General features: G+C 53.7%; 125 protein-coding genes, 6 tRNA genes and 1 pseudogene (2 of these 132 running past the window's edge). 74 read left to right on the top strand and 58 right to left on the bottom strand.

Features of this window, described 5'->3' with window-relative positions:
- On the top strand, positions 1–774 hold the 3' portion of the coding sequence (locus tag TGAM_RS09615; protein WP_015859509.1) for a slipin family protein. The gene continues 30 nt to the left of window position 1, outside the view; only the last 774 of its 804 coding nucleotides appear in the window; the start codon falls outside the window, past its left edge; the stop codon is at positions 772–774.
- A 73-nt stretch (positions 775–847) separates the two neighbouring features.
- Positions 848–1,417 carry an orotate phosphoribosyltransferase gene (pyrE, locus tag TGAM_RS09610; RefSeq protein ID WP_015859508.1) on the top strand — a complete coding sequence of 190 codons (570 nt, stop codon included), beginning with the start codon at positions 848–850 and terminating at the stop codon, positions 1,415–1,417.
- A gap of 9 nt (positions 1,418–1,426) precedes the next feature.
- Here pyrE and TGAM_RS09605 read toward each other — a convergent pair whose 3' ends face one another.
- Entirely contained in the window at positions 1,427–1,642 is a 216-nt protein-coding gene (locus tag TGAM_RS09605; RefSeq protein ID WP_014122341.1) for a hypothetical protein, read from the bottom strand.
- A 111-nt stretch (positions 1,643–1,753) separates the two neighbouring features.
- On the opposite strand from TGAM_RS09605, the gene rlmD (TGAM_RS09600) reads away from it, so the two are divergent.
- Together rlmD (TGAM_RS09600) and lrpA are read left to right on the top strand one after the other, a co-directional pair.
- Positions 1,754–3,019 (top strand): 23S rRNA (uracil(1939)-C(5))-methyltransferase RlmD, encoded by a 1,266-nt coding sequence (rlmD, locus tag TGAM_RS09600; protein WP_015859507.1) that lies wholly within the window; start codon positions 1,754–1,756, stop codon positions 3,017–3,019.
- A gap of 61 nt (positions 3,020–3,080) precedes the next feature.
- The gene (lrpA, locus tag TGAM_RS09595) at positions 3,081–3,506 is read left to right on the top strand and encodes an HTH-type transcriptional regulator LrpA (RefSeq protein WP_015859506.1); all 426 of its coding nucleotides are present in this window, start codon (positions 3,081–3,083) and stop codon (positions 3,504–3,506) included.
- Between the two features lie 42 nt (positions 3,507–3,548).
- Here the strand turns inward: lrpA and TGAM_RS09590 are convergent, their stop codons facing one another.
- Positions 3,549–4,526: a hypothetical protein gene (locus TGAM_RS09590; RefSeq protein ID WP_015859505.1), complete on the bottom strand. Its 978-nt coding sequence runs from the start codon at positions 4,524–4,526 to the stop codon at positions 3,549–3,551.
- Between the two features lie 121 nt (positions 4,527–4,647).
- Here TGAM_RS09590 and TGAM_RS09585 point away from each other — a divergent pair, with 121 nt between their 5' ends.
- Entirely contained in the window at positions 4,648–5,856 is a 1,209-nt protein-coding gene (locus tag TGAM_RS09585) for a hypothetical protein (RefSeq protein WP_015859504.1), read from the top strand.
- Positions 5,857–5,911: 55 nt separating this feature from the next.
- Here TGAM_RS09585 and TGAM_RS09580 read toward each other — a convergent pair whose 3' ends face one another.
- The 3 genes from TGAM_RS09580 to TGAM_RS09570 are packed head-to-tail and all read right to left on the bottom strand — an operon-like array spanning position 5,912 to position 9,650.
- The gene (locus tag TGAM_RS09580) at positions 5,912–8,209 is read right to left on the bottom strand and encodes a TRAP transporter permease (protein ID WP_015859503.1); all 2,298 of its coding nucleotides are present in this window, start codon (positions 8,207–8,209) and stop codon (positions 5,912–5,914) included.
- 1 nt (position 8,210) lies between these two features.
- Positions 8,211–8,657, bottom strand: coding sequence for a DUF1850 domain-containing protein (locus TGAM_RS09575; RefSeq protein WP_015859502.1), 447 nt, complete (start codon positions 8,655–8,657; stop codon positions 8,211–8,213).
- Between the two features lie 6 nt (positions 8,658–8,663).
- Positions 8,664–9,650: a TAXI family TRAP transporter solute-binding subunit gene (locus TGAM_RS09570; RefSeq protein ID WP_015859501.1), complete on the bottom strand. Its 987-nt coding sequence runs from the start codon at positions 9,648–9,650 to the stop codon at positions 8,664–8,666.
- A 297-nt stretch (positions 9,651–9,947) separates the two neighbouring features.
- Between TGAM_RS09570 and hxlAB the strand changes: the two genes are divergently transcribed.
- From hxlAB to TGAM_RS09545, 5 genes are read left to right on the top strand one after another with little or no spacing between them, the layout of a single operon-like run.
- Positions 9,948–11,168, top strand: coding sequence for a bifunctional 3-hexulose-6-phosphate synthase/6-phospho-3-hexuloisomerase (gene hxlAB, locus TGAM_RS09565; protein ID WP_015859500.1), 1,221 nt, complete (start codon positions 9,948–9,950; stop codon positions 11,166–11,168).
- A 39-nt stretch (positions 11,169–11,207) separates the two neighbouring features.
- Positions 11,208–11,984 (top strand): FtsZ/tubulin family protein, encoded by a 777-nt coding sequence (locus TGAM_RS09560; protein WP_048811338.1) that lies wholly within the window; start codon positions 11,208–11,210, stop codon positions 11,982–11,984.
- Positions 11,962–12,606, top strand: a complete 645-nt coding sequence (locus tag TGAM_RS09555) for a TIGR02253 family HAD-type hydrolase (RefSeq protein WP_015859498.1) — start codon at positions 11,962–11,964, stop codon at positions 12,604–12,606. The genes TGAM_RS09560 and TGAM_RS09555 overlap by 23 nt, the downstream gene beginning before the upstream one ends.
- A complete protein-coding gene (locus TGAM_RS09550; protein ID WP_015859497.1) occupies positions 12,607–12,786 on the top strand; it encodes a hypothetical protein in 180 nt (59 codons plus the stop codon).
- Positions 12,783–13,589, top strand: a complete 807-nt coding sequence (locus TGAM_RS09545) for a DUF4392 domain-containing protein (RefSeq protein WP_015859496.1) — start codon at positions 12,783–12,785, stop codon at positions 13,587–13,589. Before TGAM_RS09550 ends, TGAM_RS09545 begins: the two co-directional genes overlap by 4 nt.
- Here the strand turns inward: TGAM_RS09545 and TGAM_RS09540 are convergent.
- The gene (locus TGAM_RS09540) at positions 13,584–13,970 is read right to left on the bottom strand and encodes a hypothetical protein (protein WP_015859495.1); all 387 of its coding nucleotides are present in this window, start codon (positions 13,968–13,970) and stop codon (positions 13,584–13,586) included. The genes TGAM_RS09545 and TGAM_RS09540 overlap by 6 nt on opposite strands.
- Positions 13,971–14,416: 446 nt before the next feature.
- Between TGAM_RS09540 and TGAM_RS09535 the strand changes: the two genes are divergently transcribed.
- The 13 genes from TGAM_RS09535 (at position 14,417) to ndk (ending at position 23,985) form a co-directional block, all read left to right on the top strand.
- Positions 14,417–14,899 carry a hypothetical protein gene (locus tag TGAM_RS09535; RefSeq protein WP_048811336.1) on the top strand — a complete coding sequence of 161 codons (483 nt, stop codon included), beginning with the start codon at positions 14,417–14,419 and terminating at the stop codon, positions 14,897–14,899.
- Positions 14,900–14,904: 5 nt separating this feature from the next.
- Positions 14,905–15,258, top strand: coding sequence for a roadblock/LC7 domain-containing protein (locus tag TGAM_RS09530; protein WP_015859493.1), 354 nt, complete (start codon positions 14,905–14,907; stop codon positions 15,256–15,258).
- Between the two features lie 34 nt (positions 15,259–15,292).
- A complete protein-coding gene (locus tag TGAM_RS09525; RefSeq protein ID WP_048811335.1) occupies positions 15,293–15,961 on the top strand; it encodes a DUF2226 domain-containing protein in 669 nt (222 codons plus the stop codon).
- A gap of 30 nt (positions 15,962–15,991) precedes the next feature.
- Positions 15,992–16,612, top strand: coding sequence for an HD domain-containing protein (locus TGAM_RS09520; RefSeq protein WP_015859491.1), 621 nt, complete (start codon positions 15,992–15,994; stop codon positions 16,610–16,612).
- A 74-nt stretch (positions 16,613–16,686) separates the two neighbouring features.
- Complete coding sequence (locus TGAM_RS09515) at positions 16,687–17,199, top strand: KH domain-containing protein (protein ID WP_015859490.1); 513 nt, start codon at positions 16,687–16,689, stop codon at positions 17,197–17,199.
- 57 nt (positions 17,200–17,256) lie between these two features.
- On the top strand, positions 17,257–18,573 hold the full coding sequence (gene aspS / locus TGAM_RS09510; protein ID WP_015859489.1) for an aspartate--tRNA(Asn) ligase: 1,317 nt from the start codon (positions 17,257–17,259) through the stop codon (positions 18,571–18,573).
- Between the two features lie 60 nt (positions 18,574–18,633).
- On the top strand, positions 18,634–20,775 hold the full coding sequence (locus tag TGAM_RS09505) for a COG1361 family protein (protein ID WP_015859488.1): 2,142 nt from the start codon (positions 18,634–18,636) through the stop codon (positions 20,773–20,775).
- A 45-nt stretch (positions 20,776–20,820) separates the two neighbouring features.
- The gene (gene pth2, locus TGAM_RS09500; RefSeq protein WP_048811334.1) at positions 20,821–21,177 is read left to right on the top strand and encodes a peptidyl-tRNA hydrolase Pth2; all 357 of its coding nucleotides are present in this window, start codon (positions 20,821–20,823) and stop codon (positions 21,175–21,177) included.
- Between the two features lie 3 nt (positions 21,178–21,180).
- Positions 21,181–22,428: a tRNA pseudouridine(13) synthase TruD gene (truD, locus tag TGAM_RS09495; RefSeq protein ID WP_015859486.1), complete on the top strand. Its 1,248-nt coding sequence runs from the start codon at positions 21,181–21,183 to the stop codon at positions 22,426–22,428.
- A gap of 77 nt (positions 22,429–22,505) precedes the next feature.
- Positions 22,506–22,877 (top strand): 50S ribosomal protein L7Ae, encoded by a 372-nt coding sequence (rpl7ae, locus tag TGAM_RS09490; protein WP_014122364.1) that lies wholly within the window; start codon positions 22,506–22,508, stop codon positions 22,875–22,877.
- 73 nt (positions 22,878–22,950) lie between these two features.
- Positions 22,951–23,163: a 30S ribosomal protein S28e gene (locus TGAM_RS09485; protein ID WP_014122365.1), complete on the top strand. Its 213-nt coding sequence runs from the start codon at positions 22,951–22,953 to the stop codon at positions 23,161–23,163.
- Positions 23,164–23,165: 2 nt separating this feature from the next.
- Positions 23,166–23,372 carry a 50S ribosomal protein L24e gene (locus TGAM_RS09480; protein ID WP_015859485.1) on the top strand — a complete coding sequence of 69 codons (207 nt, stop codon included), beginning with the start codon at positions 23,166–23,168 and terminating at the stop codon, positions 23,370–23,372.
- Between the two features lie 88 nt (positions 23,373–23,460).
- On the top strand, positions 23,461–23,985 hold the full coding sequence (gene ndk, locus TGAM_RS09475) for a nucleoside-diphosphate kinase (RefSeq protein WP_048811333.1): 525 nt from the start codon (positions 23,461–23,463) through the stop codon (positions 23,983–23,985).
- Positions 23,986–23,987: 2 nt separating this feature from the next.
- On the opposite strand, the gene TGAM_RS11300 is transcribed toward ndk, so the two are convergent.
- Both TGAM_RS11300 and TGAM_RS09470 read right to left on the bottom strand, forming a co-directional pair.
- Positions 23,988–24,161 carry a hypothetical protein gene (locus TGAM_RS11300; RefSeq protein WP_169302031.1) on the bottom strand — a complete coding sequence of 58 codons (174 nt, stop codon included), beginning with the start codon at positions 24,159–24,161 and terminating at the stop codon, positions 23,988–23,990.
- Entirely contained in the window at positions 24,158–24,853 is a 696-nt protein-coding gene (locus TGAM_RS09470) for a hypothetical protein (RefSeq protein WP_048811332.1), read from the bottom strand. The genes TGAM_RS11300 and TGAM_RS09470 overlap by 4 nt, the downstream gene beginning before the upstream one ends.
- Before the next feature lie 85 nt (positions 24,854–24,938).
- Here TGAM_RS09470 and infB point away from each other — a divergent pair, with 85 nt between their 5' ends.
- Positions 24,939–26,741 carry a translation initiation factor IF-2 gene (gene infB / locus TGAM_RS09465; RefSeq protein WP_015859482.1) on the top strand — a complete coding sequence of 601 codons (1,803 nt, stop codon included), beginning with the start codon at positions 24,939–24,941 and terminating at the stop codon, positions 26,739–26,741.
- A 39-nt stretch (positions 26,742–26,780) separates the two neighbouring features.
- Positions 26,781–26,966, top strand: a complete 186-nt coding sequence (locus TGAM_RS11180) for a zinc ribbon domain-containing protein (RefSeq protein WP_148206302.1) — start codon at positions 26,781–26,783, stop codon at positions 26,964–26,966.
- Between the two features lie 9 nt (positions 26,967–26,975).
- On the opposite strand, the gene TGAM_RS09460 is transcribed toward TGAM_RS11180, so the two are convergent.
- Both TGAM_RS09460 and rlmD (TGAM_RS09455) read right to left on the bottom strand, forming a co-directional pair.
- Positions 26,976–27,764 (bottom strand): hypothetical protein, encoded by a 789-nt coding sequence (locus TGAM_RS09460; RefSeq protein WP_015859480.1) that lies wholly within the window; start codon positions 27,762–27,764, stop codon positions 26,976–26,978.
- 40 nt (positions 27,765–27,804) lie between these two features.
- Complete coding sequence (gene rlmD / locus TGAM_RS09455) at positions 27,805–29,070, bottom strand: 23S rRNA (uracil(1939)-C(5))-methyltransferase RlmD (RefSeq protein WP_015859479.1); 1,266 nt, start codon at positions 29,068–29,070, stop codon at positions 27,805–27,807.
- Positions 29,071–29,129: 59 nt separating this feature from the next.
- Here rlmD (TGAM_RS09455) and gyaR point away from each other — a divergent pair, with 59 nt between their 5' ends.
- Genes gyaR through TGAM_RS09440 form a run of 3 tightly spaced genes read left to right on the top strand, consistent with a single transcriptional unit; the run spans position 29,130 to position 31,469 of the window.
- Entirely contained in the window at positions 29,130–30,134 is a 1,005-nt protein-coding gene (gene gyaR / locus TGAM_RS09450) for a glyoxylate reductase (protein ID WP_015859478.1), read from the top strand.
- 5 nt (positions 30,135–30,139) lie between these two features.
- Positions 30,140–30,979, top strand: a complete 840-nt coding sequence (locus TGAM_RS09445) for a PfkB family carbohydrate kinase (RefSeq protein ID WP_015859477.1) — start codon at positions 30,140–30,142, stop codon at positions 30,977–30,979.
- Positions 30,980–31,010: 31 nt separating this feature from the next.
- Positions 31,011–31,469 (top strand): 6-pyruvoyl trahydropterin synthase family protein, encoded by a 459-nt coding sequence (locus TGAM_RS09440; protein ID WP_048811330.1) that lies wholly within the window; start codon positions 31,011–31,013, stop codon positions 31,467–31,469.
- On the opposite strand, the gene TGAM_RS09435 is transcribed toward TGAM_RS09440, so the two are convergent.
- Positions 31,453–32,007 carry a hypothetical protein gene (locus TGAM_RS09435; protein ID WP_148206301.1) on the bottom strand — a complete coding sequence of 185 codons (555 nt, stop codon included), beginning with the start codon at positions 32,005–32,007 and terminating at the stop codon, positions 31,453–31,455. The genes TGAM_RS09440 and TGAM_RS09435 overlap by 17 nt on opposite strands.
- Before the next feature lie 57 nt (positions 32,008–32,064).
- On the opposite strand from TGAM_RS09435, the gene TGAM_RS09430 reads away from it, so the two are divergent.
- Complete coding sequence (locus TGAM_RS09430) at positions 32,065–32,490, top strand: PPC domain-containing DNA-binding protein (protein WP_015859474.1); 426 nt, start codon at positions 32,065–32,067, stop codon at positions 32,488–32,490.
- On the opposite strand, the gene TGAM_RS09425 is transcribed toward TGAM_RS09430, so the two are convergent.
- Complete coding sequence (locus tag TGAM_RS09425; RefSeq protein WP_015859473.1) at positions 32,458–33,024, bottom strand: DUF998 domain-containing protein; 567 nt, start codon at positions 33,022–33,024, stop codon at positions 32,458–32,460. The genes TGAM_RS09430 and TGAM_RS09425 overlap by 33 nt on opposite strands.
- Before the next feature lie 121 nt (positions 33,025–33,145).
- Between TGAM_RS09425 and TGAM_RS09420 the strand changes: the two genes are divergently transcribed.
- Positions 33,146–33,658 (top strand): NUDIX domain-containing protein, encoded by a 513-nt coding sequence (locus TGAM_RS09420; protein WP_015859472.1) that lies wholly within the window; start codon positions 33,146–33,148, stop codon positions 33,656–33,658.
- Positions 33,659–33,663: 5 nt separating this feature from the next.
- Entirely contained in the window at positions 33,664–34,020 is a 357-nt protein-coding gene (locus tag TGAM_RS09415; RefSeq protein ID WP_015859471.1) for an Mth938-like domain-containing protein, read from the top strand.
- Here the strand turns inward: TGAM_RS09415 and TGAM_RS09410 are convergent.
- Complete coding sequence (locus TGAM_RS09410) at positions 34,010–35,461, bottom strand: hypothetical protein (RefSeq protein WP_015859470.1); 1,452 nt, start codon at positions 35,459–35,461, stop codon at positions 34,010–34,012. The genes TGAM_RS09415 and TGAM_RS09410 overlap by 11 nt on opposite strands.
- On the bottom strand, positions 35,461–36,222 hold the full coding sequence (locus TGAM_RS09405; protein ID WP_015859469.1) for an ABC transporter ATP-binding protein: 762 nt from the start codon (positions 36,220–36,222) through the stop codon (positions 35,461–35,463). The genes TGAM_RS09410 and TGAM_RS09405 overlap by 1 nt, the downstream gene beginning before the upstream one ends.
- A gap of 156 nt (positions 36,223–36,378) precedes the next feature.
- On the opposite strand from TGAM_RS09405, the gene TGAM_RS09400 reads away from it, so the two are divergent.
- From TGAM_RS09400 to TGAM_RS09390, 3 genes are all read left to right on the top strand, one after another.
- Positions 36,379–38,928, top strand: a complete 2,550-nt coding sequence (locus TGAM_RS09400) for a hypothetical protein (protein ID WP_015859468.1) — start codon at positions 36,379–36,381, stop codon at positions 38,926–38,928.
- 126 nt (positions 38,929–39,054) lie between these two features.
- Positions 39,055–39,240, top strand: a complete 186-nt coding sequence (locus TGAM_RS09395; protein ID WP_048811329.1) for a hypothetical protein — start codon at positions 39,055–39,057, stop codon at positions 39,238–39,240.
- A gap of 1 nt (position 39,241) precedes the next feature.
- Positions 39,242–41,467 (top strand): amino acid permease, encoded by a 2,226-nt coding sequence (locus tag TGAM_RS09390; RefSeq protein WP_048811328.1) that lies wholly within the window; start codon positions 39,242–39,244, stop codon positions 41,465–41,467.
- On the opposite strand, the gene TGAM_RS09385 is transcribed toward TGAM_RS09390, so the two are convergent.
- Entirely contained in the window at positions 41,462–42,187 is a 726-nt protein-coding gene (locus tag TGAM_RS09385) for a diphthine--ammonia ligase (RefSeq protein WP_048811327.1), read from the bottom strand. The genes TGAM_RS09390 and TGAM_RS09385 overlap by 6 nt on opposite strands.
- Before the next feature lie 92 nt (positions 42,188–42,279).
- Here TGAM_RS09385 and TGAM_RS09380 point away from each other — a divergent pair, with 92 nt between their 5' ends.
- Complete coding sequence (locus TGAM_RS09380) at positions 42,280–43,563, top strand: bifunctional L-myo-inositol-1-phosphate cytidylyltransferase/CDP-L-myo-inositol myo-inositolphosphotransferase (protein WP_015859464.1); 1,284 nt, start codon at positions 42,280–42,282, stop codon at positions 43,561–43,563.
- A gap of 2 nt (positions 43,564–43,565) precedes the next feature.
- Here TGAM_RS09380 and TGAM_RS09375 read toward each other — a convergent pair whose 3' ends face one another.
- The 4 genes from TGAM_RS09375 to TGAM_RS09360 are packed head-to-tail and all read right to left on the bottom strand — an operon-like array spanning position 43,566 to position 48,116.
- Complete coding sequence (locus TGAM_RS09375; RefSeq protein ID WP_015859463.1) at positions 43,566–44,654, bottom strand: ABC transporter ATP-binding protein; 1,089 nt, start codon at positions 44,652–44,654, stop codon at positions 43,566–43,568.
- Between the two features lie 10 nt (positions 44,655–44,664).
- Entirely contained in the window at positions 44,665–45,534 is an 870-nt protein-coding gene (locus tag TGAM_RS09370; RefSeq protein WP_015859462.1) for a carbohydrate ABC transporter permease, read from the bottom strand.
- Positions 45,534–46,472, bottom strand: a complete 939-nt coding sequence (locus TGAM_RS09365; RefSeq protein WP_015859461.1) for a carbohydrate ABC transporter permease — start codon at positions 46,470–46,472, stop codon at positions 45,534–45,536. Before TGAM_RS09365 ends, TGAM_RS09370 begins: the two co-directional genes overlap by 1 nt.
- A gap of 9 nt (positions 46,473–46,481) precedes the next feature.
- On the bottom strand, positions 46,482–48,116 hold the full coding sequence (locus TGAM_RS09360) for a type 2 periplasmic-binding domain-containing protein (protein WP_015859460.1): 1,635 nt from the start codon (positions 48,114–48,116) through the stop codon (positions 46,482–46,484).
- A 224-nt stretch (positions 48,117–48,340) separates the two neighbouring features.
- On the opposite strand from TGAM_RS09360, the gene TGAM_RS09355 reads away from it, so the two are divergent.
- The 5 genes from TGAM_RS09355 to TGAM_RS09335 are packed head-to-tail and all read left to right on the top strand — an operon-like array spanning position 48,341 to position 51,741.
- On the top strand, positions 48,341–49,489 hold the full coding sequence (locus tag TGAM_RS09355) for an inositol-3-phosphate synthase (RefSeq protein WP_015859459.1): 1,149 nt from the start codon (positions 48,341–48,343) through the stop codon (positions 49,487–49,489).
- 46 nt (positions 49,490–49,535) lie between these two features.
- On the top strand, positions 49,536–50,135 hold the full coding sequence (locus TGAM_RS09350; RefSeq protein WP_015859458.1) for a DUF4443 domain-containing protein: 600 nt from the start codon (positions 49,536–49,538) through the stop codon (positions 50,133–50,135).
- Between the two features lie 4 nt (positions 50,136–50,139).
- Positions 50,140–50,775, top strand: coding sequence for an orotidine-5'-phosphate decarboxylase (gene pyrF / locus TGAM_RS09345; RefSeq protein WP_015859457.1), 636 nt, complete (start codon positions 50,140–50,142; stop codon positions 50,773–50,775).
- The gene (locus TGAM_RS09340) at positions 50,766–51,284 is read left to right on the top strand and encodes an RNA-binding protein (protein ID WP_015859456.1); all 519 of its coding nucleotides are present in this window, start codon (positions 50,766–50,768) and stop codon (positions 51,282–51,284) included. Before pyrF ends, TGAM_RS09340 begins: the two co-directional genes overlap by 10 nt.
- A 1-nt stretch (position 51,285) precedes the next feature.
- Entirely contained in the window at positions 51,286–51,741 is a 456-nt protein-coding gene (locus tag TGAM_RS09335) for an adenylyltransferase/cytidyltransferase family protein (RefSeq protein WP_015859455.1), read from the top strand.
- Here the strand turns inward: TGAM_RS09335 and TGAM_RS09330 are convergent, their stop codons facing one another.
- From TGAM_RS09330 to TGAM_RS09315, 4 genes are all read right to left on the bottom strand, one after another.
- Entirely contained in the window at positions 51,742–52,074 is a 333-nt protein-coding gene (locus TGAM_RS09330; RefSeq protein WP_015859454.1) for a hypothetical protein, read from the bottom strand.
- A complete protein-coding gene (locus tag TGAM_RS09325; RefSeq protein ID WP_015859453.1) occupies positions 52,058–52,831 on the bottom strand; it encodes a ParA family protein in 774 nt (257 codons plus the stop codon). Before TGAM_RS09325 ends, TGAM_RS09330 begins: the two co-directional genes overlap by 17 nt.
- Positions 52,832–52,914: 83 nt before the next feature.
- Complete coding sequence (gene ftsZ, locus TGAM_RS09320) at positions 52,915–54,168, bottom strand: cell division protein FtsZ (RefSeq protein ID WP_015859452.1); 1,254 nt, start codon at positions 54,166–54,168, stop codon at positions 52,915–52,917.
- Between the two features lie 22 nt (positions 54,169–54,190).
- The gene (locus tag TGAM_RS09315; protein WP_015859451.1) at positions 54,191–54,379 is read right to left on the bottom strand and encodes a ribbon-helix-helix domain-containing protein; all 189 of its coding nucleotides are present in this window, start codon (positions 54,377–54,379) and stop codon (positions 54,191–54,193) included.
- Between the two features lie 207 nt (positions 54,380–54,586).
- On the opposite strand from TGAM_RS09315, the gene cgi121 reads away from it, so the two are divergent.
- The 4 genes from cgi121 to TGAM_RS09295 all read left to right on the top strand — a co-directional run bounded on the left by cgi121 (position 54,587) and on the right by TGAM_RS09295 (position 56,849).
- On the top strand, positions 54,587–54,979 hold the full coding sequence (gene cgi121, locus TGAM_RS09310) for a KEOPS complex subunit Cgi121 (RefSeq protein ID WP_015859450.1): 393 nt from the start codon (positions 54,587–54,589) through the stop codon (positions 54,977–54,979).
- Between the two features lie 63 nt (positions 54,980–55,042).
- Positions 55,043–56,221, top strand: a complete 1,179-nt coding sequence (locus TGAM_RS09305; RefSeq protein ID WP_015859449.1) for a pyridoxal phosphate-dependent aminotransferase — start codon at positions 55,043–55,045, stop codon at positions 56,219–56,221.
- Positions 56,222–56,231: 10 nt separating this feature from the next.
- Positions 56,232–56,495, top strand: coding sequence for a TMEM165/GDT1 family protein (locus TGAM_RS09300; RefSeq protein ID WP_015859448.1), 264 nt, complete (start codon positions 56,232–56,234; stop codon positions 56,493–56,495).
- A gap of 9 nt (positions 56,496–56,504) precedes the next feature.
- Complete coding sequence (locus tag TGAM_RS09295; protein WP_015859447.1) at positions 56,505–56,849, top strand: hypothetical protein; 345 nt, start codon at positions 56,505–56,507, stop codon at positions 56,847–56,849.
- A 125-nt stretch (positions 56,850–56,974) separates the two neighbouring features.
- On the opposite strand, the gene TGAM_RS09290 is transcribed toward TGAM_RS09295, so the two are convergent.
- Positions 56,975–57,052 (bottom strand) — tRNA-Ile (locus TGAM_RS09290).
- Between the two features lie 5 nt (positions 57,053–57,057).
- Positions 57,058–57,133 (bottom strand) — tRNA-Asn (locus tag TGAM_RS09285).
- 67 nt (positions 57,134–57,200) lie between these two features.
- Between TGAM_RS09285 and TGAM_RS09280 the strand changes: the two genes are divergently transcribed.
- The 6 genes from TGAM_RS09280 (at position 57,201) to TGAM_RS09255 (ending at position 64,512) form a co-directional block, all read left to right on the top strand.
- Positions 57,201–57,863, top strand: coding sequence for a phosphatase PAP2 family protein (locus TGAM_RS09280; RefSeq protein WP_048811326.1), 663 nt, complete (start codon positions 57,201–57,203; stop codon positions 57,861–57,863).
- A gap of 31 nt (positions 57,864–57,894) precedes the next feature.
- On the top strand, positions 57,895–58,971 hold the full coding sequence (locus TGAM_RS09275) for a M24 family metallopeptidase (protein ID WP_015859445.1): 1,077 nt from the start codon (positions 57,895–57,897) through the stop codon (positions 58,969–58,971).
- Between the two features lie 164 nt (positions 58,972–59,135).
- Positions 59,136–60,317: a hypothetical protein gene (locus tag TGAM_RS09270; protein ID WP_238516209.1), complete on the top strand. Its 1,182-nt coding sequence runs from the start codon at positions 59,136–59,138 to the stop codon at positions 60,315–60,317.
- A gap of 169 nt (positions 60,318–60,486) precedes the next feature.
- Complete coding sequence (leuS, locus tag TGAM_RS09265; RefSeq protein ID WP_048811325.1) at positions 60,487–63,387, top strand: leucine--tRNA ligase; 2,901 nt, start codon at positions 60,487–60,489, stop codon at positions 63,385–63,387.
- 100 nt (positions 63,388–63,487) lie between these two features.
- Positions 63,488–64,039 carry a hypothetical protein gene (locus tag TGAM_RS09260; RefSeq protein ID WP_048811324.1) on the top strand — a complete coding sequence of 184 codons (552 nt, stop codon included), beginning with the start codon at positions 63,488–63,490 and terminating at the stop codon, positions 64,037–64,039.
- A 197-nt stretch (positions 64,040–64,236) separates the two neighbouring features.
- Positions 64,237–64,512: a hypothetical protein gene (locus TGAM_RS09255; protein WP_238516208.1), complete on the top strand. Its 276-nt coding sequence runs from the start codon at positions 64,237–64,239 to the stop codon at positions 64,510–64,512.
- Positions 64,513–64,523: 11 nt separating this feature from the next.
- Here TGAM_RS09255 and TGAM_RS09250 read toward each other — a convergent pair whose 3' ends face one another.
- The 4 genes from TGAM_RS09250 to fni form a co-directional block, all read right to left on the bottom strand.
- Positions 64,524–65,714: a hypothetical protein gene (locus tag TGAM_RS09250; RefSeq protein WP_015859440.1), complete on the bottom strand. Its 1,191-nt coding sequence runs from the start codon at positions 65,712–65,714 to the stop codon at positions 64,524–64,526.
- Positions 65,715–65,900: 186 nt separating this feature from the next.
- Positions 65,901–66,932 (bottom strand): polyprenyl synthetase family protein, encoded by a 1,032-nt coding sequence (locus TGAM_RS09245; protein ID WP_015859439.1) that lies wholly within the window; start codon positions 66,930–66,932, stop codon positions 65,901–65,903.
- Between the two features lie 69 nt (positions 66,933–67,001).
- Positions 67,002–68,336: an RNase J family beta-CASP ribonuclease gene (locus TGAM_RS09240; RefSeq protein WP_048811323.1), complete on the bottom strand. Its 1,335-nt coding sequence runs from the start codon at positions 68,334–68,336 to the stop codon at positions 67,002–67,004.
- A 100-nt stretch (positions 68,337–68,436) separates the two neighbouring features.
- Positions 68,437–69,555, bottom strand: a complete 1,119-nt coding sequence (fni, locus tag TGAM_RS09235; protein ID WP_048811322.1) for a type 2 isopentenyl-diphosphate Delta-isomerase — start codon at positions 69,553–69,555, stop codon at positions 68,437–68,439.
- A 70-nt stretch (positions 69,556–69,625) separates the two neighbouring features.
- Here fni and TGAM_RS09230 point away from each other — a divergent pair, with 70 nt between their 5' ends.
- Positions 69,626–70,792 carry a P-loop NTPase family protein gene (locus TGAM_RS09230; protein ID WP_015859436.1) on the top strand — a complete coding sequence of 389 codons (1,167 nt, stop codon included), beginning with the start codon at positions 69,626–69,628 and terminating at the stop codon, positions 70,790–70,792.
- Here TGAM_RS09230 and TGAM_RS09225 read toward each other — a convergent pair.
- The 3 genes and pseudogenes from TGAM_RS09225 to TGAM_RS09215 form a co-directional block, all read right to left on the bottom strand.
- Positions 70,789–71,376 (bottom strand): thermonuclease family protein, encoded by a 588-nt coding sequence (locus tag TGAM_RS09225; protein ID WP_015859435.1) that lies wholly within the window; start codon positions 71,374–71,376, stop codon positions 70,789–70,791. The two genes, TGAM_RS09230 and TGAM_RS09225, sit on opposite strands and share 4 nt — an antisense overlap.
- Positions 71,377–71,467: 91 nt before the next feature.
- Positions 71,468–72,726 (bottom strand): annotated as a pseudogene (gene gdhA / locus TGAM_RS09220) (glutamate dehydrogenase).
- Positions 72,727–73,031: 305 nt separating this feature from the next.
- Positions 73,032–73,108, bottom strand: a tRNA-Thr gene (locus TGAM_RS09215).
- A 91-nt stretch (positions 73,109–73,199) separates the two neighbouring features.
- Between TGAM_RS09215 and TGAM_RS09210 the strand changes: the two genes are divergently transcribed.
- On the top strand, positions 73,200–73,640 hold the full coding sequence (locus TGAM_RS09210; RefSeq protein WP_015859432.1) for a Tfx family DNA-binding protein: 441 nt from the start codon (positions 73,200–73,202) through the stop codon (positions 73,638–73,640).
- Here the strand turns inward: TGAM_RS09210 and TGAM_RS09205 are convergent.
- Complete coding sequence (locus TGAM_RS09205) at positions 73,608–74,279, bottom strand: CidB/LrgB family autolysis modulator (protein WP_015859431.1); 672 nt, start codon at positions 74,277–74,279, stop codon at positions 73,608–73,610. The two genes, TGAM_RS09210 and TGAM_RS09205, sit on opposite strands and share 33 nt — an antisense overlap.
- Positions 74,276–74,614 (bottom strand): CidA/LrgA family protein, encoded by a 339-nt coding sequence (locus TGAM_RS09200; RefSeq protein ID WP_015859430.1) that lies wholly within the window; start codon positions 74,612–74,614, stop codon positions 74,276–74,278. The genes TGAM_RS09205 and TGAM_RS09200 overlap by 4 nt, the downstream gene beginning before the upstream one ends.
- 80 nt (positions 74,615–74,694) lie before the next feature.
- Here TGAM_RS09200 and TGAM_RS09195 point away from each other — a divergent pair, with 80 nt between their 5' ends.
- Positions 74,695–76,134, top strand: coding sequence for a DUF2139 domain-containing protein (locus TGAM_RS09195; RefSeq protein WP_015859429.1), 1,440 nt, complete (start codon positions 74,695–74,697; stop codon positions 76,132–76,134).
- Here the strand turns inward: TGAM_RS09195 and TGAM_RS09190 are convergent.
- Together TGAM_RS09190 and tes are read right to left on the bottom strand one after the other, a co-directional pair.
- The gene (locus TGAM_RS09190; RefSeq protein WP_048811321.1) at positions 76,131–76,439 is read right to left on the bottom strand and encodes a DUF3213 domain-containing protein; all 309 of its coding nucleotides are present in this window, start codon (positions 76,437–76,439) and stop codon (positions 76,131–76,133) included. The genes TGAM_RS09195 and TGAM_RS09190 overlap by 4 nt on opposite strands.
- 2 nt (positions 76,440–76,441) lie before the next feature.
- Positions 76,442–78,214, bottom strand: a complete 1,773-nt coding sequence (tes, locus tag TGAM_RS09185; RefSeq protein WP_015859427.1) for a tetraether lipid synthase Tes — start codon at positions 78,212–78,214, stop codon at positions 76,442–76,444.
- A gap of 159 nt (positions 78,215–78,373) precedes the next feature.
- Between tes and TGAM_RS09180 the strand changes: the two genes are divergently transcribed.
- Together TGAM_RS09180 and udg are read left to right on the top strand one after the other, a co-directional pair.
- Positions 78,374–78,724 (top strand): hypothetical protein, encoded by a 351-nt coding sequence (locus TGAM_RS09180; protein ID WP_015859426.1) that lies wholly within the window; start codon positions 78,374–78,376, stop codon positions 78,722–78,724.
- Positions 78,725–78,729: 5 nt separating this feature from the next.
- Entirely contained in the window at positions 78,730–79,314 is a 585-nt protein-coding gene (udg, locus tag TGAM_RS09175) for a type-4 uracil-DNA glycosylase (RefSeq protein WP_048811320.1), read from the top strand.
- Between the two features lies 1 nt (position 79,315).
- On the opposite strand, the gene TGAM_RS09170 is transcribed toward udg, so the two are convergent.
- Positions 79,316–79,777 (bottom strand): hypothetical protein, encoded by a 462-nt coding sequence (locus TGAM_RS09170; protein WP_015859424.1) that lies wholly within the window; start codon positions 79,775–79,777, stop codon positions 79,316–79,318.
- Between the two features lie 182 nt (positions 79,778–79,959).
- On the opposite strand from TGAM_RS09170, the gene TGAM_RS09165 reads away from it, so the two are divergent.
- Positions 79,960–80,382, top strand: coding sequence for a hypothetical protein (locus TGAM_RS09165; RefSeq protein ID WP_048811443.1), 423 nt, complete (start codon positions 79,960–79,962; stop codon positions 80,380–80,382).
- Positions 80,383–80,708: 326 nt separating this feature from the next.
- Positions 80,709–82,031 (top strand): TrpB-like pyridoxal phosphate-dependent enzyme, encoded by a 1,323-nt coding sequence (locus tag TGAM_RS09160; RefSeq protein WP_015859422.1) that lies wholly within the window; start codon positions 80,709–80,711, stop codon positions 82,029–82,031.
- Positions 82,032–82,042: 11 nt separating this feature from the next.
- Here TGAM_RS09160 and asd read toward each other — a convergent pair whose 3' ends face one another.
- The 7 genes from asd to TGAM_RS09125 all read right to left on the bottom strand — a co-directional run bounded on the left by asd (position 82,043) and on the right by TGAM_RS09125 (position 87,916).
- The gene (gene asd / locus TGAM_RS09155; protein ID WP_015859421.1) at positions 82,043–83,047 is read right to left on the bottom strand and encodes an aspartate-semialdehyde dehydrogenase; all 1,005 of its coding nucleotides are present in this window, start codon (positions 83,045–83,047) and stop codon (positions 82,043–82,045) included.
- On the bottom strand, positions 83,044–84,222 hold the full coding sequence (gene thrC, locus TGAM_RS09150) for a threonine synthase (protein WP_048811319.1): 1,179 nt from the start codon (positions 84,220–84,222) through the stop codon (positions 83,044–83,046). The genes asd and thrC overlap by 4 nt, the downstream gene beginning before the upstream one ends.
- On the bottom strand, positions 84,213–85,091 hold the full coding sequence (locus TGAM_RS09145; RefSeq protein WP_015859419.1) for a homoserine kinase: 879 nt from the start codon (positions 85,089–85,091) through the stop codon (positions 84,213–84,215). Before TGAM_RS09145 ends, thrC begins: the two co-directional genes overlap by 10 nt.
- Positions 85,042–86,097 carry an aspartate kinase gene (locus TGAM_RS09140; RefSeq protein WP_015859418.1) on the bottom strand — a complete coding sequence of 352 codons (1,056 nt, stop codon included), beginning with the start codon at positions 86,095–86,097 and terminating at the stop codon, positions 85,042–85,044. The genes TGAM_RS09145 and TGAM_RS09140 overlap by 50 nt, the downstream gene beginning before the upstream one ends.
- 171 nt (positions 86,098–86,268) lie before the next feature.
- Positions 86,269–86,913 (bottom strand): Ribonuclease P protein component 3, encoded by a 645-nt coding sequence (locus TGAM_RS09135; protein ID WP_015859417.1) that lies wholly within the window; start codon positions 86,911–86,913, stop codon positions 86,269–86,271.
- Entirely contained in the window at positions 86,910–87,368 is a 459-nt protein-coding gene (locus TGAM_RS09130) for an RNA-binding protein (protein ID WP_048811318.1), read from the bottom strand. The genes TGAM_RS09135 and TGAM_RS09130 overlap by 4 nt, the downstream gene beginning before the upstream one ends.
- Positions 87,369–87,403: 35 nt before the next feature.
- Complete coding sequence (locus TGAM_RS09125; protein ID WP_015859415.1) at positions 87,404–87,916, bottom strand: biotin transporter BioY; 513 nt, start codon at positions 87,914–87,916, stop codon at positions 87,404–87,406.
- A 58-nt stretch (positions 87,917–87,974) separates the two neighbouring features.
- Here TGAM_RS09125 and TGAM_RS09120 point away from each other — a divergent pair, with 58 nt between their 5' ends.
- Genes TGAM_RS09120 through TGAM_RS09110 form a run of 3 tightly spaced genes read left to right on the top strand, consistent with a single transcriptional unit; the run spans position 87,975 to position 90,025 of the window.
- Positions 87,975–88,709 carry a biotin--[acetyl-CoA-carboxylase] ligase gene (locus tag TGAM_RS09120; RefSeq protein ID WP_015859414.1) on the top strand — a complete coding sequence of 245 codons (735 nt, stop codon included), beginning with the start codon at positions 87,975–87,977 and terminating at the stop codon, positions 88,707–88,709.
- Positions 88,696–89,442, top strand: a complete 747-nt coding sequence (locus tag TGAM_RS09115) for an energy-coupling factor ABC transporter ATP-binding protein (protein WP_015859413.1) — start codon at positions 88,696–88,698, stop codon at positions 89,440–89,442. Before TGAM_RS09120 ends, TGAM_RS09115 begins: the two co-directional genes overlap by 14 nt.
- On the top strand, positions 89,429–90,025 hold the full coding sequence (locus tag TGAM_RS09110; protein ID WP_015859412.1) for an energy-coupling factor transporter transmembrane component T family protein: 597 nt from the start codon (positions 89,429–89,431) through the stop codon (positions 90,023–90,025). The genes TGAM_RS09115 and TGAM_RS09110 overlap by 14 nt, the downstream gene beginning before the upstream one ends.
- Before the next feature lie 15 nt (positions 90,026–90,040).
- Here TGAM_RS09110 and TGAM_RS09105 read toward each other — a convergent pair whose 3' ends face one another.
- A complete protein-coding gene (locus TGAM_RS09105) occupies positions 90,041–90,625 on the bottom strand; it encodes a 50S ribosomal protein L15e (protein WP_015859411.1) in 585 nt (194 codons plus the stop codon).
- Between the two features lie 105 nt (positions 90,626–90,730).
- Positions 90,731–91,291, bottom strand: a complete 561-nt coding sequence (locus tag TGAM_RS09100) for a hypothetical protein (RefSeq protein ID WP_048811317.1) — start codon at positions 91,289–91,291, stop codon at positions 90,731–90,733.
- Positions 91,292–91,426: 135 nt separating this feature from the next.
- Here TGAM_RS09100 and TGAM_RS09095 point away from each other — a divergent pair, with 135 nt between their 5' ends.
- The 5 genes from TGAM_RS09095 to TGAM_RS09075 all read left to right on the top strand — a co-directional run bounded on the left by TGAM_RS09095 (position 91,427) and on the right by TGAM_RS09075 (position 94,726).
- A complete protein-coding gene (locus TGAM_RS09095) occupies positions 91,427–92,137 on the top strand; it encodes a PrsW family intramembrane metalloprotease (RefSeq protein ID WP_015859409.1) in 711 nt (236 codons plus the stop codon).
- A 2-nt stretch (positions 92,138–92,139) separates the two neighbouring features.
- Entirely contained in the window at positions 92,140–92,361 is a 222-nt protein-coding gene (locus TGAM_RS09090; RefSeq protein ID WP_015859408.1) for a hypothetical protein, read from the top strand.
- Positions 92,361–92,990 carry a hypothetical protein gene (locus TGAM_RS09085; RefSeq protein WP_238516207.1) on the top strand — a complete coding sequence of 210 codons (630 nt, stop codon included), beginning with the start codon at positions 92,361–92,363 and terminating at the stop codon, positions 92,988–92,990. Before TGAM_RS09090 ends, TGAM_RS09085 begins: the two co-directional genes overlap by 1 nt.
- 109 nt (positions 92,991–93,099) lie before the next feature.
- Positions 93,100–93,900, top strand: coding sequence for a hypothetical protein (locus TGAM_RS09080; protein WP_048811316.1), 801 nt, complete (start codon positions 93,100–93,102; stop codon positions 93,898–93,900).
- Between the two features lie 40 nt (positions 93,901–93,940).
- A complete protein-coding gene (locus tag TGAM_RS09075; RefSeq protein WP_015859405.1) occupies positions 93,941–94,726 on the top strand; it encodes a hypothetical protein in 786 nt (261 codons plus the stop codon).
- Here the strand turns inward: TGAM_RS09075 and TGAM_RS09070 are convergent.
- The 6 genes from TGAM_RS09070 to TGAM_RS09045 form a co-directional block, all read right to left on the bottom strand.
- Positions 94,723–95,067: a DUF1667 domain-containing protein gene (locus TGAM_RS09070; protein ID WP_015859404.1), complete on the bottom strand. Its 345-nt coding sequence runs from the start codon at positions 95,065–95,067 to the stop codon at positions 94,723–94,725. The genes TGAM_RS09075 and TGAM_RS09070 overlap by 4 nt on opposite strands.
- Positions 95,064–96,320, bottom strand: a complete 1,257-nt coding sequence (locus TGAM_RS09065; protein ID WP_015859403.1) for an NAD(P)/FAD-dependent oxidoreductase — start codon at positions 96,318–96,320, stop codon at positions 95,064–95,066. The genes TGAM_RS09070 and TGAM_RS09065 overlap by 4 nt, the downstream gene beginning before the upstream one ends.
- Positions 96,320–97,807 carry an NAD(P)/FAD-dependent oxidoreductase gene (locus TGAM_RS09060; RefSeq protein ID WP_015859402.1) on the bottom strand — a complete coding sequence of 496 codons (1,488 nt, stop codon included), beginning with the start codon at positions 97,805–97,807 and terminating at the stop codon, positions 96,320–96,322. The genes TGAM_RS09065 and TGAM_RS09060 overlap by 1 nt, the downstream gene beginning before the upstream one ends.
- Positions 97,808–97,966: 159 nt before the next feature.
- The gene (glpK, locus tag TGAM_RS09055; RefSeq protein WP_015859401.1) at positions 97,967–99,448 is read right to left on the bottom strand and encodes a glycerol kinase GlpK; all 1,482 of its coding nucleotides are present in this window, start codon (positions 99,446–99,448) and stop codon (positions 97,967–97,969) included.
- A 145-nt stretch (positions 99,449–99,593) separates the two neighbouring features.
- Complete coding sequence (locus TGAM_RS09050) at positions 99,594–100,328, bottom strand: molybdopterin-guanine dinucleotide biosynthesis protein MobB (protein ID WP_015859400.1); 735 nt, start codon at positions 100,326–100,328, stop codon at positions 99,594–99,596.
- Positions 100,329–100,337: 9 nt separating this feature from the next.
- Positions 100,338–100,559, bottom strand: coding sequence for an LSm family protein (locus tag TGAM_RS09045; RefSeq protein ID WP_015859399.1), 222 nt, complete (start codon positions 100,557–100,559; stop codon positions 100,338–100,340).
- Positions 100,560–100,620: 61 nt separating this feature from the next.
- Here TGAM_RS09045 and TGAM_RS09040 point away from each other — a divergent pair, with 61 nt between their 5' ends.
- Positions 100,621–101,451, top strand: coding sequence for a hypothetical protein (locus TGAM_RS09040; RefSeq protein ID WP_015859398.1), 831 nt, complete (start codon positions 100,621–100,623; stop codon positions 101,449–101,451).
- A 68-nt stretch (positions 101,452–101,519) separates the two neighbouring features.
- Here the strand turns inward: TGAM_RS09040 and TGAM_RS09035 are convergent.
- The 6 genes from TGAM_RS09035 to minD form a co-directional block, all read right to left on the bottom strand.
- Positions 101,520–101,597 (bottom strand) — tRNA-Val (locus TGAM_RS09035).
- Positions 101,598–101,609: 12 nt separating this feature from the next.
- A tRNA-Ala gene (locus tag TGAM_RS09030) sits at positions 101,610–101,687 on the bottom strand.
- A gap of 72 nt (positions 101,688–101,759) precedes the next feature.
- On the bottom strand, positions 101,760–103,271 hold the full coding sequence (locus TGAM_RS09025) for an AMP phosphorylase (RefSeq protein WP_015859397.1): 1,512 nt from the start codon (positions 103,269–103,271) through the stop codon (positions 101,760–101,762).
- Between the two features lie 98 nt (positions 103,272–103,369).
- Complete coding sequence (locus TGAM_RS09020; RefSeq protein WP_048811315.1) at positions 103,370–103,621, bottom strand: hypothetical protein; 252 nt, start codon at positions 103,619–103,621, stop codon at positions 103,370–103,372.
- An 80-nt stretch (positions 103,622–103,701) separates the two neighbouring features.
- Positions 103,702–103,950, bottom strand: a complete 249-nt coding sequence (locus TGAM_RS09015; RefSeq protein WP_015859395.1) for a hypothetical protein — start codon at positions 103,948–103,950, stop codon at positions 103,702–103,704.
- 5 nt (positions 103,951–103,955) lie between these two features.
- A complete protein-coding gene (gene minD, locus TGAM_RS09010; protein WP_015859394.1) occupies positions 103,956–104,735 on the bottom strand; it encodes a cell division ATPase MinD in 780 nt (259 codons plus the stop codon).
- 171 nt (positions 104,736–104,906) lie between these two features.
- On the opposite strand from minD, the gene TGAM_RS09005 reads away from it, so the two are divergent.
- The 8 genes from TGAM_RS09005 to dnaG all read left to right on the top strand — a co-directional run.
- Positions 104,907–105,263 carry a hypothetical protein gene (locus TGAM_RS09005; RefSeq protein ID WP_094745791.1) on the top strand — a complete coding sequence of 119 codons (357 nt, stop codon included), beginning with the start codon at positions 104,907–104,909 and terminating at the stop codon, positions 105,261–105,263.
- Between the two features lie 9 nt (positions 105,264–105,272).
- Positions 105,273–105,953, top strand: a complete 681-nt coding sequence (gene rpiA, locus TGAM_RS09000) for a ribose-5-phosphate isomerase RpiA (RefSeq protein ID WP_015859392.1) — start codon at positions 105,273–105,275, stop codon at positions 105,951–105,953.
- Between the two features lie 33 nt (positions 105,954–105,986).
- A tRNA-Leu gene (locus TGAM_RS08995) sits at positions 105,987–106,074 on the top strand.
- A gap of 272 nt (positions 106,075–106,346) precedes the next feature.
- Positions 106,347–106,550: an archaeal histone HpkA gene (hpkA, locus tag TGAM_RS08990; RefSeq protein WP_015859391.1), complete on the top strand. Its 204-nt coding sequence runs from the start codon at positions 106,347–106,349 to the stop codon at positions 106,548–106,550.
- Between the two features lie 70 nt (positions 106,551–106,620).
- Positions 106,621–107,895 (top strand): TIGR04013 family B12-binding domain/radical SAM domain-containing protein, encoded by a 1,275-nt coding sequence (locus TGAM_RS08985; protein WP_015859390.1) that lies wholly within the window; start codon positions 106,621–106,623, stop codon positions 107,893–107,895.
- A 38-nt stretch (positions 107,896–107,933) separates the two neighbouring features.
- Positions 107,934–108,272 (top strand): hypothetical protein, encoded by a 339-nt coding sequence (locus TGAM_RS08980; protein WP_015859389.1) that lies wholly within the window; start codon positions 107,934–107,936, stop codon positions 108,270–108,272.
- A gap of 45 nt (positions 108,273–108,317) precedes the next feature.
- On the top strand, positions 108,318–108,719 hold the full coding sequence (locus TGAM_RS08975) for a toprim domain-containing protein (RefSeq protein ID WP_015859388.1): 402 nt from the start codon (positions 108,318–108,320) through the stop codon (positions 108,717–108,719).
- Positions 108,716–109,612: the 5' portion of a DNA primase DnaG gene (dnaG, locus tag TGAM_RS08970; protein WP_015859387.1), read on the top strand. The gene runs 456 nt beyond the window's last position; only the first 897 of its 1,353 coding nucleotides appear in the window; its start codon is at positions 108,716–108,718; the stop codon falls past the right edge of the window. The genes TGAM_RS08975 and dnaG overlap by 4 nt, the downstream gene beginning before the upstream one ends.

The raw sequence follows: 109,612 nt of genomic DNA, 5'->3' as shown, positions 1-109,612 counted from the left end.
ACTATTTTGCTTTTTGTTTTGATAATACTGGCCAGTGCCATAAAGATAGTCAAGGAGTACGAGAGGGCCGTTATATTCCGTCTTGGAAGGGTCGTCGGTGCCAGAGGTCCGGGACTGTTCTTCATAATTCCTATATTCGAAAAGGCCTACATAGTTGACCTCAGGACGAGGGTTCTCGACGTTCCGGTTCAAGAGACCATAACCAAGGATAACGTCCCGGTTAAAGTGAACGCCGTCGTTTACTTTAGAGTCGTCGATCCCGTGAAGGCCGTTACGCAGGTGGCCAACTACATCGTTGCGACGAGCCAGATAGCCCAGACAACCCTCAGAAGTGTCATCGGTCAGGCCCATCTGGACGAGCTGCTCAGCGAGAGGGAGAAGCTGAACATGGAGCTCCAGAAGATCATCGACGAGGCAACAGATCCCTGGGGAATTAAAGTGACCACCGTTGAGATAAAGGACGTAGAACTGCCGGCAGGAATGCAGAGGGCAATGGCAAAGCAGGCAGAAGCGGAGAGGGAGAGAAGGGCAAGGATCACGCTGGCAGAAGCTGAGAGGCAGGCGGCGGAGAAGCTCCGCGAGGCTGCGCAGATAATAAGCGAGCACCCGATGGCGCTCCAGCTCAGGACTCTCCAGACGATAAGCGACGTGGCCAGCGACAAGAGCAACGTCATAGTCCTGCCGCTTCCGATGGAGATGCTCAAGCTCTTCAAGAGCTTTGCCGACGCTGGAGAGGCCGTGAAGAAGATGGTCGAAGAGAAGGCCTCCGAGTGAGGCCAACTTTTTTAAACTCTTTTCTGTCAATTTCAGCTGAATTTCAGAGGAGAATTTATACGGGTGTGTTATTATGATCGAGGCAAAGGATCGGTTGATCGATAAGATGCTTGAATCCGGGGCAATTCTCTTCGGTCACTTCGTGCTCTCTTCGGGGAAGGAGAGCGACTACTACATCAACGTGAAGAAAGTCGTAACCGATCCCGATGCCCTTGAGCTGATGGCCGGGTTGATAGCCGGCCTCGTCCAGAGGGTCGGGATTGACTTTGACCGCGTTGCAGGCCCGGAGCTGGGGGCTGTGCCGATAGCAACGGCAGTTTCCCTCAAAACCGGCAAGCCCCTCGTTATAGTCAGGAAAAAGCCCAAGGGGTACGGTACCGGAAGCCAGATCGAGGGGGATGTCAAGGAGGGCGACAGAATCCTCTTAGTCGAAGATGTGACGACCACAGGGGGAAGCGTTCTTCGAGCGGCTGAGGTGCTTGAATCCCTGGGGGCAAGAATAGCGGCCATAGCGGTCGTGGTGGACAGGGAGGAAGGGGCAGAGGGGAGTATAACCTCAAAGGGCTACACTTTCCTGCCCGTTATCAGGGTCTCTGAGCTCCTTGAAAGAAAAGAAACAGTCAAAGGGCGGGAATCGGATTAGAGGGAGGGATTAAACGTAGTCCTCAAGGGTTTTGGCCTTGACCATGATGTTTGCCTTTTCCCGGCCGTAGAACACCTCAACTAGGCCGTCGGACTCAAGTTTCTTCACCGTCGAGAGAAGTGCCGGCATCGGGGTTTCGAGTTCCGAACTCAGGTGCTGGAGGGCAACGGCCCTCTTTTTTGTTGCCAGAACCTTATAAACGAAATCCTTGCTCCTACCGAGCATGGGAAGAGCACCGATAATAGTTATCGCTCCACGTAAATAAACTTTTCTGGACAAAAATCGTCACCGCGACGGGCCAAGGGTTTATAAACCAAAACCCGCTAGAGGGCTCCAATGACGATTGAAGGAACCGTTAGGGAGCTCAACGAGGACGGCCTTGGGATTGTGAAGGTGGGCCGGAGGAGGGTACTTGTCCCGTTCTCGGCTCCGGGAGACAGGGTTAGGATAGAGAGAACGAGAAAGAAAAAGAGGAAGATCATCGCGGAGAGGTTTGAGATCCTCGAGCCCTCCCCAGTTAGAAAAGAGCCCCAATGCGAGTACTTTGGACGGTGCGGTGGCTGTCTGCTTCAGCATCTGGACTACCGGGATCAGCTCGAGTTCAAGAGGTTCAAGCTTAACGCGATCCTGAATGAAGATGTCGAGATTATACCATCACCGAAGATATTTGGGCATAGAAACAGAATTGATGTTGTCATTTCGACAAGGGGTATCGGGTTCAGAAGATACGGCACATGGTGGGACGTTGTGGATATCGAGTGGTGCCCCGTCTTCGGCCCATCCTCAAAGAGGGTTTTGAAGTCCCTCCGAGAGTTCATAGAGGATCATGAAGTGAGCCTCTACGAAATTGGAAAAAACGAGGGACTTCTGAGGTATATCGTGATCCGGGAGGGGAAGTTTACCGGGGACCTCATGGTGAACCTTGTGACCGGCCCTGGAGAGCTTCCAGAAGACTTTCCCCAGTACTTTGACTACGCGGAGTCAATATACTGGAGCGTTAACAGAACGCCCAGTGATGTCTCCTACGGTGAAATTGAGAGGTTCTGGGGCAAGGAGTTCATAAAGGAGGAACTTGACGGAACCGTTTACCTTATTCATCCAAACAGCTTCTTCCAGACCAACAGCTACGGGGCCGTTGAACTGCTACGTGAGGTGGCGAAGAGGGCTGAAGGGGGCAGGGTTCTGGATCTATACTCCGGTGTCGGCACATTTGGGGTCTATCTAGCCAGGAAAGGATTTTCCGTTGAGGGTATAGAGATCAATCCCTTCGCGGTTGAGATGGCCAATCGAAATGCCGAGATAAACGGGGTGGAGGCGAGGTTCAGGGTCGGTGCCGACAAGGACGTAGGGAGCCTTCAGGCGTACGACACAGTAATCGTCGATCCCCCCAGGGCAGGTTTGCATCCAAAACTTGTAAAACGGCTCGTCCAAAAAGGGCCTGAAAAACTCATCTACGTTTCCTGCAATCCCAAGACCCTCGCCCGTGACCTTAATGAACTTAAGAGTGTCTACACCGTAGGGGGTATAATAGGTCTTGACATGTTCCCCCACACACCACACGTTGAGGTGGTGGTTGAGCTAAGACGTCAGAGATTCAATTGAAGAACCGCTAAGTTAATAAATCATAACATCCTAGTTCGATATTAGGTAGGAGGTGAAAAAGTTGCTCGACGAGAGGGACAAGATAATAATCGAGATGCTTACCAAGGATGCAAGAACGCCCTTCACAGAGATAGCCAAAGTGCTGGGCATAAGCGAGACTGCCGTTAGGAAGCGTGTAAGGGCTCTTGAAGAGGCAGGGGTTATAAAGCAGTACACGATCGTCATCGACCCGTCAAAGCTCGGCTACAACCTCGTGAGTTTAACTGGGATCGACACGCTCCCAGAGAAAATATTCGAGGTCGCCAGCAAGCTCAAGGAGTTCGAGTTTGTGAGGAGCGTCTACCTCACGAGCGGGGATCACATGATAATGGCGGAGGTATGGGCCAAGGACGGCAACGATCTCTCCGACATCATCTCTAACAAGATTGGAAAGATCGACGGTGTCGTTAAAGTCTGCCCGGCGATAATCCTAGAGCGGTTGAAATGACCTTTTCATTTTTTAGGGGTCAAAGAGTTAAAAAAAGATGGATCAGCCCAGAGTTGCCTTTGGAATGGCTTCATACGTGAGGAGTTCTTCAAGTTGCTTTCCGGACACGGTGAGGTCGATTAAGACAAAGTTCTCGGACGTTGATATCTCAATGTCCCTCAGTATCTCAACGAGGGCCGATCTCCCCTCTTGAGAGAATTTGAGGTCGAGGAGTGAGATGAAACCTCTCAACTGTTTTGCCATGTCGGAGGCGTCAGTCGGGCTGTCCATCTCCAGAACCACCCTGAAGGAGTAGTTGCCGTTCGTCAGCACGAACTTAAATGCACCGTATTTGACGCTCTCCTCCATTGTCCCGAGGGGAATAGGCGTGGAGAGCTCACTTGATTCACGCTCCGAGGACGTGAGATTCATAAGCGCACGAAAGTCGTAAACCGCTATCAGGTTTCCTGAACCGACCTTTTTAACAATCTCCCTGTACTGTTTGGCCCACTTCCCCTCGCCGTGAATGAGGTCGATCACCTCCTCAATCGTGTCCTTATCCCCCACGATGATGTAGTTCTCGCTGATAGCCACCCCCCAGTTTTTGCTGTCGAGGTACTCATCAACGCCCCTGTACTTGGCGTGATGGATCGTCTCGTTGAGCCCCTCGATCTTACCTTTGACCTTTTCGACGTCCACGCTCCCCTCAACGTATATCGCCATCTTCGGCTGCTGGGTTTCCTCGTCGTACCCTCTCACAGCGAAGATGGCCCTCGATAGTGTCGCTATGTCCACACCCGTCTCGTTCAGAACGTTCTCCCTTAGGGACTCGTACTTGGGGTAGAGACTGAGGTTCTTCATAAGCTCCTCAAAGGCGGCCTCTTTTACCGTGCTCATGTCGAAAACGCCCGCCACTATCGCGTCCGATGGAACCAGCTCAAGCCAGCTTTTCTCCCTGCTCCCCCCAATACATCCGCTGGAAGCAATCCCAGCAATAAGAACAAAGAGAATTATCGCCGCATAGATTGTCCTCCCCTTCATGGGGATTCCCCCATCAAAATGTTGGATCGCTTTTTATTTATACCTTTCCACAGGAGGTTAGAAAGAAAGGTTCATAAGTGCTGAAGCCGAAGATCGCTGACCCAAGGGGAGGGATGGTAGCGTGAAGGTTGGTGTCATCTTCGGAGTTAGCGAACTCGCGGATCCCAAGGCGTTTGAGAGGAAAGCCTCTGAGTTCCTCAACTGCCTCGCGAGGGAACACGAGATAATGGGCGGCCTTTTTGTATCGACCAAGTCCGACTTCAAGAGGGTCAAAGAGGAAGTTGATCTAAATAAAGCGGACGTTCTGGTGCTCTATCCTCTAACTGGGGGAACTGAGAACGGGCTAAAAGAGTTTGCAGTTTACAGAAAACCGATCATAATATACGGTGATCCCTTCAACAATTCTATCGCCGCCGGTATTGAACTGAGGGAGTACTTCAGGGAAAGGCTCATTCCGGCCACCCTCGTTAAGGAAAAAGACGAGTTGAAGGCGGCTTTACTCGGGTACGAAGACTCGGCGGAGCTTTTTGAGAAGTTTCTCCGGGTTCGTCTTGGTCTGATCGGCAGGGTGTCACCGTGGCTCATCAACGAACGATTCGAGCTACCCTACGTCCACATAAGTCTGAAGAAGTTCTACGAGTATTACGAAGACACCAACGAGGAAGAAGGTCTTGAAGTGATAGAGAAAATCGTTGAGAATGCACGTGAGATAAAAGAACCCGACAGGAAGTCCCTTGCAAAGGCGGGGCGGGTTTACCTTGCCCTCAAAAAAATAATCGGGGACTACAAACTGGACGGCTTCACAATCGGCTGCTTCGACCTCATCGGAAAGATCGGAACAACACCCTGCCTGGCCCTGGCGATTTTCAACACGGAGGGGATTCCCGCGGCCTGCGAGGGCGAGCTGAATTCACTGCTCGGCATGCTGCTCGTCAGAAAGTTCTTCGACAAACCTGCCTTTATGGGAAATATCGCGGACTACGGTGACGACTACCTTATCCTAGCCCACTGCACGGCTCCTCTGCTGGGGGGATACGTTCTCAGAACTCACTTTGAAAGCGGAACGGGTGTCGGCGTTGCCGTGGAGATGCCCCGGGGAAAGGCCTCGCTTTTGAAGGTACGTGGAAGAAAGGCCATCGTGGCGGGTGTTGAGGTAGTCGGGACTGAGAGGAGTGAGAACCGGTGCAGAACGCAGGTCAGGCTCAGGGTGGAAGAGGCGAAGGACTTCGTGGACGGGACGATAGGGAATCACCACCTTCTGGCTTACGTTGACAGCGAGGAGCTTGCGGATCTGCTGAGTGAGCTCGGCTTCGAGGTCATGCTGTACTGACCCTTTATCTTTTCCCAAACTGCACTGTAAAGAGAATAGAAAAGCAGAAAAGAAATCAGAGCTCTCGGCCGAGGAACTTCAGGAAGAGTACCGTAGCGGCGCCTATGGCAACGGGTATTGGGTGCAGGGATGCCGAGAGCAGGCCCACTACTCCCGCAAGAGCCCTCAGTTCTTTTCTTATGTGCTTTCCAAACCACCCTGTAAGGGCTATCGCCAGCAGGTACATGACGAGCAGCGTTGCCCCGAAGTCGTAGACGACCGTTAGTGCGGTCTTTACCGTCCAATCCTGGACGGTTATGATGAACATCTCCGGATGGGTGAAGTATATGTACGGTCCTATGTACCCCGCCAGCGCGTACTTGACGGCGTTCATTGCCGTCTTCCAGAATTCACCCCCTGCCAGGGCGGAACCAGCGTAGCTTGCCAGTGCCACCGGCGGAGTGACATCGGCAAGGATTCCGAAGTAGAACACGAAGAAGTGGGCCGCAAGGAGGGCTATACTTGTTCCGTAGCCGGGAACGTTGAGGTTGTAGGGCTGAATGTTTGAGACCGCGTTGTAGATTGCCGGAGCGGCGACCAGCGATGTTATGATGTAGTTGGCCGTCGTGGGCACGCCCATTCCGAGTATGAGGCTGAACACCATCGTCAGAATGAGGAGTAGCCACAGGTTGCCCGCAGTAAGGTCAACGAGCCGGTAGCCAAGGCTCGTGATGAGACCGGTCATCGTTAGGACACCCTGGATAAGTCCCGCGCTGGCGGCTGCAAGCATAACGCTCGTGCTGGTCCTGCCCGCGTCGATCATCGATTCATACGTCGCCCGGTACATCTCCTTGCCTTCCTCGCTCTTGGAGATATAACCCACGATCATCGAGAAGACTATTCCCATGACACCGCTGAGCAGGAGTATCTGCTCTTTGTTCATCTCGAGGTATTTGACGAGGGCAATGAAGAATATGAAGAGCAGGCTGATGTAGAGCTTTTCGTTGAACTCAACCAGATCGGTGAGGTAGGCCATAGCTATCAGGGCGAGGCCCAAGAGAACCAGAACCCCTGCAACGGGGGTAGATATTGCTTTGCCGGTGAACATGAGAAGTATTGTTATCAAAACCACTGCAACGTACAGCCCCTCGTGTCCTTTGATCCTGTCCTTGGAAATCCAGGCGACCCAGATGGCAACGCCGAGTGAAGATATTGCCGATATGTGTGGAGCGATTCCCCAGACGAGGGCAACTGTTATGACCACTATGGGCAGGAGGATATAGAGCTTCCGAATAAAGTACCTCAGCGGTGCAAATTGCTCCGTAGGCATTCCCTTGAGGCCGAGCCTCTTGGTTTCGAGATCAATGAAAAGGTAAACTCCGGAGTAGTAGACCAGTGCCGGTATGACAGCGGCGATTATGAGCTTGTTGTAGGGCACGCCAAGGAACTCGGCCATTATGAACGCGGCCGCACCCATTATCGGCGGCATCAGCTGACCGCCCGTTGACGCCACCGGCTCAACGGCACCGGCTATCTCGGGGGGATAACCGGCCTTTTTCATCAGGGGGATGGTAAAGGTGCCGGTTGTGAGGACGTTGGCGACGCTCGATCCACTCACCGTGCCCATGAGACCACTTGCCACGACGGCTGCCTTTGCCGGCCCGCCAGGTCTCTTACCGAAGAGAGTTATCATAAACTCCGTTATGTAATCACTGATGCCTATCTTGAGCAGGAACGCACCGAAGAACACGAAGGCGAAGACGTATATGGTCATAACAAAGAAGGGAATGCCAAAGATTCCCTCATCAAAGTAGAGTTGCTGGGTGAAGCGAATCCAGTCGAAGTTTATGTTGTAGATACCGTACACGAGGAACACCGTAACAACGAGGGGGAGAACCCACCCCAGGACCCTTCTCGTGGCCTCAAGAACGAGGATTATAGCCAGGATCCCGAAGAAAACGTCCCTCATATAGACGTCCGCGAATTCGGTGTACCTCGGGTACACAATGAACAGATAGAACGCGGACACAACACCTAGGGCCGCCAGTATGTAATCGTAGAACTGCACCTTTTCGAGGTGCTTTCTGTCCTTTTTAACGGGATACAGGAGGTATGTGATAAGGAGGATCATGGCCATAACGAAGGCTTCACCCTGCTTCGTTTGAAATGTCGTCTTCAGGAAGCCCATCTTTATTCCCATGCGGGAGAACATATCGTAGAGTGTGTAGTTGAAGTTAAATATGAACAGGATTTCATAAATACCGATTAGTATCGCGGCAGCTGTTATGACCTTTTCAAGGATTGGGGGGAGCTTTCTGGTTCTCTCAATAATAACTTCGGCCTTTTCAACCGGAATCTCTTTGTTCTCAACCATATTAACACCTCCCAACAGCTTTCTGAATCAGCATGCATCTTTCCACACGGAAGTGAACGAGCACCTCTGACTTTGGCTGGAGCACCAAGTTACCATCGACGTATATCCTGGCCCGGTTTAGGGGGATAAACCAGAAGTCTAGGCTCTTCCCGAGGGGAATCTCTATTTTCTTGACGTAAAACCCGTCTTTCATGAACTGTATGTCTTCGGGAAGGCCCGCCCCGAAATCCTTCCACCACATCTCCCTGGCGTAAATTCCGCTGGAGTTTACCTGAAGGACCTCTATCACAGTGCTCCTCTCAACGCTATGGATGTAACGGATGGTAACGTTGTGAACACCCAGGGAATAAACCCGCTCGTGGTTACCGTCGCTTATGACGAGACAGTTAACTGGAAGCAGGAAAATAGGGATGATTGAAAGGACAAAAAAGAAAAGAAACTTTTTCAACTACCCTCACCCGCTGGGCGGTTTAAGGTCGTCGGGAATCTGAAGGCCCTTCTCCTTGTAGTACTTGTATGCCCCTGGGTGGAGCGGTATGCTCATACCATCAAGGGCCGTGTCGAGGCTTATGTACTTGGTCTTGGCGTGAACCTTGTGGAGCTCATCGAGGTTGTCGAAGAGTATCTTGGTCATCTTGTAAACTGTGTCCTCGGAGAGGTCCGCGCTGACCGCGAGCATGGCCTTAACGGCGACTGTCGGGGTGTCCTCCTGCATTCCGTTGTAGGTGTCCTTCGGGAGGATCTGCCTGACGTAGAATATGTAACCCTCATCCTTCAGCTTGTTGAGGATCTCGTCCGGAATCGGAAGAACTCTAACAGGGGTCTGCTGAGCGATCTGGTTAACAGCCGGGGTGGGAGCACCGGAGACTATGACGGCAGCATCGATCTGATGGAGCTTGAGGCTCTGGGCGGCCTCACTGAACTTCTGGTTAACCTTCTCGATGCTGTCCCAAACGCCTGCGGCCTTGAGGATCTGCTCGGCAGCGACGGCGGTACCGCTTCCAGGAGCACCTATTGCGACCTTCTTGCCCTTCAGGTCCTCAAGGCTCTGGATATCGCTGTCAGCCAGAACCACAAACTGGACTGTCTCGGGGTAAAGTGCCGCAACTCCCCTGAGCTTCGTGATGGCCTTTCCTTCGAACATGTAGAGACCGTGGTAAGCATAGTAAGCAACGTCGTTCTGGAGGATAGCTGCCTGGGCTTTGCCCTCTCCTATTGCCTTGGCGTTGGTAACGCTCGCTCCACTTGTGACGGCTTTCGCGTTGATTCCATTCTTATTCAATATCTCCGCGTACTTGGAACCGAGGGGGAAGTAGACGCCACTGGTACCACCGGTGTATATAGTTATTGTCTCCGTCTTCTTCTCTTCCCCCTGAATGCAACCGACGGCAACGGTTGCCAGCACCAACGCCACTATCAATCCAACTGCAGCCCATTTCATTCTTCATTCCTCCCAAACCTTGTCCAAACAACTAAAGCGTACATTAACGTCAAATATTGTGTATGCGATCGGTTATATACTTTACGTTTACCAACGGGTAAATCGTGTGAGTTTCATCAAATGAAGTCCTCAATAAAATTTTGCGTAGATAAATCCAGTTATGTCAAAACAAACTTCGAAACGTTACAAAGATGGAAGCCGTTATTTGACATAAAAATGTACAAAGACAACGACACCACCAAAGGTTTAAAAGTAAACCTGACAACCCACCACTGAAAAATCCTCGGAGGCGGGGAGATGATACTCCAGGTGGCACTCGACGTTACAGATATAGATCAGGCTCTTTCTATCGCGGAGAAGGCCGCCCGCGGCGGTGCGCACTGGCTTGAGGTTGGAACACCACTCATCAAGAAGGAAGGAATGAGGGCTGTTGAACTTCTCAAGAGACGCTTCCCGGACAGGAAGATCGTCGCCGACTTGAAGACTATGGACACCGGCGCTCTGGAGGTCGAAATGGCCGCGAGGCACGGTGCCGACGTTGTTTCTATTCTCGGTGTGGCCGACGACAAAACAATCAAGGACGCGGTTGACGTCGCAAGACGCTATGGAATCAGGGTCATGGTTGACCTGATAGGGGTTAAGGATAAGGTTAAGAGAGCCAAAGAACTCGAGAAGATGGGTGTACACTACATACTCGTACACACCGGCATAGACGAGCAGATGCAGGGCAAGAGCCCGCTTGAGGATCTCGAAAAGGTCGTTAAGGCCGTGAACGTCCCCGTGGCCGTTGCCGGAGGGCTGAACCTTGAGACTATTCCCAAGGTCATAGAACTTGGTGCAACCATAATAATAGTTGGCAGCGCCATAACGAAGGCCAAGGATCCGGAGAAAGTCACGAGGCAGATCATAGACCTCTTCTGGGGAGAATACATGATGACAATAAAGAAAGCCATGCTCGACATACTCGATCACATCAAGGGTGTGGCGGAGAGCCTAAAGCTCGAGCAGGTTCGCGGTTTCGTCGATGCAATGATAGGGGCCAACAAGATATTCATCTACGGCGCGGGAAGGAGCGGTCTGGTCGGCAAGGCCTTCGCGATGAGGCTCATGCACCTTGACTTCAACGTCTACGTCGTCGGCGAGACGATAACACCAGCCTTCGAGCCGGGGGATCTGCTCATAGCCATCAGCGGCTCCGGTGAGACCCAGAGCATAGTAGATGCCGCCAGGATAGCCAAGGAGCAGGGGGGCAAGATAGCGGCGATAACATCCTATGCCAACTCAACTCTCGGAAAACTGGCCGATGTCGTCGTTGAGATCCCCGGAAGGGCGAAGACGGACGTTCCAACTGATTACATAGCGAGGCAGATGCTCACCCAATACAAGTGGATCGCACCGATGGGAACCCTCTTCGAGGACTCAACCATGATATTCCTCGACGGAATAATAGCCCTCCTGATGGCAACGTTCCAGAAGACCGAGAAGGACATGAAGAGAAAGCACGCGACCCTCGAATGATTTATTAACTCCTTTTCCCTCTCCATATTGGGAGGAGCGGTGATAGGCTTTACACACGTTTTTGTTGGAATAGGTGGGGCCGGTTCGAAGGTGGTTAATGAAATAACTGTGGATTCCATTAAGGTGAACATAAACCCCGGTAGATACCTTCTGAGAACCGAGGAGTACATGAGAAGGGTTCCCCTCTTCTTCTCGACCGTTCCCGAGGACTCGATAGTCTGGATCCTCACGGAGGACAAACCAATCAACGTGGAGATACTCAGGTTGATCATCGATAGCATTCCTGAGGGTGCCACGCGGCTGGCCTACGTTTTCACGCCCGCGAGGGAACTCGTTAAGGAAAAGAAACCGCAATGGGCGGGGCTTTTTGACACAGTCTTTTACGATTCCCTCTGGGAGTTCTTTGACGAGAGGAAACCTCTGAGCGAGGCCTACAAGGAAGCATCGGGATCAATAGCCCGGGCCCTCAGCTCACTCATCCGGAACCTGGAGGGGCAGATGCTCATAAACGTCGACTACGCGGACTTTTTCTCGGTGGTCAGGGGGGGCAACGTTGGAATAATAAGGCTCCTGCGGAGCGTGGATCTCAGCTGGCACTGGGGGATCTGGGACAGGGGGATCATCATGACCCTCGCCCGAGACGACGTTGCTCTGAGGGAAGCCCATCAAATCCTCGAGATGTTCCAGGGGATACTGAGGAAGAAGGACATCATCTGGGGGATGGTGACGGACAAAGACATTAAAAACAGGATGGAGGTAATAGCACTTCTCGTTAAGGAGTGGGGTGAAGGCAATGATAAAGGCGGTGCTCTTTGACATAGATCACACTTTGCTCACGGAGATGCCCCTCATCCAGCTCTTCCTTCCGCAGGTGTACGAGAAGATCTCAAAAAAACTGGGGATAAACAAGGAGGAGGCGAGAAAGAAATTCCTTAACGAGATCCTCGGAAGGAGGGAAACCTACGAGTGGCACGACTGGAACTTCTTCTTCCGGCTCTTTGACCTTGATCTGAGGTACGAGGATCTGCTGAGGAAGTACCCTCACAAGCTTCACGTCTATCCGGACACCGTTCCAGTCCTCAGGTGGCTGCGAGAGGAGGGCCTAAAGCTGGGCATAGTCACCAGCGGGCCCGCTTACCAGAAGCTCAAACTGGAACTGACCGGCCTGGATGGGTACTTTGATACGGTGATCACGAGGGACGACGTGAACGCCATAAAACCCGAGCCGAAGATCTTCCTCCGGGCCCTAGAGGATCTTGGTGTGCGTCCCGAAGAGACAATTATGGTGGGGGATTCCCTCTGGCAGGACGTGTACGGCGGGAAGAACGTGGGCATGAAAACCGTGTGGATAGCGCGGGAAGGCGGCGAAGATTTCCACTTCCCCGACTTTAGAATCGGAACCCTTCACGAGCTCAGGAAGGTGCTGGAGGTGGTTTGAATGGGAAAGGTGTTCGAGGCAGAGGGTGTGTTCGTGAAGTATGAAGAAAAGAGGGTAAAGCTTGAAAACGGCCACGAGCTGGTCCATAGGAGTGAGGAACCAACGGAACTGTGGTGGAAGCTTAAGGAGGCCGTTAAGGGTAAAAAGGTTCGGATCGTCGTTCACGAGGTGGAAGAATGATCGCACACCTCGTGAACACGGACATCGGGGGCAGAGGAATTCTCTCCCTTTACCTGGATTACAGGAGGCGGAATTTCAACTTCCTTAGGAACGCGGCTGAGATCATTCTCAAAAATCCCGAAAAGGTTCTGGTCGTGACGGGCTTTCCAATACCCCCCAGAAACGTTCCCGAGACCGACGGTCCCCCCGGGGCCCTGGCCATTGCGAAGGCCGTTGAGCGTATGGGCGGCCGCGCTGAGATCCTAAGCTATCCTGAGGTCGAGGCCGCGCTCGGGGAATTCAATGTTAACTTCGTGAGATCGCCCAGACCTGAGGACTACTCGGCCATAGTGGCTGTTGAGACACCCGGCAGAGGAAAAGACGGCAAAGCAAGGTCGATGAGCGGAATTCCAGTAGAAAGGGATATCTTCGACTGGGTCTTCATCGAGGCCAAGGAACTGGGCATTCCAACGATAGGCATCGGTGATGGGGGCAACGAGGTCGGGATGGGTAAGATAAAGGATCTCGTCGTCAAGCACATCCCAAAGGGTGAACTCATAGCGAGCACCGTAGAAACGGACGAGCTCATAACCTCGGCGGTTTCAAACTGGGGTGCCTATGGACTCGTTGCCCAGCTCTCCATCGAAACCGGAGAAAACCTCCTATCAGGGTGGGATGAGAGAGAAGTCGTCAGGGCCCTTGTAAGGGCCGGAATAATCGATGGGGTTTCAAAGAGGCTGGAGGGGAGCGTCGACGGGATACCAATGGAGATACATGAGGAGATGTTTAAAGTACTCACATCTCTTATTGGGTTTAGATTATAACCTAAAATTATCTTTAGTGAGTCTAATTAGCGCATTTATGTCGTTTTTATCCAATATTTTGTTGCCTTTGCCCAGCATGAGCACGTCATCTGTGATTTTCACGAGTGAGTAAACGTGCTCTCCCGCCTGTATCAGATAGGATGTGGAGTCCTCAAGCTCTGAAAGGAGCTTAAGCATCTCAGGAACTTTTGCGGAGAGTTCCTCGTTGTCCTCGAAGTTCCCCAATATTAGCAGACCCTCCGAGGTCGTGTAGATGAATCGGGAAAACCCGAATTTAACCTTCAATAGCTCCTGAAAGTCTCTGACTTCACTCTCGGACATGGATTTGATCAAACTCAACAACTTCCCAAGAATCCCCATTGCATAACCTCCTCCAGTCATAGCTACCGTCGGAGACGATTTCTTTCCTTAAAAAGTTTCTTCATACTATTTAAATCCTCCTCAGTGGATCCATTAAGTCCCATAACAAGCTATATTAAACAACAACGTTATTTTGACATTGAATAAACTGAAATTTCGTGTCTATCTTTTGACAACTTGGCCAAATCTATTAATAATGTTCTAGGTTCTTGTTTCTTTTATATCCGCAATTAAGGTGAGGATTAGAACAATTTTCAAACGAAACGAGACAAATTTTATAAACCAAAAACGAGAGCTTCAATAGTCTGAACATCCTCCATATCCAGAGCTGATCATGGGTGTTCCAAGAGAACGTGATATCAGCATCGTAGGACTTCCTCTTAAGCATTGTTCGAGGAAGTATCTATAAATGCTTTAAATCCCCCATCTACAACCTATCTTGGATGACCCCATAAAGGGTGATCCTCATGATGGAGGCGAAGGTCGTGAAAAGGATGAATGAGAGGTCTGAGGAAATGGCAACTAAAATAAATAACTTGATCCTCTACGGGATCTATAAAGTACTCGGCGCCGGGGCCAAAGGTCTCGGGAACTCAATCGGCGAGGAGCTCCTTAACACCATGATGGAGGAGTACGGGTTGAACTTTGAGGGAAGCAACGACCCCCAAGAACTGCTCAACCGTTTCACAGAGGTCATGATAAACACCTTCGGTTTCGCAGAGAGGGGCGAAATCGATGTTAACGGCAACAAAGTAACGCTCAAGCTCGACAACCCTATGGATCTTTATGCGCTCCAATTGCTTGAGAAGAAGGGCATGAAACCCGTTCTCTATCCGATGGCCAATGCCATAGCAGTCGCAATCAAGAAGTTCAGCGGAAAGAACGTTTTGATTAAGGAAATCCGCGTTTCGGATAAGCACGTTGAAGTGGATATGCTGATTCTGGGGTGATGTGAATGTTCGAGAACGTTATTGCCGATTTATTAAGGGTTGATGGCGTCAAGGGAGTCGCGATAGTGAGCAAGGACGGTCTTCTCATTGAGGGGCAGGCAAGCGACAGGACAATAGACGTGGAGAGCGTCGCGGCGATGGTCGCGACCATCTACGGTACTGCACTTAACGTGTCTAATGAGGTCTTCCATGAGGAAGCCGTTGACATGGTGACGCTCGAATCGCCGAAAGGCAAAATCATTACAGTCGAGGCTGGTGAAAACGCCGTCCTGACGGTCCTAACGGACCCGAAGGTCAACCTCGGCCTTGTCAGGATTTACCTCAAGAGAAACGCCCAAAAGGTCGCTTCGATGCTGTGAGCCTTTTTTCACCTAATTTTGTAGGGTGGTTGAGATGTTGCCTGGGAAGTTTCTTGGGGTTGTGATTGATTTTGACAGCACAAGAGAACTCCTCACTAAGATCAAGAAGGGCTATTTAAAGGCCTCCTGGCGAGATGGTGATAGTCTAAAAACGGGCTACGTGCTCGTTTCTGATGGAGCCATCTTAGGAGCTCTCGTAGAAGATGTCCTTAGCAGGGAGAGAATTGAAGGAGAAAACGCTCTACGAAAAATATCTGAGGTATCCCTCTCTAAAAGGCTCAAAGCGGTTGAGCTCTACGAAGCTGACGTCGCCGAAATCCTCCGTGAGAACCCCTCAATCAGGGTGGAGAGCGGTGTTATAAGTGAGGATATTCCTGGATGGGACCTTGATTCACTCCTCCTCGTGCTCACCACTCACAGGGGAGAACTCAGGGTGCACAACGGGGGCACTTCTTGGCGCCTTTATCTTGACAGAGGCGTTGTAAGGGCCGCACAGACGATTCGTGGCCCAACCCAGAAGGGAAACGATGCCCTGAAGAACCTCCTTTGGGAGATTGGAAAGGTCATGAAAGATGGCAGGTTCGAAACAGGGGGTTCCTGGGAGTTTACCAAGGAAGATACAGTAGATAATGGTGGCATTTTTAAAGAGGGAGTCGAACTTTTGAGGGAAAAAAGACGCATTGACAACGCCAAAGGCTTTTAAACCTCTTCCATTTTCTTCAACCGATGCGCTATGAAGCTCGAGGAGTTCATACCCGACGCTAGGACGCGGGAGCTCATAGAAAGGACGCGCGAGTTCGCGAGGGGCTTCTTTGAGAGGGAGGGAACGCACGGCTTCAGCCACGTTGAGAGGGTCTTCAACCTCTGCATGCACATAGGCAGGGAAGAGGGAGCCGATCTCGAGGTTCTTGCCTTGGCGGCGCTCCTCCACGATGTAGCAAGGCCCCTCGAAGATTCTGGAAAGGTTGAAGACCACGCGGTTGAAGGTGCGAAAATAGCGAAACGCTTTCTTTTGAGCATTGGTTATCCAGAGGAGAAGGCTGAGGCGGTTGCCCACGCGATAGAGGCCCACCGCTTTTCAAGGGGCCCGGAGCCGAGAACGCTCGAGGCAAAAATACTCAGCGACGCGGACAAGCTCGATGCGATAGGGGCCATTGGAATTGCCCGCGTTTTCATGTACTCCGGCGAGCACGGGAGGGACATAGAGGCCTCCCTCAGGCACTTCGAGGAGAAAATCCTCAAGCTCAAGGACTTAATGTACACCGAAACCGCAAGGCGCATCGCAGAGGACAGGCATCGCTTCACGGTCGAGTTCATCGAGAGGTTAAGGAAGGAGATCGAGGGTGAGCTTTAGGCTATAATAACCTTTTTAAATGGCTTCCAAAATTTAGTTTAGCCGTTCAAGGTCATTCTGCGGGAGGTGAGCGAATGAAGGCCCCGATCTGTGAGGTTTGCCTAAAGACGGATGGTATTCTGTGCCCGGCTGACGAGAAGAAGCTCCAGGAGGGTATAATCTCCGAGCTCGACGTTAAGGTTGCACGCTTACTCTACAAGCTTCTCGGGGATGTGGATGTTGAGTTCAGGAAAGCCGTCGAGGCCGGAGATCTAATCGTTATAGTCGTTGGCAAGGGGGATGTTCCCCTCGTTATAGGCAAGGGCGGAAAGAACATAAAGGCCCTCGTGAAGGAACTCGGAAAGCGCGTCAGGGTTATCGAGGGGATCGAAGCCGAGACCACAGACGACATAAAAAAGCTCGCAACGGATCTCTTCTATCCAGCGAGTGTTTTTGGTGTCAACGTTGTGTACCGGCCCGGGGGAGAGAAATACTACAAGATACTCGTGGCAACCAGGGAGAAGAAGAGACTGCCCGAAAAGCCGGAGCTCCTCGAGAGCATTCTGGCTCAGGTTCTTGGGAAGGACGTGAAGATCTCGTTTATTTAATCTCTTTTTGTTCCCAAACTTTAAAAGCATACTAATCTGTTTTCTCCGGGGATGGCCATGTACAGGACGCACTACTCAAGCGAGATAACCGAGGAACTCAACGGCCAGCGCGTTAAGGTGGCCGGCTGGGTGTGGGAAGTCAAGGATTTGGGCGGAATAAAGTTCCTCTGGCTCAGGGACAGGGAGGGGATAGTACAGATTACGGCTCCAAAGAAGAAGGTTGACCCCGAGATATTCAAGCTCATTCCGAAGCTCAACGCCGAGGATGTCATAGCCGTCGAGGGAATTGTAAACTTCACCCCCAAGGCGAAGCTCGGCTTCGAAATCCTTCCAGAAAAGCTCGAAGTCCTCAGCAGGGCAGAAACGCCCCTGCCCCTCGACCCGACCGGTAAAGTTAAGGCCGAGCTCGACACTCGCTTAGACAACCGATTCATGGACGTCAGAAGGCCCGAGGTAATGGCGATTTTCAAGATACGCTCGAGCGTCTTCAAGGCAATCAGGGATTTCTTCCACGAGAGCGGCTTCATCGAGATTCACACGCCCAAGATTATAGCGACTGCAACCGAGGGTGGAACAGAGCTCTTCCCGATGAAGTACTTCGAGAAGGACGCCTTCCTTGCCCAGAGCCCACAGCTCTACAAGCAGATTATGATGGCTTCGGGCCTTGACAGGGTTTACGAGATAGCCCCGATTTTCAGGGCGGAGGAGCACAACACGACGAGGCACCTCAACGAGGCGTGGAGCATTGACGCTGAGATGGCCTTCATCGAGAGCGAGGAGGAGGTAATGGAGCTCCTTGAGAGGCTCGTCGCTCACACCATCAACTACGTCCGCGAGCACAACGCGAAGGAGCTTGAGACCCTCAACTTCGAGCTGGAGGAGCCGAAACTGCCCTTCCCGAGGCTGAGCTACGATAAGGCCCTTGAGATTCTCGCCGACCTCGGCAAGGAAATCCCCTGGGGGGAGGACATAGACACCGAGGGCGAGAGACTCCTCGGGAAGTACATGATGGAGAACGAAAACGCTCCGCTCTACTTCCTCTATAAATACCCAAGCGAGGCCAAGCCCTTCTACATAATGAAGTACGATGAAAAGCCAGAAATCTGCAGGGCCTTTGATTTGGAGTACAGGGGAGTTGAGATAACCTCCGGTGGGCAGAGGGAACACCGCGTTGATGTTCTCGTCGAGCAGATTAAGGAGAAGGGACTCAACCCAGAGAGCTTCGAGTTCTACCTCAAGGCCTTCCGCTACGGAATGCCCCCGCACGGTGGCTTCGGCCTTGGAGCTGAGAGGCTGATAAAGCAGATGCTCGATTTGCCGAACATCAGGGAGGTTATCCTGTTCCCAAGGGACAGGAAAAGGTTGGTTCCTTGAGCAAAACCCCTTTATACTTTTTCGTTCCTTATTATTCTAGCATTAACGGGAGGGAGCGAAATGGGTTTAAAGAGAGTCCTTCCAATCCTGCTGATTTTTCTCCTGTTGCCCGTTTACGCACCGCAGGTGCACGCTGAGAGAAGCTGGAGTGCCGAGATCTCACCGATAGTCCTCGGGCTGGGAGACAGCGTTAGAATAGCGAACTATACGATTCAGTTCTACGACGTCAGCACGAACTGGAGCCTCGTCACGATCAGGGTGTCATATCCGGCCGGTGTTCAGCTCCTGTTCCTCCGGGAGGGGGAGGTCGGCTACTTTCCATCCCGGGACTCTGAGGTCTTCGCGGTGGCGCTCAACTCGATAGACAGGGAGAACGGCCTCATAGTCATCTCCGTCACATCTCCCCTCGTCCGGGTCAGGGAAAACCTTCAGATGGTTCCGAACGAGACCGTAGTAATAAACAAGAACGTGATGATACACCTTTTCGCCTCGTGGCAGAACGGGGCCACAGTTGGGGTCAAACTGCCCCCCCTGATGGACTTCGAGGTCTTCAACCTGACGGTAGGCGAATCGAAGGGCTTTGACTACCGGCTGGCTCCCGGACTGATGTACACCGATTATCTCAGGGTCGAGCTTCAGAGCGCTTCAAGGGACGTCGCTTGGCTTAACGTTTACCTTCCAAAACTTGACGCAGAGAACCTGACCCTCCAGCAGATACCTGCGGGCAACGGATCAAAACCCATAGAGACCGAGCCGAGGATCTTTGTTGAAGCCTACAAAGGCTACGTACTCATAAGCAGACCGGTCAAGGTGGAAACTCCCCTCGGTACCGCCATAGTGAGGTTAACTACCTTCAGCCTGAGCGGGGGGGTGAATATACCCACGACTTCAAGCTTTCTGGCTTTGGTGAACTTCACAGCCATCAACGGAAGCGTTGTGTCGAAGAGGGTGAACCTTCCCATCGGTTCGGGTCCTGTTGAGGTAGAAGGCGTTCCGCTCATGTTAAGCGCCTACCGTGCGGATCCCGAGCACGGCAGAGTACTGCTGGGGGTCTTCGCCCCTCCAGGTTCGACCGTTCATAAACCCCCAGAACCGGCCAACGTTTCAGTTTCAATAAGCGCGGTTCCAACGGAGCTGATGGTTGGAGGAGAAGTGGCCGTTTATATAAACGTTGCGAACAACGGATCCGGAGAGGCCAGAAACCTCGCGATAGCGGCCCCCGTACCGAACGGGTTTGAACTCGTCGGTAAAGAAACTGGCTGGTCCATCGGCGACTTGGAGCCATACTCAAAGATTCCGGCGATCGTTTACGTCCTCAGACCCACGAGTCCGGGGGAGTTCACGATCTCAGGAGTCGTCGCAACCTACTACGACGAGAACGGGAACAAGGTTCAGGTTAAATCCACTCCGGACATACACGTCAAAGTTTATGGTGTTCCAGACCTACAGGTCACGATACTCGGCTCAAACTCGACTTTCGGAGGAAAATGGGGCAACTACGTTCACGCGGAGAACATGAGCCCGGTTCTTCTCCTCATCAACGTCAGTGCTATGGGAACCGACGCCAGGTTTGAGTACATCACGGACGCTGAGCTTCACATAAGCTATCCGCGTGGAGTCGTCGGACCGGCTTTGATAGGGCTGGGGAACCTGAGTGCAGGGAGAAACATCGAGAAGGCCGTTCAGATTAGGGCCCTTGAAACGGGTCGCTTCCCGATAAGGGCGTCCCTAACGTACCGTGATCCGCTCGGAGGCGAGCACGAGCTCGACCTCGGCACGGTTCTCGTCATCGATACCGTCCCGCCGAAGGTTATCGTTAAGGAGCGGGTCATCCACGTCTACCCGAATGAGAACGAGCTTCCAAAGTTCGTCAACCAGACCCTCAAGAACTCCACAAACGCCAGGGCCCTTGCGGAAGAACTTTCAAACGTCATAAAGCCCTACCTGCCCCATGAAACAAACTACTGGAAGCTCGCGACGGTAGTTTTTCTGATCCTCGCTCTGATCCTCGGGTACCTCGCCTACGGTTACTATCGTGAAGTGCAGACCTTCAGGAGGTTCCTACTCAGGAAGAGAAAGAGCAGGCCCGGAGGGCTCCCGAAAAAATGGAAGAGGGACGAGCTGGAGGTGCTCCTCAGGGAGCTACGCCTGGAGCTCGTTCGGGAGAGCCTGCCCTCGGAGAGGAAACCCCCTGAGGAGTGACCCTTTAATTTTTTAAATTCTCCTCAAGCCCTTTTGGTGATGCCCATGTTCAGGTACAAGCAGGTTATAGTCTCACGGAAGGACTTAAAGCTCAGCAAGGGCAAGTTCGCGGTTCAGGTGGCTCACGGAGCGGTTACAGCGGCATACAAAGCCCAGAAGGAGAAGCCCGAGTGGTTCAAGGCTTGGTTCAACGAGGGACAGAAGAAGGTAGTTGTTAAAGCGGAAAACCTTGAGGAGCTGTTCCAGCTTAAAGAAAAGGCTGAAAGGCTCGGGCTCCCTACTGCACTCATAAGGGATGCTGGACTAACGGAGATTCCGCCCGGAACCGTCACCGTTTTGGCCATAGGGCCCGGTCCTGAGGAGCTCGTAGACAAGGTCACAGGCCATCTGAAGCTGGTGTGAGTTATGGACTACCGCGAGTTCTTCTCCCAGTTTCGCCATCTGAGCGAGAAGCCCGGGATAGGGGGTAAAATCAAGATCCTTCCCGAGGACTTCGTGGTGATTGAGGATCCCCTTCCTCAAATCTTCGAGGGGAGGAAGCACGCGATTTTTCTCCTCAAAAAGCGCAACTGGGACACTATGGCAGTGATAAAGGAGATTGCCAAGCGTGCCGGGATAAGCCACCGTGATATAGGCTTCGCGGGGACAAAGGACAGGCACGCCGTAACTTACCAGTACATAAGCGTGCCAGCCGGGGCTAAGGAGAAGGTCGAATCCATTCAAATCCGGGACGTCGAGCTGAGGTTCGTCTCTTACGGCCGGTTCATAAAGCTCGGCCATCTGCTTGGCAACCGCTTTAGGATAATCATTCGGGACGTTGAGGGGAGTGCCTTTGATAGGACTAAAGAAATAATTCGGGAACTCCGCGAGAAGGGTGGCTTTCCCAACTACTTCGGCTACCAGCGCTTCGGCGAGAGGAGGGTCGTGAACCACCTGATTGGAAAGCTCCTCCTCCAGGGGGAGTTCGATGAGGCGGCGAGGCTCTTCCTCGGCTACGCCGACGGGAGCATGGAGGGCGATGAGGCAAGGAGGAACTTCTGGGAGACTGAAGACGTGGATAGGGCTTTGGAGGAGTTCCCGCGCTTTCTCCGCTACGAGAGAACCCTGCTCTACACATACAAGAAGACCGGAAGCTGGAAAAAGGCCTTCCTGTCGCTCCCGCTCCCGATAATGCGCATCTTCATCCATGCCTACCAGAGCTACCTCTTCAACCTCTACCTATCGAGGAGAATCGAAGAGCTTCCACTCAATGAACCGCTCGTCGGAGATATAGTCGTCCAGGTTAAAGGGGGGATCCCCTACCGAGATAGGACCTACCGAGTTACCGAGACCAACCTTAACTTCGTCCGTGAGAAGGTGAAGAGAGGCGAAGCAATGGTTTCGGGCCCGCTCTTCGGTTTCGCGATGAGAAGGGCCAAGGGAATCCCGGGTGAACTTGAGGAAGAAATCCTTGAGGGGGAGGGAATAACTCTTGACGCCTTTAAAAAACTGCCAAAGCCAATGGCCGAGCCTGGAAGAAGACGGGAACTCCTGATAAGGCCGATCGGTCTAACATACGGCTACCTTCCAGAGACTGGGATGTGCTTCCGCTTCTTTCTTCCGAAGGGGGTTTACGCGACGAGCGTCCTGCGCGAGATAATGAAAGATCACTGAAGGAAAGGTTTAAAAACGCAATCCGTCTTTCTACCTTGACAAACCGGATGAACGATGAGGTTTCGGAGGGATGAAAGATGGCGAAGCCGAGCTACGTAAAGTTTGAGGTTCCCCAGGAGCTTGCCGAGAAGGCCCTTGAGGCCGTTGAGATCGCTCGCGACACCGGAAGGATAAGGAAGGGCACCAACGAGACCACCAAGGCCGTCGAGAGGGGCCAGGCCAAGCTCGTTATAATTGCCGAGGACGTTGACCCCGAGGAGATAGTTGCCCACCTTCCGCCGCTCTGTGAGGAGAAGGAGATCCCGTACATCTACGTTCCGAGCAAGAAGGAGCTCGGTGCGGCCGCCGGGCTTGAGGTCGCCGCTGCGAGCGTGGCAATAATAGAGCCCGGCAAGGCCCGCGAGCTCGTTGAGGACATTGCTATGAAGGTCAAGGAGCTCATGAAGTGAGCTCCTTTTCCTTCCTTAATCACGAAAGGTTTAAGTTCATCTCGCGAGCTTGAGTTTTAAAGGGGTGTGAGGTATGAGCGACGAAGGATACCCGGCTGAGGTCATCGAGATCGTTGCAAGGACCGGTGTCACCGGCGGCGTTACTCAGGTCAAGGTTAGGATACTCGAGGGACGCGACAAGGGTCGTGTCATCAGGAGGAACGTTAAAGGGCCAGTTCGCGTTGGCGATATAGTCATCCTCAGGGAGACTGAGCGTGAGGCGAGAGAGATCAGGAGGAGGCGCTGAAAATGGCCCGCTGGAACGTCTGCTCCTACTGCGGAAGGGAGTTCGAGCCGGGAACGGGCAAGATGTTCGTCAGGAACGACGGCAGAGTCCTGTTCTTCTGCTCCAGCAAGTGCGAGAAGCTCTACTTCATGGGGCGCAATCCGAGGAAGCTCAAGTGGACCAAGGCCTTCCAGGAGGCCAGACTCCAGAGGGCCAAGAGGAGGAAGTGATTTCTTTCTTTTTAATCCTTTCAACCGTTTCTGCTACGACCCAAAAAACCTATTAACCGCGTACCCCATTCTATAAGCGGTGTTGCCGATGGCCGAGAGCAAGGTCGAAAGAACCCTCGTTATCCTGAAGCCTGACGCCGTTGTCCGGGGGCTGATGGGCGAAATCATAAGCCGTTTTGAGAAGAGGGGCCTTAAAATCGTTGGAATGAAGATGATATGGATTGACCGCGAGCTCGCTGAAAAGCACTACGAGGAGCACAGGGGAAAGCCCTTCTTCGAGGCGCTGATAGACTACATCACAAAGGCCCCGAGCGTCGTGATGGTAGTCGAAGGGCGCTACGCCATAAGCGTCGTCAGGAAGATGGCCGGAGCGACGGACCCAAAGGACGCCGAACCCGGGAGCATCAGGGGGGACTACGGCCTCGACGTTGGGGATGCAATATACAACGTCATCCATGCCTCAGACAGCCCCGAGAGCGCCGAAAGGGAAATAAACCTCTACTTCAAGCCGGAGGAGCTCTACAGCTACTGCAAAGCTTCCGACTGGTTCTATCATACACACGCGAGGGCCAAAAAGGAGTACCTCGACGCTATGGACTGTCTTGAGAGGTGATATCAGGCAATAACCCGTTTTCCTTCCCTTTTCTTGCTCTCCTTAATGAACTTCTTGTATTCGTCCATCACCTCCCTGCAGTCCTCGGGAAGAGCCCTTTGAAACACCCTAACGCTCAGAAACGCCACGGTGAGGTAGTCTAACACCGCCAGAATCAGAAGTGCCAGTGCTGTCACGATACTGTCTCCCAGAATAATCCCTGCCGGACGGGAAGGAGGTAGATGAGCCCAATTATCACCCCTTGGACAGTTCTCTGCTCTGGGGCCATCGCAATGCACCTAACAATCTCCCTCCACTGGGGAAAGTTTCCAATTTTCCCGCCCACGAGAAGGTAGCCGTTGATTCTGTAAACTCCCAGGCTTTCCTCGTCAGTGAGGCATCTGAGGTCACTTTCACTGACCAGTTCACTCAGCCCGTCCGTACAGGGCGTAGCCCTTAGACCTACAAGAGAGTTCCTTCGCGAGATCCACATAAGGATTCCCCATAGAATAAGTCCCGGAATGGCCAGCAGGGACCAGCCGCTTGCGGAGAGACCAATTCCAAATCCAACCATTGCCCAGAAAAACGTTGAGAATCCTATGAACCCGTCTATCTCAAAGGTCCCTCTCACACGGAAGTGAACGCAAACGAGAACCACAAGAAGCGCCAAGAAAGTTTCGAGCCCGATTATCTCTTTAGGCGTGAAATCTCCAAGGGGAGTTGCAATGAAAACGTTCCCGCTCCAGCCCCCGTAAATGCCCTCTGCAACTTCGTATACCATCAACGGAACCGCGAGTGTCGTTGCCACCTCTGATTTTCTGCCCTTCACTTTTCCAAGCAGGAACGCGAGCCCAAGGCCAACAATCAGGCCGAGTGCAAGCGCTATCATCCCACCACCGTTTGGAGTTACTATGGGGCTTTTTAATCCTTGCCCCGAACCCTTTAAAAGGCCAGTCATGAGTTATGCTCAGGTGATGGAAATGACCAAAAGGATTAGGCAGCCGATCATAGCGGTTCTCGGGCACGTGGATCACGGAAAAACGACGCTCCTCGACCGGATAAGGAAAACAAACGTCGCTGGCAAAGAAGCGGGTGGAATAACCCAGCACATCGGAGCGACGGAGGTCCCGATTGACGTCGTTAAGAAGCTCGCCGGACCGCTCATAAAGCTCTGGAAGGGCGAGATAAAGCTCCCCGGCCTGCTCTTCATAGACACGCCCGGCCACGAGGCGTTTACGAGTTTGCGCGCGAGGGGAGGTAGCTTAGCCGATCTGGCCGTTCTCGTTGTGGACATTAACGAGGGCTTTCAGCCTCAGACCATAGAGAGCATTGAGATACTGAGGCGTTACAGAACACCCTTCATAGTCGCCGCCAACAAGATAGACAGGATAAAGGGCTGGGTGGTCGAGGAGGACGAGCCGTTTTTGATAAACATCAAGAAGCAGGACCAGAGGGCCGTTCAAGAGCTCGAAACCAAGCTTTGGGAGCTCATCGGCAAGTTCTACGAGCTCGGCTTCCAGGCGAACCGCTTCGACCGCGTTCAGGACTTTACCAGAGAACTGGCGATAGTTCCGATTTCGGCCAAATATGGCATAGGCATTCCGGAGCTTCTCGTTCTCATTGCTGGTCTCAGCCAGAAGTACCTCGAGCAGAAGCTCAAGATTGAGGTCGAGGGGTCGGCGCGCGGAACAATCCTTGAGGTTCGCGAGGAGCTGGGTCTCGGAACAACGATAGACGTTATCATCTACGACGGAACGCTGAGGAAGGACGACACTATAGTCGTCGGCGGAAAGGACAAGGCGATAGTGACCAAAATCCGCGCCCTGCTCAAGCCGAAGCCCCTCGACGAGATTCGCGACCCGCGCTTCCGCTTCGACCAGGTTGATGAGGTTACCGCGGCGGCGGGTGTGAAGATAGCCGCCCCTGGTCTCGAAGAGGCCCTGGCCGGTTCACCGGTAATAGCCGCGAGGAGCGAGGAGGAAATCGAAAAAGCCAAGCAGGAGATACTCAACCAGATACAGAGCGTCGTCATAAGCACTGGTAAAATAGGCGTCATCGTCAAGGCCGACACCCTCGGAAGCCTTGAGGCCCTGAGCAAGGAGCTCCAGGAGAAGGGCATTCCGATAAGGAAGGCCGACGTTGGAAACATCAGCAAGACCGACGTCATGGAAGCTTTGAGCGTCCGCGAGGAGGAGCCGAAGTACGGCGTCGTCCTCGGCTTCAACGTCAAGGTCAACGAAGATGCAGAAGAGGTCGCGAAGGCCAAGGGAGTGCCGATTTTCGTCGGGAACATCATCTACAAGCTCATAGAGGACTACGAGGCCTGGGTCAAGGCGGAAGAGGAGAAGAAAAAGCGCGAGCTACTCAAGAACGTCACCTTCCCTGGAGTTATCAGGCTCTACCCGGACGAGCGCTACGTCTTCAGGAGAAGCAAACCGGCAATCGTCGGTATCGAGGTTCTCGAGGGCCGGATACGGCCTGGTGTGACCCTTATCAAGGAAACTGGCGAGAAAGTCGGCGTCATCAAGTCCATCAAGAACAAGAACGAGTTCGTTCAGGAGGCCAAGAAGGGAGATGCGGTAGCGATTGCCATCGAAGGAGCCATAGTAGGCAGGCACATACATCCGGGGGAGACCCTTTACGTTGACCTAACCAAGAACGACGTCATAATACTTCTCAAACAGCTCAAGAACGAGCTCGACGAGAGCGATCTGAGGGCCCTCAAGATGACGGCGAGGGTTAAGGCCAAAGAGGATCCGTTCTGGAAAGCGGTTTGATTCCACTAAATTTTTATGTTCTTCTTCCAATTTTGAGTGGTGATTCCTGTGGAGCGGAGACAGCTGAGGTGTCCCCTGTGTGGTGGAACTGACTTCCAGGTTGAGGAGGGAAAGCTCGACAGCAAGTGGGGCTTCACGGCCCATAAGGTTAAGATCGTAATATGCAAAAACTGCGGCTACGTGATGCTGTTCTACAAGGGTAGGACCATATGGGACTTCGATTGAAAAGCAGAGTCAAAGCCTGCCCTGAAGCCATCCGACGAGCTTCAGGCTCGCGCCTTTCTCGATTTCTCCCTTCAGGTTTCCCTTCAGCGCGAACGCTTTAATCTTTCCGAGGGGCTCGTTGCTGAGGAGCATTACGTAGTCATCCCCGCAGGGTGTTGAAACCTCTTCGAACTCAAGGATATGGGCGGTCATCACATAGTCGTCTATGAACGCACCCTGAATGTTCACCGTCGCCGGAAGGAGTATCTCGGCCTCGTTGAGGTCAATGACGACCTCCTTACCGTCCGGCAGTTTCGTGGTTTCCCTCTTGAGTTCCTCCGCCGTTCCCGTGTACACAAAGAAGGCCAGCTTAACGTTGAGCTTCTCCGAGTTTAGATAGGCTTTCTTCCTTTCGATGTAGTCGGTTGCATAGAAGGTAACCGCGGGAGAGTATTCGTTTAAAACCGCCCCCGAGACGTTAGCTTCGGGCCACTTCTTCCACTCGAGGACTTCTTCAACCTTGAGCTCAACCGTTACCCCTTCGAGAACAGGAAAAGCTGTGACCGGTTCCATGTCGCGCTTTACGACTCTGATACCCAGACCCCGGGCAAGGGGAACGTCCACGACCTCATAGAAGAGCTTTTCCTTTCCGAGAAGCTTTTTCTTCTCGAACTCGACGTTTTTAACAGGATACTTCCCGATGATGGCGTCCTCAATAATATTTAATCCTACCATCTGGGAGATGCAGATGGTATCGAGGTGGCTCTCGTGATGAATTCCATCTATGAATTTTAACTTCTTCTTTCTGCCAAAGGCCATGAAATTCACCGGCGTGAGTAGTGAGTGGGATTTGAAAAACCTAACGTCGCCTCACGAGTTCTACGACTGCCTCGACGTGAGGCGTGTGAGGAAACATGTCTACCAGAACTGCATCCTCGATCCTGTATGCCTTTCTTAGGTGGTTCTTGTAGTCGAGCCTGAACGCCTTTGGATTGCAGGAGACGTAAACGACCCTCTCAATCCCGCCCTTCACCAGCAGTTCAGCCGTTTCCCTCAGGCCCTTCCTCGGCGGGTCAACTATCACGGTATCGTAATCGCCTATCGGGGTCTCCTCAGCCCTTCCAACGCGGAATTGAGCGTTTACTCCGTTTATCTCGGTATTTCGATTGGCCATTTCAACCGCGAAGGGGTTAACCTCGACCCCCTCAACGGTAAAGCCCCTCTTGGCGAGGTAAACGCCGAATGTGCCGACGCCCGAGTAGAGGTCGAGAACCCTCTCACCGTCGGTGAAGTTCTCAACGGCCCTGAGGAGAAGCTCAAGGGCGTAGCTGTTGGTCTGGAAGAAGCTGTTGGGATGTATGAGATACACCACGTCCTCAATCCGCTCCCTTATGAACTGGCTCCCCGCAACGTGCAGGGGTTCCCCGCGCGGGTCGTCCCGCCAGTCGGTCTTTAGGCTCCAGTAAAGCGAGTCCGCGAAGAAGAAGTAGTCCCCGAAGGCCTCGCTGGTTTCTTTAGAGGGCTCAACGTGCGTTATGAGGTTCACCATGACCTCTCCAGTGAACTTGCCCTCCCTGATCTGGAGGTAGTGAACGTCGCCGGTTTTCCGCTTTGGGCTCCAAGGCCTAAGTCCAGTTTCCGCCAGAAAGTCCCGGAGGGTGCTGAGATACTCAGAAGTTCGCTTCGAGAAGACAGGGCACTCGGAAAGGTTCACAACGCCAAGGGGGTTTCCGTACTCCTTGAGGCCAATGCCGTTAGAGGTCACGATGAAGTTGCTCACGTTGCGAAAGCCCCAGATTTTGGGCGAGCCCTTAATCTGCGCGCTTATCCCTGTTATTCGCTCGAAGAGCTCCGCCTTCAGTTTGAGTTGGGCCTTGTATTTCAGCCCCTGCCAGAGACAGCCACCACATTTTCCGAAGTGCCCGCACCTTGGAAAGGCCCTCAGCGGAGAGGGTTCCAGAAGCTCAAAGTCCCTTGCGATTAGTCTGCCGAAGCGTCTTCTCATTGATTTAACCATAATCCTGTCGCCGGGGTAAGCGAAGGGAACGTGAAGGGTTTTGCTTCCGGTGTGAAGAACACCAAGACCGTCGTCGCTGAGAGAGCTTATCCTCCCTTCCATGCGCATGGCTATGGCTCACCGTCAGGGTTTTTATAGCCAGCGCCTATCCTTAGAAGGGGGTAAACGTGAAGCCAAAGGTCTTCATCACGCGCGCTATCCCGGAGAACGGTATCGATATGCTGAGGGAGCACTTTGAGGTTGAGGTCTGGCCAGAAGAGCGGGAAATCCCGAGGGAGGTTCTTCTTGAGAAGGTTCGCGACGTTGATGCCCTCGTCACGATGCTCAGCGAGAGGATTGATGGTGAAGTCTTCGACAACGCGCCACGATTAAGAATCGTCGCGAACTATGCGGTTGGCTACGACAACGTAGACGTCGAAGAAGCTACGAGGAGGGGAATCTACGTGACGAACACCCCGGATGTCCTCACCAACGCGACGGCAGACTTCGCATGGACGCTTTTGCTTGCGACGGCAAGAAGGTTAATAGAGGCCGACAGCTTCACGCGCTCCGGCGAGTGGAAAAGGAAAGGTATTGCCTGGCACCCGCTCATGTTCCTGGGCCACGACGTCTACGGGAAAACCATCGGAATCATAGGCTTTGGCAGAATCGGACAGGCGGTGGCGAGAAGAGCTAAGGGCTTTGGGATGAGGATACTCTACTACTCCCGCACGAGGAAGCCGGAGGCCGAGGAAGAACTAAAAGCCGAGTTCAAACCGCTGGAGGAACTGCTCAAGGAGAGTGATTTCGTAGTTTTAGCCGTTCCGCTGACGAAGGAAACCTACCACATGATAGGCGAGCGGGAGCTTAAACTCATGAAGCCCACTGCTATACTCGTGAACATAGCGCGCGGAAAGGTCGTGGACACAGAGGCGCTCATCAAGGCCCTAAAAGAGGGCTGGATTGCCGGGGCCGGCCTGGACGTCTTCGAGGAGGAGCCCTACTACAATGAGGAACTCTTCAGCCTAAAGAACGTGATTCTGGCCCCACACATTGGTAGTGCGACCTTTGGGGCCAGAGAGGGCATGGCCGAACTCGTTGCAAGGAACCTGATAGCCTTCAAGAACGGCGAAGTCCCGCCGACCCTCGTGAACAAGGAAGTTGTGAAGGTCAAGAAGCCAGGTTTCCGGTGAGGGCTATGAAGTGTCTTGTTGTTGGTCACCTCGTCATAGATAAAATAGTGGGGAAAGGTCGGAGTGAGACGAGGATGGGGGGCGGGGCGTACTACTCGGCCCTGGCCCTCTCCCGGTTCTGTCGGGTAAAAGTCGTAACGAGCGTTGGAAGTGACTTCCCGCAGGAGTGGCTCGACGAGCTCAGGGAAAGGGGAATCTCAATAGAGATCCTTCCATCGGTTGAGAGCACGTCCTACGAACTCCGCTACATCGATGGTAACAGAAGGGTACTGACCCTGCTCTCACGGGCAGAACCCATCAGGGAGTTGAAAGTAGGAAACTTTGATCTGGTACTCCTGAACCCCGTTGCCGGGGAGATTTCCCCTGAACTGGTCGCGGAGCTTGCCGGGAAGCGCTTCATCGCGGCCGACGTCCAGGGTTTTATCCGCGAGCCTGCACCGGGTTCACTGCGCCTGAAACCGATCGATGGGGCGTTTTTGAAGGGAGTGCGTGTTCTTCATGCCGACCTGACCGAGTTCGAGTACGTCAAAGGACTAAGCCCCTCGGACGTCGAGGTTCTCCTGCTCTCCGATGGACCAAACCCGGGAATTGCGTACTTCATGGGGAAGAAGTACAGGTTTAAGCCCGTAAGGGTGAACGTGCCTGAGTCCACAGGGGCGGGGGATGTCTTCCTGGCCTCCTTCTCTTACTTTCACATGAGGTGTCCATTCGTACAGGCCCTAAAGAGGGCAATTGCCTTTACCGCGCTGTTCCTGGAGAGGAGGAACTTCGATGCGACAGACGGGGAGATAGGGGAGATGGCCATGAAGGTCAGCGTGGAGAAACTGCCCTCACAAGGGTTATAACCGTCCCGGAGAACTTCAACCGGTGATGGGAATGGACTTCAAGGTCGGTGAGAGAAAGATAGGCTGGCACAAGGACTTCGACAGCTCACACTTTCTGGCTTTGCCCTATGACAGCAAGTGCCTCAGGATCCACGGTCACACATACAACGTGGACGTTGAGATCTGGGGCGGGCTGAACGAGAACGGTATGATCTTCGATTTCAACCACCTGAGCAATCTTGTCAAGGAGCTTGACCACAGGATTCTGGTGAGCGAGGCGTGGGTTGTCGGGATGGACGGAGGAGTTGTCATCGTTGAGAAGAACGGCAAGAGACTCGAACTGCCAGAGGGAGAGGTAGTGATCCTGAACAAACCTAACGTCACCGCGGAGTACATAGCGGAGTGGTTCGCCGAGAGGATAGCTGAGAAAGCAGGAAAGAACGTAAAACGGATCCTCGTGCGGATCTGGGAGGATCCGAGGAGTTATGCGGAGATCATCCTTGAACGCTAACCCTTCCGGAACAGCGATCCCTGATTTTCTTCAGCATCTCACTACTTTTTTCGGTCAGATCCTTGAAGTACCCCTCTGGAAACGTCCCCGCCGCCTCCTCTGCGAGCCGGTTAATTAGCGTAAGGTAGGCGAGGGCGAGCTCACAGTCCTCCTCTTCTGAGATCACTCTGGCCATGTCCACAATGTAACCCACGAAGTTGTGAAGGAGCAGCTTCCACTGGTTTTCAAAACCGTTTTCGTTGAGCCAGCCCTTAAGGGTGAGGAAAAGCTTGATCGCGGGTTTAATTACATCTCTGTCCCCGTACCGCCGGTATCTGATCATCAGGTACTGAAAGACCGACAGCAGAAAGTTTCCAACGACAGCTTTCCCCAGCCCCCTCGCTGCAACAAACTCCTCGAACTCCCTCAGGCCTCTCCCGCCGCTTTCAGCGAACGAAACTGCCAGGCTTAGGTACTGGCTCGAATACCTGGAGAAATCGACGTCCTCAAGCTCCACAAGTTCTGGAAGCACTGCCATTACAGCGTTCTTCGCCTGCACTTCCCACACCCAAAGGGTTAAAGGGTCGGACGGCTTATTAGGGTTTGGGTGAGCCTCATGGAGTTCTCCGGGGGAAGGACCTTTCTGTTTCGCGTGCCAGAGGGGGAGGATCTCCTTGAATTCGTGAACCGCTTTGCAGAGGCCAAGGAGATAAAAACCGGCGTTGTGAGTGCAATTGGAAGCTTGAAAGATCCAAAAATAGGTTATTTTGACGAGGATATCAACGACTACCGAATTATTGAACTGGAGGGAACGTTTGAGATGGTTTCACTGGTGGGGAACGTGAGCCTCAGGAATGAAAAGCCCTTCGCGCACATTCACGTTGCCCTTGGGGATGGGGAGGGTAGGCTTTACGGCGGGCATCTCTTCGAGGGAAAAGTCTTCGTCGCGGAAGTTTTTATCCAGGAGCTTAAGGGTAGCCCACTCGAGAGAAAGGAGAGGGAAAACGGGCTAAGCCTTTGGGAGGAGGAACCTCTTGAGTAGCGCGTAGTGCCAGATAACGATTCCAAAAACACCCACAAACTCGGCCACCGCCACACCCCTGAAGTGAGACTTGGCCCAGAGTGCGAGAATCCACCCGACTGTGAATATTGCAAACGCAAGAAGACCAAGGGTTTTCTCGCCCTGGAAGTAGAGACCGATTCCGATGAGGAGCATCCCAATGCTGCAGGCCACGAAAAAGCCCCAGCTCACGTAGTAGTGCGGGCCCGTGCCCTCGGGAAACAGGCCTATCCCTGCAAGGAATATGAGACCGATCGCAAATACTACTACCCCCATCCGCTGGAGGGCACCTTTAAGTTCTTTCCACAGGCCGCTTATGTAATAAAGGCCGAGGGAAGCTGAGATTATTAGGCCCAGGTTCATCACCCAGTTATAGCTCAGACCAATCTTTCCGAGATCGCTGATTGCATTTTCAGTGACCCTCCACCACGACCTGTGGATCAAAATCGCGGCGAAAACTCCACCAGGCCCAACAATGGGGGAAAGAATGCCCGCTATTAGTTGGCTTCTCTCCATGTTCCCACCGTGAATTCTAGGCATCAACGATATAAACGCTTTGTGCAAACTGTGAACGACCGATGATGAAACGTCAGCACGCTGAACGCTGATGAGAAGGGACTTCCCTGAGGTGAAAAAGATGGACCGTTACGTTCTGCTCGTCAAGGCCCCGAGGGGTAAAGACATAAGCGAGTTCCGCGAGGAAGTCAAGTCCCTCGCAGAAAAACACGGTCTCAAGGCCGAGCTCCACAGGTGCATAGGCCTAACCGTAGACGGAGTGATAATCTACAACAACGGCCTTGTCCTCATAAAGCGAAAGAACGAACCCTTTAAGGACCATTTTGCCCTGCCTGGTGGCTTTGTCGAGTACGGCGAGACCGTCGAGGAGGCGTTGAAGAGGGAGATGAAGGAGGAGACGGGCTTGGACGTTAGAATCCTTAAGCTCGTTGGCGTTTACTCCGACCCAAACCGCGACCCAAGAGGACACACCGTTTCCGTCGCCTTTCTCTGCATCGGCGAGGGAGAGCTGAAGGCAGGCGACGATGCGAAGGAAGTCCATGTCGTCCCGATTGAAGAGGCAGAGAAGCTTCCGCTGGCCTTTGACCACGCAAAGATTTTGAGGGACGCGCTCCACCCAAAGGATTGCTGGTGAGCGCTATGAAACTCGAATACCCCTCCTTTGGGAAGATCATCGTCGATGGCAAAACATACGAGCACGATGTAGTCGTTTATCCGAGCGGAAGGGTCGAGAAGAGGAAGAAGTGGCTGAGCAAGTCCAAGCACGGAACGAGCCACAAACTCGACCCCGACGAGCTGAGGGAGTACTTGACGGAGGACTTTGAGGTTCTAATCGTCGGCACCGGCTACTACGGCTATCTCTCGCTTCTCCCCGAGACCAGGGAGCTGGTCAGGGACAAAGAAGTGTATGAGCTCCCTACGGGAGAGGCAGTGGAGTTCTTCAACGAACTAAGCGGAAAGAGAAAGGTTCTCGGAATCTTCCACGTCACCTGCTGAGGTGCCAGAGCAACAGTGCGTCAACGATGGCAACGAAGGGAATCGAGAGGAAGCACTCAACGTACCACAGTCCAGCTGTAACTCCGATTATTATACCGTTCGCAAGCAGGACAAGGAGCATCTTTTCCCATCTCGTCTCCGGCAGTGCAACCTCGCGAATTCCCCAGTAAAAGACCGTCAGAGTCGTTCCAGCGGTCGCGACCGGCAGGAGGAGGGCTATGGGTAGAACCTTCACCACACTCGGGTTCCCCAGCGAGAGTCCCAAAACAGCACCCAGGCCCGCCGTCACGGGAACAACCGTCATCGTCACAAGCTTGCCCCGCAGAAACGTCCTCGGGCTCAGCGGGAGCGAGTGAAGGACTTCAAAGGCCCTCCCATCTATCTTTAAAACCGCGTCTATCGCTATCGAAGACGTCCAGCCAATCGCTAAAACAAAGCCGAGGGCAGAGCCCTCGCTTCCCGACTTCAACGCACCGGCGAGGGATGGGATTATGACCACGACCGGCATCAACAGTCCCGTCAGCAGTGACGTATTCCGCGAGGCTATCTTGAAGTCCTTGAGCGCCAGCGCCAAGGCCGGGCTGTGGAGCGAGAGTTTGGCTTTTCCTCCCCTTCTCTCAACCGTTGTCCCCTCGCTTATCCTTCTCCAGAGCCTTCTGACGGTTGAAACGTAGACCGCTCCAATCACAAGGCCGTAAACGGCTAGGAGGCCGAGCGAGAGGAGGGGCTTCTCGACGGTGACGACGGAGAAGGGATAGGCTATGGAGTACTTCTCGAAAACTCCCCTGAGGGCTTCATAATGGCTTGAGACGTAGCGCTGGATGTAGTTCATGCCGTAGAAGAGGGACATCACGAGGATTATCCCAAAGGCTTTAAAGGCCGTCTTTAGGCCCGAAAACCTTCCACCGGAGGTCTTTCCGAGGCGGTCGTAGATGAGCAAGCCCAGGGTGTGGCCTATAAAAGCTCCCATCAGCGCCCAAGCGAAGCCGAGGGTTCCAGCAACGGGCCCGAGCTTCAGGGATAGGGCAATCGCTGGTGGGAAGAGGAGGAGGGTAGAGGGCAGTTCCGTTATGAGGAGCAGGGCACTTAGGTACTTCCCTCCAACACGAACCGGGAGTGAGAGGAGTGGCTCAAAGAGGCCAAGAGAGACCGCATACTGTGCAGTAACGGCCGTTCCGTAGAGTGCAACAATCAGAGGGAGCATGCAGTAGCTCGCGTAAACTACCGCCGAGCCATCAGTTTTGACGTAGTAGACGGAGGGGAGCAGTATGAGGCCGAGAAAACTGAAGAGGATTGACTGGCTCAGTAGGGTTCTCTTGAGGCTTCCGCTCCTCTTGAAGGTTTTGAGGAACTTATTCCAGTCCGCTGATAGCTGTGGATTGGCCTTCAGCCTTTTGTAGGTCATCTCGCGGTAGAGGACGTTTACGATTTCCCGCTCCATCAGAAGGCCTCCCTTAGGGCCCTGACGAGGGAGCTTACCTCCTCCTGGCTCTCGGTCAGCTTGAGGAAAACGTCCTCAAGGCTCTCCTCGTGGGCGAAGCGCTTGAGCTCCTCGGGAGTTCCCTCCGCTATTAGCTCGCCGTTGTAGATTATGCCTATCCTGTCGCAAATTGCCTCTGCTATTGCCAGGATGTGCGTTGAGAAGACGATGCTCCTCCCCTCTTCCTTGAAGCCGTTGAGGAGCTCCTTCATTATGCGTGCGCTCTTGGGGTCGAGGCCGTTGATGGCCTCGTCGAGGATTAGGGCCTTTGGGTCGTGGAGCAAACCGGCTATTATCGAAACCTTCTGCTGGGTTCCGAAGCTGAGCGTCCCTATCAGCTCGCCGAGGTACTCCTCGATTCCAAAGGCCCTCCCGAGCCTCTCGACGCGCTCCTCTAAGTCTGTCCTTGGAATCCCCCTTATGCTCCCCACGAAGGAAAAGAACTCCATCGGGGTTAGGCTCTCGTAGAGAACCGGCGTCTCGGGTATGTAGCCAACTATTCTCTTGACCTCAATCGGATTCTCGGCGACGTCTATCCCCTCGACCACAACTTTTCCATCGGTCGGCGGGATAATCCCAGCCAGAATCCTCATCGTGGTGCTCTTACCGCTCCCGTTTGGGCCCAAAAGGCCGTAGATCTCGCCGTCATAGACTGTGAAGGAAATCCCCTTGAGAGCAACCTTCCCGCCGAAGCGCTTGACGAGGTTCTCAACCTCTATCACACCACCACCCGGGGTAACTCTTGCACTTTCTTTAATAAGCTTTCTGCGTGAATTGACATTCATGAAAAGCCCTAAATAGAATGGCGCCCTACCATCTGTAGTCCAAACCTGCACGGCTTTCTTTTTCTGCCGGGGTTTGGGCCCGGAGGTGCCCCTATGAGAAAACGTTTGCGGCTTCTCTTTTTCCTTCTCCTGACCGGGTTAGTGCTCATCAGCGGATGCGTTGGGCCAGAATCCGGAACAGGGGGAGAAACCACGAAAAGCACTCCCTCCGAAACCGGAACGCACGAATCAGCGACCTCCACAACCTCCGCAACTACCTCAAGCCCAACCCCCGTGGAGACAACAACGGAGACCCAGACGTCAACCACGACTGAAACACTGACTGAAACGCAAACCAAAACCCAGACTGAGACATCGACAGAGACTCCCGTATCGAACGAGAGCATTCAGTACGACGAGGACGGCAATGTGGTATGTGGGGGCGGCGCCGACCCGGATCTCGGCTGCGAAGCCGGGGAAACCAACGACAACGGAACGGGGCCGGGCTTCGCGATAGGGCTTCTTAACGTCACATTTCAGCCGGTCATAATTCCAGTTTACAGACTAACGGCAAACTTCACATACGCTGGCCCGATTGGAAGCGACACCTTCGAGCCCAACGGGGAGAAGATAGAGAAAGTCTCGATTATAACGGCCTCGACAGACCCTGGAAAGAACGTCAAGTTCACGATAACCTTCGAGAACGAGAGTTTAGCCAACGCCTACGTCCACATTCCGGTTTTCATAGACATGTTTAGCGGCAAAAAGTACGTCTACGAGCCGACGGTCTTAAGGTTCGATGAGGGTGAGGAGTTTGGGAGAATATGGGAGCTTCACCTTTATTCTACAGGTTTCACCCTCTACGAGCTGACCGGGAACGGCTCCGTTGAACTCCAGGAGGGAAGCGTTACGCTCGACGGAAGGCGGGTGAGCTTCACAATCGAGAACTTCTCGGAGATATTCCCTGAGAGAGTTTATCTCAGAATCTACGGGAGCACGATGACCGATAAAAGCCCCAGTCTCACCTACCCCTACACCGGTAGCTTCGTAATCGAGGCCGGGAAGGGTTGGATTGACTATTACTCGCCGGCCAGCTTCTTCACGCCGGAGGGCAAGTTATACATGGAGGCGAGGGGCTACGACCTGATGATTAAGCTGTACCTCGACGACCGCAAGTACCGCGACATGATGCCGATGAAGGCCTTCTTCGACAGCAGCGACAGCGGCGAGGCCGACTGGATTGCCTACGTCGACGAGGACTCCTTTAAGCTGAGGGACGCGTACGGGAGCGTCTACCGCGAGGGAAAGGTGAGTACATACATCGAAAACGACCGGCACGTCGTCGAGTTCACCATCGAGAACTTCTTCTCACTCGTTCCCTGGCGCTACTTCCGCCTCTGGTTCGCGGGCCAGGTTTACGCACCCTCGCTAAAGCCCCGCTTCCCTGCCCACAGCAACATCTGGGTGAACGCCACCAACGGGCTTAGCATGGACAAGGACGTTGACCGTTACCTCGTCATCGTCGTCGAGGACGTTTACATAAAGGGCAACAAGGACAGCGCGGAGGGGGAGATTCAGCTCGTCTCATGGGCCTTCCCGGTCTACTGGGAGCACGAGAACGACCTCGACTGGGAGTACGGGCCGATCTATGCCGTCGGCTATCCGGCCAAGCGCTGGGTCGAGGCGAACGACCACAGCCGGCTTTTATACCACGACGAGAGGGCGATAAGCGTGAGCTATCCCTTCATCAACGGCTATCCGATATTTGCCATGCCCCTCGAGGAGGTCAAAAAATACAGGAAAATCTACGTCCACACGGCCGGCTGGGACTTGGACGACCCCGGCGAATACATCACACTCGGGACTGGCTTTCTGGTTGACGCCGCCTTGGGCCTCGCCACCGGAGAAATAGGAACGGCCATAAAGTACGGATACAACGGCGTCATGTTCATCAACCAGCTCGTCACCGGCCAGGGTGCGGCCGAATGGTGGGGCTCAACGATAGTCAGGGACCTCGGCGGAGACCCCGATCCGGTCGGCTACAACGGCTACGCGATAGACACGAACGGCAACTACCGCGACGGTGTTCTCGTTGAGGTGTGGTCCGCCGACGGCAACATGAGGGTGACCTACCTCGTTCAGGAAGTTGAGGTCCCGAGGACACTCCGCTACGACACCCTTCAGGCTTACCTTGACACAGTCCAGTTCACGAAGGACACTGAACTCGGCGACGACGAGTACTACCTCTATGCGAGCGGATTCATCTCCTTCAAGCCAGAGGAGGTAGCCGATGTGCCCGACATAACGCGGGAGCAAACCACCGCGATGGTCCCGGTTCAGCCCGTCAATAGGTATCCGAAGTCGGGAGTTCTTTCGGGCAACAGGTTTACATCAAGTCCCCAGATGCTGATCATAGGCCACACGAGGGCCGATGTGCCGTTCCTCTACCTCGAATACGACGGCTGGGAAGAGGACGCTGGAAAATGGGGCAACGACGACGACCCGATGGGACAGGTGGCGATAACGCTCCTCCTCGACGACGACTACTTCGACTGGGAGCCGAACTCCGCGATTCCGACGAAGGAGTGGAGCCTCGAGTTCCCGAGCTGCGGCGTTTCGGGCGGTTGCTCGAAGGCGTGGTTCTGGGTCAGGGTGAAGCCCTAATTCCTCTTTTACCTTTTCCACCTTCGTCTCACCTGGAACCCTGCCCCAGATGAGAGCCAACTTTTTTAATTCATCACTCCCAACTCATGGACATCAAGCATCAAATAGGAAGATGGGGGGAGATAGTTGAACGGCCCTCAGGTAATTGGGGTTGGAATAATAACCGGTGCCTACTCCCTTATGCTTTTTCTCCTGTACAAGTCGAGAAAAATCATCGAAGAGCTGAAGACCATGAGAGAGGCCCAGATGAGGCGCAGGATAAAGCAGAAAGTCAACTCCGTGAGAAACGTTGTAATCAGGAGGAGGCGGTAGCATGGAGGAGGAAATCGGGCTCTCGCGGGGATTATCAATGTGGCACCTCATGATGATGGGCATGGGCATGATGATTGGGGCGGGCGTGTTTGTCGCCACCGGAATCTCGATAGGCTTCGCCGGTCCCGGCGGGGTTCTCGTGGCCTTTGCCCTCAACGGTCTCGTGGCCCTCTTCTCGGCGATGTCCTTTGCGGAGCTGGCTTCCGCACTTCCCACCGCCGGAGGTGCCTACACCTACATAGACGAGGCGTTTAAGGGCCTAATCGGCTTCATCTCGGGCTGGCTCAACTGGTTCGCCCTTACCGTTGCGGGAAGCCTCTACGCCATAACCTTCGCGACATACACGGTTTTTCTCCTTGAGGGGACGAAGTGGTTCTCGTCCCTCGGCGTTGAGAGCGGGCTCGTGATAAAGGCCCTCGCGCTCCTGATAATAGCCGTCTTCGTGGTCATCAACTACATCGGTGTTTCAGAGACGGGCAACATCGAGAACCTGATTACCATCGGCCAGATGTCAACTCTTCTCTTCATCGGTGCCTTTGCGGTGTTCTACACCATCCTCCATCCCGAGAGGCTCTCCCACTTCAGCAACTTCGTTCCCAACGGCTGGGGCAAGGTTTTAGCGGCTATGGGCTTTACCTACGTTGGCTTTGAGGGCTACGAGGTTATAGCGCACGCCGGCGAGGAGGCCTTTGACCCGAAGGAGAGCATACCCAAGGCAATCCTCTACTCGGTCGTGGCCGTAACGACAACCTACCTCCTCTTCGCCTTCGCGGCGATAGTCGGGGCCGACGTTTCGCCCGAGAACCTGACGGCGTGGTTCGCCTTCCACGGGGCCGTTGGCATGGGTGAGGCAATAAAGGATTTAATGCCCTACGGGGGGCTCTTGATAACGCTCGCGGCGATTTTCTCCTCGACTTCAGCTCTCAACGCCACCATATACTCATCAACGAGGGTTCTCTTTGCAATAAGTCGCGATGGGAAGCTCCCGCGCTTCATATCGAAGATTCACCCGGTGAGGAGGGTTCCCCACATAGCACTCGCCCTCTCTTCAATCATCATAGTAACCGTTGCCCTGGCCCTGCCGATAGAGGACGTTGCGGCGAGCGCGGACATAGTTTTCCTGCTGATATTCCTGCTCGTCAACGCGGCCGTCATAAAGATACGGCGCGAGAGGGGGGATGAGCTGGATTACGGCTTCCTGATGCCATACTTCCCATTCATACCCCTCATCGCCATAGCCCTGCAGGGGGTTCTCTCCATATGGATATTCGACGTGAGCCCGACGGCGTGGTTCGTAACGCTCGGGTGGGTGATCCTGGGCCTGGCACTGAGCTCCCGCTACAAGGGGGCGAGGGAAGCGAAGGAGGCACTCAGGAGGGAGGTTGTTTTCGGTGAGTGGTTGCCCGAAGGCTACAAGGTTCTCGTGGCCATCTCAAATCCGAGAAATGCCCCATACCTCGCCAGGGTAGGTGAGACAATAGCCCGGGCCAGAAAGGGGGAGCTGGCCCTCGTAAGTGTAGTGACAGTTCCGGAGCAGACGCCACTTGAGGAGGCGCACCGCTTTGCAGGCCCCGCTTTGGAGCTGCTCAGGAGGGTGAGGGAAGGGCTCGGCGGGGATGTGAACGTGAGGGGTGTACTCTACTATGCCCACAGCGTTTACAGGGGAATACTGAGCGCCATAAAGAACAAGAAGGCAGACCTCCTCGTGCTCGGCTGGAGGGGGCGTTCGAGGCTGGGGTACATCTTTGGCAGCAACCTCGACAGACTCGTGGAGGCCCCGTGTGACGTTTTGCTCGTGAAGCCAGGAAGGGGTGAAGAAGTCAAGAGAATACTCTTTCCAACGGCTGGCGGTCCTCACAGCCTTCTAGCGGCGGAAATAGCGAGAATATTTGCCCTTGAAAAGGGTGCGAGCGTTACAGTACTCTACGTTGACAGGGAGGGTATTGAGAGAAAGAGGATAGAGCGCCGCCTTGAGCCGGTTATGAGGATTCTGAACGGGGCTAGGGGCACTTTGAAGGTTGTCCGGTCCGACGACCCCAAGAGGACAATACTTTCCGAGTGTCGCGACCACGACCTCGTTATAATGGGCGCCTCGGAGAGCTCGCTCTTCGCCAGAAGCCTGTTTGGAGAACTGCCCGTTGAGGTGGCGAAGGAATGCGAAAAGACGGTATTCCTCGTCAAAAAGGACCTCGGAAGGCGCTCCTGGCTCAGGAGATGGTTTTTATGATTTCATTTGTGCCCCACCGATGGGGCCATTTCTGTTTTTGTTTTTACTCTTTCTCTCAAGGTGGGCCCTTTTGACCTCAAGCACTCCGGAATAATTAAACCCGTCCCATTTCTTTTCCACCTCGTCGAAGACTATCCTGGCTTTGAAGAAGGGCGCATCCCTGACGAAGGTCTCGAACTCACCCCCCTCTCCAGCTACGTGGATTCCGTATTTCTCGTGGAGCTTCACAAGCTCCTCCAGAGCCTTTTCGTCAATCCTTCTGCCAAGCCAGCTCTCATCCAGCCCGTAGGCTGAGACGCCGATCATTACGATGTCGAAAATCCCAATCAGCTCGCGCATATATTCGATTGGGTCGCGGTGCCAAGCGGGCGCGAAGCTCTCTATGCCGAGCTCCCTCGCCACTTTATCAACGCGCTTCTTCTGGTACTCGCTGGCTAAGGCTCCTGCAACGACGCCGTCAATCTTCAGGCCCTCAAGGACGGCCTTCATGTCCTCTACCTCTTTCTCCTTCTCGCCGCTGGTGAAGCCCTTGACGAGGGGAATCCCTATTGCCCTCGCCTGCAGTTCCGTGAGGTGAATGTTCGGCACGTGGTACATGTAGCTGTCTTCCCTCTCGCTCACCATCGAGACGAGGTATTTAACCTCAAAACCCTGCTCCAGTGCCCAGTAGAGGGCGTAATTCGAGTCCTTTCCGCCGGAATACAGCACCGCCACTCGCATTTCCACCACCGAAAGCTTTAAATTACCTATGGTTAATTTAATCTCGGTTCTCCTGGTGGGGCCTCTTCGAGGGCCTTAAAAAGGTGATGCCGATGACCCCAAAAACGGCAGTGATTCTCGCGGCCGGCCTTGGGACGAGGATGGGCGGAAGGCCCAAGGGACTCCTCAAAGTTGCAGGGAGGGAGATTCTGTACCGAACGATGCACCTCCTCCAGAGGAATGGCGTTAAGAGGTTTGTAATCGTCACCAACGAGCGGTACGCTCCCCTCTACCGCGAGTTCGTTGAAAGGCACGGCTTTAACGCCGAGCTCGTGATAAACCCCGAGCCCGAGAAGGGCAACGGCCACTCGCTCCACCTCGCTAAAAGTCATGTCTCCGGGCGGTTCGTCCTCGTCATGAGCGACCACGTCTACAACGAGTCCTTCGTTGCGGAGGCAATAAGGGGAAACGGCCTCATAGCGGACAGAGAGCCGAGATGGATTGACGTTGAAGAGGCGACGAAGGTTAAGGTAAAGGACGGCCGGGTTGAGCGAATCGGAAAGGGTCTTAAGGACTGGGACGCGGTTGATACAGGCTTCTTCGTCCTCGACGACGGGATTTTCAGGGTAACGGAGGTGCTTGAAAACGAGAGGAACGGTGATTACTCACTCAGCGAGGTCGTCGAGCGGGCTAAGCTTCCCGTTACCTTCGTCGACGGCCTCGGCTGGACCGACGTGGACACGCCGGAGGAGCTCAAGAGGGCGAGAAAGATGCTCGTCTTCACGGCCGTCAAGGGGACCGGCGACGGGTTCATCAGCAGACACCTCAACAGGAAAATCTCGACGAGAATCAGCTACCTCCTCGTTGAAAAGGTCACTCCAAACCAGATGACGGTCGTCGCTTTCGCCCTCGGCGTGCTCTCGGCTTTCCTAACGCTCATCAGCCTGCCCCTAGCGGGAATCCTCTACCAGCTGAGCTCAATCCTCGACGGCGTTGACGGCGAGCTTGCGAGGGCCCAGCTGAGGACGAGCAGGCTCGGTGGCTACGTAGATTCAATCCTCGACCGCTACGTTGATGGGACTTTCTTAGCCCTCTTGGCCTACTCGACGTTGAAGGAACCCCTCTGGTATCTGGTCGCGCTCTTAGCTTTGCTCGGTTCGGTCATGGTGAGCTACTCAACGGAGCGCTTTAAGGGAGCCTTCTGCAGGGACGCCTATCGGGAAGTTCCTGCCCTCAGAAAGCTCCCGGGCAAGAGAGACGAGAGAATCTTCCTTACGATGCTGTTCCTGCTGTATCCAATGGAGGCTTTAGTCAAAGCGCTGTTTCTCCTGCTTGCAGTACTCACGAACATAAGGGTGGCACTGACTGTGTGGATGGTTGGAAGAAAGAAAAGATGAGCTCACTCCTCCAGCAGGAACTCAAGAGCCTTTTCCGTTTTCTTGTCGAAGAGGATTATCCTGTCCTCCCTGAGTTTCACAGTAACTTGCTCGCCGAATGTGAAGTGCTCTCCCTCTGGAGCAAAGACTTTAACGGACGCTCCGTTGACTGAGACCGTAATTATCTGCTCTCTACCGAGGGGTTCAAAGGAATAAACAGTCCCGAAGAGCCCCTCTGCCTTTCCTTTCACGACCTCGGCATCGTGTGGCCTGAAGCCAAGGATAACTTCCCTAATGCCGAGTTTCTTCACCAGCTCGCGGTACTGGGGCGGGATTGGAATCTTGTTGCCATAGACGTCGAGGTAGGAGTCCTGGACTTCTGCCTCAACGAAGTTCATCGGCGGGCTTCCTAGAAAGCCACCAACGAAGCGGTACTTGGGCTTGTAATAGACTTCATCCGGATCTCCGACCTGGAGTATCTCGCCTCCCCTTATCACGGCTATCCTGTCGGCCATTGCAAGGGCCTCGGCTTGATCATGGGTGACGTAAACTGCTGTGATTCCGAGCTCCTTCTGAAGCCTCTTGAGCTCTGCCCTTACCTCAAGCCTAAGGAGTGCGTCGAGGTTGCTGAGCGGCTCGTCGAGGAGCAAAACGTCCGGCTCTTTCACAAGGGCCCTCGCAATTGCGACACGCTGCTGCTGGCCCCCGGAGAGCTGCCAGGGGTAGCGGTCAAGAAGGTTCTCTATGTGGAGCATCTCCGCGACTTTTTTGACCTTTTTGGATATCTCATCCTTTGGAACTTTCCTCAGCTCAAGGGGGAAGGCTATGTTGTCGAAGACCTTCATATGGGGATAGAGCGCCCAGTTCTGGAAGACCAGTCCAACGTTCCTGTCCTTTGGAGGGACATCCGTAACGTCCCTGTCGTCGAAGTATATCCTCCCGCTTGTCGGCTTGTAAATTCCCGCTATTGTGTAGAGGAGAGTGGATTTCCCGCTTCCCGAGGGGCCGAGGAGCGCCATAAACTCCTTGTCGGCTATCTCAAGGCTTACCCGCTTGAGGGCCTCAAAGTCGCCGAACCTCTTCGTGATGTTATCCAGGGTGACCTTAACCATTTCAACCACCTCAGCCCTTTATTCCACCCGAGTAGCCCTGGAGGAGGAGCTGCTGGGCGGTTATGAAGAATATTATCGTGGGGAGGAGGTAGAACGTCCCGGCGGCCGCTATGAGGGGCATGTGGGAGTACTCGGCCTCTATGTTGGACTCTATGAACGTCGCCAGTGTGGGGTCGATGAGGAAGGTTCTTACGTAGATTATGTCCTGCCAGCCGGCCAAGAACGCGAAGAGAGCAACTGCCAGGATACCCGGCTTGATCAGGGGGAGCATTATCTTCCTCCAGACGGTTATCCTCGAAGCCCCGTCGATTATCCCGGACCACTCGAACTCCCAGGGAATAGTGTCAAAGAAGCCCTTCATGAGCCATGTGGACATGGGAACCTCAAGGGCAGCCCGGGCCAGTATAACGTAAACGAATGAGTACAGCCCCACTGCGGTCGTGCTAGCTGGGAAAGTCAGGCGATAGAGCAGGTAAACGCCCACGATCAGGGCCACGCCCGGGAAGGCGTGCAAAAGGAGGAGGAGAACCATCATGGTCTTCCTCCCCCTGAAGTCCATCCTTGAGAGGGAGTAACCGGCGAGGGCGCTAATCCCCGTCACGACGAGGGAAACACCCATAGCGACGATGAGGGTGTTGAGGGCTATGCGCCATATGTTGACCCTTATTCCACCGGTCGTTGCGATTTTACCGTGAAAGAGGTTTATCCAGTTCTCCAGCGTTGGATGAAATGAACCAGGACTTAGGTCTGTGACCATTTGATTACTAAAGCTCGAAAGGACGAGCAGGGAGAAGGCGCCGAGAAGTGGCAGGCTCGCGAGCAGGAGGGCGAGCACTATAACCAGCCCGTACCTTCTGGGTCTCGTCTCAACGTCTTTCATCAGAAATCACCCCTTGGTTTCTTCATCATCCTCTCGAACTTGAGAACCTTTAGCGTCACGAGACCGCCGAGGATCCCGATTATCGATAGTATTACCGCGGCGGCGGCCGCAAGCCCCTGATCCTGCTCGCCCATGCCAAAGGCGGTGTTGAAGACGTAGAGCGCTAAGGTTGTTCCGTAGTCCCTGTTGACAAGGTCCCACTCAACGAGCAGGAAAAGGTGGGGGTACGTCGTCAGCAGGCTAAGGAACTGCCACGTGAAAACATAGAGGAGGTGCCATCTCATCATGGGGATTAGGATTTTCCTCGATATCTGCCAAGAGGAAGCACCATCGACCCTCGCGGCTATAATAAGTTCCCTGGGTATCTGATTCAAGGCCGAGGTGAAGACGATCATTCCAAAACTCACACCCACCAAACCGTTCACGAATATTATTACACTCCAAGCCCCCCAAGGGATAATCTGGCCCCAGGGAATGGGCTGAGAGATTAACCCGAGGTGCATGAGGAATGAGTTCAACGTTCCAATCTCGCTGCCGTGGAAGAAGTAGTACCAGACGAGGCTGTACACTGCTATCGGCGACATCCTGGGGAGGAGCCAGAGAAGTCTATAGAAGGAGGCCGGTCTTTCCTCTATGAAAAATATGGCGAGAGAAAGGAGTAAACCCCCGAAAACGTTTATCAAGAGCGTGATTCCAACGAACACGACCGTTGTCATGATTACAGCCTTAAAGGTCGGATCGTGCTGGAACATATAGAAGAGCCTGTGGTAATTGTAAAGGCCCACAAAGTCAGTGAGATACCTCTCAACGTTCCAGTTCCTCATGCGCGTCATGCTTATGTAAACGGTCATAACTAGGGGAATCAGATAGAACAGGAACACCATCAGAAGCATTGGAGAAAGAAAGAAGGAAAGCTCCCTGAGCTTGCGCCTGTCCATGTCACCACCTCATTCCTGCGGGAACTTCCAGTCCTTGGGTATTTCACCCTTGATCTCGACGTTCTGGGCGAGCTCGGGATCGGCCTTGACCTTCTGGATTATGTAATTGACAGCCTCCTCCGGAGTCATCTCGCCACGAATGGCCTTGTCCACCGCTTCCTTGAAGATATCTGCCAGTGCTGGGTACTTCGGATGGGCCGGAGCGAAGTGGGTGTATTCGAGCATGTAACTGACGTCCGCCAGGAACTGGGCGTTTATCGGATTGACCGTTGCCTTCACGATGTCCCGGATGTTGTCCTTAACCTTTTGATCGAGGTCAAGGTTAAGGTTCTTCAGATCGTTGAGCCACTTCTCGTCCTTGATCAGCTTAGCAGCATCCTTTCTCACTGGCAGGTGGGCGGAGATGACGCTGTGTATGGCGTTTATATCAGGGTCGCTGGCCTTGATGAGCATCAGGAAGGCGAGCTTGTGGTAAACGTCTTTGAGCTCGTCGTACTTGGGGTTCTGCTGGCCGGCCTTGGAGTTTATCATCCAGACGAAGGGCTGGCTGAGGGTTACCGGCTCCTTACCCTTCTCTCCAGCGGGGAAGAGGGTGTAGTAGAACCAGTCCTTTACCTCCTCTGGTTTCAGGCCCCTCGGTGTTCCCTCCTTGGCGTAGTACTGCTTGGTCTGCCACTCTGTCCAGTACCAGGTTCCGCCTATATCGAATAGGGTTCTGCCCTCGACGACCGTCGGGTGTATCTGCTTGGCCCAGTCCCAACTCATTATGTCCTCAGGAAGGAGGCCATCGCGGGCAAACTTCCACTCAACGTAGAGCCACTTATATACAGCGGGAACGTCGAGAACCAGCTTTCCGGTGTTTGGGTCGTAGAGCTTTCCACCGAAGGCGAAGATGAACTGTATCAGGTCGGGGTGAGCCGAGCCCTTCCTGTGGATGAGGCCCCACTCGGCGGCGCCCTCGTCTTTGGCCTTCTTGGCCCAGTAATAGACGTCGCTCCAGGTGAACTCGCCGTTCTTCACCTTCTCATCGAGGCCGTTGAGGTCAAACCCTATCTTCTGGGCCACGTCCTTCCTTATGTAGAGTGGCCTCGCCTCCGTGTCCTGCGGTAGGCCGTAGAGTTTTCCGTTGAACTTGGAGGCCTCAATCAGGGACGGATAGAAGTCGTCGATAACGCTCTGATAGGCTTTGGCGTAGTCGGTTATGTCGAGTATGTAGCCCTCGTCCGCCAGCGTCGGCAGGAAGGCGTAACTGTTCACGAAGAAGTCCCCGGCCTGCCCGAGGGGCTGCTTGCTGAGGTACTCCTTGTAGGCATCCTGGAAGGAGGCGACGTAGTGGGTGTCGGTTATCACTACCTTGACGTTGATTCCGTTGTCGGCCCAGATTTTGTTTATTCTCCTTGCGGCCTCCACTATTCCATAAACCCTCATGACGCTGTTAGGATCACCGGAACCCCAGACAGAGAACTTGACTTCTTTAACACCGTTCTGCTCCAGAACCTTCCCTATTTCTACAACGTCCTTGGTGAAGTCGCCCGTAAGCTGAACCTCGGTCTGAGAAGTTTTCGCTTCCTCGCCGCCTATGCAACCGCTGGCGACCACTCCAAAGATAACCAGTGCAACCAACCACAGTGCTCCTGCCCTCATGGCTACCACCCTCCAAGGTTTCAAAAGCGAGCCCAAAGGCCCGGAGGGCTTATTTTAGAAAGCGGAATAACCCCGCATTGTTGTTTTAGAATCAAGCTTCTTATAAACCTTTGGGAACATTAAGCGCTCCCCACTTAGACTTTAAAGTAGGTGGTATATTTTCAACCAAAAACTATTTAACCACCATAAAATATTTTGGAAACAGCAAAAAGGAGGTGGGTGAAATGGTCAGGGTTGTTATACTCGGCCAGGGATACGTTGCAAGCGTATTCGCGAGCGGTCTTGAGAAGATAAAGGCTGGAAAGATGGAGCCCTACGGCGTCCCGCTGGCGGACGAGCTCCCGATTAAGATTAAGGACATCGAAATCGTTGGTTCCTACGACGTTGACAAGGCCAAGGTCGGAAAGGACCTCTACGAGGTCGTCAAGGCCTATGACCCCGAGGCCCCGGAGAGCCTCAAGGGAATCACCGTCAGGAAGGGAATACACCTTGGAAGCCTCAGGAACCTCCCGCTCGAGGCTACCGGTCTTGACGATGAAATGACCCTCAGCGAGGCCGTTGAGCACCTCGTCAGCGAGTGGAAGGAGCTTAAGCCAGACGTCTTCGTTAACGTCTGCACCACCGAGGCCTTCGTCCCCTTCGAGAAGAAGGAGGAGCTCGAGAAGGCCATTGCCGAGGACAGGAAGGACAGGGTTACGGCCACTCAGGTCTACGTCTATGCCGCCGCCAAGTACGCCAAGGAGGTCGGTGGTGCAGCATTCGTCAACGCGATTCCAACGCTTATAGCCAACGACCCGGCCTTCGTCGAGCTCGCTAAGGAGAGCAACCTCGTTATCTTCGGCGACGACGGTGCCACCGGTGCCACCCCGCTTACCGCCGACGTCCTCGCGCACCTCGCCCAGAGGAACCGCTACGTCCTCGACATCGCTCAGTTCAACATCGGCGGAAACCAGGACTTCCTGGCTCTCACCGACAAGGAGCGCAACAAGAGCAAGGAGTTCACCAAGAGCTCCATCGTCAAGGACCTCCTCGGTTACGACGCCCCGCACTACATCAAGCCGACCGGCTTCCTCGAGCCGCTCGGCGACAAGAAGTTCATCGCCATGCACATCGAGTACGTCTCATTCAACGGCGCCCACGACGAACTCGTCATCACAGGCAGGATAAACGACAGCCCTGCTTTGGCAGGTCTGCTCGTCGACCTCGTCAGGCTCGGAAAGATTGCCGTCGAGAAGAAGGCCTTCGGAACCGTTTATGAGGTCAACGCCTTCTACATGAAGAACCCCGGACCGAAGGAGATGCCCAACATCCCGCGCATCATTGCCCACGAGAAGATGCGCATCTGGGCCGGGCTGAAGCCGAGGTGGCTCTGACGGCAAACTTTTAACCCCCTTTTCCTACTTTTCTCGGTGGGTGAGGATGAGCTGGAAGAGGGGAGCGTATCCTGAGTTCAGCCTTGAGGATATTATAGCCGCGCTGTTCCTTTTGAAAGAACCCGTTGGACGAAAGTTCATGGCCGAGCTGCTCGGTCTTGGGGAGGGAAGCGTGAGAACAATTCTGAGAAAACTTTCATCACTGGGACTTATTCAATCAACGCAGCGGGGACACAGTCTGAGCGAGAGGGGCAGGGAACTTGGGAAGGAGCTGGAGAAACACTTTTCTGAAGTCTGTAGGGTGGGCAAAGTCGAGGGCTTTCCCGCCTACGCCATCATCGTGAAGAATCCTCCGGAGTTTAAAAGCATTGAACTCAGGGACGAGGCAATAAGGTTCTTCGCCAAGGGCGCCATGATACTCGTCGTTAAAAACGGAGAGGTTGTCTTCCCTGAGGACGGTCGTCCTCTAAGGGAGACTATGCCTGAGCTTGCAGAAAGACTCTCGGCTCTCAAGCCGGAAGAGGGGGACATGGTCGTCGTCACGTGGGCTGAGAATCCAGCCGATGCGATGAAAAGCGCCTATCACGTTGCCCTCTTTCTCAAGGAGGATCTAATCCCAGAACAGCTCAAGGGACTCGTGAGGTGACGGGATGAGCAGTTTAATTCTTGCTCTGGACGTCTACGAGCGCGAGAGAGCCCTTGAGATAGCCCGCGAGACAGCTGATTACCTCTGGGCGATTAAGGTGAACTGGCCCCTCCTCATCGGTTCTGGGCTGGGCATAATCCCAGAACTCAAAGAAGAGACAGGCCTTCCGGTTATAGCCGACCTCAAGCTCGCCGACATTCCCAACACCAACAGACTGATAGCTTCCAAAGTCTTCGAGGCTGGCTCAGACTACATCATAGCGCACGGCTTCGTCGGGAGCGACAGCGTTAGGGCGGTTATGGAGCTTGGGAAGACGATAATCGTCGTCGAGATGAGCCATCCGGGGGCAAGAGAGTTCATTCAACCTGTGACTGACGGCCTGATAGAGTTAGCCAACCAGCTTGAGCCCTTCGGTGTTATAGCCCCGGCAACAAGGCCGGAGCGCGTGAGTTACATCCGCTCAAAGCTGAAGCCGGGGATTAAGGTAATAACCCCCGGCGTCGGTGCTCAGGGTGGAAAGGTGGGCGAGGTTTTAAAGGCGGGTGCGGACTACATCATTGTGGGTCGTTCGATTTACGCGAGCGATAACCCGAGGGAAAGCGCGAGACGAATTTACGAGGAGGTGAAAGCGTGGAGCTGAAGGTCAAGCACCCCCTCAGCAAGAAGGAGGTAAAGGCCATAATCCGCGAGATGGCCGAGATTTTTGGCGAGGAGATAGCCGGGAAGATGCTGAGCAAGAAGGACCGCGTTGAAGTCGCTGAATTCGACAAGACCACAGAAATCCTCCTTGTCAACGGAAAGCCCTTCTTCATACGGAGAAGGGGCCTGATCTTCCCGCTCGTCATAGCGCTCTACGAGCTCTCCAACGAAGAGGATTTGAGGAAGTGGCCGAGACGCGTTGTGGTTGATGAGGGGGCGGTTCCCTACATCATCAACGGCGCCGACGTCATGGCCGCGGGCATAGTTGATGCCGATGAGAACATCAAGGAGGGCGACTTCGTCTTCGTCGTTGAAGAGCAGTACGGAAGGCCCCTCGCCATCGGAATAGCCCTGATGGGCGGCAGGGCGATGAAGGAGAAGCCCAAGGGCAAGGCAGTGAAGAACATCCACCACGCCAAGGATAAAATCTGGAACGTCACGGTGGGATGAGATGAGTGGGCCATCAAAGGGCAGGAAAATCCGCGTTCTTGTCGGTGGCGTCTTTGACATCCTCCACGTCGGTCACGTTCACTTTTTGAAGCAGGCTAAAGAGCTTGGCGACGAGCTGGTAGTCATAGTTGCCCACGATGAGACTGTTAGGAGGAACAAGCGGAGGAATCCAATAAACCCCGCTGAGGACAGGGCCGAGCTTTTGAGGGCGATAAGATACGTAGACGAGGTTTACATCGGCTCCCCGGGCGGGATAGACTTTGAGCTCGTCAGGCGCATAAACCCAGACGTGATAGCCATTGGCCCCGATCAGAACTTCAACTGCGAGAAGCTCAAGGAGGAGCTGAAGAGGCACGGGATAGAGGCGGAGGTGATAAGGGTTCCTTACCTCTACAAAAGCGACAGGGCAAAGACCACCAAAATAATAAGGAGAATAGTCGAAGAGTTCTGCGAGTGATTAAAGCCGGAACTTCTCCATGTACTCCCTGAGAAAGTCAGGATCCTCCCTTCTAACGGCGCTCATGAGCTCTTCGAATTTCTTCTCTCCGAGGGCGAGGCGGAGGTAGTAGTAGAGGTTGACGGCATCTTCAACTATTATGCTCTGTCTCCTGCCTTCCTCCCCGTAGAGCTCTATCAGCTTCCGATTTATGTCAAGGCTTATGTAGAGGGTTTTCTGCTTTTTCTGGGATTTGAGATCTGACCTCTCCTTCTGTTTTTTAGGCTTGGAAGGTTTTGTCAGGTCATCAACCGAACCGGAAAACAGTTTGGGAATTTTACTCTCCCTCGGCAATTGAAATCACCTCTTCGGTCAGCTTCTCAAAGGCCCGGGCGGCACGCCCGTCTGGTTCGTAATCAAATATGCTAAGGCCCTCCCCTTGGGCTTTCTCGAGGGCTATCGCTTTGGGGATCGTTGTGAGGATTGGCGCGTCGGGATAGGCTTCCTTGAGTTCCTTGAGCCTCATTTGGGGCACCTTGGTCTGGCGGGTAAACTTGTTGGGCACTAGACCCATTAGCGTTAGGTTTTCGTTCGTTTCCTCCCTTATCATTGCCATGAGGTTGAACATGAGCTGCATCCCAATGACGCCAAAGTAGCTGAGCTCGAGGGGAATGAGAACGTAGTCAGAGGCTGTGAGGGAGTTCACGAGAAAGATGCCCATGCTCGGAGGATTGTCTATTAGAACATAGTCGTAGTCGGGTAGAACCGGCGCTATCGCCTTTACAAGCCGTCTTTCGCGGTTGTAGGCGTTAATTATCTCGATTTCCTTGGCCGAGAGGTTGAGGTGGCTCGGTATGAGATGCAGGTTTGGAGTCACTTCGACTATCGCATCTTCAACGCTGCTCTCCCGGCTCATCAGGGTTCCAACGTTGTTGTTCCCGTACTTGAGGACGTCCATGCCGATAAGGCCGAAAGTGAGGTTGAACTGTGGATCAACGTCGATGAGAAGAACCCTTTTACCGGCCCTTGCGAGGCCGTAGCCGAGGTTCATGGTGAGGGTCGTCTTTCCAACTCCTCCCTTCTGGTTGGCCACACTGATTACAACGGCCATACTACCACCCGCTCTCTAAGTTTAACCGGTCAGGTTTGGAATTCAAAAGATAAAAACCTTATGCAATTAAATAAAAGAATTGATCAAAACTCGTCGATGCCGGAGAGTATCTTTTCAATGATCTTCTTGCGCTCGTCATCGATCTTGGCAGAGGGCTTCTCTTTGCCCGCGATTATGGCGTAGAGGTCTTTCGAGGACTTCGATTTCTCCGCGAAGGGGAACGGCTCAGGCTCGGGGATTACAACTGAGTCCGACTTTGCTATTAATGCAGTCTCACCACCCAGTATGTGTGGGCTTTCAACGCCGGTCATTATTACCATTGCCCTGACCACTTTACCCATGTCCTCATCGACGCGGGCACCCCACTTGATCTCGGACTTGGCTCCGAGGTTGTTGTACACAACTTCCATCGCCTCGTTGATCTCACCGAGGTTCACGTCAGGACCGACGGTAAAGTGGACAAGTGCTTTGTTACCGCTACCGAACTTGACATCGAGCATCTTGTTCTCGAGGGCAGCCTTGACGGCCTCAACGGCCCTCTTCTTAGAGTCGCTCTCCCCTATACCTATGAGTGCAGCCCCACCGTCCTTCATAACGCTGTAAACGTCGGCGAAATCAATGTTCACCATGGACGGAAGCTTTATCGTTTCGGTTATCCCTTTGACCATTCTGGCTATTATCTCATCGGCGAAGCGGAAGGCTGCGCTTATCGGCAGGTTGGGGACGAGTTTAAGGAGCTTGTCGTTCTCGATGATTATCACAGTGTCCGAGTACTGGAGGAGAGCCTTAATCCCGGCGCGGGCCTTTTCGAGGCGAACCGTTCCCTCGGTCTTGAAGGGAAACGTTACAACGCTTACAACCAAGGGCTCACGGAAGCGCCCGCTGTTCCTAGCGTGTTCCTTTATTACCTTTGCCACGACAGGGGCAGCACCGGTACCGGTTCCGTTACCCATCCCAGCCGTTATGAAGACGAGATCCACGTCGCCAACTGTCTTTGCTATCTCGTGGGCGCTTGCTTCGGCGGCTTTGTATCCTATCCTTGGGTCTCCGCCGGAACCCTTTCCGTGAGTTATCTCCCTTCCAAGAAGGAGCTTTTTATGGGCCTTCACCCTCGCCAAATGCTGGGCGTCGGTGTTCATGGCTATAAGCTCGGCCCCCTCAACTCCGAGCTCATAGAGTCTGGTTATAGTGTTGTTACCTGAACCACCAACACCAACGATGGCTATTTTGATGAAGTCGTCAAAATCCTCGCCAAAAAAGTCCGCTTTTTTCTCCACTTCCTTGCCCTCATCAAGGTCCAGTTTTATTCCGGCCTGCTCCAGGAGCTTAAACACCATATTCCTTACCCCCTCTCCGGAGTTATTTGATTATATATTCAGGAACCTCGTCCCCTTGTAGCTCGGTGCTCATTTCTTTTTTGAGGAACTCCCTGAGTGCGGCTCTGATAACCTCGCTTCTGTTGGGGTAAACACCGCGTCTGACGAGCTGGTCCATGGCGTTAACAAAACTCTGGGGCACTTGAACGCTTATGATGCGCATCTTTGTCATACGCTGTACCACCCATGGCAGTGGGTCGCTACTTTAGTTAGTGCTTTAAGTAGTTAAATACTTTGCGCCTTGTTAATAATATTGACATATTAAAAATCACGAAAAAATTTAGAAAAAATTTAGAAATACAATAAATATTTTGGATACCCTCAGCTGGAGGCGACAACCGTTATAAGTGGAGCCCCGTATGGATGGCGGGGGAGGACAATGGGGGGTTTCGAGGTAATAGCAGTGAAAGTGAGGGAGGCTGAAAAGATCGTCCCCAAGATTGGAGGAGACGTGCAGATCGTTAGCGCTCCCTGCTATGAGGCCGTTGTGCACGCTGCTGTACTGGCTTTGAGAGCTTTTCAAAGGGGAACGAACCGTGCAAAGACCCTTGGGGGAGAGTTGTTGCTCAGGCTCTCGGGAAGGCTCCAGATAAAGGACGCGATCAAAGAGAATGGAATAAAGGAGGGCCTCAACTACTTGGTCATATTTGATGGAGGGGATCCCGAATTAAAACTCAAGGAGCTGGGATTGAGAAAGGCAAACCCAGTTCACTGCGATCCAGAGAAGCTGAAACCCCTGATGGAGAAATCCGCCTTGGTGGAAGCGCTCTGAAACAAAACCCCTTAAACTTTATAAGGAGCCCGTTTCGACTTCGAATGCCGGGGTGATATCTCCATGAAATACAAGAAAAGAAAATACTTCCTGGCTGGCAGGATCAATCTCATACAGAGATCGAAGATCAGGGAGCTCTTCGAAAAGGCAAGAAAGATGGAAAACGTTATCTCACTCGGAATCGGCGAGCCCGATTTTGACACACCCGAAGTCATAAAGGAGGCCGCCAAAAGAGCTCTCGATGAGGGTTATACCCACTATACTCCCAACGCAGGTATCCCAGAGTTCAGGGAGGCCATAGCCGAGTATTATCGCGAGTTTTACAAGATAGACGTCGATGTTGATAGTATTCTAGTCACCGCCGGCGCCTACGAAGCGACATATCTTGCCTTCGAATCCCTTCTCGAGGAGGGCGACGATGTCATAATTCCAGATCCCGCTTTCGTTTGCTACGTTGAGGACGCAAAGATATCGGAGGCTGGGATAATCCGTATTCCCCTGCGTGAGGAGAACCGCTTTAGAATCGACCCCGACGAGCTCGTTGAACTGATAACCAAGCGCACAAGAATGATAGTCATAAACTACCCAAACAACCCAACTGGTGCGACCCTCGATAAGGAGACTGCAAAGGCCATAGCTCAAATAGCGGAGGATTACAACATCTATATCCTCAGCGACGAACCCTATGAGCACTTTCTCTATGAGGGGGCGCGGCACTATCCGATGATAAAGTATGCCCCGGACAACACAATACTTGCGAACAGCTTTTCCAAGACGTTCGCTATGACTGGATGGAGACTGGGCTTCGCCATAGCTCCCCCACAGGTCATTAAGGATATGATAAAGCTTCATGCGTACATTATTGGAAACGTTACCTCATTTATCCAGATCGCGGGCATAACAGCCCTGAGGGACAAGAGGAGCTGGGAAGCAGTCGAAAACATGAGAAAGATATACGCCGAGAGAAGGAAACTGACTCTTCGCTACCTGAACGAAATGCCGCACATTGAGCCCTTCAGGCCAAAGGGAGCCTTTTATGTGTGGGCAAAGATAGATCCCGAGCTTGATATGAGCAGCGAGGACTTTGCCGAGTGGCTCCTTGAGAACGCGGGCGTCGTGGTAATCCCGGGAACAGCATTTGGAAAACACGGCGAGGGATGGATCAGGATAAGCTACGCAACGAAAAAAGAACAGCTGATCGAGGCTATGGAGAGAATGAGAAGGGCCCTTGAAAAGCTGTGAGGTGAGCCCTTTGGATCCTCTAATTTACATTTCCGTGATGGTATTTCTGGCGGAGCTCGGAGATAAAACCCAGCTGGCAACTATGGCCTTTGCAACCAAGTACGGGTGGAGGAAGGCATTTGCCGGGGCGATAATAGGGCTGGCACTGATCAATTTCCTCGGAGCCGTTGTGGGTGAGAAGCTGGGTGAACTCCTGCCTCAGGAGGTAATACACAAGGGGGCGGGGGCATTTTTCATCTTAGTAGGCATTCTAATGATGGCTGGGAAACTGTGAGGTGATACCATGAAGCTCCTCCCCCGGCCAAAAACGGCCGTCATGATGTCTTTTTCTCTTATGGCCCTCTACTTCGTTGGAATAGGGGTTCTCTCAATGGAGTATCCCCTGCAGTTGGTCGGGGCTGTTTTCGTTGGTGGGATCCACGCCCTCCTCGGGTGGGGGATTTACAGCGGGAAGGAATGGAGCATAGGGTTGGGAAAGTATTTATCCTTTGTCGATCTCATTTTCTCGATACTCTGGATGATGCTCGGTGTTCTGCCCCAAGGTGCTGCTCTTTTCTTCCTCTCTGCTCTCGTTCTTGTTCTCCTGAGTGATTCGGAGGTTGAAGGGGAGATTCTCGGCAGGGTTTAATCTCGGGGTTTAATCTCAATAGTGAAAATAGTGAAACAAGCCAATTAAGAGCAACCAAAACCAAGGATAGCTGTTTTAAAGGCTATGCCATTTTGATCAAATTTCTCATCGAGAAAAGTTTGTACTGGTGGGCCCGGGGGGCTTTGAACCCCCGACCACGCGGTTATGAGCCGCGCGCTCTGACCAGGCTGAGCTACGGGCCCACTGATGGCGCCGCCGCCCGGATTCGAACCGGGGACCGCCGGATTAACAGTCCGGCGCTCTACCAACTAAGCTACGGCGGCTCGACCCAATGTAGGGAACATTGGGTGAATTTATAAATCTTGCGGTCTCTTCACAGCTGTGAAAAACATGTTCGGGAAGGAAACTTTCCTCAACAAAAAGGGCACCCCGAGACTCAGGGCGATGTTCCTCATCATTCTTGCTTACGCCTACTGGAATCTCTACAGTTTGATCTATCCGGCGCTTGGCCGCTGGAGCGTCAACTACACTGATCTGTTGCTGAAGCTTCCCGGAACTTCTCACGACTTCGTCCTCAAGCTGCTTCTCTGGACTGAGTCCCACGGAGCACTTTATCTCCTGATGGACACCTTATACAGGATGGGTTTCACTGGGATCATGCTTGGAACGGCCCTCTACCTTCTCATCCGTGACCCTGGGGAAGCGGAAAAACTCGGGAAGGGCTACCTTCTGGCGTTTCTGATCATGAGTGTTATATTCGTTATAGCACACGTCTATCCGCCCCACCTTGTTTATACTGACTTGCCTAGGGAGTACCCACCTCCGGGATGGCAAGCGAGGCCAGAGTTCGTTCTCCCATCTCCCCACTGCACTATCGATACCTTGAGCTTCTTGGCACTCGTGAGGAGAAAGGATAAACTCTCTATGCTGCTGGCTTTAATTCCTGTGTTGACTCCAGTTTCCACAGTTCTTCTGGCTGAGCACTGGGTTTGGGACGCGCTCACAGGGATAATCCTCGGTTACATCGTGCACAGGCTCGCGGAACGTTTTTAATTCCAGGCGGCTACCCCCTCCGGTGATGACTTTGAGACTTGAGAGATTCATCTTAGAAATGGAAAATGCCGGGTTCGATGGGGCAATAGTAAGCCCGGGGGCGAACTTTTACTATCTGACTGGCTTCAACCTTCACGAAACTGGTGAGAGACCGACACTCCTCGTCATCAGTTCGGACGGTGCCTACCACCTCCTCGCCCCGGCCATGTACAGGAACCAGATCTCGAACTTCCCAGTCACTTTCTGGAGTGATGGGGAAAACCCATATCACAAGCTTTCGTGGATATTCGGCGAGCTGAAACTTTCTGGCGGCAGGTTGCTCGTTGAAAACACCATGAGGGCAGACTGGTTGATAAACATTCTCAAGCTGGGGAACGGCCGCTTTGAGCTACATCCGCTGAGTCAGGTCATTAGGGAGCTCAGAATGAGGAAGGATGAGAAGGAAATCAAACTAATGGAGCACGCCGCAAAGGTCGTGGACAGGGTTTTCGATGAGCTCTTAACTTGGGACCTACTCGGGATAAGTGAGAGGGAGCTTGCCTTAAAGATCGAGCTGAGGATAAGGGAGCTGTCGGACGGGATTTCCTTCGAACCAATAGTGGCGAGCGGTGAGAATGCCGCAAATCCTCACCATGAGCCGGGGGAGAGGAAGCTGAGAAAAGGCGATATGGTGATACTCGACTACGGGGCCAGATGGAGGGGTTACTGCTCTGACATAACGAGAACGATAGCCATCGGCAAACCCAATGAAAGGCTCGTCGAGATATACGAGACCGTTAGGGAAGCCCAGGAAAAGGCGTTCCGAACCGTCAGGGAGGGAGTAATGGCAAGGGAAGTTGACTCTGCGGCGAGAGAAGCGATCAGCAAAGCTGGTTACGGTGAATACTTTCCCCACAGAACCGGTCATGGACTTGGCCTTGAGGTGCACGAGGAGCCGTACATAGGCCCTGATGGCGACGTTGTGCTCGGAGAGGGTATGACTTTTACGATCGAACCGGGCATCTACGTTCCAGGGCTGGGAGGCGTTAGAATAGAGGATGACGTGGCCGTTGTGGACGGCAGGGGCCGGAGGTTGACCAGATCCGACAGGGAGCTTATCCTTCTTTGATTCCGTCTTATCCGTTTCTTAAAGTTCCTATTTTCAAGATCGCCAGGATATTCCTCTCAAAACTAGAAAATCCCTCTCACGGGTCTTTAATGTTTTGGAACCCTCGTTTCAAACGTTCTCCACCGGGTTCCTAAAATAGGAGTTCAACGCAGTTCTCAACGGTGATGCCCATGAGACGGTGGACGGCCCTCCTCCTCTCGGTGGTGTTGGTACTGTCTATAGTGCCCTTAGGGCTTGGCTCGGCAAGCACCACCTCCCCTACCCCAGCGATAACAGAACAGAGCCCAACGAACACAACGCCAGAAGAGGAGCTGGCCCATAGGATAGTTTCGATAGTTGAGCGCCTCCACAACATGACGTCCGTGTTGGAGAACATGAGCCTGCCCGAAAACGCAAACATAATGGAGAGGTACCGGCTCGCCGAGGAATACCGGGTAAGAATGGAGGAAGCTTACAGGAGTGGGGACTACCCCGAAGCAGTTACGGAAGGAATATTGGCGATGCACCAGTATAAGATTGTTCTCCGGAGCATGAGGCAGTTCAGGGAGCGGGTCAGGGTTTCAGTTGAGCGCGTAGAGGATTACCTCAGGAACGCGAGGAGGATAATAATCAAGTGTGATCAGGCAGGAATGAACACCACTCCCGCTTGGGAGCTTTTCAACGAGACCAGGGAGGCATACAAACTCGTGATGCTGGATCTTAAGGAGAGGAATTTTACAAAGGCCGAGGAAGATCTCAAAGCGGCAAAGGATCTCAGGATGAAACTTGACGAAGAGCTTAAACAGCTCAGGGAAGGTCTGGCCTACACGAACGCCGAAAAGATAGTAAACGGGTTCCTGAAGAGGGGCCAGAAGGCCATTACCTTCATGGAAAACGTACTCGCCCACATCAACGGCACTGCCCACAACGTGACACTACTCCAGGAAAGGCTATCAAACTTCGAGGAGCTCTACGACAGAGTCAAGGAGATGAGCGAGGCAGGCAACTACACTGGGGCAGTGACACTCCTGTTCGAGGAGAGGAAGACCATCAGGGAGTTTCAAATTACCGTTAAACATGTCCTAAAGAAAGCCAGGGAGAAGAAAATCAAGGAAAAGCTCAAAGATCTCAGGGCGTTTGGGAAGGAAATTCGGGAGCGGCTCAAAGAGGCAACCAAGGGCCTGGAAAAACTCAAGCGTAAAGGCATCAATACAAGAGGAGCTGAGATCAAGCTAAAGGCGGCAGCTCAGGAATTCAGAGCTGGTTTTGAATTGGCCAAGAGAAGAGACCCAAGCGCAAAGGTTCACATAGAGCTCGGCCTCAAGCTGCTCCACGAGGTTGAGGATTTCATAGTCAGGAACCTCTGATTTTCTCTTTTTTCTCCAAAAACCTTAAATACCCAAAGCCGTTACTCGCACCGATGCCGATGAGGGGGGAGTGTCTTCTCCGCTGGAATCACATCGGTGTCTGATTTTACCGATAACCCCCCTATTCTGGACTCCCGCTCTTTTGGAAAAACCTTGAGGAGGTTTGGACATGAAAGTAGACTTCAAGGCCATTGAGGAGAAGTGGCAGAAGCGCTGGCTTGAGGAGAGGGTTTTCGAGCCCGACAGGAAGGCGAAGCCCAAGGAGAAGAAGTTCTACATCACCGTCGCCTTCCCGTACCTTTCAGGCCACCTCCACGTCGGCCACGCGAGAACCTACACGATTCCCGACGTCATAGCGCGCTTTAAGCGCATGCAGGGCTACAACGTGCTGTTTCCAATGGCCTGGCACATCACAGGGGCTCCGATAGTGGGCATAGCAGAGCGCATAAAGAACCGCGACCCCAAAACCATACACATCTACCGCGACGTCTACAAGGTGCCCGAGGATATTCTCTGGAAGTTCGAGGACCCGAAGGAAATCGTCAAGTACTTCATGAAGGCCGCGAAGGAGACGTTCATCAGGGCAGGTTTTTCAGTTGACTGGACGCGCGAGTTCCACACTACCAGTCTCTTCCCGCCCTTCAGCAAGTTCGTGGAGTGGCAGTTCTGGACGCTCAAGGACATGGGGCTAGTCGTTAAGGGTGCCCACCGCGTCCGCTGGGACCCGGTAGTAGGAACTCCCCTCGGCGACCACGACATAATGGAAGGCGAAGACGTCCAGATTCTTGAGTACGTCATCATCAAGTTCATCTTAGAAGAGAACGGCGAGAAAATCTACCTTCCGGCGGCGACGCTCAGACCGGAGACCGTCTATGGAGTAACCAACATGTGGCTCAACCCCAACGCTACCTACGTCAAGGCAAAGGTCAAGCGCGGGAATAGGGAAGAGACCTGGATAATCAGCAAAGAAGCGGCCTACAAGCTCTCCTTCCAGGACAGAGAGATAGAGGTCATCGAGGAGTTCAAGGGCGAGAAGCTCATAGGAAAATACGTGAAGAACCCAGTAACGGGCGACGAGGTCATTATCCTGCCCGCGGAGTTCGTTGACCCGGACAACGCGACGGGAGTAGTCATGAGCGTTCCAGCGCATGCTCCCTTTGACCACATAGCCCTCGAAGACCTGAAGAAGGAAACCGAACTGCTCCTCAAGTTCGACATAGACCCGCGCGTCTTAGAGGACATCACCTACATCTCGCTGATAGAGCTTGAGGGCTACGGCGAGTTCCCGGCAGTTGAGGAAGCAGAGAGGCTTGGCGTGAAGAGCCAGAGGGACAGGGAAAAGCTCGAAGAGGCCACCAAGAACATCTACAAGGCAGAGTACCACAAGGGAATCTTCAAGGTTGAGCCCTACAAAGGCAAGCCCGTCCAGGAGGTCAAAGAGCTCATAGCCAAGGAGCTCCAGGAGAAGGGAATAGCGGAGATAATGTACGAGTTCGCGGAGAAGCCCGTTATCTCGCGCTTCGGCAACCAGGCCGTCATCAAGATAATCCACGACCAGTGGTTCATAGACTATGGTAACCCCGAGTGGAAGGAGAAGGCGAGGGAAGCGCTCGCCAGAATGACGATTTATCCCGAGAGCAGGCGCGCGCAGTTCGAGGCTGTAATAGACTGGCTCGACAAGAAGGCCTGCGCGAGGAAGGTCGGCCTTGGAACGCCCCTGCCCTGGGACCCGGAGTGGGTCATCGAGAGCCTGAGCGACTCGACAATCTACATGGCCTACTACACGATAAGCAGGCACATAAATAAGCTCCGCGAGGAGGGCAGACTCGACCCCGAGAAGCTCACGAGGGAGTTCTTCGACTACATCTTCCGTGAGGACTTCAGCGAGGAGAAGGAGAAAGAGCTTGCCGAGAAGACTGGGATTCCAGCCGAGATAATCCACGAGATGAAGGAGGAGTTCGAGTACTGGTATCCGCTCGACTGGCGCTGTTCAGCCAAAGACCTCATCCCGAACCACCTGACGTTCTTCATCTTCAACCACGTGGCGATATTCAGGCGCGAACACTGGCCCAAGGGCATAGCTGTGAACGGCTTTGGAACGCTCGAGGGTCAGAAGATGAGCAAGAGCAAGGGCAACGTGCTGAACTTCATAGATGCAATCGAGGAGAACGGGGCGGATGTTGTGAGGCTCTACATAATGGGCCTTGCTGAGCACGACAGCGACTTCGACTGGCGCAGGAAGGAGGTCGGAAAGCTCCGCAGGCAGGTCGAGCGCTTCTACGAGCTGATAAGTGAGTTCTCAAGCTATGAAGCCAAAGAGGGCGTCGAGCTCAAAGCCATTGACCGCTGGATGCTCCACAGGCTCAACAAGGCCATCGAGGGAACCACCAAGGCCCTTGAGGAGTTCAGGACGAGGACCGCCGTCCAGTGGGCGTTCTACACCGTTCTCAACGACCTGCGCTGGTACATGCGCAGAACCGAGGGCAGGAACGACGAGGCAAAGCGCTTCGTCCTTAGAAAGCTCGCCGACGTCTGGGTCAGGCTCATGGCGCCCTTCACGCCACACATCAGCGAGGAGCTCTGGGAGAAGCTGGGCGGAGAGAGCTTCGTGAGCCTGGCGAAGTGGCCAGAGCCAGTCCCCGAGTGGTGGGACGAGACTGTTGAAGCGGAGGAAGAGTTCGTCAAGGCCTTCATCGAGGACGTCAAGGAGATAATCCGCGTTGCTAAGATAGAGAAGGCGGAGAGGGTCTACGTTTATACAGCCCCTGAGTGGAAGTGGAAGGTCGTTGAGGTCGTTGCCGAGAAGAGGGATTTCAAGTCGGCGATGGCAGAGCTGATGAAGGACCCGGAGATGAGGGAGCACGGCAAGGAGATAAGCAAGCTGATACAGCGCCTTATAAAGGAGAGGGCCTTCGAGGTCAAGCGCATAGACGAAGAGAAGGCGCTGAGGGAAGCCAAGGACTTCATAGAGAAGGAGCTCGGCGTCGAGCTGATAATCAACCCCGAAGAAGATAAGGGAGGAAAGAAGAGGCAGGCGATGCCGCTGAAGCCTGCTGTGTTTGTGGAGTGAGAGCTAGTTAAATCTTCTCTTACCTTTTTCACAACTCTTTCTTGTAACTCCATAACATGCCAACGAAAAGGTTATAAAAATTTTCACTCAATGTGTGTTTATGGATGAAAGGGTACCTAGCCAGGAGATACTTCTAAAAGAATGGGACGTCACTTCTAGGGAGATGCTAGCTAACATAGACTGGCAATGGGAAACGATAAGAATGTACTTAACGGTTATGGGGTTCTTGTTAATAGCATACAACTACTTAGTTTATCAATTCTCAATTCCATACCTCCAGCATGACTCAGGAAATGCCGTTCTGCCCAAGATGATTATAGTATTTGTTTCTCTTTTAATACCAATTCTAAGCATCCCTATAACTTACTACACTGTCCATATATTCGAATATCGTTACAGAAGGTTCTTAGATAAAGCGTATACGATGAACAGGCTTAGAGTAAGATTGGGTCTCAGTAACGAGGATTTAAAGTTATATCCTCCCCGGTACTACGATGGACTGAAAAAAGACCATTGTGAATTCGTAGAGGGAATAATCAAGCGTAGAGATCCACCAACATTCTATGGACAAGGTCGCAAGTTCATTTTTGTTCTCGAGGGAATATTCCTCTTAGAAGCAATTGTAGTAGCAATATTGCTGTGGTGGATATAAATACCGCAAAATACAAAGTTTTCAAATCTACCATTAATTTTTCCCCAACTTATAAGACCTTTTCTCCGAAAACACCTTAAATAGAAGGCCTTTTTTGGTGTTTTCCATGCCCGTTAGCGAGGAAACTTTCAAAAAAGACGTCCTTTCAAAAATCCCGCGCCGGAACGAACCACCCTTACCTTCTGATGGGCTCCACGTTGAAATGCTCGAACGCTTCCGCGTCCGACCTTCATTACCCGACGATTGAGAAGCTCAAGGCGCTCGTTGAGCGGGCCGGTGGTAGAATAATCAGGAGCGGGACCTTCGAGCCTAAGTTGCCACACTACCTCGCATATATTCCTCGCGAGTACGTGGCACGGATAGAGGACGAGGAAAAGCGCGCCGAGCTTTTGAGGAAGTGGGATGAAGTCTACGAAAAGTGGAAGATAGGGGCAGAGCATCCCCCAGTGGGATGGCTGAGTGCAAAGCGCTGAGCTTGCTGAGCTCAAGGTTCGTTTATGAACCATGGGTACATCTCAACCGTAAACTCAATTGGCGGAGCCTCGACGTCATGCCTCGTTATGTAGGTTCCGCTGAAGGGGGAATCGATGACTGCCCCATAGTGGAAGAGGGCCTCTGCCTTGAGTTTCAATTTCGCCAAGTGGAACGTAACTCCCGGATCAACGTGAACCACAACCGCGGGATGGGCAATGAATATCTTCCCCCATGCCGGATGGCTGAATATAAATCCTCTCTCCTCAAGATCGTAGAAGTTGAAATGCACCTCCGAGTTTGGATCCACATCGTCGGTGTACCATTTGAAGCTCAGGGCCGTGGAGTGGCTCTCGGTAAAGCCTGCCTGGGCGTTTGGCAGGGGCCTCCCAGTGCTATCAACCCCAAAGCCAACGTTCAGACCCCAAGTAACAGTGGAGTGAGATGTTGAGCCGCTACCCTCTGGCCTGAAACTTCCGACTCCAATGAACGCATCCTTCGAGTTGAGCACCTTTACGCTCTCTGTAACATTCTTCACCGCAACCTTAAGATTTCCAGATGCTTTCGTGGGGACCTTACCCTCATGGCTCAGGTAGGCGTAGTAAACGTACTGCCCGCTGGTTCCATAGGTCACCCAAAACTCGGCCCCGAACTCGTTGTAAACGGTGGCTTTTTCCTCGGTCCATATGCTCGTTGTTACTCTTATCTCCCTAGATGTCCTTATCGACCTGACGGCACCTATGTACTTCCAGTTCCTCCCGGGTTCGTCAGCGAGGGATCCCTTAACCTCAAGGGGGATGTTCTCAAAGGCGCTGAGCTCTGTGTAAAAGGCCCTCTTGAGAAGGTCAGCGGGGCACTCCCCTACCCGTCCGAAGTAGTACAGCGGCGCATACGCTCCTGAGGGCAGGGGGCGCAGTGCTATCCCAACAAAAGTAACGTTCTGAAACTCGTTGAGGTTCAGCCGGAGGGTTAGCTTGCCCCAATACTGGTTCAGAAAGCTCTTGGCCTGGGCTATGCTAGAGGAACCGGTGAATGTTTTTACTACGATTCCTCCCCCTATCCTAGGAGGAGTTGGACTGGGCTTTTCCTTGTGCGGTGGAAGTGACGGAGCTGGTTTAGAATCGGGGGAACTCAGCGCACCAGCGTGGCCTAATCCTATTATCAACAACCCCAAAGAGATTGCAATTAAAAACTTCCAGTTCATAGGCTCACCCCCAATATTGTTTTACGTTGAACCACTGGTTTAAGTGTTTATAAATTTTTCTTATACATAGTAACCACAGTAAACCAGCGAAGAGAAACCGGGACTTGATCGTATCCCACTACCCGAGAAGAAGCTGAAGGGCACTCTCACTCGTCCATTAACTCCAGTACAAAAATAAGGACAAGATCAGAACTCCCTCTCAACTAAGAACTCAGCCAGAAGCTCCAAATCTCTCCTAGCCTCGCTCTCAGGGAGAACCTTTAACGCCTCATTGGCTTCCTTCACGAGGTCCTTGGCGTACTGAGCGGCGTAGTCGATGCTGCCGTACTTCTTCAGAAGCTCGATGGCTCTCTCGACTTCTTCCTTTACCCTCTCGTCGTGAATGAGCGCGTCGCCCTTGGCGTCTCCTGCATATTTGCCGAAGACTTTGAGGAATTCGGCCTTATCATCCTCGCTTGCGTTCTGGAAGAAGTGGCTGACTATGAGCGTCTTCTTGCCCTTCCTTATGTCGCTCCCGACGGGCTTTCCGAGCTTCTTCTCGTCGGCTATTAAATCGAGCACGTCGTCCCATATCTGGAAGGCGATTCCCACGTTCCTTCCCCACTTCGAGAGGGCTTGGATGTACTCCTCATTGTCAGTCCCGACGATTGCACCTATCGTTGCCGAGCCGTCGAAGAGCGCCCCTGTCTTTCCGCTAATCATCTTGAGGTACTCGTCAACCGTTACCTCGTCCCTCGTCTCAAACTCTATGTCCAAAGCCTGACCCTCGCAGAGCTCATTGGAGGTCTTCACGAGAACCTCAAGGATTCTCGCCTTCTTATCTGGGTCTACTTTGGCCTTAGCTACCGCCTCGAAGGCCTTTGAGAACAGTAAGTCGCCAGCCAAGATGGCCATGTTAATTCCCCAAACCTTGTGGACGGTTGGCCTTCCCCTGCGAAGTTCGTCCATATCCATTATGTCGTCGTGAACCAGCGAATAGTTGTGGATGAACTCGACGGCGGCCGCTGGGTATAGGGCTTTCTCTGGGTCGCCACCGACGGCCTCCGTTGCCCGCAGAACGACGAAGGGGCGAACCCTCTTGCCACCGGCGAGGGGATAGTGCCTGGCGGCATCGTAAAGGGTCTTTGGTTCTTTTTCGGGAACGAGTTCGAGGATAATTTTATCGACATCCCCTGCTAGTTTTCTGATCCGCGTGAAGAGTTCATTGTAGTCAGTCATGTTACCACCCCACCTGAATCTAAAGCTGAAGGGAAAAAGGACGAAAACCTTTATCAGTTTTTTGGCCTTTCATTCAATCTCGACGGTGTAGCCGTTCCTCGAAACGAAGACGTCCCTGCCAATGAGGTAGCCCTCCTCTTCGGCCAGCTCCGCGTACTGTGTGAGCATCTGAAACTCGCCGTGGGCAGGAACGATGTTCTCCGGGTTAAGCATCCTTATGAGGTAGCGGTGATCCTCCCTGCTCGCGTGGCCTGAAACGTGCATGTCCTTGATCATTCTCACGCCCTTCATCCGGAGTTTGGTTTCGAGGATGTAACGCTGGGCCCTGTTGAGGGGATTCGGTATCGTTCCGGCCGAAAACACTACCGTGTCGCGCTTTCCAATGTCGTAGAGCTCTCCGTTTGCCATCCGCGTTAGCACAGCTCCCGGTTCGCCCTGATGGCCGGTGACGATGAGTAGGTAGTTCTCCCTCGCCTGCGAGACCTCTGCGAGAACCTTCTTTATTGCAGTGGGGCTCCTGAGAACCCTGGATCCCTTCATCTTTATAAGTCCGAGCTGCTTCGCTATCCCTGTGTACTTGGCCAGGGAGCGACCTATGAAGACGGCCTGCCTGCCCATCCTGTTGGCTATCCAGATTAGCTCCTGAAGTCGGGCGATGTGACTTGCGAAAGTCGTCGCTATGAGCCCATCAGCTTCCATCCCCTCGTAGAGGAAGAAGTCCTCAAGGAGCATCTGTGCAACTGCCTCGCTTGGAGTCTTCGTCGGCTCTCCAACGCGAGTTGATTCAGGTATGAGGACTTTAACGCCCTCTTTGCCAAGTTCTTTAAGGCGCTTGTAGTCGGGTCTCTCACCCAGGGGGTTGTTGTTATCGAACTTGAAGTCGCCGGTGTGGACGACGGCACCGTCCGGCGTGTGAACGACCACCATAGCCGCCTGAGGGATTGAATGAGTTGAGCGGACGAACTCTATCGCGAGGTTCTCGCTTACCTGCACTATTTCACCGAATTCCGTCTCGTACATGGGATTTTTTACGTCGAAATACTTCTCGCTCTTAACTTCGCTCTTGGCAAGCTTTATCGTGTAGGGGGTTCCGTAAACGGGAACGTCAGGGTAGTGGGGCGCTATCTTCCCTATCGCCCCGATGTGATCCAAGTGTCCGTGAGTTAAGGCTATGGCAACGACGCGCTTGTTCCGTATAATAGAATCGTCGGGAATCGCCCCAAGCCTCTGGAGCTCTTTGGTGGGGAACTCCTGGATGTTAACGTCCTCATGGATGAGAACGCGGTCGAGTCTTATTCCAACGTCGATTATAACGATCTCTTCCTTTTTGCCATCGGAGTAGCCGACGGCGGTCATATTTTTACCTACTTCCTCGTAGCCGCTGATGGTATAAATCCGTATCATGTTTCCGCCTCCCGTCCCCGAGCCTCTCATGAGGCACGGGGCTGCGTTGTTCTCAGTTGCGGGCAGGGGTTTAAAAAGGTGTGCATTGGAGAAGGAAAAATCACCTGCTCCTTAGATACTCCCTCAAATCAATTCTTTGCTCCAGCCACTCCCTCGTGAAGCCTGTTATGACAAGAGGAACCCTCCTCAGCTCCTCGACGTTTTTGGCACCGACGAGGAACATGGCATTCCTTATCTCCTCGATGTAGCGCCTCAGTATCTTAATGACGCCCTCAACATCGCCCTTTACTGCAGGCTTTAGAAGGGGTAAAGCAACACCAGCGAAGGTCGCGCCCATCGCAAGAGCTTTGGCCATCGTTATCCCGTCGCGCATTCCACCCGTTGCTATAATCGGCAGCTCGGTCGAATATCTAACCTCAGCGACGCTTATGGCGGTCTTAATCCCCCAGTCCCAGAAGCGGAGCGCTAGGTTCCTGCCCATCTCGTCCTTCGCACGGTAGTATTCGACGGCACTCCAGCTAGTCCCACCGAGGCCGCCCACGTCTATCGCATCAATTCCGATGCTCTCAAGCCTGACCGCGACCTCCTTGGAAACCCCCGCTCCGGTCTCCTTCGCTATTATCGGATAGGGAAACTCTGCCTTGAGCTCCGCCAGGGCCTTCAGAACGCCCCTGTACTGAGTGTCACCCTCGGGCTGGACGCTCTCCTGCAGGGGATTCATGTGTATGGCCAAAGCGTCCGCCTGAATCGTTTCAACGGCCTTCAATGCCTCTTCTATGCCGTAGCGCTCCGGGATAGTTTCGGAGAACTGCGGTGCCCCAAGGTTGCCGACGAGGAATACGTCGGGCGCAACGTCGCGGACGTAGTAGCTCTCCCAGGTTTCCGGCTTCCTTATCATTGCCCTCTGACTGCCGACGCCCATCGGTATGTTGAGCTCCTGCGCGGCTTTAGCTAAGGTCTTGTTTATCCTTCCGGCCAGCTGGGAGCCCTTGGTCCCGCCGGTCATTCCCGCTATAAAAATCGGATAGTCGAACTTTCTCCCAAGGAATTCGACGCTTAAGTCAATTTCATCCTTGTCAATCTCGGGCAGGCTCATGTGGACGAAGTGCACATCCTCAAAACCGTTGCTCACGTGGGCCTGAACGTTCCGCTTCAGGCAGTGCTCTATGTGCTCGAACTTCCGGATGATGGTGAGCTCTTCTCTATCGGCCTGTTCCACAACCACCACCGATGAAGAAAGGGGGGAAACGTTAATAGGTTTTCGGGAATAGGGTTCTGGGGGTGAAATCGTGGAGGGGGAGGTAATACTCCTAACCGGCCCGCCACTAAACGGGCGCGATGAATACCTCAGTGAGGCCCTTGAAAAGGCCAGCGGGGAGAGCTACGCCTATTACCACGTCTTTGAATACCTGCGTGAGGTCGGAAAGGAACGCGGGGTGAAGATAACCCGGAAGAACGTCCTCGACTTCGCGATAAACCATCAGGATCTTATGAACGAGATTCGCGATGAGGCCTTCGAGAGGATACGGAAGGAGATAGACGGAAGCGATAGGAAGTTCCATCTCGTATCAACGCCGAGCCTCTTCCGGTGGGGAAGCGGGAGCGTCATAGGCTTCACCCTCAGCAACCTCAAGCTCCTCAAACCTGACCGGGTGATAATAGTCCTCGACGACGTGCTCTCGGTCAGGAGGAGGATAATCAACGACCCTGAGTGGTTCGAGCGCTTCGGCAACGATCCCGACAACATAAAGCTTACAACCCTCGTCATGTGGCGCGAAGACGCGATAAACCACGTGAAGACCCTCGTCCACGAGCTCAAGAAGGAGGGGGTAAACGTTCGCTACGTTCTACAGTTCGGCATAAGGCATCCCCCTGAGGTCTTCCTTGACTTAATCTTCCGGGAGAAGGAGAAGCCACTCGTTTACCTCAGCTACCCGATGACCGGTCATGAGGAGGAGTACTACCACCGCGTCAGGGGATTCTACGACAAGCTGAGCGAGCACTTCACGGTTCTCGACCCCGGGGCTCTCGACGACTGGTGGGTCGTCGCTGAATACGACAACCAAGTCGCCAAGAACCCGGACGTGAGGAGGATCAGGATAAAGCACCTCCTCGACGGGAACGAGGTCGATGAACTGGAGAGGGAAGACATAGAGCAGGCGACTGAAATACTTAGGAGACAGCTCGTCGAGAGAGATTTCAACCTCGTCGATGTCAGCAGGGCGATAGCTGTCTATCACTACGCAGAGGGCGTTTCGGCGGGCGTTATAAGCGAGATGGCAGAAGCTTACAGGACGCTTGCGGCGATATACCTTTACTACCCTTTCAAGAGGCGTCCGAGCCCGTTCATGGAGTTCTACGGCATGCAGAACCCATCGAGAAGAACGATGTTCAGGGACGAGGACGAGATGATAAGGGCGATGGTGGATGAGAAGGACTACTGGGCGAAGGTCTAACCGCAGGCTCCCCAGAGCCCCAACCCCTTCTTCATAGCCTCCTTTTGATACTCCAGGTACGCCTCCTTTTTCTCAAAGGTCCCCTCAACGTAGACCCGCGCATAGCCCTCTTTCACGAGTTCGGCAGTGAAATCGGTGCCGTTCGTGAGATAGATGTATGCCAAGAGCCTCCCGTAGTAGCCCCTCCTCGGGGAGATCGGATCGAAAACAAGATAGACCTGCTTATGCTCGATTATCTCTTTCGTGAACTGCTCGGCCTTTAAACCCCATATCGTTAGACATCTAAGATCCGTTATGTGGTCGTACTCGTTGGGCCTGTTTCTGTCCTCTTCCGTCTCAGGGGTATCCACTCCAAGGAACCTCACTTTTTCTTCTGTGCCGTTTGGAAAGCGAACCCAGGCGGTATCCCCATCGACGACACGGGTGACGTAGACCAAAACTTTTTGGGAATCGTTCCCCAAATATACGTGGGTCTGCGGTTGACTCCGATCCAGTGTACTGTGGGAAAATGTGTAAGCCCCCGCAAGTATGAGAAACGAGATTAGAACGACCGAGATATAGATCCCAAGTGACCTTTGCTCCATGTGATCACCAGCCGATCGTTTGAGAAGAGAAACTCCCAATTTAAACTTTGCTATGGACACTTCGCTCAAGGAATTAAAAAGGGAGAAGAGATCACTTCTTGACCCATCCGCGGTCGAGCATGGCCTGGTAGACCCTCTGGACGGCGACGACGTAGGCACCGTCGCGCATGTGGATGTTCTTCTCCTTGGCGGTGTTGTAGACCTCCCAGAAGGCCTTGGTCATCTTCTTGTCGAGCTTCTCTCTGACCTCCTCCTCGGTCCAGTAGTAGCCGTTGATGTTCTGGACCCACTCGAAGTAGCTGACGGTGACACCACCGGCGTTACAGAGGAAGTCCGGAATCTGGAGGATGCCCTTCTCGCGGAGTATGTCGTCGGCCTCCGGGGTGACCGGACCGTTGGCAACCTCGGCGACAATCTTGGCCTTGATGTTGTCGGCGTTCTTCTCGGTGATGACCTCCTCGATTGCTGCAGGAGCGAGGACGTCAACCTCGAGCTCGAGGAGCTCCTCGTTGGTGATGTTGGTCGCGCCTGGGAAGTCCTTAACGCTACCGTGCTCCCTCTTCCACTTGAGGACCTCGTCCGGATCGAGGCCGTCCGGGTTGTAGATGCCACCCTTGCTGTCGCTTACAGCCACGACCTTCATGCCGAGCTGCTCCTTGGCGAGCTTGGCGGTGTAGAAACCGGCGTTACCGTAACCCTGAACGGCGATGGTCTTACCCTTGAGGTCAATGCCAAGGGCCTTAGCGGCCTCTCTGATGGTGAATATGGCACCCTGTGCGGTAGCTGTTCCCCTGCCGAGTGAACCTCCAATGCTGAGCGGCTTTCCGGTGATGACACCGAAGCCGGGCCCTTCCTTCTCATTATGGTCTCGTACTCGTCCATCATCCAGCCCATTATCTTGGGGTTGGTGTAGACGTCGGGAGCGGGAATGTCAGTCCACGGGCCAATGACATCGTAAATGGCCCTTATGTAAGCGCGGGCGAGCCTCTCCTTTTCTCTCTCGCTGAGCTTCTTTGGGTCAACGATGATGCCACCCTTACCTCCACCGTACGGAAGGTCAACGACTGCAACCTTCCAAGTCATCCAAGTGGCGAGAGCCTTAACGGTGCTGAGGGTCTCCTCGGGGTGCCAGCGAATGCCACCCTTAGTGGGACCGCGGGCCCAGTTGTGCTGAACGCGGAAACCGGTGAAAACCTTAACAGAACCGTCGTCCATCTCGATGGGGACGCTAACCTCAACAATCCTCATGGGCCTCTTGAGCCACTCGAGGGCCTCCTCACTTATGTCCATGTACTGGGCAGCCCTCTCGAGCTGCTTAACGGCCATCTCAAACGGGTCAATCTCGACCATCCATACCACCTCTGTTTCTCGGTAATTTGCGATAGGCTCTTAGGCATTTGCGTATATAAACCTTTCGAAAAAAGGCCGGAAAACAGTCCGTTCAAAACAAAAAGTTTACTACGAAAATTTTTGATTTAATGGCCCCATTAGATCAAAGATCTGGTCGAATGGGGGAATGTACATCGAGGATTTTATATACATTGAAGAACACTAAAGGCCACTGAGGTATGAAAAATGAACTAACTTTGGTCCTCAGCGAGAAGTCGGTCATCATCCCGTCAGCTCACTCTCTTTCCAATCATCGGACCAGAATATGGAGCCCCGGGCGGGATTTGAACCCGCGACCGGCGGATTACAAGTCCGCCGCCCCGCCAGGCTAGGCTACCGGGGCACCAATCTAAAGGAAAGGCCGAAAATTATAAACCTTTCGTTTCCCGAAAGTCTTTTAATGTTTGACGTTTTGTTAAACTTCGGTGTTTAAGATGCCATCCAAGAGCTTCCTCACTGATCAGCAGATTAAAATACTTCGATTGAGGGCGATGGGATTGAGACAGAGCGAGATCGCCGAGCTTTTAGGCACCAGCAGGGCCAACGTGAGTATACTTGAGAGGCGGGCACTCGAAAAAATCGAGAAAGCCAGGAACACACTCCTCCTCTGGGAACAGATCAACTCAAAGGTAAGCGTTGAAGTAAGGAGGGGCGATGATATCTTTGAAATCCCCGAGAGGCTCTTCAGGAAGGCTGACGAGATTGGAGTGAAGGTTCCGTACAGCACCGCTGAAATAATAGCATTTCTCGTTGAGCATGCTCCCGTCGAGGATAGGCTCGCGAAGAGGGACTTTACACTCTTTCTAGATTCAAGCGACAGGCTACGCGTCAGTGAGTGCATTCTAGAGGACTTCGATGAGATAAGGAAGGACTAAAGCCGTGAAGACTCCATTCAGAGCCATGCCGAGACCGCTGACGGCACCGGCAAGCTCGTCCTCGATTATTATCCTCGCCGTCCCGAGGCCGTGGGAGCTAACGCCAGTTGCCAAACCCCTCGCTATTCTGTCCCTTACCCGAAAGAGGTTCAGCAGTTCTGGGGCGAAGGCATTGCCTAGTAGTCCGGTCGTTATAACGAGAACGGCCGTTAAAGCCGGTATTCCTCCGATTTTGGTGCTTATTCCTATCGCTATTGCCGTTGTGACGCTTTTCGGAGCTATGCTCCTCAGAACGGTTCCGCTCGCCCCGAGAAGCTTGGCTATCCAGTAGGCGGTGAGCATCGCGGTGGTTCCGCCAACGATGATTCCAGCGGCAATCTCCCTCGAGTACCTCGCTATTAAACCCGTATTCTTGTAAACGGGAACAGCCAGGCTCACGACGGCGGGCCCGAGGAGGAACTTCAGGAAGACCGCGCTCTCCATATATGAACCGTAGGAAAACCCGCCGAGCTTCAGGAGCAGTGAAATGGCAACTATCGAGAGCAGAACCGGGTTCGTGTAGACTGCCTTTTTCCTCCGGTGGAGCTCGGAGAAGATGTAGAAGACTACCAGGGTGAGGGTTATGCCGTAGGGGTTCATCGCCTCAGCACCTCGACGGTCTTTGCAGTAACGAAGAGCGTGATTACGAAGCTGAGAACCAGCGCAACGGATACCGGAACGAGCTGGGCCCTTATCAGGCCGAGGTAGAGGATTATGCCAACTCCCGGCGGAATGAATAGGACGCTCATGTTCTTAACCAGAAACTCGGCCTCGTTTTCCACCCACTCGAGCTTTACGGCACCGCTCAGGAGAGCAAAGAGGAGGAAGAGCATTCCGAGAACGCTGCCCGGAACGGGAAGGTGAAGGCCAGAGCTGACTATCTCACCGAGCGCGTAGAAGCCGAAGATAACCGTGAGTCCTCGGTAAGGTCTCATAACAGGAGGTTATTCGTTTCTCCCTTTAAAACCTTCGAGAAATCTATAAAGGCCTACACTGTAGGGTCACAGGTGGTGATATGCTCCTGCCAAACTATCGTTTTCCTGGGAGGTACGGGCCTGAGTGGGGCAGCGGTGGAATCTTCGGCCTTAGATACTACAACGGCGTCCTGTACTTCACCCTTGCATTCGAAGGAGAGGCACATTTTATCGACGTGAAGAGCGAAGAAGAAAAGGTCTACGACTTCACGCTGGTTGGCCCGGGGCCGACGAGCGGAGGAGACACCTATAACGCGGTTGAAACAGTGGACGAGTTCATCTACTTCGGGGGCTGGGTCCACGCTCCCGCCCTCTACCGGGAAGACCGAAGGATACTCTTTACCAATAAGTACTCGCACGTCCACGCCTACGACACGGAGGAAGGCGAGGTCAGGTTGCTGTGGAGGGAGTCAATCCACCACGAGACGGACTGGGCAGGGGAAGTGAGCGAGATACTCTACGATCCGTACAACGATAGGCTCCTCCTCGCGAGGGAGGACGGCCACGCCAACCTCGGTGTGTACTCCCTCGATAGGAAAGGTGGAAAGGCCAAAAGACTCCTTGACGAGCCCTCACCGAAGGGTGTCCGAGTCCACGACACGGCCTTCTTTGGCATTGGCAACAATTTCACCGGGGGAATGCGTAAGGTTGGTGCCCTTGACATGATAGATGGCCGATGGGAGTTCTTTGGGGTGGCTCAAAGCGCAGACGGCGGATCTGTTGTTAGGCCCGAGCTGGGAGCGATGGCCTCGGCCTACAACCGTGTCTTTGCCTTTGTGAGGGGTGGGATAATAGCTGGAAATCCCCTGATGGGAGAGGATCTAACCTTCTACCGCCTCTTTGACTTCCCGACCTTTTACGCTCCCTTCAGGGTGAACGCGATCAACGTTGGTGGGGGCATTCTAACGGCCTTCAATGCCCACCACGACGCGATTTACTCCAGGGGACCAGGAAACGAGTTTGAATGGGAGGCAACTAACACAATCGTCGGCCCGAGCGTTCTCCTTTACATCGCCCCTCCCGTGGTGAAGATCGTTGGCGCCTTCGGGGCCAGGGTCACCAGCATCGAGAAGCTCGGAGGCAAACTGCTCGTGGCGACCAACAGCGCTCCGAACACCGGATCAACTGAAGCAACTCCCTTCGACACCGGAACGAGAGATCTTGTTCTCTTCGATGAAGGGATAATCAGGGAACGGCCACCTGCAGTCAGCTTTCTGCTTCCGGCCCTTGGAGAACGGCCATTGGGCGGAATTCCCCTCGACGGCTATCGCGAGCCGAGGATGATCCTGCACCTGCGGAGGGACAACAGGATAAAGATATGCGAGTACGACCTCTCCCTCCCCTCAACAGGAGCGGCTGAGGAGACCTTCGAGCTGGAACCCGGCAGGAACGTCATCGATCTGAGCGCCTTCAGTGGACTAGTGAGCTTTGAGCTTGAGAAAAGCGATGGGGAAGGAAGAATAAAAATAGACCTGCGTTAAGCCCTTGCGTTTTTCATTATGTTGTTCCAGCTCATGCTCTTCTCGATGAGCTCCTCGACCGTTAGTTCTTCCCTGGATCTAACCTCTGGCTTCAGCTCCCCGAGGGCTTCGAGAACCTTCTCCTCGGGAATGGAAGACGGGTCGAACACGACGAAACCGTTCTTGGCATAGCCGTTCAGGAAGACCCTCCAGATTGCCTCCTCCTTCTCGAGCTCATACTGCTTTACGGTGGCCCTTTCCCAGTCTATATCGCCAAACCTCAGGTTGAGCCTCACGAGCTTCCTGTTGAGCATACCCTCACTCATCTTCACACCTCCTTAACGCCAAAGTAGTCCTCGATGTCTATGTAGGTCTTCCTGTAAAGCTCGCTCTTCTTCATCTTCTCGACGAACTCCTTGCTCCTGAAGTACTTGTCCTTCTTGTAGTCCCAGTCGGGGTGAAGCCTCTTCCACTCCTCCCAGGTGTAGCTGAACTGCGCCTGAACCTTGTCGCGGTAGATTTCGGGGATCACGTTGAAAGTACAGAACGGCACTATCCTGCCGTCGGGCATGGCGTAGTGAATGACGCAGCGCTCAACTCTCTCAACGTCGTAGTTGTACTCGTCCATGAAGTGCATCATTCCGATGAAGAGCGCGTTCTCGTGGAACTTGCCGAGGGCATCGTAGTTGCCGTGCATGAAGGCGTTCTTTATGAGTTCGAGCACGCTGAGTCCCTTCGGTGCGTACTTCTCGTCGTAGAAGCTCTTGAACTTGAGGAATATCTCCGCCCCGAGCTTGAGCTTCTGGAGCTTGCCCAGCTTCTTCCACTGCTCTATCTCCTCGGCCTTCTCTTCGAGGAACTCAACGAAGCCCTCGACGTCGAGGAACCTGCTTATCGGAACGACGCGCTTGTTCTCGCGGTCGAGGAAGACGTAAGTCGCTGCACCGCAGGCGAAGTGGCTGGTCATGTAGTAGCGTGAGCCTGTAAAGGCCTCAAAGAAGCGCGCTATGTGACCTGCTATCGGGATAGGATACCAGTCCTCCATAGCTATGACGCCGTTGGTCTGCTCCTCGATGCGCTTTATAGCTCCAGGAATAGTTATCCTAAAGCGCTGGCGCTCCTTCTTGGGAACCCTGCCGACCTGAGAAAGCGGCTGAAAGTTCACACCGCGAACGATGTCGAGGTGGTTGAGGCCGAAGTTGATTATGGCCCCAAGCTCGTGGTCGTTGACGTTCCTAATCGTTGTGGGCACGAGGACTATCCCCGGCCCACCGGCCTTCCTCACGTTCTCGAAGATGAGCGGAATCTCCCAGTGATTCTTCCAGTTGGTCTGGGGCGTCATTCCGTCGTAGCTCAGGTAGAGGGTGTTCGTTCCGGCCTCGCGGATTTTCTTCACGAGCTCTGGCTCGAAGGCGAGCCTTATTCCGTCGGTGTTTAGCTGGACGTGGTCGTAGCCTTCCTCCTTAGCGATTTTGATGATTTCAATCAGGTCGTCGCGAAGGGTCGGCTCGCCGCCCGTGAACTGAACGGCGTTCGCTCCGATGGGATACTCCTTCTTCGCGTTGCGGAGCATCATCCTAATCTGCTCAAGCGTTGGCTCGTAAATCGGCTGGCCCTCCCTGGCGTAGAAGAAGCAGTACCAGCACGACAGGTTGCAGCGGTTTGTCAGAACGATGTTGAGCAGGTTCGTGTGGGAGCGGTGCCTGGCACACATTCCACAGTCAAAGGGACAGTTGACACCACTATTTTCAACGTTTGTACTGTAAAGTTCCTTTCTGCTCCAGAGCCACTTCCTAAAGCGGTTGTAGGTTTCAACGCTCTCGTAGTAGAGGTCGGTTATCATGCCCTCGGGGCACTTCTTGGTTATCCAGACCTTCCCGTCCTTCTCCCATACCAATGCCGGAACGACGCGCCTCGTCTCGGGACAGAGAGAATAAGTCCTGTGAGGCAGATCTCCACCGTAACCCCTGCTCGCGGTTTTCAACATCTCATAGAATTCATCCTCACTGATTTCCGGAAATTCAACTATGTCCCGTATTCTCTTGGTTGACTCCGCAAACTCCTTCTCCCCACTGGGAATTTCACCCAAACTTTCAGCCATACGCATCACCTTTAACAACTCCTCCCTCTGGCGGATGTTCAATCTAAGAGTATAAAAGCTTTTGCGTAAATATGAAGATTTCCCTGCATAGGTATGACACAGATGTGTGAAGTCACTAAGGTTAAAAGCACTTCTTTGTGATGCCAATAAGGTGGTCGAATGCCAGCGAGAGAGATGAGGATGGAAATGTTCCTCAGGGCACTCCTCAGGAGGGACTTCTCAAGGGCAAAGGGACACATGGAAAAGCTCCAGAAGATAGCGGGGAACGACGAATGGGGCAGGGGCTATTCTAAAGCCGTCATCGGATTCCTGAGTGCCATTCAGGACAACGACCCGGATTCCCTTGTCGTCCAGCTCCTCAAAGAGCACGATCGAAAGAAGGCAGAGGAAGTGCTGGAACGCTTTGAGAGGATCCTCAGACAGGAGTTTAGAGACGAGTACGAGAGGGGCTATTTCACGGCCTGGGTCGAGTTTCTGAAGGCCTACCTGAGTCAGAAAACCCTCGCGTGATGCCTATGGGAAAGGAAGAGCTGATGAGGAAGCTCGAGGAGAAAATCCGGAACTGCCGGAAGTGTCCCCTTGGACAGCTCAGAACCAACGCCGTTCCCGGCTCTGGGAGCTACGATGCCAAGGTTATGTTCGTGGGCGAGGCCCCGGGCTACTGGGAGGATCAGAAAGGCTTGCCCTTCGTTGGCAGGGCTGGAAAGGTTCTCGACGAACTTTTGGAAGGAATAGGGCTCAGTAGGGATGATGTGTACATAACGAACATAGTCAAGTGCAGGCCGCCAGAAAACCGCGATCCAACCGAGGAGGAAATCAGGGCCTGCTCCCCCTACCTGGACATGCAGATTGATATCATCAGACCCAAGGTGATCGTTCCCCTCGGGAGGCACTCGATGGGATACCTCCTGAGGAAATTCGGGTTTGAACCCGAGCCGATAAGCAAGATCCACGGGAAGGTTTTCAGGGCGAACACTCTCTTCGGAAGGATCATCATCATGCCCATGTACCATCCCGCAGCCGCTCTCTACAAGCCTCCCCTCAGGGAAGAGCTGAGGAAGGACTTTGAAAAGCTGAGAAAGATCCTGAACGAGCTTTAACTTACTTTTTTGACAGTGCGGAGGAGACGAAACCCACCGAGAAGCCAACCCATGCCAGCAGGTAACCTACCCCTACGCTGAGGGTGCCCCCTCCACTTCCCCACGGAACCAGACCAACTGTCAGGAGGATCATTCCAGCAAGCCCAACCCCGTGACCAAGTTTTCCGTTAAAGAGTCCAATTACGGCGCCAAGCAGGATTAGAGGAACTGAGATTATCGAGAGAAGCTCGCTGATGGATTTTTCCTTCGCCTTGAGGTGGAGGTAATTCCTTATCTCCTTCTCGTTGAGGTACAGGCCCTTCACAACGTCCAGGAAGCTGAGGAATCGATTTGAGGGTGAGCTGCCGTTGTCAATGGCGACGGCGTGGGCCACAACTCCCTCTGAGGTATGCTGGGATGTGAACCAGGGCATACCCATTGCCACGAGAACCAAGAGTGCGGCCAGGAATGGGATTGGTCTCACTTTTTACACCCGAGACCACTCCAATGACTTCTTTTATGAGTTTTTCGGCCCAGAATTACTCTAACCATATAATCCAGCGTACTCTATTGTTGAGTTTTAAAACGGTCAATTTCCCACGAACTTTTTCACGGCTCGGTCAAAACCCTTTTATCCTCCGGTGAAAAGTGAAGGAGGGGAGGGAAATGGAACGGGTACAAAAGGCCACAGTGGACCTCGTCTCACTGTTCAGCGGGGAGAACAGCGAACCCCATCTTGTGGGTATACTCGTGGCCAGATCCAACAGGAGGAGCTATAACTTCTCGCTCTTCGACATAACGGAGAACGAGCTCGTTCTTCAACTCCACATCGGAAACGCCCTCGTGTACCTCGCCTTCGAGAGCCCGGAGGAAATAGATGAAGACGAATACCCTGAACTCGTTGAAGAGCTTCTCAGGAGAGCTGTTCCAGCGGTCAAAGAGCTAATAAAGGCTCTCGACGCTGAAAACCTCGAAGAGCCAGTTATACTCTACGATGAGATGAGCCCCGATGTCAAGGAATTCGTCTACGACCTGCTGATGAGGCACAGGAGGGGAGCCTCCCCCTACGATCAGACAGAACCAGCTTAGATCAATGACAATCTTTGTACCCCTTTCTGGGAAAAAATCGTCGTAAATTCCAATTTTGCGCCGAAACTTATTTAAGCGAGGATCCATTCTGAGTGTCGATGCACCATGATTGCCAGGAGTGATTGTTTTTGGCTTTGAGGGGCTCTCCTTCGAGATGAGTGTTAGTCCAAAAACTTCTGGGCGGGATTGTTTTTGGCGCTGAGCTGAGGAGGGGTTGCTTTTGGCCGCGCCGTTCTGCCACTTAAACGCTCCTGTTTAGTTCTCACGCTCTTATTCCCTCACCCTTTGGGACTTCTCAAAACCCTAAAACCGGCGGAGGTGGTAGAATGAAAGCCGTTCTGCCCGATTCGAAGATACCGAAGAGGTGGTACAACATACTACCCGACCTCCCGGAGCCCCTGGCACCGCCCCTCGACCCAGAAACGGATGAGCCAATAGAGCCGGAGAAGCTGTTGAGGATTTTCGCGGAGGAGCTCGTGAAGCAGGAGATGAGCACGGAAAGGTACATCGAGATTCCAAAGAAAGTTCGTGAACTCTACGCCAAGATAGGTCGTCCGACGCCACTTTTCCGCGCCACAAATCTCGAAAAGGCCCTCGGCACGCCCGCTAGAATTTACTTCAAGTACGAGGGGGCAACCGTAACGGGAAGCCACAAGATAAACACCGCCTTAGCTCAGGCCTACTACGCGAAGGAACAGGGAATAGAGAGGCTCGTTACCGAGACTGGGGCGGGACAGTGGGGAACGGCTTTGAGCTTAGCGGGAGCTCTGCTCGGCCTTAAAATCAGGGTCTACATGGCGCGCGCGAGCTACCAGCAGAAGCCCTACAGGAAGACGATAATGCGCCTCTACGGGGCCGAAATCTACCCCAGTCCGAGCGACAGAACGGAAATTGGACGGAAGTTCCTGAGCGAGGACCCCAACCACCCTGGAGGGCTGGGAATAGCGATAAGCGAGGCGATTGAAGACGTTTTAAAGGACGAAAAAGCCCGCTACGCCCTCGGAAGCGTCCTCAATCATGTGCTCATGCACCAGACTGTTATAGGCCTCGAAGCCCAGGAGCAGATGAAGGAGTTCGAAGAGCCGGACGTTATAATCGGCTGCGTCGGCGGTGGAAGCAACTTCGCGGGATTGGCATACCCGTTCGTTAGGGACGTTCTGAGTGGAAAGGCCGACTACGAGTTCATAGCGGTCGAGCCGAAGGCCGCCCCGAGCATGACGCGCGGGGTTTACAAGTACGACTTTGGCGATTCCGGCGGTTACACCCCAAAGATGAAGATGCACACACTCGGCCACACCTACTACGTCCCGCCGATTCACGCAGGTGGCCTTCGTTACCACGGCTTGGCTCCAACGCTGAGTATACTCATAAACCACGGAATAGTCAAGCCAGTCGCTTACCACCAGACCGAGGTCTTCCAAGCTGCCGAGCTGTTCGCGAAGACGGAGGGTATAATCCCAGCCCCGGAGAGCGCCCACGCGATAAAGGGCGTAATAGACAGGGCGTTGAAAGCGAAGGAAGAAGGAAGGGAGGAGGTCATACTCTTCAACCTGAGCGGTCACGGTCTCCTCGACCTGAAGGGCTACGAGGATTACCTGGACGGCAAGCTCGAAGATTATGAGCCGGACTACTTCCCGGCCCTCGGCTGAACCTTTCTTTTTTAAATGTGGCCAAGCCTTTTCGCGAGCTCAGCGTTGAGGATTGAACCTCCAGCCGCGCCGCGGACGAGGTTGTGGCCTGTAACTACGTACTTGAATGTTGAACTGCTCTCCTCGAGCCTTCCAACCGTGACAGTCAGCCCCCTTCCCCTGTCCCTGTGGAGCCTCGGCTGGGGAACGTCTGTGTAAACGAGGGGCCTCTCGTAGCTCGGCAGGTCGAGCTTTCTCAGCGGGTCGAAGGAGCGAAAGGCTTCCCTTATATCCTCCACGCTCCCGCGCTCGAGCTCAATGAATACCGCCTCCGTGTGCCCGTGAAGAACCGGAACGCGCGTGGCTATGGCAGAGATCTCGAAGGGCGCCGGCTTTATTTTGTCCCCCTCCAAGCTCCCGAGGATTTTCCTTGTTTCGTTCTCAATCTTCCACTCCTCGCCCTCGATGAGCGGAATCACGTTGTCCTGAATGGCGAAGGCAGAAAGGCCCGAGAAGCCGGCTCCGCTTATGGCCTGCATCGTGGCCACATGAATTCGTTTAATCCCAAACTCCCTCAGGGGGGCGAGGGAAACCGTCAAAATCGCGGTGGAGCAGTTCGGATTTGTCACTATGAAGCCGTTCCAGTTCCTCCTTTCGCGCTGAACCTCTATGAGCTTCATGTGCTCCGGATTAACCTCGGGGACGAGTATCGGCACGTCATCGTCGTAGCGGTGAGACCTAGCGTTGGTGAAGACTGGGATTTGCTCGGCGAGCTTTTCCTCGACTTCTCGCGAGATTGAAGCCGGGAGGGCGTTGAAGGCAATGTCAACGTCCACATCCCTCAAAAACTCGCCGAGCGAGACGACCTCGATGTCCCCGAACTCCTCCGGTGCGTCCTCGACGAGCTCGCCGTAACGCCTCCCTGCTGAGCGCTCGGAGGCGACGAGGGCTTCAACTTTGAACCACGGATGGCCTTGGAGGAGCCTCACGAAGGTTCTCCCGACGAGGCCAGTTGCACCGAGAACGGCGACCCTCATTTCATCACCTCCCTGAAGGCTTCGAGCGTCGGCTCTATTGGCTTGGGAAGGGTGAAGCGGTTTACGACGACGTTCGGGTCCTTAAGCCCGTGCCCCGTCGTTACGAGGACGTAGCTTTCGCCCCTGTCAAGCTCCCCGCTTTCGAGGAGCTTCATGAGGCCCGCCAGGGGAGCCGCGGAGGCGGGCTCGACGAAGAGGCCCTCCCTGCTCGCGAGCAGTTCCTGAGCCCTAAGTATCTCCCCGTCGCTCACGCTCTCAAAGAGGCCCCCAGATTCCTCAACCGCGCGCCAGGCCTTGGGCCAGTTGGCGGGGTTGCCTATCCTTATGGCGGTGGCAACCGTCTCGGGGTTTTCAACGGGCTCGAACGGCTTTTTGGCCTTCCAGGCCCTCGCGAGCGGTGCCGCGCCCTCGGCCTGTATCCCTATCATGCGGGGGAGCTCATCGGTTATCCCCTTCTCGTAGAGCTCCTTGAAGCCCTTCCATATCGCCGAGATGTTTCCCGCGTTTCCAACCGGAAGGACGACGTTGTCCGGCACGAAGCCGAGCTGGTCGTAGATTTCGAGCGCTATCGTCTTCTGACCCTCGAGGCGGAATGGATTTATCGAGTTGAGCATGTAGACGCCGAGCTTTGCGCTCGCCTCAACAACGACCCTGAGGGCGTCGTCAAAGTTGCCCTTAACTGGAACGACCCTCGCCCCGTAGATTATCGCCTGCGCAAGCTTTCCGAGGGCTATCTTACCGCTCGGCACCAAGACGTAGGCCTTTATTCCCGCCTTGGCCGCGTAGGCCGCGAGGGAAGCCGAAGTGTTGCCCGTTGAAGCGCATATCACCTTGTCCATGCCGAGTTCGAGGGCCTTGGATACTCCAACCGTCATGCCCCTGTCCTTGAAGGAGCCTGTTGGGTTGGCTCCCTCGTTCTTGGCGTAGAGCTCAACGCCGAGTTCCCTCTCGAGGTTGCTGAGCCTGTAGAGGGGCGTTCCACCCTCGTTCAGCGAAACCCTCTTCCTCACGGGAAGCCAGCTCTCGTACTTCCACAGCGTCACGTTCTTTCCATCGAAAACGTCCTCGGCCCTCTCAAGGTCGGTAACAACCTCAAGTAGGCCACCGCAGTCGCATCTATAGCGGAGCTCGTTTTCATCGTATTCCCTACCGCATTCGATACACCTCAAAACCATAAGGCACCCCTTCCGGCTTTTGTGACGTAGACATCAACCTCGATTCCGAACCCCTCGAAGGCCTCCGCAACGGCCTTCCCTATTTGAGCCACGTCCCCACCCACCGCAAACACGGCCGGACCCGAGCCGGAAACCGAAAAGCCGTAAGCGCCCGCCTCAAGGGCGGCCTTTCTTGCCCTATCGTACCAGGGCATGAGCCTCTTCCTGTAAGGCAGGGCTATTCTGTCGTCGAGGAGCCTTCCGACTGCCTTAAGGTCGTTTTCCTTCAGCGCGAGAACCAGGGAAGATGCGAGCGCGATGTTTCTGACGGCGTCTTTCAGCGGTATCTTTGGCGGGAGGACGCGCCTCGCCTCGCTCGTTGGAATCTCGACGGCTGGTAAAACGGCAACAACATCAAAGTCCACCGGGATCCTCCGGACCCTCAGGGGCTCGTAGGACTCTAGGATAGTGAAGTCTCCGTAGTAGGCAGGAACAACGTTGTCGCCGTGAGCACTGCCGGAAGCGGCCCTCTCGCCCTCCATCGCGGCCCGGAGTATTAGCCTCTCATCCTCAACCCCGAGAACCCTCGCCATCGCGAGCGCCCCCGCGAGGGATGAAGCGCCCGAACTGCCGAGCCCGCTCCTCGGCCTTATCCCCTTCCTCAGCTTCATCCTCAGCGCAACCTCTTCCCCAGCCATCTCGGCGAGAGCTCTGGCCGCAACGACCGCCGTGTTTCGCACATCGGCTGGCACGTCGTGCCCCTTCACGCGTATCTCCCACTCGCTCGATTCCCTGAAGGACAGCTCGTCGTAGGGCTCGCCTATGCCGACGCCGAAGACGTCAAACCCGGGCCCAAAGTTCGCTATGGTGGCATGAACGCGGATCTTCATCGAAGACCACCCCGTGTATCTCCCTCAAAGCCGGCACGAGCTCCTCCCTCTCGACCGCTATTGAGAAGTACCCGTTCCCCTTCACTCCCTTCCAGCCGGGAAGCTCTTCAACACCTACAATTGATATCCTCGCCCTCTCTCCCTCGACCCGGTGGACAATTATCGGCCAGTCGTCGCCGAAGTCTGACACAAGGGTTCCAAGGCGCCAGTCCTCGGTTCTGCCGAGTATCAGCGGAATACTTCCGAGGGGTTCGATGGTTCTTGGGTGGAGTGCCTTCATCCCGAGCTTCGCCGCCAAAAGGGCCCTCTCGCGCGATAGGAAGTGTATCAGCCTGGCTTCCGGAACGAGCCTCGGGTCGGCGGTGTATATCCCCTTCACGTCGCTCATTATGAGAACGCCCTTCGCATCGAGCATCGCTCCGAGGGCCGAGGCCGTGTAATCACTGCCACCCCTGCCGAGGGTTGCCGTTTTTCCGTTGAGGTTTCCTATGAAGCCTGTAACTACTGGAACCGCTTTTTCTGCCAGCTCTCCGAGTTTCCGAACGCGGGGCAGGCTGGCTGAAAAATCTATTTCCGCGTTCCCAAAGCTCCCGCGAAGGGTTAGGATTTCCCTCGCGTCTATGGGAATCGTTGGAATGCCCTCGTTTTCAAGGGCCTTGGCGAAGAGAACCGCGGAGAATCTCTCCCCGAAGGAGAGGATGTAGTCCTTCCACTCGGGATCGTGGCGGTTCTCCTTGATGGCTTTTTCGAGTTCGTCGAGCAGGGGCTTTACCTCTGCACCGAGCTTATCGGCTATTCTCGAGTGCTCCAAGGCAATGCTCTCAAAGAGTTCCCACTCTGGCCGCTCCGAGAGCTCTAAAAGCTTCTCCGTGACGCCCCTGAGGGCAGAAACGACAACCACTAACCTGCTTCCCTCGAGTAGGTAGTCAACCAGCTCTAGTGCACTCCAGAACGAGTCCCTTACCGAGCTTCCACCGAACTTGACAACTGAGAGTTTCTCGACCACCGATGGGTGACCACCCGCTTTAGCGCACCTTTTGATGAATATAAGCCTTTCGAAAGAAAGCTCATCTAAGTGACAAAATTTCGCTAAAAATACCTGTAAATTTGGAAATCTGTGGGGAATACAACAACTTATGTGGACAACTGACAGAATGCTAAGATTGGTCAAAAAGCATCAAAGGCGCGAGAGAAGTGAGCGCGGGTGGAAGTTCAGGCTTGCCCTCGCCTCTGGAATCTCCATCCCGATGTTTATCCCGAGGCTCATCAAGTCCCTCGGCCCGCGAACCTCCCATTTACTTTCGGCGGAGCTTGTGATGAAGCGAGGGACGCGATACTTCCTTACTAGCTCCCAGACCTTGGCCATGAAGCGGAGCGTTAAGGCCCTCTCGTAGGGGTTCGCCCTTAAGAGCGGTGAGAGCGAGAAGCCGATTGCAACGCCCCTCCTGCCCGCCATTCCAGCAAGGGTGTGGTCGAAGCCGTAATCCTTCCTCCCGAGCCAGGGACTTATCAGCGCGTCAACCTTTGCCTCGATGGCCATCCTGTTGACCCTCATGTCGCCTCCCTGAACGTAGAGCAGGGCCTTTAGGTTTCTCGCTTTAAAGGTCCGTATCAGGCTCGGCTTTCTCGTTACGAGCAGAACCGCGACCTTCCCGTAGGTCCTCCTCAGCTCCCGAAGCTCCTCCTTCAGCGAGTCCCAGTCTGGCTCGGTATCGAGGATGAGCTTTTTGGTGAAGACTACCTCGTCGAACCACTCCTTAGCTAGCTCGTAGGCCTCCACGCTCCTGACGTCCATCTCGACGAAGTATTCCCTCTCGCTCATTCCTTCTCCTCCAGCCACTCCCTCACGGCCTTCACGACGGCCTCTTTCCTCATCGGGAAGGCTTTGACTTTGATCTTGACCTGAATCGTGTCGCCTCCCTCGTCAACCTCTACCTCACCGAGGTAGGCCTTCTGCTTATTGAAGCGGACGTAGAGTGTTCCTTCCTCATCCACCTTCTCGTCGAGGTTTTCCAGAATGTAGCGCCTTGCGCTCTCGTCGAGGAGCTCCTTGAAGTGCCTGAGGAACGCTCTCACGGCTTTACTCCTCTTTATCTCAACGTTCACGACCTTAATCGGGTTACCGAAGAAGCCTTCAGTTTCGAGAACCTCGAAGTAAACGTCCTCATCGTCTATATCCTCGGGAATGAAGGTTCCTATCGCCTCAAGAACTTTGTCCTCATCCTCTGTGGCCTGAATGAATGTTGTAAGCCTGACGTGGTGCGCCCTGAGCGTCATGTCCCCCACCTGAGAAAGAGTTGGAGATGGAGGTTTTAAAACCTGCCCTCCGGTAGGGCCTCCCTAACGGCATTCGCCACAAGAACCGCTACAACCGCTTTAGCAACGTCAACACCTACGAAGGGCAGGACGCCGAGGTAGAAGGCCTTCTCAGGGCCGATTAGAAGCGAGAGCCTTGCCCAACCGAGGAGATAGATTGCACCTATCGCAAGCAGAGCCCCGGCCATTTCGATGGCTTTTCCCCTTCCTGACATCATGCCGGCTAGGAAGGAAGCGAGGGGAAACGCTAGGAGGTAACCTCCAGTCGGGCCGTAGAGAACGGCAAAACCAGAACCTAGGTGGGCGAAGACTGGAAAGCCAAGCAGCCCGAGTAGGAGGTAGAGCGTCTGACTCAGAAAACCGAGCCGTGCCCCAAGAACGAGGCCTGAGAGAAGAACGAAGAGCACCTGCAGGGTTATCGGAACAGGGCCAATTGGTATCGCAACCTGGGCACCTAAGGCTGTAAACGCTGTGAAAGTGGAAATTAAGCCGATGTCTCTTGGTCTCATTCAACCACCACACCGGGAAGCGAGTAAACGTTAAAAATAATTTGGTTAACGAACGCACATGAAAGTTCATCTACGCGGCGCTTTAAGGGAAAGCGAGACAAAAAGGTTTATTCTCAGGAGGCTTAGAAAAGGCCCGGCCAGCGGAACGGAGCTCGCAAGAAAGCTGGGAATTTCTCGTGTGGCAGTCTGGAAACATATCAAGGAGCTAAACTCCCTTGGATACTCGATAAGAGCGACTGGGAAGGGGTACTGCCTGGAGAAGGAAGCGAAAATCCCATGTCCCTGGGAACTTGAGGTTAAAGCCATCTATTTTCACGCGGTTTCCTCAACGATGGAAGTTGCCAGAGCACTCGCTGAGAGGGGAACCCTTAGAACCTTTGTGATCGCTGGTGAGCAGACTTCTGGCCGGGGCAGGCTCGGGAGAAGCTGGCTTTCCATGCCCGGTGGTCTCTACTTCTCACTCGCGCTATCACCAGGTATTCCGATGGAAGACCTCTCCGACCTGAGGCTGAGGATTATGGAGGAAGTCGCAGGGGCAATCAAAAACTTCGGTGTGGATGTTAAAGTGAACGAGAACGGTATCTTCACAAAAAACGGGAAGCTCGGGGGAGTTCTCGTCGAGGGTTTTGGAGAGCCAGAGCTGGCCAGGTTTGCGGTCGTGGGAGTTGGTGTCAACGTCAATAACCCCGTCCCAAGAGGGGGGACGTCACTCTCACTGGAACTCGGTAAAAGAGTGAGCCTCCTGCGCGTTGCAAAGGCAGTCATTGAGGGGGTGAGCTATGATACTTGTTGAGAGCATCCACCACTCGAGGAACGGTAAAGAAGTCTTGAGGGGCGTCAACATGAGCCTCGACAGGGGAGAGGTTTTAGCATTGCTCGGCCCCAACGGCGCCGGCAAGACAACCTTGGCCAAGCACCTCAACGGCCTCCTGAAGCCCACGAAGGGTAGGGTTCTCGTCGATGGAATCGACACGAGGAAGTCAAGCGTCGCGGAGCTGAGCAGAAAAGTCGGCTACGTCTTTCAGAGGCTTGAGAGGATGTTCTTCACCGGCAGAGTCTTCGATGAAGTTGCCTTCGGCCCTGGAAGTCTTGGGATGGACGAAAATGAGGTAAAAGAACGGGTTGAATGGGCTCTCTCACTGGTTGGCCTCAAAGGCTACGAGAACAGAAAACCGCTGAGCCTGAGCGGTGGTGAAATGAGGAAGCTCGCCATCGCGTGTGTTTTAGCTATGGGCACCGACTACGTAATCCTTGATGAGCCGACGAGCGACCTCGACGGTAGAGGTTTTAAGGCCGTCGTTGAGCTGGTCAAAAGACTTCGCGCAGAGGGAAAGGGCGTTCTCCTGATAACTCACGACGTCGAGCTGGCCCTCGAAGTTTCAGACAGGGTTGTGGTACTGTTCAACGGCAGGATTGCCTTTGAAGGCAAACCGGAGGGGCTACTGAACTTGAACCTGTGGGAATACGGTCTAAGGGAGACCCGTTGGATAGAGCTCATGAGGAGGAGTCTCATTGAGGGACATTGATGAACTCGACGCCCGCGTCAAGATCATCGCAACCCTCATTGTGGGAATCTCCCTGCTCCACGCTTCGAGGGGATTAGCCCTTTTCATGGCATTCATCCTGACCATCCCCCTAATGCAACGGAAGGCCTTCACGCCGGGTTTTCTCACGTTCTCGCTCGTGGGTCTCCTGGGAGGCGTTGATTACTTTCTCCGCCTTCTTGCCCTCATGGAACTGGGCCTCCTCTTCTCCGAGACGATGGATGCAGGAGAGCTTACCGGCGCCCTGTTGAATCTCAGGCTGCCGTCTGACGTTGCTCTCTCGGCGGGTCTGGTCGTCAACGGTCTCCAGAACCTTGAGAGGCTCTATCGTGAAATATCGGAAGCGCAGGCATCGCGGGGAGTAAAAGGAAGTTTCACATCCCTTAAAGCTCGTATCGTTCCCCTGCTCATAGGTACGGTTCTCCTTGGAACCGAGTTGGGAGAAGCAATCGAGGCAAGGGGTTACCAGGGGGATCTTAGACTCCCCTACAGGGGAAAGTTCGGGCTCGAAGAAGCGCTCATTCTGGCTGGCTCCGTCCTTCTCTTGGCGGTGAACCTAATTTAAAAGGGGAGAGAAAAATCACTTGGTCTTGCCCTTATTAGCTCTAACGCTGGGCCTGACCTTCTCCGCTCCTTTACCCTTGTTCCTCAGGCCGCGACCCTTCTTGCCGGCGCTGGTGAGACCTCTAAATACTCTACCCTTGTGGGCCTTACCTGTGATCCAGGCTATCTTCGGGTCGCTCTTTATGACCGGGTGGTGCGGGTCGACCATTATGACCTCAAACCACTTGTACATCCCGTCCTCGCCGACCCAGTAGGAGTTGAGAACCTCAAGGTTCGGGAACTTTCTAGCTGCCTTCTCCTCGGCTATCCATTGAAGGCTCTTCTTTGGCGAGTACTTGACCATACCCATCTTGCTCGGCTTCCTTCCTCCCTTCCACCTGGGTCTCTTCCTTCCTCCGCGCCTGACGCGAACGCGAACGACGACGTAGCCCTGCTTGGCTTGGTAGCCGAGCGAACGAGCGCGGTCAAGCCTCGTCGGCCTCTCAATCCTCACGACAACGGGCTCACGGCGCCACTTTATCATCCTCTTCTTGAGGAGCTCCCCGACGTAGCTCTTCTTGGGGCTCTTCCAGGCTTCCCTTATGTACTTGTACATTCCCATCTTGCACCCTCCTTCCTTGTTTGTGGTTCTCCGCAGAGCGGAACATCCCGCGGGCGAACCCGCCTAGTCGGTCGGGTTTCGAGGGTTGGTTTTTAAGGGTTGCGCTCATCCAAGCGGGTGCACCCCGTTTTCCTTGATCATTTCCTTGAGCTCTTGAATCGTTACCAGCTTGTAGTCCTTCTCGGGGGATGGTGCAACGTAAACGGCCGACAGATTGTCGAAGAACTGCCACGTTCCGAGGAGTCTGAAGTAGACGTTGGCCCCGTCCTCGGAGAGTTTGCCGTTCCACACCTGAATGGATAAGGACTCAAGTTTCTGGTCAAACTGGACTTTCAGCGTCCCTTCTATGAGTTCATCCGAGCAGGTTTTCCCGGTGCCGTTCCCGGTAAGGGCCTTGTACGTTGCCGCGTCGAGCTCATAAACCTCCACTCTACCAGGCTCTGGCATGAGGTAAGTGAAGGCAACGGTACAGTTTGAAAGGAGGTTGCCCTGAACGTAGTACGTTCCGTCATCCTCGGGGCCGGGGGTTATGCCCTCGCTTAGTTCAACGTACAAGAGCCTTGGGGGAGAGGGATTTGCCCTTTCAAGGATGTCTCCCCAGAAAGCCCCAACGAGAGCAACGGAAATGAACAGTAACACCACGATGATCGTGATCTTTCTGTCCATACCACCACCTGATAAGAAAATTGAGCCCCAGAGTTGATATATTTTTTGTGCAGGTGCTAACGTCTGGTCGTAGTAATCACTAGAAACCGTGAAAACATTAAAAAGATTGAATTCCCAACTGTTGAGGGTGGTGGCATGAACGTTGTAGCGTCGATAGTGTTCTTCGCGTACGTACCGGCCTTGATACTCCTGTGGTACTTCTATCATGAGGACAAACTGGAGCCCGAGCCAAAGAGGTACGTCTTGATGACGTTCCTTCTGGGGGCGACCCTATCGGTGGTCGTGGCCTTTGTGGTGGAGGCCCTTCTAACCCCGCGTTGGGGCTACGCCAACTACATTCTCCCCGCGAGTGCCTTTTATATGGCCCTCGTCGCAGGGGTAGTTGAGGAGCCTTCAAAGGCCCTCGCCATACTGTACCCCTTTAGGGCAGGTCAGATGGACGGTATAATGGACGGCCTCGTCTACGGGGTGGCCGCTGGGCTCGGCTTCGCCGCAACCGAGAACTTTCTATACGGTCTGGGCTACGGCCTTCCCACGACCATTTTCAGGGCGTTCCTCACTCCCCTCGCTCACGGCACATGGAGTGCGATAGTTGGAGTTGGTTACGGCCTCGTGTCGGAGGGGAAAGCAGATTCGGTTGGGAGCTTCCTCCTCACTGCGATGTTCCTCCACTTCCTCTGGGACTACTTCGCGTTCATGAGCTCGGCGGTTCCCGCCTACAACATACTCCTTATATTCCTGCTACTCCTCAACTTGGCGATCCTTAGGTACTTCCTAATGCTAGGCCGTGCCGAAGACGAACAGAAGAGGTGGTACTACGCGCTCAAGGGTATGTGGAGGTGGTGAGCTTGAAGGAACTAAAGAACACCGTCGAGGAGGCCCTCTTTGAGGCCCGGCCTTACGTCGAGTACTATGATAGATTGAGGGAGCTCGTGCTCGGCCTCTTAAATGAATCCGGGGATGCTGAAAGCCTCAGAAAACGCCTCGAGGATGAGATCGCAAGGGCGGACGAGCCCTTTAAGACCGATCTGAAGATATTCCTCCAAAAGCTTGAGGCGATGAGGACATGATGGGTTTTCTCCGCAAGTTTGGGATCCTCTTCATTGTTTTCTCTTTTCTCTTGCTCTTAATTTATCCGGACGGGATCGACGATACCGGCTACTCATACAAATACACGAAGTACGATACGGGGTTTATGTCGTTTCACTCAAAAGGCTATGGAGTGATATGTCCCGGCCAGTTCGGCGCGTACTACGAAAGCCGGGATTGGGGTGAGGACGTCTTCGTTAGGTCCTTCGAGCTAACCCCCGATATCCTAAGGAGGCTCAACGATCCATATACCTTCGTTAACGACATGAGGAAACACGCCACCACAGTGAACCTCACAAGAAATGGGAATAGATCAACCCTGATCCTCGAATGGGAAGATAGGGGCGAGTTTGTTAACACGTACTACCGGGTTGTTGCAGTTTATGTGAATGACGAACTAAGGGAGGTCTCGTACGAAACCTCTCACTCCCTCAACTACGACCCCCGCAACTCCTCCGTTTGTGTCGATTACATCGACGTGCACATAAAGTACAGGGTACAGAAAACTCGTTGCTGGATTAAAGGCATAATCTGGTGGAAATCCGCACTGAAGAACTACCTCAGGAGCATGGCCGGTGAAGTCGAGAAGCACGGTAATGAACCGTGGTGAACTTTCCACTTTTTGCACACTATTTACAGTAGTATGCAAAATTTGAATACAAAACATATTTAAAGGCTAGTGCGTTTTTAGTTGTGTAAACTGCACGGATGTGGTAAAGATGAGAAGACTCCTCGCGGTGTTGTTGATCCTCGGGGTGGTTATGGCAGCGGGTTGCATCGGCGACAGTGTAGGCCTGACAAAAGAGAAGGTTCTCAACGCAATAAACAGCATCGAGCGCGGTGAGTACACGACAAACGCCAGTGTTGTCCTCAGGGCAGTTTCCGATGAACTCAACAGGACGATAACAATAGAGGAATACATCCATGTAACGGGCGCCTTTGACAACAGGAGAAACCTAGAAAAGGGTCACATCGACGTCCGTGTTAAATACCTCGGGATAGAGACCAAGATAAGCTGGCCCTACTTCACTAACGGCTCGAACGTTTACTTCAACGTCGAGGGCAAGTGGTATTCCATGCCCCTTGACAACGAGCTCACGGAGTTTGCCAACGGCAGTTTGAACGTCGACTTTATCGAGAAGCTTTTATCAAAGAAGAACGTGGAGATGAAGAGGGTTGAAGGGGGTTACTACTTCAAGACCAACGTCACCTTCGAGGAAATTCTCAACGCCACGGGAAGGGAGTTTATAAACACGATCCTAAAGGATGAGAATGTAATGAACATAACAACCGAGAGTGGATACGTAGAAGTAAAGATAAGGGGCGATGGCATGCCATACTGGATCCACGAGTACCTGAACCTCATTGTCTCAATCAGGGATCCACTCGAAGGAGACACCGATAATATGTACCTAACAATCAACGAAACCACAGAGCTCAGGAACATAAACGGTGACGTCATGATCACAGTTCCAAAGGGAATAGAGGAAGCAAAGCCCCTCGACGAGATTCTTGGCTGATTTTTCTTTCCTCTCTTTATAATTTTGCGGGGGTGCAACCGTGAGACGTGCCCTGCTCGCGCTTCTGCTGTCGGCTGTAGTGTTGCTGTCCGGATGTATCTCCAGCGGCTCCGGCAACGAAGGGAAGAGCGCAACTTCCTCAACCCCAACGGTCGAGGAAAAACTCCTGCAGGGCATCGACAATATGACAGAGTACAACCTCTCGATGGTTGAGGGAGTCAATTTCAATCTCTCGGACATAAGCATGCTCCCCACTGACCTCAAGATGGGATTCAGGATCTCCGGTCTCGTCGATGGAAACAAAGGAGTAATCCTTGCGAACGTGTCCCTCGAACCACTCGATCCCTTCGGCATGACCGGACAGAGTTACATCCTCTACGTTAACGGATCAAATGCCAGACTCAAACCTGTGAACCCTAATGCCTTCCAGGGACTTGGAGAGTTAGTGACTCCAGACCCTATGGTCTTCAGGGGCTACATAGGGCAGGCCAAGCACATACTCAAACTCATGCTCTCCTCAAAAAACGTCTCGATAACCAAGGATGGAAGTGTTTACGTAGTTCGCGGCAGTTTGAGCAATGGGACGATCGAAAACCTTCCAAACACCAAATTTAGTGTCTCCTCAACTGGATCCATCCCGAAGATGACCGTAAGGAAAGCGTACTTCGAGGCAACGATAGATGAGAAGTTCGAGAGAATCAACTACACAGTCCACGTTGAATACGGAAGCTCCACCGGAAAAGCCGTGTACGAACTCCACGTTGAACTCAGGAAGCTGCCAGAGGGTTTCAAAATAACAGTTCCGGAAAAGATAAGGAAGGGCTAAGCCCCTCTCGTCGCCACTATTTTTATTCCTTCCCACTCCGCAACCGTTTCTCCGACCTTCACCGGCGCTTTGAGCTTCAGCTTTGCCAGAAACTTCATGAGCTCGGGTATCTTCTCCTTTGGGACGGGCTCGGCCGTCTTGACGCTCACGGTAGGCAAAGCCCCTCCTTCCACTGGCACAACGCTCATCACGACCCTTCTTGGGCTGGTAACTTCCTGAACCGCCCACTCCTTACCGCGAGGACACCTGCACCCCTTGACTTCCTTGACCTTTCCGTCCTCCACCTCGACCTCGATTGAGCACCCGAGGGGGCAGACGATGCATGTGAAGCGGTAAATCATGCTTTAACCACCTCCACCGTGAGCCTCTCGGCCTTTCTGATTTCCTCTGCCTTCAGTTTTATCCTCAGCATCTCGGCCGGCTTGACCACGGGGAGCTTCATTCTCTTGCCTATCTCTGGAATCCTGAGCTCGACGTCCTCCATCGGCTTGGACACGCGCAGGTAGAGGTAAACGTCCCTGTCGCCGCTGAGGTAGTGGGGCGCAATCAGGCGGACGTTTTCACCCTTCTCTACCTTAACCCACTTCCTGCTCTCGATTCCCCCGTTCTCGATGAACTCCTTCGCACCTTCCGCCGCTAATTCGCCCTGCTCGGCAACGTAGTCAACGAGGTCGTTTATCAGGAGCGAGTTCCCTGCAACGAATATTCCGGGGACGCTGGTTTCCAGCCTGTCGTTCACGACCGGTCCGCCCGTTGCGGGGTCAATCTCAACCCCTATCTTTTTCAGTTTCTTGACGCTCGGGACGAGACCTGCAGATATTATCAACGTATCCGCCTCAATCCAGAACTCGCTTCCGGGAATTTCGTTGAGGTTTTCGTCGACCCTGACAACCTTTACCCGCTCAACGCGGCCCTTTCCGCGGACTTCCACGACCTTGTGGCTCAGGTAGAGAGGAATATTGAAATCCTTCAGAATCATGACGTTCCTTGCCAGGCCACCTGGATAGGGCATCAGCTCGACAACGGCCTTGACCTTCGCGCCCTCAAGGGCAAAGCGACGCGCCATTATCAAGCCAACGTCGCCCGAACCCACGATGACTATCTCCTTACCGGGCATTATGCCATAGAGGTCCATCAGCGTCTGGGCCTCTCCTGCCGTGTAGATTCCCGAAACCCTGTCGCCGACGATTCCAATCTCGAAGGCGTGTCTTTCGCGAGCTCCCGCGGCGTAGATTACCGCCTTCGCCCAGACCTGATAGGCTCCGCTCGGCGATGTGAAGATTACGACCTTTTCGAGGTCGGAGTAGTTTTTAATCTCGAGAACCCTCGCGGCCGTTCTGTACTCCACGCCAAGCTCGACCAGCCTCTTCGCGAGGCGCGAAGCAAACTCGGGTCCTGTCAGCTCCTCTCTGTAGTAGTGCAGGCCGAAGCCGGGGTGAATGCACTGGGGGAGTATTCCTCCGAGATAGTCGTTCTCGTCGAGGAGCAAAACCTTTAGCCCGAGTTCTTTGGCTCTAATCGCGGCCGCCATTCCTGCAGGACCGCCACCGACCACAACGACGTCGTAGCTCAGCATCGGAATCTCCGGGAACATCAGGCATCCCCCCTGAGGAGAACCTTGACGTCTCCTATTCCAATCTCGCTTCCCTTACCCTTCAGCGTAACTTTCCAGGGCTCTACTCCGTATTCCCTGGCAAGAAGCTGGACAATTTTCGGCCTGCAGAAGCTTCCCTGGCAGGTTCCCGTTGTGGCTTTAGTCCTGAACTTGACGGAATCAACACTCGGCGTTTTAACGCCTATGAACTTCATCCTCTCTATGGCCTCAAGGATGTCGCCCTCGCTGACGTTGTTACAGCGGCACACTATCTTTCCGTAAGCGGGGTTCTTCTTGATAGCCTCGTTCACCTGCTCGGGTGTCATGGTGAAGAAGTGGCTGATTTCCTTCCTGTAGGGGTTCCACTTCTCCTTTTCCTTCAGCTCGATTCCAAGGTCGCGCTTTATAATCTCCGCTACCTCATAGGCTATCGCAGGGGCGCTCGTCAGGCCGGGTGAGCGTATTCCAGCGACGCTGATGAAGCCCCAGACCTCTTCCTCGGCTTTGATTATGAAGTCCCCTCCAGTCGGCTCGGGCCTCAGACCTGCAAAGGTCCTGATTACCTTGCTTCTTGGGGGCAGCTGCGGCCAGAGCTTCTTGGCTCCCTCCCAGACCTGCTCAAGGCCCTCCTTGGTCGTGGCGAGGTTTTCTTTCTCCTCGGGCGGTAAATCCTGGGCGTTCGGCCCTATCATCAGATGGCCAGAAATCTCGGTGGTCACAACTATTCCCTTGCTTATCGGCGTCGGCGTCGGAAAGAGGACGCGCTTCGGCCCGGGAACGTCGTCGTCAAAAATCCAGTACTCACCTTTTCTCGGGTGGATTTCGAAGTAGTCTATGCCGGCCATCCTTGCTATCTTGTCAGCGTAAAGACCAGCGGCGTTGATGATGATATCAGCCTCGATGAAGCCGTCCTTCGTCTCAACGCCCTTAACCTCGCCGTTCTCGACTTTTATGCCAGTAACCTCCGTCTCGAGGTGCGTCTTCACACCGTTCGCAACGGCGTTCTCGGTTATCGCAATAACGGCTGGAATCGGCCCAATTTGGCCCACTATTGGAACCCATAAAGCTCCAATCGCTTCCCTCGTGAGGTTTGGCTCAAGGTGGAAGAGCTCATCCCTATCAACGATTCTCATCTCGGGGACGCCATTCTTCCTTCCGCGCTCTAAAAGCCTCTCGAGCTCGTCAAAGTCCTCATCCTTCGTTGCGACTATCAGGGCCCCGTTCCAGACGTGCGGAATCTCAAGCTCCTTGACCCACTGGTGCCAGAGCTTGTTCCCCCTTATGCACAGCTTCGCCCTCGTGGGATACTTCTCGGGGTCGTCGTCGTAGCCACCGTGAATCAGAGCTGTGTTGGCCTTGCTCACTCCCCAGCCGACGTCCGGGGCCTTCTCTATCAGGTGGACTTCGAGGTTCTCGTACCTGCTGAGAACCCTCGCTATGCTCGCCCCGCTGATTCCAGCCCCTATTATAGCGACTTTCGTCTTCATAATCTTCACCTCAATCTGACTCCAGAAACGATGTCGGGTGTTTTAAAGCTTTCCTCAACCTTTAGTTTGGTGAAAGGGCGAGGAAAGAACTCTTTGGGGCATTAGCAAAAAGGACATGGGTGAACAGTATTCAGATGAACGGAAGTGTTCATTTTATTCTCAGATCCCAACGACCTTCGCCCAGCCCATGGCCCTCTTTACCGCCTCCTTCCAGCCGTGGTAGAGCTTTCTCCTCGTTTCCTCGTCCATACCTGGTTCGAACACCTTCTCCACCTTCCAGAGGCTCTCTATCTCTTCAAGGCTCTCCCAGTAATCGACGGCCAGTCCCGCCAGATAGGCAGCGCCGAGCGCGGTGGTTTCCTTGACTACGGGCCTGACAACGCGCCTGTTCAGTATGTCCGCTTGGAACTGCATCAGGAAGTCGTTTGCCGTTGCCCCGCCGTCAACGCGGAGCTCCTTTATCCCCACGAGCTTCTCCATCTCCTCGATAACGTCGCGCGTAAGGTACGCTATCGCCTCAAGCGTTGCCCTCGCGAGGTGCTCCCTTCCCGTTCCGCGCGTTATGCCGATTATCAGTCCCCTCGCGAACTGATCCCAGTAAGGTGCGCCGAGGCCGACGAAGGCCGGGACGAAGTAGACTCCTTCGTTGCTCTCCAGCTTGGTCGCGAGTTCCTCGGTCTCGGAAGCTTTTTTGATAATCTTTATCCCGTCGCGGAGCCACTGAACCGCTGCACCCGTTACGAAAATGCTTCCCTCAAGGGCGTAGGTGACCTTTCCGTTGAGTCCCCATGCTATCGTCGTGAGCAAATTGTCGGAGTAGCGGACGGTCTTTCCCGTGTTGGCCAGGATGAAGCTTCCCGTTCCGTAGGTGGCCTTTACCATTCCAGTCTCGAAGCCTGCCTGTCCGAACAGCGCCGCCTGCTGGTCACCGGCGTCACCGCTCACGGGAATCTCAGCACCCAAAAGCTCCTTCTTCGTGTAGCCGTAGACCTCGCTCGATTCTCTCACCTCTGGCAAAATCCCCTCGGGAATCCCGAAGATTTCAAGTAGCTCGTCGTCCCAGTCGAGCCTCTTTATGTTGAAGAGCATTGTCCTTGAGGCGTTGGAGTAATCTGTAACGTGCTCGCCCGTGAGGCGGTAGATTAGGAAGGTGTCAACGGTTCCGAAGAGAACTTCACCTTTCTCAGCCTTCTCCCTCAGGCCCGGGACGTTGTCGAGGAGCCACTTGAGCTTGCTCGCGGAGAAGTACGCGTCGGGAACGAGGCCGGTCTTCCCCTTTATCATGTCCCCGTATTCGCGCTTTATCTCTTCCACCATCTCGGCCGTTCTCCTGCACTGCCAGACTATCGCGTTGTAGAGCGGTTTTCCGTCGCGGTCGAAAACTATCGTCGTTTCTCGCTGGTTCGTAACGCCTATCGCCGCTATCTGGCTCGGTTCTACCTTCGCCCTCTCAAGGGCAGTTTTGATGGCCCTGAACTGCGCGTCCCAGATTTCTTCCGGGTTGTGCTCAACCCAGCCTGGCTTGGGGTAATGTTGGGGGAACTCGTACTGGCCCAGTCCGATGATGTTGCTCTCCCTGTCGAAGATTATAGCCCTTGCCGAGGTAGTTCCCTCGTCAAGTGAAAGGACATAACGTTCCATATGATCACCGAACACTTTATAGGGGAAAAGGTTAAAGATTTTCCCCTGTTCGAGCAGCTCTCAAACTGCTTATCTCAAGGAGAGAAGTGAAGTTGTGAAATTGTAATGTCATAGAACTTCATAGTCTTGAACGATTCTCATTGTTTTATTCATCCCTGATCACTATCTCTATCCTCCTGCCCTCGCGGTAACCCTTCATGGCTGAAAGCATGCCCTTTACCGTCTTCTCCACGAGCTCCTGAACCCAGTCCTTCATTGGCAGGATCTGACCGTCTATCTTGACCGTGACCTTGGGTCTCGAGCTGAGGACGACACAGTCTTTAATCGTTTTCTCACCCCTCACGATCATCCTCGCCATCTCAGCACATCTGAACCCACAGAGGCCGCAATCGATGTTGGGGAGCATGAATGCCCTTTTCTCAACCAGATTGGCGAGCCTCTCCGGCTCTTTCGTCGCGTCAATCACAGGAAGATCGCCTATCTTTTCAACACCGGTCGAGGCTATAACTCCGCTTACTGCTATGGCTAAGCCGTCGTTGAGCTCCCTCACGTCTTTCTCGCTTCTTGCGCAAATCACCTTGGGGACATGTTGGATTGATTTGAAGCCCTCGAGCAGGAGAAAGTCGGCAGAGACCGTCGAGAAGAGCGCGTTTATGTCCTTGGCTTTGAAGAGGAGTGCATCGGTGTCGTGTGCCCTGACAATAACGGCGTCAGCTACCTTTGAGAACCTCCACGTGTCGCTGTTCTCCCTGTCAAAGTCCGCGTGCATGCTCTTCGCTATTGCAATGCGGTAGCCACGTTCCTTGAGGACTCTAGCAACCGCCTCAACGGTTGTCGTCTTACCGCTTTTTTTAAAGCCAACGAAGGCAACCGCGCGCATGGCTATCCCTCATAGCAGGGTTATCCAGTTTATGTCGTCGATTTTCGCTATGAGTTCCTTCGTCCGGTTTCCTGTGTAGTCCGTCACGTCCCTCAGCAGGATTACTTCCTCATCGAAGTCCGCCAGAATTCCAGAAAAGCTGGTCTCGCTGCCGATCCCAACGGCAATCCGCTTCCCCTTCCATCTCTCCAGAGTTCTGTCAAGGAGGTACTGCTTTCCGTCTCCGCTCATTCTCTCACCCCAAATCCAAAAGTCTATAAGGCTTTTTAGCCTTTACCGAGGCGGTGATGGTATGAGACTCTCAACAAAAAGCCCCACTCTAAGAGAAGCTTTTTCCGCTGACCTGAGGAGGGAAGGAGTGGACTTCAAGGTAGTTGAGAAGCAGTCCCACGAGACCTTCGTTGGATACCTCTTGGAGGGAACGCTTGAAGAAATAAGATCAAAGATCGACGTGATGGAGGGCGTTGACAGGGAAGCCCTATTGGAAGGATTCGAATCGTTCCGTGAGAGCATCAATCATATCCTCGACCACCTAAAAGGTGGGGAATCTGCGGACAAACTGCTGTCAGAGGGTCTTTGGGTAGCGGACGTTCTGGATCAGCTGTACAATGCGGGGGCACTTGACTACGATCCCGATGGGAATCTCCTAAAGCTGAAAGAAGGAATTGATCCACTCACCCTGAGGTTTCAGTTCAAGTTCCCCTTTAACCTCGTGACCAACCCAGAGGGACTTGAGAAGGTTGCCAAACAGTTCGTTTTCACCGACCTGACTCCTGAGTGGGAGTTCGACGTTTATGAGCTGAGGATGGAGAAAATAAATGCCTTCGGACGGATCGCCAGCAAGTACTTCCCGGAGGAGGATGTCCTCAAGGCCTACTTCGCCCTTGTCGGGCGGGCCATACTGGCCGGAGAGATCCTGAAAGCCCTCGCTGAGAGGAAAGTGGATGTTGAGGAGTTCAAAAAGAGCTTTCTCCGGGCCCTTCCACTGCAGATACCCACTGAGAAGGGAACGTTAGTGATCCACGCGTCAAAGGAAGCTTTTGACGAGCTGCTCCGCTTTCTTGAGAAAAAGGGATACCTCCAGATAAAGGCTGGGAAGGCGAGGAAGCTCAGGGATCTGTGATATTCATTTTTTAGTTTTTAGTTGTGTCTTTTTGAAAACGAGTTTTTGATGAGAAAATTCAGAACAACTGGTGGGCCCGCGGGGATTCGAACCCCGGACCTCCACCTTGTCAGGGTGGCGTCATAACCAGTCTAGACCACGGGCCCAGCCCAAACAGTTGGTGGACCGGCCGGGATTTGAACCCGGGGCCTCCGCCTTGCCAAGGCGGCGCTCATACCAGGCTGAGCTACCGGCCCACTCGACACGCCGTTATCTCCTTTCTGGGCGGGTTTATAAATTTTGCGGTCAATGAAAAGGAAAAGATTGAGTCAGATGTTCCCGATTCGCTGGAGCACCATCCCTTCAATCTTGATGGGTTCTGTCCTGCGGGCGAAGACGATAGCCTGATCAAGCCTTGCCTCGCTCTCGGCGTGGATCGTGAAGAGGGGATCTCCCTCCTTGACCTTTTCGCCGACCTTGACGTAGAGCTCCAGTCCAGCGCCCTTGTCCTCAGGCGCTCCAGCGGCTCTGGCTATTCCCGTTATCGCCCTGTTGTCTATTCCAGTTACATAGCCACTCGTCGGCGCCGTGAAGGTGTACGTCTTGTCGCCTATCTGTATGTCCTCTGGCTTTATGTTCGGGTCTCCACCCTGTTCCTCGATGATCTCTTTCATCTTCTCGTAGGCTTTCCCGCTTTCGAGGATCTCCCTGGCCATCTTTTTGCCCATTCCCGCCGGAGCAACGCCACCCATCTCGAGCAGGATCCCGGCAAGACCCAGGGCCTTTTCAATCAGGCTTCCCGGCCCCTTCCCCGTCATCAGGGCAGAGAGGGCTTCCCGGGCCTCGAGCGCTGGACCGACGGTGTGGCCTATTGGCTGGCCGCCGTAGGTTATTGCAACCTCCACGTACTGACCCAGCCTCTTGCCGAGCTCTATGAAGTCCCTTGCAAGGGCCCTTGCCTCGTCCATCGTCTCAACCTTAACACCCTTGCCAGTGGGTATATCGATTAAAACGTACTGACTGCCCATGGCGTACTTCTTGGACATTATGCTCGCGAGCATTAGCCCGCGAGGATCAACGCTGAGGGCGCGCTCTGCCTTTATGGTTATGTCATCCGCCGGTGCTAGGTTCAAAGCTCCACCCCAGACGAGACAGGCCCCAACCTTCTCCACGATCCTCTTGATCTCGTCGAGCGAGAAGCTGACGTTGGTGAAAACTTCTACCACATCGGCAGTCCCTGCGGCGCTGGTTATCGCCCTGGAGCTCGTCTTTGGAATAGTCAGACCGGCGGCTGCCACTATCGGAACCACGAGGATGTTGGTCTTGTTGCCCGGAACGCCCCCGATGCTGTGGACGTCCATGATCGGCTTTCTGTCGATGTCGAGCATGTCTCCAGTTTCTGCCATCGCTATGGTTAAGGCCGCTATCTCGTCCATATCCAACCCGTTGATTTCGAGGGCGGTGACGAAGGAGCTTATCTCAATGTCCCGGAGCTTCCTGTCCACGATGTCCCTTACAATGGCCTCGATCTCTACCTTGCGGAGCTTCTCACCGTGCATCTTCTTCTTGATGTATCTAACGCTCTCTGGAGTGCCGACTGGCGTCAGGGTCACGACCTCTCCCTCTGAGAGACTGTGGAGCTGCAGAACATCCCTGCTCACACCAACTTCACCGGGTCCAACGAGGTTGCTTATAGCCAGGCTCCCGTAGATCGTCTTCTTTCCAGACTCCACTTTAACGAGGTCGTCCGGGTGGAGTTTGGCCTTCTTTGCCTCCTCTTCGTTTATGAAAACCGAATACCTACCGCTGAACACATCAAGTATTCTGACCTTTGCCCGCATATCCAACCCTCCCAAGTTTTAGCTGGCATAGAAATAGGAATGATTGGTTTTTAACTCCTTCGCTTGAATCGGAAGGCCCAAAGGGGAGAGAAAAGTTGTCAGGCGTAGATAGCCTGTCCTGAGGGGCCCTTTGTGACACCCCTCCTCTCGTTCAGGTTGGGGAACATCTCAAAGATCCTGGCGACGTCGGCTGCGATCTCTCTGATCTCGGGGGGAACCAGTCCATCCCCTGAGTATGCAGAACGCAGAACTTCCTCAAGTGGGGCGCTGTAGAGCTTTTCCCTGAACAGGTAAACCCAGCCATCATCAACGTAGACCACTTTGTCCCGGTAGCCGAGCCTCACCACCATGCGCCCCACCCATTTTTAGGAACAATAAGTAACTTTAAAAACTTAATGGGGCAGAGAAGAGTAACGAAGAACAGAAACGATCAAAGATTCCTAACCTCTTCCTCTATGCTCTCCTCGAGTTCCCTCTCCCATTCCTCGACGTCAAAGTCCACGAGTTCCTCTTCGAGTTCCTCCTTGAGGTTTGTAACACGGCGCTTGAGGGCTGACTTTGTTTCTTCGTCGTAGACCACGTAGTAGGGGTTCTTCTTGGCCGAGAGGTACAGCAGGAGGAGCATGAGGTTTATGAATCCGAGGACTATGATAAAGACGTAGAGTATCGTCGTTGTCATCGGCCTCACCTCCTGCCGCCGAATATCGCTTTAAAGACCCTCTTGATTGGGCTCTCCGGCTGCGGTGGCTCCCACTTGATACCCGCGAGCTTTGCCGCCAGCTGCTTGATCGCTATCGCCGCCGGGCTGGTCGGGTTCTTGATGACGAGAGGAACACCGTATGCCGAAGCGCGCTTTACCTCTGGATCTTCGGGGATCACCGCCAGGACGGGAACCTCAAGGATGGCCTCTATTTCCTCCTGAGTTAGTTCAGTTTTCTCGTTGGTTACCCTGTTGAGCACGGCACCAAGGGGAAGCGTTCCCAGCTTCTCGGCTATGAGCTTTGTCTTGAGCGAGTCTGTGATGGCCGATATCTCGGGGTTTGTGACGATTATAAGCTCCTTACCGATGAGCAGGGCCGTAACAGAGGTCATCTCCAAACCAGCCGGGGCATCGATGAGGATGAAATCGGCCATCTGGCTTATTTCCCTGATAACCTCCCTGAGCCTCTCAGGCTTCGCCTTTTTTATCTTCTCAAGGCTCAGTCCACCTGGGATTACCTTAACGCCCGCTGGTCCCTCGTAGATTGCGTCCTTGAGATCCGCTTCCCTCGCCAGAACGTCGTGCAGGGTTATGGGAATGTCCTCCATACCGAGGACGAGACTTAGGTTTGCCATCGTGATGTCAGCGTCAATCAGGATGACCTCCTTTCCAAACTGGGCCAAGGCAACGCCCAAGTTTGCCACAGTGGTCGTTTTTCCAGTACCGCCTTTTCCAGACGCGAAAACTATGGAGCGGCCCTCCAAGAGTTACACCTCCTGCAATGTGATTTAACTGCGGAATTCTCGTCCATAGAGCGACCTATCCACAGCCCCTTTAGGAGGTTAAAGCTTTTATCTTTTGTGGTTCCAATGTCTCCTTTTCAAAGCTGCCCGGAGGGGATAAGATTTTAAAAGCAAAGCCCGGAGGGTTAGTAGGTGAGAGGATTGAAACCGGAGAACAAATTCGCCCTTACCGTGTACCTATGGGGAGCTATCACTGGAGTAATCAGCGGTGCCCTCTCCGTCCAGAACAGGGCCGCGTGGATTCTTGGGGCTCTGATGTTCCTGATCACGGACGTGTTCGTCAGGGCAATTCTCAAGGATGAGCTCCCAGAAGAATTGAAGGGGCTCGAGGGGAAGGAGCTCAGAGGTGCAATCCTCAGGAAAGCTTTCTGGGGCTGGCTGCTCTTCTGGCTCTACTTCACAATGCTGGTATACACGGTGGGAATAGACTTCAGGCCAGTACCATACAACAACCAGAGCCTGCTCGCCCAGATGATGAATTCAACGTGAGGTGGGAGTATGGAGGAGTTAAAGAAGGCCGTTGCGAGGGAGGCCCTCTCTTTCGTTGACGATGATATGGTCATAGGCCTCGGGACGGGTTCAACCACTGCCTACTTCATAAAGTTCCTCGGGGAGCTCATCAAGGAGGAGGAACTGGAGGTTTACGGCATACCCACTTCTCACCAGTCGAGACTCCTTGCCATTGAGAGCGGGGTGCCCGTTGTGTCCCTCGACGAGGCGGACGCAATAGACATAGCGGTTGATGGGGCGGACGAAGTTGATCCCGCGTTGAACCTTATCAAGGGGCGCGGGGCGGCACTGACAATGGAGAAGATAATCGAGTACCGTGCCGGCACTTTCATAGTTCTCGTCGATGAGAGCAAGCTTGTTAAGCGCCTTGGTGAGAAAATGCCAGTTCCAATTGAAGTCATCCCCGCAGCTTGGCGAGCCATCGCGGAGGAACTGGAAGTATTCAACGCAAGGGCAGAGCTGAGGATGGCAGTGAAGAAAGATGGACCTGTGATCACGGACAACGGAAACTTCATACTCGACGCCCGGTTTGAGCGGATAGACGATCCCCTTGACATGGAGATAGAACTCAACACGATCCCAGGAGTCGTGGAAAACGGCATATTCGCCGATATAGCTGATGTCGTGCTCGTTGGAACACGGGAAGGTGTTAGAAAGCTCGAACGTTAAATTTATAAACATCCGCCACCTCCCATCTCTTGCGCGGGGGTTGCCGAGCCTGGTCAAAGGCGCGGGATTCAGGGTCCCGTCCCGTAGGGGTTCCGGGGTTCAAATCCCCGCCCCCGCACCACAGGCCTTCTTGACTCTTGAAAGATTTGCGTTAACTAACCCTGTAACGCCGGATAATCTTTCATTTTCCACTGCTTATCCGGGGCACCCTTTCTCAATTTCTCTGACACCTTAAGGTGAGAGCATTGTTGTCCTTCGGCTGTTCACTCCACTTACCAATACGGCACGGCCAATTTTCCATATCGGCCGCCTTCAGCCCCCAATTTACCGAAAGCTTTATATAGTTTCTATGGCCAAAAGAATACTGAAAAACCCTTTATGGAGGTGTGGGAAATGGCCGAGTTGCCGATTGCCCCAATTGACAGACTTATAAGGAAGGCTGGCGCTGAGAGGGTCAGCGAGGAGGCCGCCAAGGTCCTCGCCGAGTACCTCGAGGAGTACGCAATCGAAATCGCCAGGAAGGCTAACGACTTCGCCAGGCACGCTGGCAGGAAGACCGTCAAGGCCGAGGACATCAAGCTCGCCATCAGGACCTGATGGCTTTTTCTAGCTTTTCTACTCATTTCTGAACCGTTAGCGTTTTAAACATCTTTCCGCGCTTTCGACCATGCCAGAAATAGCGGTCAGGATGACCAAGCGCAACCACAACGCCTTCGTTCACCTTCTCGGTGCCTTGGAGAGTCAGGGGTTCGATTTAAGCGAACTACTCATAACGAAGGACTTCAAAGAGATTCTAAGAGCGAGGCCGAAGGTCGTTCTCTACTCGTTCTTCACCGAGGAAATCTGGGGCAACCTTCCGCGAGAAGTCCAGCTTTTGAAGGAGAGAGGCGCGCTTCTCGTTGCAGGAGGTTACCATGCAATAGCGATGCCAAAGCACACCCTCAATCAACTCGGCTTTGATATAGCCGTCGTTGGTGAGGGTGAGGAGGTGCTCTACAACCTTTTAACGACCCTGAAGAGAACTGGCTACAGAATAACGCCCGAGCTGGCAAAAATCCGGGGTTTGGCCTTCCGCCTCAATGGCGAGTTCACCTTTACCGGCTTCGCGAAGGTAGAGGACTTCTGGCGCTTCCCGCCGTACCCAGAGAGTGTCCGTCTGATTTCTCCGATAGAGATAAGCAGGGGCTGCCCCTTTCGCTGTTACTACTGTCAGACACCCTACATCAAGGGCTTCCGCATGAGGCACAGGCCCATAGACCAGATCGTGCACTATTCAAGGAGGATGAAGGACATGCGCTACATAACCCCCAACGCCTTCGCCTACGGAAGTCCAGGTGCAATACTCAAGTTAAACAAGCTCGAGGCCCTGCTCAGGGCCCTCCAGCCCCTCAGGAAGGAGGGAAGGAGGCTCTTCTATGGCACATTTCCAAGTGAGGTCAGGCCCGAGTTTGTTTTACCCGAGACCCTTGAGCTCCTCATTGACTACGCCGACAACAGGAGGCTTGCCATCGGTGCCCAGAGCGGGGACGATGCCATGCTGAAAGCGATGCACCGCCTTCATCGCGTCGAGCACGTTAAGAGGGCGGTAGAGTACATGGTGGAATACGGCTTTGAGCCCGTCGTTGACTTCATCGTGGGCCTGCCGAACGAAACAGCAGAAAGCCAGAGGAAGAGCATCGAGCTGATGGAGTGGATCATGAGGAAGGGTGGGAAGGTTCGCGCCCATTACTTCATGCCCCTTCCCGGAACCCCCTGGGCGCGGTGCAAGCCGAGTCCGCTGAGCGAGGAGATGAAGCGCTTTTTGGGCAGGATGGCGGCCAGAGGCAAAATCGAGGGCTCGTGGGGGATTCAGATAGAGCTCTCAAAAAGGCTACAGAAGCTGATAGAGGAGTTCTACGAGGAGCCGATGAGTTATCATGGTAGTATAAACCCGGTCTGCTAACGAAAAGGTTTTGTAACCTGACGCCGATTCTTTGTACGATGGGTATGAGAAACGTGGGTCCTGCTTTGGCCGTTGTTGTGTCTGCCCTCTTCATCTACGCCATCACCGGTGACCTCACATTGCCCGGAATAGTCCTGTTAATGGCGGGGCTTCTTTACGTGATTTCCATCAAACCAGCCCTAGGTGGTCCACTCCCGTACGGCCTCATCGGGTTCTTGGCCGGCTTTGTGCTAGCCATTGTTCTTGGCGTGACTGTATTCAGGGACTCCAAGATTGGAAGCAATGCGCTAATTTCGCTACTTGTAATCGGTCCAATGATTGCGATTTTACTCGGCAGGAGAAGCAGCTACCGCCTCTGGCTCTTGCTGAGACCGTGACCCAAAAGCTTTTAACTTCACGAAGTATTGGTGAGCGAGGGCGTTATGTACGCCGAAAACTATAAAAGATTCCTGGAGCTTATAGAGAAACTGCGAGAGTTTGAAGGTGCCCTCATCGTGGAGGGCCTGCGAGACGAGGTGGCTCTGAGGAATCTGGGGGTCAGAGCGGAGATAATAAGGCTATCACGCTTACCGCTTGCCGAAATCGCTCTCATCGCCTCACGTTACCGGGAGGTCATGATCCTTACTGACTTCGACAGGAAGGGTGAAGAGCTCGCAAAAAAGCTTGTTTCCTATCTCGAGGGCTACCCGTGTCGGGTGGACGTTGAGACGAGAAGGGAACTCAAGCGCATAGCAAAGAAGGACATCAAAGGCGTTGAGGAGCTTTACGGTCTCTACATGAAGGTCGTCTCCGTTTCTGACCCCCAGTTGGAGGGGTTTCAATGAAGAGGAAGAAGCACGTCCTGCATCAGATTTTGTCCGAAAAGAGGAAGGCAGAAAGAATAAGGGGTGGTAATATGTCAGCCAAGGATGAATTTGGAACGACCAAGTATATTATCTACGCAGAATTTGAGGCGAACGGTGTCGTTGAGAGGCCCGACGTTGTCGGTGCTATTTTTGGACAAACCGAAGGCCTTCTCGGGGATGACCTCGACCTGAGGGAACTCCAGAAGACCGGAAGGATCGGCAGGATTCGCGTTGAGGTTCACACAAAGGCAGGAAAGACCTACGGAACGATAACGGTCCCGTCGAGCCTTGACAGGGTCGAAACTGCGATCCTCGCCGCTGCCCTTGAAACCATCGACCGCGTGGGCCCGGCCGAGGCCCACATAAAGGTTCTCCGCATCGAGGACGTCAGGGCAACCAAGAGGAAGTACATCATCGAGAGGGCCAAGGAGATACTCGAAACCCTCATGGAGGAGGAGATTCCAGAGACCCAGGAGCTCACCGAAGAGGTCAAGAAGGCCGTCCGTGCTAAGGAGCTTATAGAGTATGGCCCTGAGAAGCTTCCAGCTGGTCCGCACGTCCCGTTCTCCGACTCGATCATCGTCGTCGAGGGCAGAGCGGATGTTCTCAACCTTCTCAAGCACGGCATAAAGAACGCGATAGCCGTTGAAGGCACATCCATTCCGGAAACAATAATCAAGCTCAGCAAGGAGAGAATAGTTACCGCCTTCACCGACGGCGACCGGGGTGGAGAGCTCATCCTCAAGGAGCTCCTCCAGGTGGCAGATGTGGACTATGTTGCCCGCGCCCCGGAGGGCAAGGAGGTTGAAGAGCTCACCAAGAAGGAGATAGTCAAGGCCCTGAGGAGCAAGATCCCGGCCGAGCAAGTCATA

It is taken from the genome of Thermococcus gammatolerans EJ3 (assembly GCF_000022365.1).
Classification (GTDB): Archaea; Methanobacteriota_B; Thermococci; order Thermococcales; family Thermococcaceae; genus Thermococcus; species Thermococcus gammatolerans.
This window is presented reverse-complemented; position numbering and strand designations above follow the sequence as displayed.

Bases quoted from the DNA above. Each gene is read 5' to 3' on its own strand.
- pyrE (WP_015859508.1), top strand. From the start codon at position 848: ATGATCGAGGCAAAGGATCGGTTGATCGATAAGATGCTTGAATCCGGG.
- TGAM_RS09605 (WP_014122341.1), bottom strand. From the start codon at position 1,642: ATGCTCGGTAGGAGCAAGGATTTCGTTTATAAGGTTCTGGCAACAAAA.
- rlmD (WP_015859507.1), top strand. From the start codon at position 1,754: ATGACGATTGAAGGAACCGTTAGGGAGCTCAACGAGGACGGCCTTGGG.
- TGAM_RS09590 (WP_015859505.1), bottom strand. From the start codon at position 4,526: ATGAAGGGGAGGACAATCTATGCGGCGATAATTCTCTTTGTTCTTATT.
- TGAM_RS09580 (WP_015859503.1), bottom strand. From the start codon at position 8,209: ATGGTTGAGAACAAAGAGATTCCGGTTGAAAAGGCCGAAGTTATTATT.
- TGAM_RS09570 (WP_015859501.1), bottom strand. From the start codon at position 9,650: ATGAAATGGGCTGCAGTTGGATTGATAGTGGCGTTGGTGCTGGCAACC.
- hxlAB (WP_015859500.1), top strand. From the start codon at position 9,948: ATGATACTCCAGGTGGCACTCGACGTTACAGATATAGATCAGGCTCTT.
- TGAM_RS09555 (WP_015859498.1), top strand. From the start codon at position 11,962: ATGATAAAGGCGGTGCTCTTTGACATAGATCACACTTTGCTCACGGAG.
- TGAM_RS09550 (WP_015859497.1), top strand. From the start codon at position 12,607: ATGGGAAAGGTGTTCGAGGCAGAGGGTGTGTTCGTGAAGTATGAAGAA.
- TGAM_RS09545 (WP_015859496.1), top strand. From the start codon at position 12,783: ATGATCGCACACCTCGTGAACACGGACATCGGGGGCAGAGGAATTCTC.
- TGAM_RS09540 (WP_015859495.1), bottom strand. From the start codon at position 13,970: ATGACTGGAGGAGGTTATGCAATGGGGATTCTTGGGAAGTTGTTGAGT.
- TGAM_RS09535 (WP_048811336.1), top strand. From the start codon at position 14,417: ATGATGGAGGCGAAGGTCGTGAAAAGGATGAATGAGAGGTCTGAGGAA.
- TGAM_RS09530 (WP_015859493.1), top strand. From the start codon at position 14,905: ATGTTCGAGAACGTTATTGCCGATTTATTAAGGGTTGATGGCGTCAAG.
- TGAM_RS09525 (WP_048811335.1), top strand. From the start codon at position 15,293: ATGTTGCCTGGGAAGTTTCTTGGGGTTGTGATTGATTTTGACAGCACA.
- TGAM_RS09520 (WP_015859491.1), top strand. From the start codon at position 15,992: ATGAAGCTCGAGGAGTTCATACCCGACGCTAGGACGCGGGAGCTCATA.
- TGAM_RS09515 (WP_015859490.1), top strand. From the start codon at position 16,687: ATGAAGGCCCCGATCTGTGAGGTTTGCCTAAAGACGGATGGTATTCTG.
- aspS (WP_015859489.1), top strand. From the start codon at position 17,257: ATGTACAGGACGCACTACTCAAGCGAGATAACCGAGGAACTCAACGGC.
- TGAM_RS09505 (WP_015859488.1), top strand. From the start codon at position 18,634: ATGGGTTTAAAGAGAGTCCTTCCAATCCTGCTGATTTTTCTCCTGTTG.
- pth2 (WP_048811334.1), top strand. From the start codon at position 20,821: ATGTTCAGGTACAAGCAGGTTATAGTCTCACGGAAGGACTTAAAGCTC.
- truD (WP_015859486.1), top strand. From the start codon at position 21,181: ATGGACTACCGCGAGTTCTTCTCCCAGTTTCGCCATCTGAGCGAGAAG.
- rpl7ae (WP_014122364.1), top strand. From the start codon at position 22,506: ATGGCGAAGCCGAGCTACGTAAAGTTTGAGGTTCCCCAGGAGCTTGCC.
- TGAM_RS09485 (WP_014122365.1), top strand. From the start codon at position 22,951: ATGAGCGACGAAGGATACCCGGCTGAGGTCATCGAGATCGTTGCAAGG.
- TGAM_RS09480 (WP_015859485.1), top strand. From the start codon at position 23,166: ATGGCCCGCTGGAACGTCTGCTCCTACTGCGGAAGGGAGTTCGAGCCG.
- ndk (WP_048811333.1), top strand. From the start codon at position 23,461: ATGGCCGAGAGCAAGGTCGAAAGAACCCTCGTTATCCTGAAGCCTGAC.
- TGAM_RS09470 (WP_048811332.1), bottom strand. From the start codon at position 24,853: ATGATAGCGCTTGCACTCGGCCTGATTGTTGGCCTTGGGCTCGCGTTC.
- infB (WP_015859482.1), top strand. From the start codon at position 24,939: ATGGAAATGACCAAAAGGATTAGGCAGCCGATCATAGCGGTTCTCGGG.
- TGAM_RS09460 (WP_015859480.1), bottom strand. From the start codon at position 27,764: ATGGCCTTTGGCAGAAAGAAGAAGTTAAAATTCATAGATGGAATTCAT.
- rlmD (WP_015859479.1), bottom strand. From the start codon at position 29,070: ATGCGCATGGAAGGGAGGATAAGCTCTCTCAGCGACGACGGTCTTGGT.
- TGAM_RS09445 (WP_015859477.1), top strand. From the start codon at position 30,140: ATGAAGTGTCTTGTTGTTGGTCACCTCGTCATAGATAAAATAGTGGGG.
- TGAM_RS09440 (WP_048811330.1), top strand. From the start codon at position 31,011: ATGGACTTCAAGGTCGGTGAGAGAAAGATAGGCTGGCACAAGGACTTC.
- TGAM_RS09430 (WP_015859474.1), top strand. From the start codon at position 32,065: ATGGAGTTCTCCGGGGGAAGGACCTTTCTGTTTCGCGTGCCAGAGGGG.
- TGAM_RS09425 (WP_015859473.1), bottom strand. From the start codon at position 33,024: ATGGAGAGAAGCCAACTAATAGCGGGCATTCTTTCCCCCATTGTTGGG.
- TGAM_RS09420 (WP_015859472.1), top strand. From the start codon at position 33,146: ATGGACCGTTACGTTCTGCTCGTCAAGGCCCCGAGGGGTAAAGACATA.
- TGAM_RS09415 (WP_015859471.1), top strand. From the start codon at position 33,664: ATGAAACTCGAATACCCCTCCTTTGGGAAGATCATCGTCGATGGCAAA.
- TGAM_RS09410 (WP_015859470.1), bottom strand. From the start codon at position 35,461: ATGGAGCGGGAAATCGTAAACGTCCTCTACCGCGAGATGACCTACAAA.
- TGAM_RS09400 (WP_015859468.1), top strand. From the start codon at position 36,379: ATGAGAAAACGTTTGCGGCTTCTCTTTTTCCTTCTCCTGACCGGGTTA.
- TGAM_RS09390 (WP_048811328.1), top strand. From the start codon at position 39,242: ATGGAGGAGGAAATCGGGCTCTCGCGGGGATTATCAATGTGGCACCTC.
- TGAM_RS09385 (WP_048811327.1), bottom strand. From the start codon at position 42,187: ATGCGAGTGGCGGTGCTGTATTCCGGCGGAAAGGACTCGAATTACGCC.
- TGAM_RS09380 (WP_015859464.1), top strand. From the start codon at position 42,280: ATGACCCCAAAAACGGCAGTGATTCTCGCGGCCGGCCTTGGGACGAGG.
- TGAM_RS09375 (WP_015859463.1), bottom strand. From the start codon at position 44,654: ATGGTTAAGGTCACCCTGGATAACATCACGAAGAGGTTCGGCGACTTT.
- TGAM_RS09370 (WP_015859462.1), bottom strand. From the start codon at position 45,534: ATGAAAGACGTTGAGACGAGACCCAGAAGGTACGGGCTGGTTATAGTG.
- TGAM_RS09365 (WP_015859461.1), bottom strand. From the start codon at position 46,472: ATGGACAGGCGCAAGCTCAGGGAGCTTTCCTTCTTTCTTTCTCCAATG.
- TGAM_RS09360 (WP_015859460.1), bottom strand. From the start codon at position 48,116: ATGAGGGCAGGAGCACTGTGGTTGGTTGCACTGGTTATCTTTGGAGTG.
- TGAM_RS09355 (WP_015859459.1), top strand. From the start codon at position 48,341: ATGGTCAGGGTTGTTATACTCGGCCAGGGATACGTTGCAAGCGTATTC.
- TGAM_RS09350 (WP_015859458.1), top strand. From the start codon at position 49,536: ATGAGCTGGAAGAGGGGAGCGTATCCTGAGTTCAGCCTTGAGGATATT.
- pyrF (WP_015859457.1), top strand. From the start codon at position 50,140: ATGAGCAGTTTAATTCTTGCTCTGGACGTCTACGAGCGCGAGAGAGCC.
- TGAM_RS09335 (WP_015859455.1), top strand. From the start codon at position 51,286: ATGAGTGGGCCATCAAAGGGCAGGAAAATCCGCGTTCTTGTCGGTGGC.
- TGAM_RS09325 (WP_015859453.1), bottom strand. From the start codon at position 52,831: ATGGCCGTTGTAATCAGTGTGGCCAACCAGAAGGGAGGAGTTGGAAAG.
- ftsZ (WP_015859452.1), bottom strand. From the start codon at position 54,168: ATGGTGTTTAAGCTCCTGGAGCAGGCCGGAATAAAACTGGACCTTGAT.
- TGAM_RS09315 (WP_015859451.1), bottom strand. From the start codon at position 54,379: ATGACAAAGATGCGCATCATAAGCGTTCAAGTGCCCCAGAGTTTTGTT.
- cgi121 (WP_015859450.1), top strand. From the start codon at position 54,587: ATGGGGGGTTTCGAGGTAATAGCAGTGAAAGTGAGGGAGGCTGAAAAG.
- TGAM_RS09305 (WP_015859449.1), top strand. From the start codon at position 55,043: ATGAAATACAAGAAAAGAAAATACTTCCTGGCTGGCAGGATCAATCTC.
- TGAM_RS09295 (WP_015859447.1), top strand. From the start codon at position 56,505: ATGAAGCTCCTCCCCCGGCCAAAAACGGCCGTCATGATGTCTTTTTCT.
- TGAM_RS09280 (WP_048811326.1), top strand. From the start codon at position 57,201: ATGTTCGGGAAGGAAACTTTCCTCAACAAAAAGGGCACCCCGAGACTC.
- TGAM_RS09270 (WP_238516209.1), top strand. From the start codon at position 59,136: ATGCCCATGAGACGGTGGACGGCCCTCCTCCTCTCGGTGGTGTTGGTA.
- leuS (WP_048811325.1), top strand. From the start codon at position 60,487: ATGAAAGTAGACTTCAAGGCCATTGAGGAGAAGTGGCAGAAGCGCTGG.
- TGAM_RS09260 (WP_048811324.1), top strand. From the start codon at position 63,488: ATGGATGAAAGGGTACCTAGCCAGGAGATACTTCTAAAAGAATGGGAC.
- TGAM_RS09250 (WP_015859440.1), bottom strand. From the start codon at position 65,714: ATGAACTGGAAGTTTTTAATTGCAATCTCTTTGGGGTTGTTGATAATA.
- TGAM_RS09245 (WP_015859439.1), bottom strand. From the start codon at position 66,932: ATGACTGACTACAATGAACTCTTCACGCGGATCAGAAAACTAGCAGGG.
- TGAM_RS09240 (WP_048811323.1), bottom strand. From the start codon at position 68,336: ATGATACGGATTTATACCATCAGCGGCTACGAGGAAGTAGGTAAAAAT.
- TGAM_RS09225 (WP_015859435.1), bottom strand. From the start codon at position 71,376: ATGGAGCAAAGGTCACTTGGGATCTATATCTCGGTCGTTCTAATCTCG.
- TGAM_RS09210 (WP_015859432.1), top strand. From the start codon at position 73,200: ATGCCATCCAAGAGCTTCCTCACTGATCAGCAGATTAAAATACTTCGA.
- TGAM_RS09205 (WP_015859431.1), bottom strand. From the start codon at position 74,279: ATGAACCCCTACGGCATAACCCTCACCCTGGTAGTCTTCTACATCTTC.
- TGAM_RS09200 (WP_015859430.1), bottom strand. From the start codon at position 74,614: ATGAGACCTTACCGAGGACTCACGGTTATCTTCGGCTTCTACGCGCTC.
- TGAM_RS09195 (WP_015859429.1), top strand. From the start codon at position 74,695: ATGCTCCTGCCAAACTATCGTTTTCCTGGGAGGTACGGGCCTGAGTGG.
- TGAM_RS09190 (WP_048811321.1), bottom strand. From the start codon at position 76,439: ATGAGTGAGGGTATGCTCAACAGGAAGCTCGTGAGGCTCAACCTGAGG.
- tes (WP_015859427.1), bottom strand. From the start codon at position 78,214: ATGGCTGAAAGTTTGGGTGAAATTCCCAGTGGGGAGAAGGAGTTTGCG.
- TGAM_RS09180 (WP_015859426.1), top strand. From the start codon at position 78,374: ATGCCAGCGAGAGAGATGAGGATGGAAATGTTCCTCAGGGCACTCCTC.
- udg (WP_048811320.1), top strand. From the start codon at position 78,730: ATGGGAAAGGAAGAGCTGATGAGGAAGCTCGAGGAGAAAATCCGGAAC.
- TGAM_RS09165 (WP_048811443.1), top strand. From the start codon at position 79,960: ATGGAACGGGTACAAAAGGCCACAGTGGACCTCGTCTCACTGTTCAGC.
- TGAM_RS09160 (WP_015859422.1), top strand. From the start codon at position 80,709: ATGAAAGCCGTTCTGCCCGATTCGAAGATACCGAAGAGGTGGTACAAC.
- asd (WP_015859421.1), bottom strand. From the start codon at position 83,047: ATGAGGGTCGCCGTTCTCGGTGCAACTGGCCTCGTCGGGAGAACCTTC.
- thrC (WP_048811319.1), bottom strand. From the start codon at position 84,222: ATGGTTTTGAGGTGTATCGAATGCGGTAGGGAATACGATGAAAACGAG.
- TGAM_RS09145 (WP_015859419.1), bottom strand. From the start codon at position 85,091: ATGAAGATCCGCGTTCATGCCACCATAGCGAACTTTGGGCCCGGGTTT.
- TGAM_RS09135 (WP_015859417.1), bottom strand. From the start codon at position 86,913: ATGAGCGAGAGGGAATACTTCGTCGAGATGGACGTCAGGAGCGTGGAG.
- TGAM_RS09130 (WP_048811318.1), bottom strand. From the start codon at position 87,368: ATGACGCTCAGGGCGCACCACGTCAGGCTTACAACATTCATTCAGGCC.
- TGAM_RS09125 (WP_015859415.1), bottom strand. From the start codon at position 87,916: ATGAGACCAAGAGACATCGGCTTAATTTCCACTTTCACAGCGTTTACA.
- TGAM_RS09120 (WP_015859414.1), top strand. From the start codon at position 87,975: ATGAAAGTTCATCTACGCGGCGCTTTAAGGGAAAGCGAGACAAAAAGG.
- TGAM_RS09115 (WP_015859413.1), top strand. From the start codon at position 88,696: ATGATACTTGTTGAGAGCATCCACCACTCGAGGAACGGTAAAGAAGTC.
- TGAM_RS09105 (WP_015859411.1), bottom strand. From the start codon at position 90,625: ATGGGAATGTACAAGTACATAAGGGAAGCCTGGAAGAGCCCCAAGAAG.
- TGAM_RS09100 (WP_048811317.1), bottom strand. From the start codon at position 91,291: ATGGACAGAAAGATCACGATCATCGTGGTGTTACTGTTCATTTCCGTT.
- TGAM_RS09095 (WP_015859409.1), top strand. From the start codon at position 91,427: ATGAACGTTGTAGCGTCGATAGTGTTCTTCGCGTACGTACCGGCCTTG.
- TGAM_RS09085 (WP_238516207.1), top strand. From the start codon at position 92,361: ATGGGTTTTCTCCGCAAGTTTGGGATCCTCTTCATTGTTTTCTCTTTT.
- TGAM_RS09080 (WP_048811316.1), top strand. From the start codon at position 93,100: ATGAGAAGACTCCTCGCGGTGTTGTTGATCCTCGGGGTGGTTATGGCA.
- TGAM_RS09070 (WP_015859404.1), bottom strand. From the start codon at position 95,067: ATGATTTACCGCTTCACATGCATCGTCTGCCCCCTCGGGTGCTCAATC.
- TGAM_RS09065 (WP_015859403.1), bottom strand. From the start codon at position 96,320: ATGTTCCCGGAGATTCCGATGCTGAGCTACGACGTCGTTGTGGTCGGT.
- TGAM_RS09060 (WP_015859402.1), bottom strand. From the start codon at position 97,807: ATGAAGACGAAAGTCGCTATAATAGGGGCTGGAATCAGCGGGGCGAGC.
- glpK (WP_015859401.1), bottom strand. From the start codon at position 99,448: ATGGAACGTTATGTCCTTTCACTTGACGAGGGAACTACCTCGGCAAGG.
- TGAM_RS09050 (WP_015859400.1), bottom strand. From the start codon at position 100,328: ATGCGCGCGGTTGCCTTCGTTGGCTTTAAAAAAAGCGGTAAGACGACA.
- TGAM_RS09045 (WP_015859399.1), bottom strand. From the start codon at position 100,559: ATGAGCGGAGACGGAAAGCAGTACCTCCTTGACAGAACTCTGGAGAGA.
- TGAM_RS09040 (WP_015859398.1), top strand. From the start codon at position 100,621: ATGAGACTCTCAACAAAAAGCCCCACTCTAAGAGAAGCTTTTTCCGCT.
- TGAM_RS09025 (WP_015859397.1), bottom strand. From the start codon at position 103,271: ATGCGGGCAAAGGTCAGAATACTTGATGTGTTCAGCGGTAGGTATTCG.
- TGAM_RS09020 (WP_048811315.1), bottom strand. From the start codon at position 103,621: ATGGTGGTGAGGCTCGGCTACCGGGACAAAGTGGTCTACGTTGATGAT.
- TGAM_RS09015 (WP_015859395.1), bottom strand. From the start codon at position 103,950: ATGACAACGACGATACTCTACGTCTTTATCATAGTCCTCGGATTCATA.
- rpiA (WP_015859392.1), top strand. From the start codon at position 105,273: ATGGAGGAGTTAAAGAAGGCCGTTGCGAGGGAGGCCCTCTCTTTCGTT.
- hpkA (WP_015859391.1), top strand. From the start codon at position 106,347: ATGGCCGAGTTGCCGATTGCCCCAATTGACAGACTTATAAGGAAGGCT.
- TGAM_RS08985 (WP_015859390.1), top strand. From the start codon at position 106,621: ATGCCAGAAATAGCGGTCAGGATGACCAAGCGCAACCACAACGCCTTC.
- TGAM_RS08980 (WP_015859389.1), top strand. From the start codon at position 107,934: ATGGGTATGAGAAACGTGGGTCCTGCTTTGGCCGTTGTTGTGTCTGCC.
- TGAM_RS08975 (WP_015859388.1), top strand. From the start codon at position 108,318: ATGTACGCCGAAAACTATAAAAGATTCCTGGAGCTTATAGAGAAACTG.